The sequence below is a fragment of the Bradyrhizobium sp. sBnM-33 genome, from assembly GCF_032917945.1.
GTDB lineage: Bacteria > Pseudomonadota > Alphaproteobacteria > Rhizobiales > Xanthobacteraceae > Bradyrhizobium.
In genome coordinates this window covers 5025098-5139507 of the sequence record NZ_CP136624.1, presented here as the reverse complement: position 1 = coordinate 5139507, position 114410 = coordinate 5025098, and the positions used below count along the sequence as shown (strand labels likewise).

The following is a 114410-nucleotide window of genomic DNA, read 5'->3' as shown; positions in this document are numbered from 1 at the left end:
ACGTCGAACTCCATTCCTGAGTTTCTGTCACTCGCCGGTATTCCGCGTGGCGCACAGGCACCGGGCTCGGCGATGAGCGTAGCCTCCCGTCAACTCGCACCTCCGGCCTAACGAACGAACCAGAGCTAGACCCGGCTAGCACACATGCTTGTTGTAGGCGCCATAGAGCCATTCGATTAGGCGGCAGAATGCGCATGCAGTTATTAGAACGGCTGATGAATTGCCCGGATGATAATTCAGCCGGCGGCTTTCGCTAGCATCCTGAAATCGGCATTCCGTGTCCCGGACGCGGTGCAGCCTAGGCGATGCGCAGCATCGTCCGGCAACGCTGCTCCGCAGAGCCGGGACCCGTCGTCTCGGCACATGGACCCCGGATCAGCCCTGCACCACGCCGCAAGCGCGGCGCGCTGCACTGCATCCGGGGAACGCCCCACTAGCGCTGCAAGGTGGCCGTTAGCAATTAGGCGAAATCCGGCTGCCAGTCGCGCACTTCCCGCGCCGCTTTCGTCACGGTGACGATCGTCGGAAACGAGGTCGTGTCCACCATCATCGCGCGCGCCAGTCGCAGGCTGCGCGCCTCAGAGATCGCCCGCCGCTTCGGGTCTTCGATCAATTCGAAATCGATATTGTGCGCCAGCCCCAGAACGCGGCGGATGATCTTTGCGGCCGCGAATCCGCCGGTGTCCTGGAAAAGCCGCGCCATATAGGCCTGCCGCTCCGTCTCCAGCCGCGCGGCGCCGGCCTCGCCTTCGAACAGCGTCCGCGGATAGGCATCACCTCCCGCCCGCGTCCGCCACAGCTCGAGGAACTTGCTGGCGAAGTCGCTCCAGACGTTCTCGACCGTCTCCAGCACCCACGCCTCGAACGCGCGGCGCTCGCCCGGCGAATGCTCGTGGCCGGCGGAGGCCAGATAGGCCATCAGCAGATTGGCGATGACGGCCCCGATATCAAAGCCCATCGGGCCATAGAAGGCGAACTCGGGGTCGATCACCTTGGTCTCGCTTTCGGTCACCATGATCGATCCGGTGTGGAGATCGCCGTGGATCAGGGCTTCCGGGGAGCCCATGAATTTGACCTTCAGCCGCGAGATCGCGACGTGGAGGTCGAGATCTTCGCGGAAGGCGGCTGCGGTGGCGTCGAGCCAGGGCTGAGTCCAGCGGTTCTGCTCGGCCACGCGGTAGGGATCGGTGAAGATGAGGTCCTCGGTGATCTTGCAGAGCGCGTGATTGCCGGCGAAGGCGGCAATCCCCTCCTTCTTTTCGGCGGCTGATAGCGCGAGGTCGGAGGACAGGAACAGCGTCCGCGCCAGAAACGCCGTGATGTCCTCGGCGAAGCGCGGATATCTCGTGCCGGCCACCAGCCCCTTGCGCATGATGATGTGCGGCTCGAGCAGCTCCATGACGACAAGCGCGAGCGCCTCGTTGTGGTGCAGCACATCAGGCACCAGCCCGGGCGCCAGCCGCGCCTGATGCGTCAGCGCCAGATATTCGTAATGCGAGCGCGACAGCGGCAGCGGCCAACTCTCGCCGACAAGCCGTACGTAAGGCAGCGCCTGCTTGACGGCGACGCCGCCCCGCGTGCCCTTGACGATGAAGACGAGATTGAGGTTGCCGTCGCCGACTTCGCTGATCGACCAGGAAGCCGCGGCGCCGCCAAGACGTGCCGCGACTTCGGTAAGTCCTGCGAGGTAATCCCGCAGATCGGCTTCATGCAGAATTCGGTATTCGTCCTGCCGGGGATTAGCCAACGATCGTTGCTGTGAACTCATCGCGTCTGCCCCCGTGCTGGTTCGGGGGCTACTGTTTACTCCCGTTCCAGGAATTCGAGCCGATATCGGTCTTTTTCTTGACCGGATCATAATCGCAAAATTCTGTCAGATTTCCACAATCTTCTTGTCTGACGCATATAGTAGGCTTCGCCGAAAGGGTGGACGGCACATGAGCATCACAAGCGACGCCCGTTTCTGGGACAGGTCCTCCCGCAGATACGCCAGATCTCGCATCGCGGATCCGAACGGATACGAGCGCACCCTCGAGCGCACGCGCGCTTATCTGCAGCCTGGGGACAGTGTGCTGGAACTGGGTTGCGGCACGGGAACGACGGCGCTGCGACTTGCGAATGGCGTGCGGAGCTACCTCGCGACCGATATTTCCGGCGGGATGATCGCGATCGCCGAAGAGAAGCTCGCGGTCGAGTCGATCCCGGCACTTTCCTTTCGCACCGCGACCGCCGAAGAACTGGTCCACGAAGAAAGCCGGTTCGATGCCGTTCTGGGCTTCAACTATCTGCATCTGGTGCGCAACGTGCCGGACACGCTGCGCAGCATCCACGTACTGCTGAAGCCCGGGGGACTGTTCATCTCGAAAACGCCTTGCTTGGGAGACATGAATCCGCTGATCCGGCTGGTCCTGCTGCCCGCGATGCAACTCATCGGAAAGGCGCCACATGTCAGCTCCCTCGGCGCGTCCGAACTCAAGCGGTTGATCGTTGGCGCGGGTTTCGACGTGCTTGTCAGAGAGAGCCACGCCAGCAAGGGCAAGGACCAACGCCCCTACATTGTGGCCCGCAAGCGATGATCGACAACGCCCGGATTAACTCACGTCTCGCCGGAGCTTTTCGTCAGTGGCACGGCCCTGAGCCTAAAATGTTTCCGTTCCAGGAAGTTCGATCCGATGTCGGCCTTTTCTTGATCGTGTCATAGTCGCAAAGACGCTGTCGGCGACCAGCATTCACCGTCCGCATTTGTCCCAGCGCCTCAAATGAGCTGCGCGAGCCAAATGGTGTGGCCACCGCAGCCGGGGTCCTCGACGACATGCGACACCACGCGAAACCCGTTCCGATCGAGCAACGAACGATATTCGACGGGATCGAGACTCGCATGATACAGCGGCTCGCCTGTGAAATTCCCGATCGCCTCGCCATGCGCGGGGCCGCTTGTGAACATCAGTGCCGCGCTCGGTGCCGCGTGCGCGCGAAACACCGGAAACATCCGGCGCTGGTCGTCATGGCAGAGGTGAAAGACACTGTCCCACGCAAGGATACCGGAGAACTGCCGCCGCAAGGCAAGTGTGCGCATATCGGCAACGATCCATTCCTGCTTGGGGGAACGCTTCCGGCAGGCGTCGATCATGGCCGGGGATGAATCGACGCCAGCAACGGGATGACCAAGCTCAATCAGATACGCGGCCAATGGTTCGGCGGATCCGCACCCGACGTCGAGGATCGAGCCAGCAGGCGGAAGCAGCGTCCGGAAGCGGTCGATCCAAGGCTTTTCAAACAGATCGCTGCGTGCGCGGCTCTCGATCCAGTCCCGCGCCTTGCGCTGATACAGGTCGATGATACCTGCGGCCTCTTCCGATGGCATTCAGGAACTCACGCTCTACTTATCGCCCCAGCCTAGAATGTTTCTCGTTCCAGAAAATTCGATCCGATATCTGCCTTCTTCTTGATCGGGTCATAGTCGCAAAAGACGCTGTCGGCGACCAGCGTGTAGCTTGGGATGATCGTATCCTTGTTGAGCTTGACTGAGGTCAGGCCAATGACGGCGGTCTGCTTTCCGCCGGTCCATTTGAACGGGGTCGTGCTCTGCACCCTCTCGCAGGCGGCGACCGCGTCGGCGAACACCGAGTTCTCCACGAACGCCTTCACCGTTCGAAGCTGCCCCAGCGTCTTCCAGTTCATGTAGAACGATCCGGCAAGGCCGGCGGCAAGCAGCACGACGAGCGCCATCAGGATGCGTTGAACGGCCATTCTTCTCCCCCGCCAGATCGAAGTGTCAGAACGGCAGCCCCATCAGCTTCGACAGCCGCTCGATATTCAGATAGCCCTGATGATACGCCCACATCCCGATGCCGAAGACCACGCCCGAGATCACCGTAGTCCAGAGCAGCTTCCAGCCCATCCGCGCCATGACCGGCGCGCCGGGGTCGGTACCGGGAGCGCCCTCGCCATCCTCATGTTGGCTGCGGACGCCGAACGGCAGCGTCGTGAACAGCACGACCCACCACAGCACGAAGTAGATCGCGAGCGCGGTGGAGATGCTGTAAGCCATCAGCGTTCAAGCCTGTTCGATTTCGACGAGCGCGCCGGAGAAATCCTTGGGGTGGAAAAACAGCACCGGCTTGCCGTGGGCGCCGATCTTGGGTTCGCCGTCGCCGAGCACGCGCGCGCCCTCGCTGATCAGCTTGTCGCGCGCGGCGACGATGTCGGGCACCTCGTAGCAGATGTGGTGAATGCCGCCGTCGGCATTGCGCTCGACGAATTTGGCGATCGGCGAGGCTTCGCCGAGCGGCTGGATGAACTCGATCTTGGTGTTGGGCAGCGTCACGAACACGGTGATGACGCCATGCTCCGGCAACGGCACCGCGCCGGAGATCTCGGCGCCGAACGCGCTGCCGTAGATTTTGGCAGCGTTTTCCGCGTCCTTGACCGCGATCGCGACGTGATTGAGCCGGCCCAGCATGATGATTCCACTCCCGTCTTACCGGCACGTCGGCGCGGTGCGATAACCTAAGTACGTCACAAGCCAGCCCTCATGGTGAGGAGCGCGAAGCGCGTCTCGAACCATGAGGCCCCGTCTGTGGCCTACATCCTTCGAGACGCCCGCTCCGCGGGCTCCTCAGGATGAGGGGTTTGAGCAGCTATGACACAGTAGAACTAACGCTTTCTACCTCAAACCATCAGAACATGAACGAGGCAAATCGGCTTCTTGCCCCAATTCTCGGCAATGACCGCCCGCACCGCGCGGCGCACCGATTCCGCCGTGGCGTCCGCGTCGCGGCGCCGCGCCCGCGGCAGTCCTTCAACCGTAGAGATCACCACGTCGAACACGATCTCGTCGATGAGCTCGCCAGCTATATTCTTCTCGGGGATGCCGACGAGATCAACCTCGGGATCGTCGACCAGTTCGCCCTTATCGGTCATGGCAATCGCCACGAAGGCGCAACCGGCAAACCCCATCCGCCGCCGCTCTATCACAGCACGGGATTTCGAGTCCTCCAGGATCGCGCCGTCCTTGTAGAGCCGTCCTGACGGCAGTTCGTCGATGATGCCGGGGTCGCCGGGGCCAAGCTTGACCAGATCGCCGTTACGGCAGGTTATGACTTTCGGCACGCCGGCGGCGCGCGCCAGCTTGGCGTGCTCGGCGAGATGCAGCGCCTCGCCATGGACGGGGATCAGTATCTGCGGGCGCACCCATGAGATCATGTCGCGCAACTCGTCGCGGCGCGGATGGCCGGAGACGTGGACGAGATCGTTGCGGTCGGTGATGACCTCGATGCCCTGTACGACCAACCCGTTGATGATGCCGCCGACCGCCTTCTCGTTGCCAGGAATGGTACGCGAGGAAAAGATCACGCTGTCGCCCTTGTTCAGCGTCACCTGCGGATGGTCGTTGTTGGCGATGCGGGCCAGCGCGGCGCGCGGCTCGCCCTGGCTGCCGGTACACAGCGCCAGCACCTTATCCGGCGGGAAATGGCCATAATAATCGGCACTGCGAAAGTTCTGCACGCCGTCGAGATAGCCGGTCTCGCGGGCGACCTGCACCACGCGCTCCATGGCGCGGCCAACCACGACCACCTCGCGATCGGCGGCCCTGGCGGCGTCCGCCACTGCTTTCACCCGCGCGACGTTGGAGGCAAAGGTGGTGACGGCAACGCGGCCCTTGGCAGCACCGACCAGCTTCTTGATGGTGGCGGCGACCTCGGTTTCCGAGGGCGAGCGCCCGTCCCGCACTGCATTGGTGGAATCGCCAACCAGCGCCAGCACGCCGGCATCACCAAGTTCGCGGAGGCGCCGCTCGTCGGTCGGCAGACCGATGATCGGCGTCGGATCAATCTTCCAGTCGCCGGTGTGGAGCACGGTGCCCGCCGAGGTGTGGATCGCCAGCGCATGCGATTCCGGAATCGAATGCGCGACCGGAATGAACTCGACGGTGAACGGCCCAAGCTCGACGCGGCCGCCCGACGGCACCACCGTCACCGGGATTTTCGGCGGGTTGCGCTCGGCGGCGCATTTGGCCTCGAACAGCGCAGCGCTGAACTTGGTCGCATAGACTTTGCACTGTAGCTTCGGCCAGAGGTCCATGATGGCGCCGAAATGGTCCTCATGGGCGTGCGTCAGCACCAGGCCCATCAGGTTGTCGCGCTCTTTCTCCAGGAAGCGGATGTCGGGCATGATCAGGTCGATGCCCGGCAGGTGCTCCTCGTCGCCAAAGGAGACGCCGAGATCGACCGCCAGCCAGGACCGCTGGTGGCGATTGCCGAGCCCATAGATCGACAGGTTCATGCCGATCTCGCCGACACCGCCCAGCGGCGCAAACGTCAGTTCATCCGGCCGCGCCATCAGGCAGCTCCCACTGACGCTGCCGCGCCGAAATAGACTTCGCCCGCCGTGACGGCCGCGCGCTTGCCTTCGGCGCTGCGAACGATCAGGCAGCCGCTCTCGTCGATGGTGTCGAACGTGCCTTCGACGGTCGCGGATCCCGTGTTGATCGCGACCCGCTCGCCGAGACCAAAGGCACGCTCCAGCCAGGCTTTCCGAATGTCGCTAAAGCCACGGCCGTTGTCCCAGATGCCCCGGAACTCAACCCAGGCATCCGACAGCGCCGTGAAAAGTTCTTCCGCGCCGACATGGACGCCGAGCGCCGAGAGCGAGGTCGCCGGCGTCGGCGTGCCCTCGGGCGCGGCAATGACATTGGTGCCGATACCGACCACCACGGCGAGACGGTTACCCGCCACGGCTTCAGCCTCCAGCAGGATCCCGGCGAGCTTCTGCCGCTCCGCCAGCACGTCGTTCGGCCATTTCAAGGTGAATTTCAGTGGGTCGGCGCCGGCCCGGCGCATATTGGCTTCGATGCTGAGTTTCTGCAGCGCGCGCTCCAGCGAAAGCCCGGCGGCAAAGCCAAGCGTCGCAGCCACGGCCGGCGACACATCCATGACTTCCAGAATGCTGCTGGCGAGGTTGCCGCGCGGCGCGCTCCAGACGCGCTGCCGGCGGCCCCGGCCGGCCGTCTGCTCCGTTGTCACGAACCACATCGGCCCAACTTCGCCGTCGCGGGCGCGTGACATGGCTTCGGCGTTGGTCGAACCGATCCGGTCGAAGGCGGCGAGGCGATAGCCCGCCGATATGGCTTTGGGACCGAGCGAGAAGGTCATTTCCAGTTTCTGCGCATGATCTTCTCCGAAACCCGGGGCCCGCTTTTCGGGATCATACGCTCTAAAACAGCGACTTCGCCGCCGCCGTGGCGACGCTGACCAGCGGCCCCGGATAGACGAAGAAGAAGATGTTGAAGAGACCGGCAACCGCCAGCACCGTGCGCAGTTCGATGCGCATCGGCTCGATCTCGCCGGCCGGCTCGTCGAAATACATCACCTTGATGATGGTGAGATAGTAGAACGCGCCCACCACGCTGGTCAGCACGCCGATGACGGCGAGCGTGAACAGGCCCGCCTTGATCGCGGCGACGAACACGTACCATTTGGCGAAGAAGCCCGCGAGCGGCGGAATGCCGGCCAGCGAGAACAGCAGCATGGCGAAGAAGAACGCCAGCATCGGATTGGTGCGCGACAGGCCTGCGAAATCGCTGATCTGCTCGACCGCCTGCCCGTTGCGCTTCATGGTCAGGATGACGGCAAAGGAGCCGAGTGTCATCGCGACGTAGATCGCGATATAGACCAGCACGCCCTGCGCGCCCTCTACCGTGCCCGACGCGAGCCCGACCAGGGCAAAGCCCATATGGCCGATCGACGAATAGGCCATCAGGCGCTTGATGTTCCTCTGTCCGATCGCGGCGAACGAACCCAGCGCCATCGAGGCGATCGCGACGAACACGAGTATCTGCTGCCATTGCGGGACGATGCCCGGGAAAGCGGTCAGCGTGACGCGGGTGAACACCGCAAGGGCCGCGACCTTCGGCGCGGAAGCAAAGAACGCCGTGACCGGCGTCGGCGCGCCCTCATAGACGTCGGGCGTCCACATATGGAACGGCACGGCAGACACCTTGAAGCAGAGCCCTGCCAGCAGGAACACGAGACCAAAGACGATGCCGACGCTGCCGGTCTTCACCGCCGCCGCGATACCCGCAAAATCGACTGTGCCGGTAAAACCATAGATCAGCGAGGCGCCATAAAGCAGCATGCCGGAGGACAGCGCGCCGAGCACAAAATACTTCAGTCCGGCCTCGGTGGACTTGGCATTGTCGCGGTTGCTTGCCGCGACCACGTAGAGCGCCAGCGACATCAGCTCGAGCCCGAGATAGAGCATGATCAGGTCGGCGGCCGAGATCAGCAGCATCATGCCGAGCGTGGAGAGCAGCACCAGGATGGAATATTCGAAAATGCGCCGCGACGGATCGGACAAGAACTCCGCCGACAGGATCAACGTCACCGCCGAGCCGATGATCGCCAGGACCTTCAGGAAACGGGCAAAGTCGTCGACGATGAAGCTGCCGCCGAAGGTCGTGAGCTTGCCGGCCGGCAGCATCAGTTCCAGCGCGCCGGTGACGACCAGCAGCACGACCGCGAGGCCGGTGACGAGCCTGGTCGTCGTCCCCTCCCCGCGATAGGCGCCCAGCATCAACAGCGCCATGGCGCCGACGGCCAGCACCAGCTCCGGCAATACCGGCAGCAACGGATAACCTGCACTGGAAAAGCTCATGGCATTCTTATCCTTGGCGCGTTTTCTTCATGCGAACCGGTTTCCACTTCGCTTGAAAACGCTACGTTATTGCGCCACCAGCGCGGCTGCCTTCACGGCAGTCACGGCGGCATTGTAATTGTTAACGAGTTGCTGAACCGAGGCGGCCGACATGTCGAGCACCGGCTTCGGATAGACACCGAACAGAATGGTGAGCGCCACCAGTGGGAACAGCGTCAGGCTTTCGCGTAACGTCAGGTCCTTGATGCTGGCCAGCGCCGGTTTGGTCAGCGCGCCGAACACGACCTTGCGATAGAGCCACAGCGCGTAAGCAGCCGACAGGATGACGCCAAGGGTTGCAAAGGTCGCGGTCGGGACCGAGACCTTGAAGGTGCCGAGCAGCGTCATGAACTCGCCGACGAAGCCCGAAGTGCCCGGCAGACCAACGTTGGCCATGGTGAAGACCATGAACACCAGCGCGTAGAGCGGCATCCGGTTCACCAGGCCGCCATAGGCTGCGATCTCGCGGGTATGCATGCGGTCGTAGACGATTCCGACGCAGAGGAACAGCGCGCCGGAGACGATGCCGTGCGACACCATCTGGAACACGCCGCCGGCTACGCCTTGCGTGGTGCCAGCGAAGATGCCCATGGTGACGAAGCCCATATGGGCGACCGACGAATAGGCGATCAGCTTCTTGATGTCTTCCTGCATCAGCGCCACCAGCGAGGTGTAGACGATGGCGATCACAGACAGCGAGAAGATCAGCGGCGCAAAATCATGCGACGCCAGCGGGAACATCGGCAGCGAGAAGCGCAGGAAGCCGTAGCCGCCCATCTTCAGGAGAATCGCGGCCAGGATCACCGAGCCTGCCGTCGGCGCCTCGACGTGCGCGTCGGGCAACCAGGTGTGCACCGGCCACATCGGCATCTTCACCGCAAAGGAGGCAAAGAACGCCAGCCAGGCCCAGGTCTGCAAGCTACGCGGCACGGCGGTTTGCATCAGGGTTGGGATGTCGGTGGTGCCGGCGTTCCAGTACAGCGCCATGATCGCCAGCAGCATCAGGACCGAGCCGAGCAGCGTATAGAGGAAGAACTTGAACGACGCGTAGACCCGGCGCGGACCGCCCCAGACGCCGATGATCAGGAACATCGGGATCAGGCCGCCTTCGAAGAACAGATAGAACAGCACGAGGTCGAGCGCCGAAAACGTACCGACCATCAGCGTTTCCAGCAGCAGGAACGCCATCATATATTCGCGCACGCGCATCGTGACCGACTTCCAGCTCGCAATGATGCAGAACGGCATCAGGGCGGTGGTCAGGATCACGAACGGCAGCGAAATGCCGTCGACACCCATGTGATAGGTGATGCCGCTGGCGAGCCAGTTCGCTTTTTCGACGAACTGGAAGTCCGCGCTCGAGGCGTCGAAGCGCCAGACCAGGATCAGCGACACCGCGAATGTGACCAGCGTGGTCCACAGCGCGATCCAGCGCGCATTGCGCCGCGCGGCCTCGTCGTCGCCGCGGGTGAGATAGATCGCCAGCGCGCCGATGACCGGCAGGAAGGTGACGACGGAAAGAATCGGCCAGGTTGTCATCACTGGCCTCCCAAGCCGAACATGAACCAGGTGATCAGCCCCGCGACCCCGATCAGCATCGCAAAGGCATAGTGATAGAGGTAACCGGTCTGGATCTTCACCACATTGCGGGTGACGTCGAGTACGCGCGCCGAGACACCATCCGGGCCGAAGCCGTCGATGACGAAACCGTCGCCCTTCTTCCACAGGAAGCGGCCGAGCCACTTCGCCGGACGGACGAAGATGATTTCATAGAGCTCGTCGAAGTACCATTTGTTGAGCAGGAACTGGTAGAGCATCTGGTGCTGGTTGGCGAGTTCGACCGGCAGATACGGCCGGCGGATGTAGAATACGTACGAGATGTAAAGGCCAATCACCATCATGACGGTCGGCAAATAGACGATGATCTTCGGAATGTGGTGCATCTCGTCGATGATGTTCGGATGCATCTTCAGCGACTCGCGGAAGAACTCTCCCACACCGTGGCCGGCAAACAATTCGTAGAACGGGAAACCGGCCAGGATCGAGCCTGCAGCGAGGATGCCGATCGGGATCAGCATCCACAGCGGCGACTCATGGGCGGCTTCGTAATGATGCTGGTCATGCGGCTCGCCGTGGAACGTCTTGAAGATCAGGCGCCACGAATAGAACGAGGTCAGTCCCGCCGCGACCACCGTCATCGCGAAGCCGTAGTACGCGAAAGGGTTGTGCGCGACATAGGCCGACTCGATGATCGCGTCCTTGGAGAAGTAGCCCGCAGTCAGCGGGAAGCCGGTCAGCGCAAGCGTGCCGATCACCATCACTGCATAGGTGTAAGGAATCTTGCGCCACAGCCCGCCCATGTTGCGGATGTCTTGTTCATGATGCATCGCGTAGATCACCGAGCCTGACCCTAAGAATAGCAACGCCTTGAAGAAGGCGTGGGTGAACAGGTGGTACATGCCGACCGAATAAGCCCCTGCTCCCATCGCCACGAACATGTAGCCGAGCTGCGAACAGGTCGAATAGGCAACGATGCGCTTGATGTCGTTCTGGACGAGGCCAACGGTTGCGGCGAAAAACGCGGTGGTGGCGCCGAAGAACATCACAACGGCCTGCGCATTCGGCGCCAGTTCAAACAGTGGCGACAGCCGCGCCACCATGAATACGCCCGCCGTCACCATGGTCGCGGCGTGGATCAGCGCCGAGACCGGGGTAGGACCTTCCATCGCGTCCGGCAGCCAGGTGTGCAGCAGGAACTGGGCTGACTTGCCCATCGCGCCCATGAACAGCAACAGGCAGATCAGCGTCAGCGCATCGGCGTGCCAGCCGAAGAAATTGATGGTCTTGCCCGAGAGCCCCTGCGCGCCCGCAAAGATCGTTTCGAAGTCGGTGGTATTGAGCAGCATGAAGACGGCGAAGATGCCGAGCGCAAAGCCGAAATCGCCGACGCGGTTGACCACGAAGGCCTTGATCGCCGCCGCGTTCGCCGACGGCTTTTGGTACCAGAAGCCGATCAGCAGATAGCTCGCCAGACCGACGCCCTCCCAGCCGAAGAAGAGCTGGACCAGATTGTCCGCAGTCACCAGCATCAGCATCGCGAAGGTGAACAGCGAGAGATAGGCGAAGAAGCGCGGCCGGTGCGGGTCCTCGTCCATATAGCCGATGGAATAGAGGTGCACGAGCGAGGAGACGGTGTTGACCACCACCAGCATCACGGCGGTCAGCGTGTCGACGCGCAGCGCCCACGATACCTGCAGATCGCCGGAATTGATCCAGGGGAACAGCGCAATCCGGGCGTCGTGGTGCATGAAGCCGACATCGACCAGCGTCAACCAGGAAAGCGCGGCGGAAACGAACAGAAGTCCCGTCGTGATCAGTTCGGCCGCGCGCGAACCCTGAGCCGGCGGCTCGGAAACATGATGGTCGTCGTGGCCGTGATCGTCGTGGCCATGGGCCTCGGCGGCGTGCGCGTGATCGCCAAGGCCTTGATCGTGATGGCCGCGGTCATGATGCTTAACCTCATCGCCGCTCGGGTTGCGCGCATGCGCTCCGAAGATCGCGATCAGGCCGGCCAGGATCGCGCCCAGCAGCGGCAGAAAGACGATTGCCTGAACCATTAGTCGATCCTTTTGCGCATGATCTTGCCGGAAAACCGGCTTCCACTTTTCCGGATCATGCGCGCCTAGCCCTTCATCAGATTGACGTCTTCAACCGCAATCGAACCGCGGTTGCGGAAATAGACCACCAGCACCGCAAGACCGATCGCGGCTTCAGCGGCTGCAACCGTCAGCACCAGGAGTGCGAACACCTGGCCTACGATGTCGCCGAGGAAGGTCGAGAACGCCACCAGGTTGATGTTGACGGCGAGCAGGATCAGCTCGATCGACATCAAAATGACGATGATGTTCTTGCGGTTTAAGAAGATGCCGAGGATCCCGATCGTGAACAGGGTGGCCGCGACCGCGAGATAGTGGCCCAGACCGATCGTCATTTCACCCACTCCGCCGCGTCCGCATCCTGCAGCCCCTGCCCCGGCGCCACCTTGCGCACGGCCATCGCGAGTTCCGGCGTCCGCGCGTTCTGCACGTTGATGTCCTGCCGCTTGACCTTCGCCTTGTGGCGCAGCGTCAACACGATGGCGCCGATCATCGCGACCAGAAGCACCATGCCGGCGATCTGGAAGTAATGGATGTACTTCGTATAGAGCACGAGCCCGAGCGCCTCGGTGTTGCTGACATTGGCCGGGATGGCCGACGTGATCGATTTCACCGCGCCGGGGTTCATGACCCAGCCGCCGGCAACCAGCAGCAATTCGGCGAGGAAGATGCCGCCGATCACGAGGCCGATCGGCAGATATTCGATGAAGCCCTCGCGCAGTTCGGTGAAATCGACATCGAGCATCATGATCACGAACAGGAACAGCACCGCGACCGCGCCGACATAGACCACGATCAGCATCATTCCGAGGAATTCGGCGCCCATCAGGATGAACAGGCCGGAGGCGTTGACGAAGGCCAGGATCAGATACAGCACCGAGTGCACGGGATTGCGCGACACAATCACCATCACCGCCGAGGCCACGCAGACGCCGGCGAAGAGATAGAAGAACAGCGCGGGAAGGATCATCGGTTCACTCCCGTCATTCCGGGGCGCGCAAAGCGCGAACCCGGAATCTCGAGATTCCCCGGTGCGCAGTGCGCACCTGAGGTCTGGTCCTTCGGACCATCCCGGAATGACCTGGAAATTTGAATCATGCCCTCACCTCAGCGGTACGGCGCGTCGAGTTCGATGGCTTTCGCAATCTCGCGCTCCCAGCGGTCGCCATTGGCGAGCAGTTTCGCCTTGTCATAATAGAGTTCCTCGCGGGTCTCGGTCGCGAATTCGAAATTCGGTCCCTCGACGATGGCATCGACCGGGCAGGCTTCCTGGCATAAGCCGCAATAGATGCATTTCACCATGTCGATGTCGTAGCGCACGGTGCGGCGGGTGCCGTCGTTGCGGCGCGGGCCGGCCTCGATCGTGATCGCCTGCGCCGGGCAGATCGCCTCGCACAGCTTGCAGGCGATGCAGCGCTCTTCGCCGTTCGGATAGCGGCGCAGCGCATGCTCACCGCGGAAGCGCGGCGAGATCGGGTTCTTCTCGAACGGATAGTTGATGGTCGGCTTCGGCTTGAAGAAATAGCGCATGGCGAGGAAGAACGCCGATACGAATTCGCTCAAGAGAAGCGCGCGGGCCGTTGCGTTGATGTTGATACTCATGAAGGCCTCACTTCGGCGCAATGCCGGCGAATTGCAGCACCCCGGCCACAATCACCACCATCGCCAGCGACAGCGGCAAAAACACCTTCCAGCCGAGTCGCATCAGTTGATCGTAGCGATAGCGCGGCACCATCGCCTTCGCCATCGCGAACAGGAAGAACATGAAGAACAGTTTTAGCGCGAACCAGACCACGCCCGGAATCCAGGTGAACGGCGGCAGCGCCACCGGCGGTAGCCAGCCGCCGAGGAACATGATCGTCGCCAGCGCGCACATCGTGGTGATCGCGACATATTCGCCGAGCATGAACAGCAGATACGGCGTCGAGCCGTATTCGACCATGAAGCCGGCGACCAGTTCGGATTCCGCTTCCACCAGATCGAACGGCGGACGGTTGGTCTCGGCCAGCGCCGAGACGTAGAACACGACGAACATCGGAAACAGCGGCCATACATACCAGTTCAGGATGGTGAGCTGCGGGAGGCCGATCAGGCTGGCGAAGCCGCGGGTGTTCTGCGCTTCCACCAGGGCCGAGAGATTGAGCGTGCCGGCGCACAGCAAAACCGTGATGATGACGAAGCCGATCGAGACCTCGTAGGAAACCATCTGCGCCGCGGAGCGAAGCGCCGCCAGGAACGGGTATTTCGAGTTCGACGACCAGCCGGCCATGATGATGCCGTAGATCGACAGCGACGAGATCGCGAAGATGTAGAGCACGCCGACATTGATATTGGCGATCACCCAGCCGGCATCCATCGGGATGACAGCCCAGGCGGCGAGCGCCAGCACGCAGGACACCAGCGGCGCCAGCAGGAATACGCCCTTGTTGCTGCCGGACGGAATGATCGGCTCCTTCAGCACGAACTTCAGGAGGTCCGCGAACGATTGCAGCAAGCCCCAAGGACCCACCACGTTGGGGCCGCGGCGGATTTGCACCGCCGCCCAGATCTTGCGGTCGGCGAGCAGGATGTAGGCGATCGCGATCAGCAGCACGACGAGCAGCAACAAGCTTTGCGCGACCATGATGATCAGCGGCCAGAGGAAGCCGGTCCAGAACGAGCTTGCGAAGAAATCAGCCATCAGATCACGCTCATTCTGCTGCTTGCGCGGTTGGGACGTGGCCGAGCGCGAAATTCACCGCGGCGTCGGCATGGATCAAAGTAGTGTCGAACATCGGAAGCGGCGAATTCCCCCCGTTGAGCAGCATACCGACTTCGGTGCAGCCAAGCACAAGGCAGTCCGCGCCCTTTGCCTTAAGCCGCCGCGCGACGTCAACAAAGACAGCCCGCGAGGCGTCGGTGACGCGTCCGACGCAAAGCTCGTCATAGATAATCTGATGCACCAGTGCACGATCGGCTTCGTCCGGCGTGATCGCATCGAGGCCGAACTTCTCTCGCAGCCGGCCGGTGTAGAAATCCTGCTCCATGGTAAAGCGAGTCGCCATGATGGCGGGTTTGCGCTTGCCGGAGGTGCGGATCTTCTCCGCGGTCGCGTCAGCGATGTGCAGAAAGGGGATGCCGATCGCGGTCTCGATGGCGTCAGCGACCTTGTGCATGGTGTTGGTCGCGAGCACGATCACCTCTGCCCCCGCCCCTTCCAGGCGCCTGGCGATGGCAGCAAGACGCACGCCCGCTTCCTCCCAACGGCCTTCTGCCTGCATCTGTGCAATCGGGGCGAAATCGACTGACCACATCAAGATTTCGGCCGAATGCAAGCCACCGAGGGCCTCGCGGACGCGCCCGTTCAGCCGCGCGTAATAATGCGCGGTCGACTCGCAGCTCATGCCGCCGATGAGGCCGATGACTTTCATCGCATTACTCCGCTGCCGTCAGCATTTTCCCGGACGCCAGCCGGGAACATTCCGCCATCACCGCCGAGGCCCGCGCGATGGGGTTGGTCAGATAGAAATCCTCGACCGAACTCTTGAACGGGGTCTTGTCGAGCTTGCCGCCCTTCTTGCCTGCGAGCGCAGTGACGTCACTGGCTTTGCCGGGCTCGATCTGGTCGATCCGCATCAGGTGCGGGAAGGCCTTGAACAGCGCCTGGCGCAGCGCCTGCAGCGAGTCGTAGGGCAGCTTCTTGCCGAGCACGTCCGACAATGCGCGGACGATCGCCCAGTCCTCGCGCGCCTCGCCGGGCGGAAACGCCGCGCGGCTGGCGGTCTGCACCCTGCCCTCAGTGTTGACGTAGAGGCCGGATTTTTCGGTGTAGGCCGCGCCTGGCAGGATAATGTCGGCGCGGTGCGCGCCGCGGTCGCCATGGGTGCCGATATAGACCACGAACGTGCCGTCCGGCACCTTCACCTCATCCGCCCCCAACAGGAACAGCACGTCGAGCGTGCCGAACGTCGTCATCTGCGCCAGGTTGAGGCCGCCTTTGCCGGGCGCAAAGCCGATATCGAGCGCGCCCGCGCGCGAGGCGGTATCCTGCAGCACGGCAAAGCCGTTCCAGCCGTCCTTGAGCGCGCCGGTGCCTGCCGCAACCTTGGCCGCCAGCGAAAGCACCGCCGCCCCGTCATGGCGCGCCAGCGAACCGGCGCCGACCAGCACGATCGGGTTCTTGGCGCCCTTCAGCACCTCGGCGAAGGAATGCTTGCCGCTGGCGAGTTCTGCCAGCGTACCCGTGCCCGCGCCGAGATAGTCGTAGTCATAGGTCAGATCGGCCTTGGCGCCGACCAGGCCGACCTTGAGCTGACCCGTGCGCCAGCGCTTGCGGATCCGCGCGTTGAGGACGGCGGCTTCCTTGCGCGGGTTGGAGCCGATGATCAGGAGCGCGTCAGCCTGCTCGATGCCCGCAATGGTCGGATTGAAGATGTAGGTCGCCCGTCCCGCCTTGGGGTCGAAGGCGTCGCCGCCCTGCACCGCCAGATTGCTGGAGCCGTATCGGCCGAGTAGATCCTTGAGCGCGAACATCTCTTCGACCGCGGCGAGGTCACCGGCAATGGCTCCGATCCGCTTGCCGTCGCTCATGCTGACCTTGGCGGCGATCGCCGCGAAGGCCTCCTGCCACGAGGCGGCCCGAAGCTTCCCGTTCTCGCGGACATAGGGCCGGTCGAGCCGCTGCGTGCGCAGGCCGTCGACGACGTGACGGGTCTTATCGGAAATCCATTCCTCGTTCACCGCCTCGTTGATGCGCGGCAGGATCCGCATCACCTCGCGGCCCCGGGTGTCGACGCGGATCGCGGAACCGACGCCATCCATGACGTCCACCGACTGCGTCTTGCCGAGCTCCCACGGACGCGCGGCGAAAGCGTACGGCTTAGAGGTCAGCGCGCCCACGGGACAGATATCGACGAGGTTGCCCTGCAGCTCGGAAGTCAGCGCCTGCTCCAGATAGGTCGTGATTTCCATGTCCTCGCCGCGGCCGGTGGCGCCCATTTCCGGGGCGCCGGCGACTTCGGCGGAGAATCGGACGCAGCGCGTGCACTGGATGCAGCGGTTCATCGAGGTCTTGACCAGCGCGCCCAGATATTTGTCCTCGACCGCGCGCTTGTTCTCGGCAAAGCGCGAAGTGTCGACGCCATAGCCCATCGCCTGGTCCTGCAGATCGCACTCGCCACCCTGATCGCAGATCGGGCAGTCCAGCGGGTGGTTGATCAGCAAGAATTCCATCACGCCTTCGCGCGCCTTCTTGACCATCGCCGAACGGGTGGAGATTTCCGGCGGCTCGCCCTTCGGACCGGGCCGGCAATCGCGCACGCCCCAGGCGCAACTTGCGACCGGCTTCGGGCCGCCTTTCACCTCGACGAGGCACATCCGGCAATTGCCGGCGATCGACAGCCGCTCGTGGTAGCAGAAGCGCGGAATTTCGGCGCCCGCGGCCTCGCACGCCTGCAGCAGCGTGTACTCCGCAGGCACATCGATCTCTTTGCCGTCGATGATAAGTTTGGTCATTGCGGTCAAGTCTTTCCCAGCTTGCAGTCTGGCGGTGTAACGCTGGCGGTCTTCATCGACGCCTTGATCCATCGCTGGGTCTCGGCGCCATAGGTGGCGAGATAGGCGGGCTGCGCCGCGTTCTTCTCGCACAGGAACGGCAGATGCGGCTTCAGGTCGTAGTCGCAGGAGGCCAGCCATTCGCGTTTTCCCGCGAACGCGCCGATCGCTTCCTCGCAGGCGTAGAGGAAATACGTGACGAAGCTCTCGTACTGGACCTGCTCATCGCCGCCGGCCGCCTTGATCTTCTCGTAGTCCGGCTGCGCGAATTTCGGATTCTTGAACGCCAAATCGGTGTAGCCCAGAAACGCCTGCCGCGCGCTCGCGGCGCGGTTGTTGGCGCGGATTTCGTTGATCTGGAACAGGATCGCAACAAAGCCGAGCAGCGCCACGGCCGCCTGCGCCATCTGCGCCAGCGTCCCGTATCTCTGCCACCAGAAGCTCGGTTGCGACATCGTCATCACTCCGCCGCGACCAGGTTCACGGGATCGCGCACGCCGGTATCGTCGATATCGGCCTGGTGCGAATACTGGTCGATGCGCGCCTCGATCTCGTGACGGAAATGCGCGATCAGGCCCTGGATCGGCCATGCGGCAGCGTCGCCGAGCGCGCAGATGGTGTGGCCCTCGACCTGTTTCGTCACTTCCAGGAGCATGTCGATCTCGCGCTTATGGGCGCGGCCCTCGGCCATGCGCGTCAGAACGCGCCACATCCACCCCGTGCCTTCGCGGCACGGCGTGCACTGGCCGCAGCTCTCGTGCTTGTAGAAATAGGAAATGCGCGCGATCGCCCGGATCAGATCGGTCGACTTGTCCATCACGATGACAGCGGCAGTGCCGAGCCCGGAGCGCAGCTTGCCGAGGCTGTCGAAATCCATCGGCGTGTCGATGATCTGCTCGGCCGGTACCATGCGCACCGACGAGCCGCCGGGGATCACGGCTTTCAGATTGTCCCAGCCACCGCGAATGCCGCCGCAATGGCGCTCGATCAGCTCACGGAATGGAATTCCCATCGCCTCTTCGACGTTGCAGGGCCGCTCGACATGACCGGAGACGCAGAACAGCTTTGTGCCGACATTGTTGGGCCGGCCGATGGCCGCGAACCACGCCGCGCCGCGCCTGAGGATGTCAGGCACGACCGCGATGGACTCGACGTTGTTGACGGTGGTCGGGCAGCCATAGAGACCGACATTGGCCGGGAATGGCGGCTTCAGGCGCGGCTGGCCCTTCTTGCCCTCCAAGCTTTCCAGCAGCGCCGTCTCTTCGCCGCAGATATAGGCGCCGGCACCATGCGCGACATAGACGTCGAACGGCCAGCCGTTGACGTTGTCCTTGCCGACCAGTTTTGCGTCATAGGCCTGGTCGATCGCGGCCTGCAGGCGCTCCCGCTCGCGGATGAATTCGCCGCGCACATAGATGTAGCAGGCATGCGCGCCCATAGCATAGCTTGCCAGCAGGCAGCCCTCGACCAGGAGATGCGGGTCGTGCCGCATGATCTCGCGGTCTTTGCAGGTGCCGGGCTCCGACTCGTCGGCATTGACGACCAGATAGCTTGGCCGGCCGTCGGTGGATTCCTTCGGCATGAACGACCATTTCAGGCCAGTCGGAAAGCCCGCCCCGCCGCGGCCGCGCAGGCCGGAGGCCTTCATCTCGTTGATGATCCAGTCGCGGCCCTTGTCGATGATCGCCTTGGTGCCGTCCCACGCGCCGCGGCGGCGCGCACCCTCCAGCCCCCAATCGTGGAGCCCATAGAGGTTCTTGAAGATGCGATCCTTGTCGTCGAGCATGACTTGAAGCTTCCTCAGATCAGCGATTGGACTGCGCGCAGGCGAGCCCCGGCATGGCGTGACTTCTCCATCACGCGGCCCTCTCCGGCCGGTTTACGGACAATGTAGCGTTACGCATCATGTGGATTCCTTCAGCGTCGTCGGTCCGCCCACAGGCGCCGAGAACTGACGGTCGATCTGCGGTCCGGGCTTCGGCGGATTGCCCGATGCAAAGCCGTCCAGCACCTTGCCGAAACTTTCCTTGGTCAGGTCCTCGTAGGTATCCTTCCAGATCTGCACCATCGGGGCGTTCACGCAGGCGCCCAGGCACTCAACCTCTTCCCAACTGAAATTGCCGTCTTTCGACAGATGGAACGGCTCGTGATGAATGCGGCTCTGGCACACCTCGATTAGGTCGCCGGCGCCGCGCAGCCGGCAGGGCGTGGTGCCGCAAACCTGGACATGGGCCTTCTTGCCGACCGGCTGCAACTGGAACATGGTGTAGAAGGTCGCCACTTCCAGCACGCGGATGTAGGGCATGTCGAGCAGGTCGGCGACCGCGCGGATCGCGGCTTCCGACACCCATCCGTCATGCTGCTCCTGCGCGCGCCAAAGGATCGCGATGACAGCGGACGCCTGTCGACCCGGCGGATACTTTGCGATCTGCGCCTTGGCCCAGGCGAGATTCTCATCCGTGAACGTGAAGCTCGCGGGCTGCAATTCCTTCGGTGCGAGGCGGCGGACGGACATCGTTCAGTCTCTCATTGCACGCGGCGCGCGGCTTTCGCATTGAGCGCATCAATCCGGGCGAGCCAGAATGCGCTTGCGGTGCCGAACACGTTGTAGCCGACATGGGTTGAAACCTTGATCCGATCCAGAATCGAAAGGTCGGTCACGGTTTCAAGGCGATGGCTGCGCGGATCGAAGACGATCAGCTTCAGCGGGGTCTGTTCGAGGATATAGCGCGACACGGTGTGCTCGGGATCGTTGCCGTGCTCCTCGCACAGCAGCACGCTGTCGATCTGCATCAGCCGCGCGCCGCCCTTCATGGCCTCGATCTCGACGCCCTCGACGTCGAGCTTGATCAGGTATTTTCCATCCGCTGCGATCTTGCCGTCATCGAGCAGATTGTCGAGCGCGATGACCGGCACTTCCTCGCCGTCCGACTGATCGCCGGCGATGCTGAACGCCTCATGTTTGGTGCCGGACAGGCGCGCAGTGCCGCGCGCGGCGCCGATCGCGCATTTCATCACGTCGAAACGATTGCCGTTGATTTTGGCGTTGTTGGCCAGCTTCGGAAAATTCTGTCCCGACGGTTCGATCGCGATCGCCTTGTGCGAACCGAACGGCTTGCTCGACACCAGGACCGACCAGTAGCCGTAATTGGCACCGCAATCGAGCAGCGTGTAGTCGACGTCGGCGGAGTCCTTGAACAGCAGCTCCAGTTCGTCCTCGTAGCTATAGGTACGATTGAGCAGCTTGCTCCAGTAGCCGTCGCCATAGGGAAACTCGAAGACGGCGTCCGGATTGAGCTTCACCTGTATGCCGCGCTCGGGCAGCGTCGTGCGCAACAGATTGGCGCAGAGATTGTAGCCGCGATGAGAAAAATTCGACGCCACCTTCGATCCCAGCACCAGCGCCACCGCAGCCAAACGCTCCCACGCGTTCGCACCCTCGAGTACGCCCGAAGCCCGGTCAAACTGGATGGGCGCCTGCGCCATCACCGATCGACCTCTCCGAATACGATGTCGAGGGAGCCGAGGATGGCCGAGACGTCGGCGAGCAGATGGCCGCGGCAGATGAAATCCATCGCCTGCAGATGGGCAAAGCCCGGTGCGCGGATCTTGCACTTGTAGGGCTTGTTGGTGCCGTCGGAGACCAGGTAGACGCCGAACTCTCCCTTGGGCGCCTCGACCGCAGCGTAAATCTCGCCGGCCGGCACGTGCACGCCTTCGGTGTAGAGCTTGAAGTGGTGGATCAGCGCTTCCATCGAGCGCTTCATCTCGCCGCGGCGCGGCGGCGCGATCTTGTTGTCCTCGACCACGACCGGGCCCTGCCCGTCCGGCGAGTTCAGCTTCGCGATGCACTGCCTCATGATGCGGACCGACTGGCGCATCTCTTCCATGCGGATCAGGTAGCGATCGTAGCAGTCGCCGTTCTTGCCGATCGGAACGTCGAAATCCATCTCGGTATAGCACTCGTAAGGCTGCGACTTGCGGAGGTCCCAGGCCGCGCCGGAGCCGCGCACCATCACGCCCGAAAAGCCCCACTCCCAGGCCTGCTGCAGCGTCACCACGCCGATGTCGACGTTGCGCTGCTTGAAGATGCGATTGCCGGTCAAAAGCGTGTCGAGATCGGCGACGACCTGCAGGAACGGATCGCACCAGGCGTCGATATCGTCGATCAGTTTCTGCGGCAGGTCCTGGTGCACGCCGCCGACGCGGAAATAGGCCGCATGCATGCGCGAGCCGGAGGCGCGCTCGTAAAATTGCATCAGCTTTTCGCGCTCTTCAAACCCCCACAGCGGCGGGGTCAAAGCGCCGACGTCCATCGCCTGCGTGGTGACGTTGAGCAGATGCGACAGGATGCGGCCGATCTCGCAATAGAGCACGCGGATCAATTGGCCGCGGCGCGGCACCGTGATGCCGAGCAGCCTTTCCGCCGCGAGACAGAAGGCGTGCTCCTGATTCATCGGCGCGACGTAATCGAGCCGGTCGAAATACGGGATCGCCTGGAGGTAGGTCTTGTGCTCGATCAGCTTTTCGGTGCCGCGATGAAGCAAACCGATATGCGGATCGACACGCTCGACGACTTCGCCGTCGAGCTCCAGCACGAGGCGCAACACACCGTGCGCAGCCGGATGCTGCGGCCCGAAGTTGATCGTGAAGTTACGAAGATTCTGTTCGTTCATAACTTATCAGCCCTTCGCCTGGCTTGCCTGGAAGGCGGCGAAAACTTCAGCACCGGTCAGTTTCTCCGTCTCATTGGCAAACTCGTAATAAGCAGGCTTCTCGTCGACGAAAATCTGCCTAGTAAGCTCAAACTGCGCGTTCTCGTCGATGGCCTCTGCAGACACCGCGTAAACCGGCGCATCGATCAAGCGATAGAGCAGCGAGGTCCCGCATTTCGTGCAAAAGCCGCGCTCGGCCCAATCCGACGAACGGTAGATACCCAGATTTGCCGCATCGTCGATCTCGACGCTCGCACAATGCACCGACAGATAAGGCCCCGCCGACCATCTGCGGCACATGCTGCAATGGCAGGCCTCGACGTCAGGGCTTTGCAGCACAGCGCGGAACCGCACGGCGCCGCAAAGGCATCCGCCGGTGATCGGCTGCTCTGCTGCGCGGACAGCGTTCACGGCTGCTCCTTCGCCTTCTCATCGCCCGGCAGCGGATAGTCCGCGCCTTCCCATGGCGAGAGGAAATCGAATTTACGGAATTCCTGGTTGAGACGGACGGGCTCGTACAGCACCCGCTTCTCCTGGTCGTCGTAGCGCACCTCGACGAAACCGGTGAGCGGGAAATCCTTGCGCAGCGGATGACCGTCGAACCCGTAATCCGTCAGCAGCCGGCGCATGTCGGGATGGCCGGTGAAGATCACGCCGTAGAGGTCGTAAGTCTCGCGCTCGAACCAGTCAGCACCGGGAAACACCTCGATGATCGAGGGCACCTGGGTGGTCTCGTCGGCTTCGGCGCGCAGGCGGATGCGCTCGTTCAGCGTCGGCGACAGCAGATGATAGATCACGTCGAAACGCTTCTCGCGGCTGGGATAGTCGACCGCAGTGATGTCCGTAATGTTGACGAAGCGCAGCGCGGGATCGTCGCGCAAATATTTGACGACCTCGACGATCTTGCTCGCCTCGACCGTAACGGTGAGCTGGTTGAACGCGACCGCATGGGCAGTGGCCGCGCCCGGAAGCGCGCTAACAATCGTCTGCCCAAGGGCGTCGAGCTTGCCGTCGTCCATTACCTAAACCTTAGCGTTCGATGGTCCCGATGCGCCGGATCTTCTTCTGCAGCAGCAATATGCCGTAGAGCAGCGCTTCCGCCGTGGGCGGGCACCCGGGCACGTAGATGTCGATCGGCACGATGCGGTCGCAGCCGCGGACCACCGAGTACGAGTAATGATAGTAGCCGCCGCCATTGGCGCACGACCCCATCGAGATCACGTAGCGCGGCTCGGGCATCTGGTCATAGACCTTGCGCAGCGCCGGCGCCATCTTGTTGGTCAGCGTACCCGCCACGATCATCACGTCCGATTGCCGCGGCGAGGCGCGCGGCGCGAAGCCGAAGCGCTCGACGTCGTAGCGCGGCATCGACACCTGCATCATCTCGACCGCGCAGCAGGCGAGGCCGAACGTCATCCACATCAACGAGCCGGTGCGCGCCCACGTGATCAGATCGTCGGCGGCGGCAACGAAGAAACCCTTGTCTGACAGCTCATGATTGACCTCGAGGAAGAACGGGTCGTTGGCCCCGACCGGCTTGCCGGTCGAGGGGTCAAGAATGCCCTTCGGCGCCTGCGCGATATCAGGCGAAGAGCCTGTTGCTGTCGGGCTCAATCCCATTCGAGCGCGCCTTTCTTCCACTCATAAGCAAAGCCGACCGTGAGGACGGCCAGGAACACCATCATGGACCAGAAGCCGGTGGCCCCTAACTTGCCGAACGCGACCGCCCACGGGAACAGGAACGCCACTTCCAGGTCGAAGATGATGAAGAGGATCGCAACCAGGTAGAAGCGGACGTCGAACTTCATGCGAGCGTCGTCGAATGCGTTGAATCCGCATTCATAGGCGGAGAGCTTTTCCGGGTCCGGCTGCTGGAACGCGACCAGGAAGGGGGCGATCAGGAGCGCCAGACCGATCAGGCTCGCCACCCCAATAAATACCACAAGCGGAAGGTAATTCTGCAGGATGCCGTTCATCGGCGGGGCCTTTTCCTGCGGATTTGGCCGCAGATTCGTTGATTGGAATTATTCTTGGCTTAGCGCAGCGCAACAGAGGGCGCAAGACAAGCCGGTTTCACGTCTCCGTCCGCCCTTGATGCGTCGGCAGAACCCGAAAAAGTGTTGCGTTCCTGCCTCGCCCGACCAACGCGGGCCGGGCCGCATGGTGCCCAAATTTTCACTTCAAATCCTTTTCGTCGGCGAGCATTTGGGCGGCCGTGTCGGTCAGGCGATCGATCTGGTCGAGCAAGCACCGCAGCTCCTCCTTGCCGAGCTGTTCCAGCAGGCGCCGGTTGCGCTCCTGCGCCCTGCCACAATTGCATCATGGGCGGCCAGCCCCGCCTTGGTCAGGCAAACCAGCGTCTCGCGGTTGTCCCGCGGGTTGACCGACTTGGCGACCAGCTTGCGCGCGACCAGTTCCGCCAGCGCCCGGCTGATCTGGCGCTTGTCCATGCCAACCGCCTCCGCAAGCCGGACAACGCTCATTGGCGGCCACCGCCCCAGCGAGGCCACCAGACCGAACTCCACCGAGGACAAGCCCGCCAGCCGCTTATAGCGCAGGATCGCGCCGCGCTTGAGCAGATTGGCCAGCACCATCAGCCGCGACGACATCATCGCGGTGATCGGCGCCAATTCCGCGACATCGGCGGCCGCAGGTGATGGCGCGGTCTGCTTTTCCGGCTTCCGGCCCATTTGCAACCTCTGCCAACAAAGCGCGCCGGTGCCAAGGACCATCGAGAAGGATCATAGGATAAGCCTATCGAATGCCGATGGGCGAATTGCTGCGGCGGTACTGGCACCCGATCGGGCTCGTGTCCGACGCCACCGATATCCCCAGAAGAGTACGCGTGCTCGGCGAGGACCTGGTGCTGTTTCGCGACCGGCATGCGCGCGTCGGGTTGCTGCACGCCCGCTGCTGCCATCGCGGCACGACGCTCTAATTACGGCAAGGTCGAGGAAGACGGCATCCGCTGCTGCTATCACGGCTGGAAGTTCGACACCGAAGTCCGTTGCCTCGAACAGCCCTGCGAGCCCGAGGGCGCCCCTGCTCAAGGACAAAGTGCATTTCGGCCAGCGCGACCGCGGCACCCTGATGATCCGGCGGATGTGACCTACATCACGGATACATGCGCGAAAACCGGCCACAAACCAGCCGAATGAAACCATTTTGCCGAAACCGCGAAACGATCCTGAAACAGATGGGGCGTACCTCTCTTCCCAACACGGGACGCCAAAGGCGTCCGGGAGGCATCACATGAACCACTCCATTCACTCGGCGGATCGCAGTACCCACCTGAAGATCGTGGTTGTCGCACTGGTGGCCGGTATCGCGGTTGCGGCTTTCGGCATCTCGGCTCGGACCGGTTCTGAGTACAGCCAGACTGCCCAGGTCGTAAAAGCGGGCAAGGCGGTCGTTATTACCAGCGCGAATACTTCGACGGTCCGTTAAGCGATATCAAACTTCGTTGGAACAAAAACGGCCGCCCTCGGGCGGCCTTTCTGTTTGCGGCGGATCAACGTCAAGCCATTGAAAAGAATGGCGCGAGAGACGGGACTCGAACCCGCGGCCTCCGCCGTGACAGGGCGGCGCTCTAACCAACTGAGCTACTCCCGCGGATGCCGTAATCAGATCCTGATCCGCGCAGAACCGAGGGCATAAAGGCCCGCTCCCGCTTAGTCAAGGACGTTGCAAATCCCCGCGCCAGACGCGCGTTTTTGCGATTCCAATTCAAATAACGGCCTGTTTTCAGGTAAAACTGCGTGGGCGGCGATTATCCGAATCGTCTAAGGCCTGCTACATCGGCGTTTCTTGAAATCCTCACCGCTCTGGTTGGACCGGAACCGCGGGTTTCAAGTCACCACGAACGCATTTTCCCGGCCCAGACCGGTATCGACGAACGCGCTCAAAGCGATTCAACCAACGAGGAGGGTCAGACATGGCGAAAAAAGCGGCGGCTCCAGCCACCATCACACTGAAGCATCTGGCGGCAGCTCTCGCCGAGGAACATGACTTGTCGAAGAAGGCCGCCGAGGCGATCCTGACCGACATGGTCGGCAAGATCACAAAGCACCTGAAAAAGGGCGAGCGCATCCGGATCGTTGGCCTCGGCATCCTTCAGGTCCGCAAGCGCGCCGCCCGCACCGGGCGCAACCCCGCCACCGGCGAGCCGATCCAGATCAAGGCCAGCAAGAAGGTCGCGTTCCGCGCGGCCAAGGAACTCAAGGAAGCCGTCTGACCAAGGCTTCTCTCGATTGCACCAGAAGCGCCATTCCGGCGGCCACCCGGAATGGCGCTTTTCTGCTATAGAGCGCTTCCCTTGCTCAATTTTTCCGGATCGTCATGCTGGCCTCGTCGATAGCCTTCACCCACGATGTCACCGAGCGCTTCCTGCGCTATGTCGTTATCGACACCCAGTCCGATCCGGCGTCGCCGACCTGCCCTTCCACCGCGAAGCAGAAGAATTTGGGCCGCCTGCTGGCTTCGGAGCTGCAGGCGATGGGGCTCACAGACGCCCATCTCGACGAGCACGGCTATGTCTATGCGACGATCCCGGCGACTACCGAGAAGAAGGTCCCGGTGATCTGCTTCTGCTCGCATATGGACACGTCCCCGGACTGCACCGGCGCCAACGTCAAGCCGCAAATCGTGAACAATTATCCCGGCGGCGACATCGTCCTGCCGGCCGATCCCACCCAGGTGATCCGCTTCGCCGACCATCCTGCCCTCGCCGGCCAGATCGGCCACGACATCATCACGACCGACGGCACCACGCTGCTCGGCGCGGACAACAAGGCCGGCCTCGCCGAGATCATGGATGCGGCACGATTTCTGATCCAGAACCCGCACATCAAGCACGGCACCATCAAGATCCTGTTCACGCCGGATGAAGAGATCGGCCGCGGCGTCGATAAGGTTGACCTGAAAAAGCTCAGCGCCCATTTTGCCTATACGATGGACGGCGAAAGCGCCGGGCATATCGAGGACGAAACCTTTTCAGCCGACGGCGCCACCATCACCATCGAAGGCGTGTCGACCCATCCAGGCTTTGCCAAAGGCAAGATGGAGCACGCCATCAAGATCGCGGCGGCTATCATCGACCGCCTGCCCAAGGACACCTGCTCGCCTGAGACCACCGAAGGCAAGGAGGGATTCCTGCATCCGATCGGCATTTCGGGCGCGCTGGAGAAAGCCAGCATCGGCTTCATCGTCCGCGATTTCACCGACGAGGGCTTGCAGCAAAAGGAAGCGCTGCTCGAAAGTATCGTCAAGGGCGTGATGAAGGACTATCCGCGCTCGACTTACCGGATGGAAGTCAAGCCGCAATACCGCAACATGAAACAGGTGATCGACCGCCATCCCCAGACGGTCGACTACGCCATCGAGGCGATCAAGCGCGCGGGGCTGACGCCGGTGCGAAGCTCGATCCGCGGCGGCACCGACGGCTCACGCCTGTCGTTTATGGGCCTGCCCTGCCCTAACATCTTCGCCGGCGAACACGCATTCCATTCGCGGCTGGAATGGGTCAGCCGCCAGGATATGGAAAAGGCCGCGGAGACGATTGTACATCTGGCAATGATCTGGGAAGAGCGGGCTTAGCGCTTTGTGATCTGCATCAACGGAGGACTTTTGACCGGCGATAAGTCGGTTTCAAAAATTCAAACATCCGACCCGAAAGACGTAGCTCCAATCGCGCCCATCAGTGCGGGTTTGCATGAAAACGAGGTCTACCATGCGGTTATCTATGGTGGTCGCTTTGGCGCTTATCGTTGGAGCTCCAGGCTCGAGGTTCGTGTCTCCAGCACTGGCTGCTTCCGACTGTCCAAAATTGGTAGAACTGGCGGACTTTGGTGAGAACTCGACCGGCGACATTAGCGTCGGGTCCGGGCAAAGGTGCCTATTTCCGATCACGATCCGCGGCACGGTAAGCAGCTCGGATATTTTTCAAAAGCCGTCACACGGCAAGTTGAAAAAGCTCAACGTGACCACCTACGAATACAGGGCGAAGGCCAGATATAAGGGAAGCGATATTTTTGCCATCAAAGCAACAGGTCAGGGGCCGACGGCTTCTGGCACGTCGGTAATCACTGTGCACGCGACGATCAAATAACGTTTCTCGCGTCCTTTGCGTGGACGCGGACGCGTGTCGCCGTCCAGCAAATTATCTTACGGCAACGACCCCTTCAGGTCTGCGACTCCAATATCCAAAGTGGCACCGTTCTCGCGGATCGCGTGCATGCGGACCTCACCGTGGTCGGAGACAGTGATGACTTGAACGACCATCGCGCCAAGCAGAAGCACTGCAACTATAATCAGCCCAACCCGGGCTGGAGTTAGATATGGATCGGACAAGCGCATCATTGCTGCACCCATGCGCATCGCCGCCAGCCCACTGCAACTGGTCGTTGACTCGTTAGGCGATTTGGTGGCGTGGCGGTGGCGATCCGGCGTTCAATTGGAATGGGTCAGCCGCTAAGTATGGCAGGGCCGTGCACACCATCGTGCATATCGGCGATGAGTTGGGAAGAGTGGGCATTGACGTCGCTTCGCGCCGCTCTGTCCCCGTCATTGCCTGCGACAGCGACGAAGCAATCCATCTCCCCGCGCCTGCCGATGGATGGATTGCTTCCGCCTTCGCTCTTCGAGCTACGGCGGACAAGTCGCTACGCTCGCAATGACGGTGTGGCGCGAGATGCGCCCGTCTCAACTACGACGCGCGCGCTGTTACGATCCAAACCGACGCCGGCAGCAGCACGGCATCGCCCTTGGCGAACGGCGTCAGCGCTTCGCGAATGGAAGCGGCGACGGAAGCGCGAGCTTCTTCCGGCTGGTCGTCCAGCGCGCGGCTCACCGGGCCGATCTCCAGCGCGCCCTGCACTGCGCCGTCGAGGCCGCGGCCGATCGCTGCATCCAGCAACAGCGGACACGCTTCCATGCCGACGCCGGTAAAACCGGCCGCGTCGAGGATGCGGCGGACGCGTGCCTCCGAGGCAAACGCAAACGGTCCCGGGTCTTCCGGCCCAAGCTGCGGCAGCTTTGGCACATGCTTGTAGGCCGCCTGCAGCGGGGCCATGAAAAACGGGTTTTCGCGCGGCTCGCGCCAGCAGGCAAAGGCCATGCGTCCCGTCGGCCGCAGCGCTTTCCGCATGTTGGCGAACGACAGCGCCGGATCGGCAAAGAACATCACGCCGAACCGCGAGGCCAGCACATCGAAGCCGGCAGGCTCGAACGGATAGACGGTGGCGTCGGCCAGAACGAAATCGATCGGCAGATCCTTCGGTGCGCTCTGCCGCGCCCGCTCCAGCATCGGGCCGGACACATCAATGCCGAGCACATGGCCCGATGGCGCGACTTCCCGCGCGAACGCAATCGCGGTGGCACCACTGCCGCAGCCGACATCGATGACGCGCTCGCCGGGCGTTAGCCTGGCGCGGTCGATCAGAAGATCGGCGACCGGTCCCAGGACGATGTCCTGCGCCGCCTGCCGCTCTGCCCAGCGCTGACCTGCCGGACCGTTCCAGTAGGCAACCTGGTCGGCGTTTTGTTCGTGGCTTGCCGGTGTGTCCATTTGCGCGCTCCTTTTCAACTTCGAACGTCCGTCGCGCCTGTGCCGGATCGTTCACGCCGTATCGTTGCCGTATCATTGCCTTGATGCCGCTTCGTTCGTTCATGTACCCCAAGATTTGCGGTCCTAACTACACTTTCGTGCATTTCCTTCGGAACGATATCCCGCCTTTCGCGTGATCTATTGCCGCAAGGCAACTGACCGGCACTAGCACCTGGAGGGATCAAGATGAATAGAATGCGCAAATATGCGTGCGGCGCCGCAGCGGCGGCCGCTCTTTTTGTAATTCCAATTTCGGCCTTTTCTCAATCCATTGAGATTGGACCGGGAGGCGTCCGAGTCGATCGAGGAGGTGGGCGCTGCGAGCAATTAAGACTTGCCTGCGAAAACAAAGACGCGCTGGGCGAGCGGGGCGAAGGAAATTGCCGCAGATATCGGGAAGCCTGCGGGCGACCAGTTCGCAGGGATGTATGCGCCGAATTGAGATATGCTTGCCTCAACAAGGATGAGTTGGGTGAACGCGGCGAAGGAAATTGCCGTCGGTATCGCGAGACTTGTAGAGGTCGCCTGTAAGGCTCGCTAATTTTCAGTCGCGGGGTGGTCCGGCATCGCTCGGCACCGCGCCGCGCTGGCCCGCCGAACCATTCCAGTATGCGAATTGGTCGGCGTTTTGATCGTGGCTGGTGGCGGCGTCCATTGCTCGTTCTTTTGCTTGCGATTGGGAGATGAGGTTCAACTTCGAACAAGTCGGCCTTCGCTCTTCGAGCTTCGGCGACAGCCTTCGCCCTGCGCGCAGAGCATCTGTGGCACCACTGCCGCGAGCTGGCTTGCCCAGCCGAAGCCCGCAGGGCGAAGGCTGGTAGGCGGCGAGAGATTCGAACTCCCGACCCTCTCGGTGTAAACGAGATGCTCTAACCAGCTGAGCTAGCCGCCCGTAAGCCGCCTGTTTAGCCCTGCGGCCCCCTTTAGTGCAAGGGTTCGACCGCAAATTGCCGGTCGCACAAGAGCGTTTTCAAGCGAAGTGGACACCGGTTCGCGTCAAGAAAACGCGTCAAAACAAGAATCTAGAGCGCGGTTCTGATTCAATCAGAACCGAAAAGGCGCTAGTCGCCCGGCCGCCCGGGTAGCGCCTCAAGATCATGGATCCAGGGTGCAGCCGAGCGGCACCAGATTTGCCGCACCGGCTTGAGCCGGTCGCGCTGGCGGATGCTGCCCCAGCGAATACCCCAATCCTCCGGTCCGCCGTCTCCGCTGGTGAACAATGGCGAGCCGCAGACTTCGCAAAAGTGCTGAAAGCGCGTCCGGCCATTATCGCCCTTCTTCGGATAGACCTTCGCCGGTGCGCCGGTCATGCGGACCTGCTCGGCCGAACAGATCACCGTTACCCGATACGGCGAGCCCGTCAGGTTCTGGCAATCGGTGCAGTGACAGATCGATACTTTTTCGGGATCGATGTCGGCCCGATAGGTCACCCGCCCGCAATGGCATTGCCCGTCGATTTCCATCCCTCATCAACTCCGTCCGCCGGGCTCAGGTTCAAGCCGAGATCCCAGCCGCACAAACAAAAACGGCGCCCGAAGCGCCGCTTTATCGTTTTCAGTTCAGTGATCAGTGGTGACTGATCGGGCTCAGTGCGCCGTCAGGCCACCGGCCGCTTCGTCCGAGGCATCCGACTTGACCGGCACCTTTGTGTCCTCTTCCCAGACGATTGGGACTGGGGCGCGGACCAGCGCCTTGGCGATAACGTCATCGAGCCGGGCAACCGGGACAATCTCCATGCCGCCCTTGATCGCATCGGAAATCTCCGTGAGATCCTTGGCGTTGTCCTCGGGGATCAGCACCGTCTTAATGCCGCCACGCGCGGCCGCAAGCAGCTTCTCCTTCAGGCCGCCGATCGGCAGCACGCGACCACGCAGCGTGATCTCGCCGGTCATCGCGACATCGTGCCGGACCGGAATGCCGGTCATGGTCGAGATAATCGCGGTGGCCATCGCCACACCCGCCGACGGTCCGTCCTTCGGGGTTGCGCCCTCCGGCACGTGGACGTGGATATCGCGCTTGTCGAACAGCGGCGGCTCGACGCCGTAGTTGATCGCCCGCGAGCGGACGTAAGACGCCGCCGCCGAGATCGACTCCTTCATCACGTCGCGCAGATTACCCGTGACCGTCATCTTGCCCTTGCCGGGCATCATGACGCCTTCGATCGTCAAGAGCTCGCCGCCGACGTCAGTCCAGGCCAGACCCGTGACGATACCGACCTGCGGCTCGCTCTCGATCTCGCCGAAGCGGTACTTCGGCACGCCGAGGAAGTCTTCGAGAGTCTTCTCGGTGACCTTGACCGACTTCTTCTTGGAGATCATCAGCTCCTTCACCGCCTTGCGGGCGAGTGTGGAGAGCTCACGCTCCAGGTTGCGCACGCCCGCTTCGCGGGTGTAGCGGCGGATCATCAACAGCAACGCATCGTCGTCGATCGACCATTCCTTGGAATCGAGGCCATGCTTGGAGATGGCGTTCGGGATCAGGTGCTTGCGCGCGATCTCGACCTTCTCGTTCTCGGTGTAGCCGGCGATCCGGATGATCTCCATGCGGTCCATCAGCGGCCCCGGAATATTGAGCGTATTCGCGGTCGTGATGAACATGACGTTCGACAGATCGTAGTCGACCTCCAGATAGTGATCGTTGAAGGTCGAGTTCTGCTCGGGATCCAGGACCTCAAGCAGCGCCGATGACGGATCGCCGCGGAAATCGGCGCCCATCTTGTCGATCTCGTCCAACAGGAACAGCGGATTCGAGGTCTTGGCCTTGCGCATCGACTGGATGATCTTGCCGGGCATCGAGCCGATATAGGTGCGGCGGTGACCGCGGATCTCGGCCTCGTCACGCACGCCGCCGAGCGAGACACGCACGAACTCACGGCCGGTCGCCTTCGCGATCGACTTGCCGAGCGAGGTCTTGCCGACGCCGGGAGGTCCGACCAGGCACAGGATCGGTCCGGTCAGCTTGTTGGCGCGCGACTGCACGGCGAGATACTCGACGATGCGGTCCTTGACCTTTTCGAGCCCGTAGTGGTCGGAGTCCAGCACGGCCTGCGCCTGCTCGAGGTCTTTCTTGACCTTGGACTTCTTGTTCCACGGAATCGACAACAGCCAGTCGAGATAGTTACGCACGACGGTGGCTTCCGCGGACATCGGTGACATCTGGCGCAGCTTCTTCAACTCGTGCTGCGCCTTCTCCCGCGCTTCCTTGGAAAGCTTGGTCTTGGCAATCTTCTCTTCCAGATCGGCCAACTCGTCGCGACCTTCGTCGTCACCGAGTTCCTTCTGGATCGCCTTCATCTGCTCGTTCAGGTAATACTCGCGCTGGGTCTTCTCCATCTGGCGCTTGACGCGCGAGCGGATGCGCTTCTCAACCTGCAGCACCGAGATCTCGCTCTCCATCAAGCCCAACACCTTCTCCAGGCGCTGCGTGACGGACAACGTCTCCAGGATGCCCTGGCGATCGGCGATCTTGACGGCGAGATGCTGCGCGACCTGATCGCTGAGTTTGGCGAAATCAGTGATCGCCTGAACCACGCCGACAACTTCGGCGGAGATCTTCTTGTTCAGCTTCACATAGCTTTCGAAGTCGGACACGACCGAGCGCGCCAAAGCCTCGGCTTCAACCGAGTTGGCGTCGGTATCGGCGAGCGCGATCGCGGTCGCCTCGTAATATTCGATGCGGTCGGAATACTTTTGCACGCGCGCGCGCTCGAGCCCTTCGACCAGCACCTTCACGGTGCCATCGGGAAGTTTCAGGAGCTGCAGCACGCTGGCGAGCGTACCGACTTCGTAGATGGAATCCGGGCTCGGATCGTCGTCGGACGCGTTCTTCTGCGTCGCGAGCAGGATCAGCGCGTCGTTCTTCATCACCTCTTCGAGGGCGCGGATCGATTTCTCGCGGCCGACGAACAGCGGCACGATCATGTGCGGAAATACGACGATGTCGCGGAGCGGCAGCACCGGATACGAATGGCTTTCGCCGAGAATGATGGTTGGCCGGGTTTTTGGGGTTGTCATGGCCTATTCCTTCTGTTTTGCCCCCTTGCACGCAGTCCGCATCGCTTGCGCAACCGCCACAAGGTGCCGGGAGTTCCGGGCCGGTCGGCCGCCTTCGCTGCCGCCTTCACCGGATGATTTCTGCGACGAATCTCGAACGTGATTTCCGCCACCATGGGCATTAGGTGGCTATCGGGTATGGGGGTGTCAAGTCACGGAAAATGACCGCAAATTGCAGGTCAAACGCGCGAAAAACGCTTACGCCACTGCGGCCGCCGAAAGGCTCGGCAGCCGCGCTATAGAAACTTCTGAGTTCTAGCCAGCGCGACGGTATCAGGCGCTGGCGCTGCTCTCGACAGCCCGATCCGAACGGTCCGCATAGATGTAGAGGGGACGGGCGGTTCCCTCGACCACTTCGCGCGAGATCACGACCTCTTCGACACCTTCCAGACCCGGCAGATCGAACATGGTCTCGAGCAGGATGCTTTCGAGGATCGAACGCAATCCGCGCGCGCCGGTCTTGCGCTCGATCGCCTTGCGGGCGACCGCGCCAAGCGCCTCGTCGGCGAAGGTGAGTTCGATGTTCTCCATTTCGAACAGCCGCTGGTATTGTTTCACCAGCGCGTTCTTCGGATCGGTCAGGATCTTCTTCAGCGAGGTCTCGTCGAGATCCTCCAGCGTCGCGACCACCGGCAGACGGCCGACGAATTCGGGTATCAACCCGTACTTCAGCAAGTCTTCCGGCTCGACGTGACGGAAGATTTCGCCGGTGCGGCGGTCTTCGGGCGCCAGCACCTGGGCGGCGAAACCGATCGAGGTCGAGCGTCCGCGTGCGGAGATGATCTTCTCAAGCCCCGAGAATGCGCCGCCGCAGATGAACAGGATGTTGGTGGTATCGACCTGCAGGAACTCCTGCTGCGGGTGCTTGCGACCACCCTGCGGAGGTACGGAGGCGACCGTGCCTTCCATGATCTTCAACAGCGCCTGCTGCACGCCCTCACCCGACACGTCGCGGGTGATCGAGGGGTTGTCGGACTTGCGGCTGATCTTGTCGATTTCGTCGATATAGACGATGCCGCGCTGCGCGCGCTCGACATTGTAGTCGGCCGACTGCAACAGCTTCAGGATGATGTTCTCGACGTCCTCGCCGACGTAGCCGGCTTCGGTCAACGTCGTCGCGTCTGCCATGGTGAACGGCACGTCGAGAATCCGCGCCAGCGTCTGCGCCAGCAAAGTCTTGCCCGAACCGGTCGGACCGATCAGCAGGATGTTCGACTTCGCGAGTTCGACGTCGTTGTGCTTGGTCTGGTGATTGAGGCGCTTGTAGTGGTTGTGAACGGCAACTGAGAGCACCTTCTTGGCATGGCTCTGGCCGATCACGTAATCGTCCAGCACCTTGCAGATTTCCTTCGGCGTCGGGATGCCGTCGCGCGACTTCACCAGCGAGGACTTGTTCTCCTCGCGGATGATGTCCATGCAGAGTTCGACGCATTCGTCGCAGATGAATACGGTGGGACCCGCGATGAGTTTGCGGACTTCGTGCTGGCTCTTTCCACAGAACGAGCAATACAGCGTGTTCTTGGAGTCGCTCGTGCCAACCTTACTCATTCCTGTCTCCGTCCGCCGTTCGATCCGTTACCCGATCGACCCATTCCGGCACTGTCACCGGACCTGAAGGTAGATAGAGCAAATTCCGTACCAAAAAAGACCCTAACTCAATTACACACCGTGCGAATCATGGCGTCTCGATTCCCCCGCGATCTTAACCCAACCCACACAGCCAACCATGCTGACACCCGACTATCAAGAATTCGCTAATCGGGGCCGGATTGGCTACCCGTGACAATACCGTGATTTGTGGCGTTCGCACGGGGAGAAGTTGACGAAATCGACCGAGCGTTGCGGTATTGCCACGCCGCAAAACCAGCACGAAAGCGGAACTTTCGACCTATGCGAGGGCATGGGCGCGGCTTTCGGCCAGATTTGCCGATTCAATCAACCATTAACGTCAACGCGGGGTGTTGCTATCCGTTACCTTACGGGATTTTCACCGGCGTCACCTCTTCGGGGCGCCTGTCGATCACCTTGTCGACGATGCCGAAGTCGCGCGCCATCTCGGCGGTCAAGAATTTGTCGCGCTCAAGCGCGTCCTCGATCGCCTTGTAGGTCTGGCCGGTGTGCTTCACGTAGATTTCGTTGAGGCGCTTCTTGAGATTCAGGATCTCCTGTGCGTGAAGCATGATGTCAGTGGCCTGGCCCTGGAAGCCGCCGGATGGCTGATGCACCATGATGCGCGAATTGGGCAGCGAGAAGCGCATGTCCTTTTCACCGGCCGCGAGCAGCAGCGAACCCATTGAGGCCGCCTGCCCCGTGCACAGCGTCGACACCGGCGGGCGGATGAACTGCATGGTGTCGTAGATCGCAAGACCCGACGTCACCACGCCGCCGGGCGAGTTGATGTACATCGAGATTTCCTTCTTGGGATTTTCCGCCTCGAGGAACAGGAGCTGCGCGACGGTGAGCGTCGACATGCCGTCTTCGACCGGACCGGTCACGAAGATGATGCGCTCCTTCAGGAGCCGCGAGAAAATGTCGTAGGCGCGTTCGCCGCGGTTGGTCTGCTCGACCACCATCGGAACGAGGTTCATGTAGGTTTCAACGGGATCGCGCATTAATCACCCCAAGGGTTCGGATAGAGAATAAGCGGGAACAAACATCCATCGGCAAGGCAGGCATGATTGCCGCACGGACGAACGTCCCGTGATGCAGGACTTCAACTCAGAACTCGCGTAAGCGAGCTGCTCACAGATATGAGCCAATTTCCCGGCGACAAGACCGGGCACTTGCGAGCCGAATAAGAGAAGCTCAAGCTGATTCGCAGCCGATCGCATAGCGACGGGTGCCGTCACCACGCCGCTATCGCCGTTCATCATTAATGCCGGCCTGACCAATCGATCAGGCTGCACTCTTCTCGTCGGCCTCATCGTCCTTGAACAGGTCCTCGCGCGAAACCTTCTTTTCGGTCACGTTGGCGAGTTCGAGGATGAAATCGACCACCTTGTCTTCATAAATCGGCGCACGAAGCTGGGCCAGCGCATTGGCATTGTTGCGATAGTAATCCCAGACTTCCTTCTCGCGGCCGGGCATCGAACGCGCCCGCTCGATCACCGCGCGGCTGACTTCGTCGTCGGTCACGGTAATCTTGTTCTTCTCGCCGATCTCCGACAGCACGAGGCCAAGCCGGACGCGACGGTCGGCGATCTTCTTGTACTCTTCCTTCGCGGCTTCCTCGGTGGTGTTCTCGTCGGCAAAGGTCTTGCCGGAGGATTCCATCTCGGCCTTGATCGAGTTCCACATCAGGTTGAACTCTTCCTCGATCAGCGATGGCGGCGCCTCGAATTTGTGGCTGTCGTCGAGACGGTCGAGCAGCGCGCGCTTGACGCGCTGGCGCGTCGCACCGGCGAACTCGGCGACCAGCCGCTCGCGCGCGGCTTCCTTCAGCTTGTCGAGCGATTCCAGGCCGAGCGTTTTTGCAAACTCGTCGTTGATCTCAGTCTCGCCCGGGGCTTCGATCAGGGTTGCCGTGGTCTCGAACTCGGCCGCCTGGCCGGCAAGTTTCTCGCTGGCATAGTTCTTCGGGAACGACACTTTCAGCGTGCGGGTTTCACCGGCCCCGATGCCGACGAGCTGTTCCTCAAAACCCGGAATGAACTGTCCGGCGCCGATCACGACCTGGATGCCCTCACCGGTGCCGCCGTCGAACGGCACGCCGTCGATAGACCCCTTGAAATTGATAGTGACGCGATCGCCGGTTTCGGCCTTGGCGCCCTCCGCCTTCGCCGCATAGGGACGGTTCTGGTCGGCGATGCGCTTGATCGCCTCGTCGACCTCGGCATCGATCACTTCGACCACCGGCTTCTCCACCGAGAAGGTCTTGAAATCGGCGAGCTGAATCGTCGGCACCACCTCGATCGCCACCGTGTAGGTCAGATCGCTCTTGCCGGCGAGCAGCTCCTCGACCTCTTTCTGCTCGGTCGGCAACGTGATCTTGGGCTCGGTCGCGAGACGGAAACCGCGGTCGGTGAAGATCTGCGTGTTAGTGTCGCGGATGGTCTGGTCGATGGTCTCGGCCATCACTGAGCGGCCATACACCTTTTTCAGATGGCTCACCGGCACCTTGCCGGGGCGGAAGCCATTGAGCTTCACCTTGTCCTTGAGGTCGACCAGCTTGGCATCCGCCTTGGCATCGAGATCCGATGCGGGAACGCTGACCTTGAACTCGTGCTTCAATCCCTCGGCGAGGGTTTCGGTGACCTGCATGGTGCAATCTTCTTCCGCTTGCGCCGGGCCAACTAGCCCCGGCAGTGTCTAATTTGGTTCGACGCGCAAGCCTTGCAGCCCTGCGCCGGTGGTTCGGATGACCTTGGCTTCCCCATACGGGGAGCAGGCCCTCCAGTATTCGTCATGCAAACGCTTGGATAGAGCGCTTGGTGCGGGCGGAGGGACTCGAACCCCCACAACTTTCGTCACTGGAACCTAAATCCAGCGCGTCTACCAGTTCCGCCACGCCCGCGTGAAAAGCATCCTTACCCGGCCCGATGCCGCGGGCGGCGGGCTTATAACATGAGCCTACACCTCCGCAGCAAAAAAATGGCCCTTTTTGACAGCACCGGGGCAAGGCGTCACAGCTAGCATGGATACATCAGAAATGGTCCGCATCGGTCCGATGGCAAGACCCAAATTAACGCTAGCTCGACGCGAGCTGCTGGCCGGGCTGGGCGCCGCCGCCCTCACCCCGATATGGCCGGTTTCCGGCGCAGCCCAGGCACGTCCTCCGCTGACGTTACAGGCCACGCCGGAGACCCTCGCACTCCGGCCGGGCGGTACGGCGGCGCCGGTCTGGTCGCTGCAAGGGCCCGACCTCACGTTCAAGCGTGGCGAGACGGCCGAGATCGCCTTCGCCAATGAGCTGCCGGTGCCGGTCGTCCTCAACTGGCGGGGTATGGACGGCATTCCGGCGCAGGCCCCTCTCGCGGCGCGCGCAGCCCTCGCAAGCGGTGGCAAGGCCAACTTGCAGCTTCCCCTGCGCGACGCCGGGACCTTCCTCTGCGACTTCGGGCTGCTTGGCGATCGACAGGCACAACCAACGCGGGCACGGCCGTTGATCGTTCGCGAAACCGAACCGATCGCTGTCGACCGCGACGAGGTCCTCCTGATCGAGGATTGGCAGGCAAGGCCCGATGGAACAGCAATCGCGCCGGGAATCGATCCGAAGGACACCGTTCCCCTCCATACGATTAACGGCCGGACTTCGCTCAAGCTCTCAGGGCGGACCAACGAGCGGATCAGGCTCCGCATCATCAGCGGCTGCCAACGCTCTGTTATGGCTATCAAACTGGAAGGGTTGGACGTTCGGGTCATGGCCATCGACAGCCAGCCATCGGAGCCGTTCCAGGCCCGCAATGGCGCGCTGGTGCTGGCGCCGGGCGGGCGGGTTGATGCCTTCATCGATTTGACCGCTCCGGCAGGCTCTATCAATGCGATCCTCCTGCATGATGGCAAGGAAGCTCGCACGATCGGCAAACTTGTCGTCTCCAGCGAACCGCCGGTCCGCGCGGCCCCGCTGCCACCCGCCCCTGCGCTGCCCTCCAACGGCCTGCCCGAGCGGCTCGACCTCAAGGGGGCGACCCGGATCGATGTTGTGCTGGGCGGACCTTCCGGCGACTGGACGACGCCAGCCGATTTTGCCGTGAGTGCCCCGCCCGCCTTCCGCGGCAGGAAAGGCCGCACCGTGGTGCTGGCGCTGACCAACCGCGCCGCGGTCGCCACCGTTTTCCACCTCCACGGCCACCACTTCCGCCTGCTGGACCGGCTCGACGACGGCTGGAAGCCGTTCTGGCTGGATACGCTGGCGATCGAGCCCGGCCAGACCCAACGCATCGCCTTTGCCGCCGAACATGCCGGCCGCTGGCTGATCGAATCCGTCGCCACCGATTGGGCGGCACCGCGGCTGGTGCGGTGGTACGCTGTCGAATGAGGAGCACGCCATGAGCAAGTCGGTTCCCGCCATCCGTAGCGTCGAGGCGCGAGCGCTCGTCGTGCCGCTCGCACGCCCCGTGAAGAACGCTTTTGGTGTGATCGATGTGGGCCCGCTGGTCCTGATTGATGTCGAGACCGATCAGGGCGTTACCGGTCACTCCTACATTTTCGCCTACAGCAAGCTGACGCTGAAGCCGCTGGTGCACCTGATCAAGGAGATCGGACGCGAACTCACCGGCAGGCCAGTTGCGCCCTACGATCTGATGGCAGCGATGGACGCAAAATTCCGCCTGCTCGGCTGGCGGGGCCTGGTCGGCATGGCGGTGTCCGGCCTCGACATGGCCTATTGGGACGCACTCGGCCAATTGGCCGACAAGCCAGTGGTTGAACTGCTCGGCGGTTCGCCAAAACCGATCAGGGCCTATGACAGCTATGGCGTAGTCGATCCCGTGGCCGACGAAAGAGCGCTGCGCCGCTCGCTCGAGCAGGGATTTCGCGGCATCAAGATCAAGGGCGGCGACGGCGATGCCGCCAATGACGAGCGCGTGGTCAAGGGCGTGCGCGCCCTCATCGGCCCCGACATCGCGTTGATGATCGACTTCAACCAGTCGCTAGATCCCGCTGAAGCCGCGCGCCGGATCGCTCGCCTCGCGCCCTATGATTTGCACTGGATCGAAGAGCCCGTGCCGCAGGAAAACCTCTCTGGACACGCAAAAGTGCGCGAGACCTCGGCCACGCCGATTCAGGCCGGCGAGAACTGGTGGTTCCCGCGCGGCTTTGCGGAAGCGATCGCACTAGGTGCCAGCGACTTCATCATGCCCGATCTGATGAAGTGCGGCGGCGTCACCGGCTGGCTGCAGGTCGCCGCCCAAGCCGAAGCTGCCAACATCCCGATGTCGAGCCATCTCTTCGCCGAAGCCAGCGCCCACATGCTGGCGGTGACGCCAACCGCGCACTGGCTCGAATTTTTGGATTTTTGCCAGCGTGATCCTCGCCCATCCCGCCGAGATCGTCGACGGCACGGTCACCGCGCGAGGGCCGGGTCTTGGGCTGGAATGGAATGAGACGGCGGTGGCGAAGTATCTGGTGACGTAGCCTGTAGGATGGGTGGAACGACTTGTCCCGCCATAGCTCAACGAACGAGCGGAGCGATACCCATCAATCGCCCATCCATCGGCGAAGGAAGACCGGTCTCGCGAAAGGCTCAACCCATCTTATGCCGCTTATGCCGCCGAGTCTTCTTGGACGTGCGGCTTTGTGGTGAGTTCGATTCCCAGCGCCTTCATCACGGCAATCGTCGTTTTCAAGGTCGGATTTCCGTTTGCGCTAAACGAACGATAGAGCTGCTCGCGTGACAGTCCAGTTTCGTTGGCAATCTGTGTCATCCCCTTGGCACGGGCAACGACGCCAAGGGCATGAGCGATATAGCCCGCATCTTCCGTCTTGAAGGCTTCCTCCATAAACACTGCAATCGCCTCGTCGGACTGCAGGTCTTCGGCCGGATCATAAGTCGTTAGCTTCTCGCCCATCTCATTCACTCCATGCCTTGGCAAGATGCTTCGCCATTTTGATGTCTTTCGCCTGGGTGCTCTTGTCGCCGCCGCAAAGCAGAACGATGATCGCGCTTCCCGTTTCTGAAAATAGACACGGTAGCCGGGGCCGTAGTGGATGCGCAGCTCGCTGACGCCTTCGCCAACCGGCTCGGCGTCGCCTGCGTGCCCCTGAGCCAGCCGATCCAGTCGCGAAGCGATCAGCGCACGGGCGCGGTGATCCTTGAGCCGCTGGCGCCACTTTCGAAACGTTTCTGTTTGCTTCAGCTCAAGCAGATGTAGTTTATAAACTACGAACCTTTTATAATCAAGCCGCCCGTTAATACTCGATCCCGAACTCGTCATAGAGCCGGCGGAACACGGCGGGCAGCACTTCCGGCAAATCCTCCGCGATCAGGCCCGGCCCCGCCTCGCCCGCGGCTTCGCCATGCATCCAGACGCCGATGCTGGCGGCTTGATAGGCCGGCACGCCTTGCGCCAGCAGCCCCGCGATGATCCCCGCCAGCACGTCGCCGGCGCCCGCCGTCGCGAGCCAGGGCGGCGCGTTCGACGCAATGCTGGCGCGGCCATCGGGTGAGGCCACCACCGTGTCTGGCCCCTTCAGCAGCACCACGGCGCCGCAGCGCTGGGCGGCATCGCGCACCCGCTCCAGCTTTGACCTGCCGGGGTGCTTGTTGCTCATGTCGCTGAACAGGCGCGGAAACTCGCCCTCATGGGGGGTCAGCACGACCTGCGGGTCCTCGCTCGCCCTGATCTGCTCAAACAGCCGCGCCGGCGCTTCGGCAAAACTCGTCAGTGCGTCAGCGTCGAGCACGAGGCCGCGTTTCGTCGAAAGCGCCGTGTGGACGAAATCGCGCGTGCGCGCACCGATGCCGGCGCCCGGCCCGATCACGACGGAGCTAAGCCGTTTGTCACTGAGCATGTCGCCGAATTCGACGGCGGTATCGACGGGACGGACCATGACTGCCGTCAGCGCCGCGGCATTGACAGCCAGCGCATCGCGCGGCGAGGCCACCGTGACGAGGCCGGCCCCTGCCCGCAGCGCCCCACGCGCCGCCAGCCGCGCCGCGCCGGTCGCCGCCAGTTCCCCCGACAGCACGACGGCGTGGCCACGGGCGTATTTATGGCCGTCGATCGCCGGCACCGGGAAGGATGTTTGCCAGCTCTGTGGAATATTTTCGAACGTCTGCGGCCGGATCTCCTCAAGCACATGCGCATCGATACCGATCTCGGCGACGCGGACGCGGCCGCAATGCTTGCGTCCGGGCATCAACAGATGCGCCGGCTTGCGGCGGAAGAAGGTCACGGTTTCGACGGCGTTGATCGCTGCGCCCATCACCGCGCCCGTGGTGCCGTTGATGCCGCTCGGCAGGTCGATGGCCAGCACCGGCGCGCCGTTGGCGTTGATCGCCTCGATCATCTCGAGCGGATCGCCCTTGACCGGACGGTTGAGGCCTGCGCCAAACAGCGCGTCAATGATCAAGGCCGGCTTGCCGATCGCTTGCGGGTTGAACGGCAGCACCGGGTATTTCCAGCCGCGCGCGGCGAGCGCGGCATCGCCCTGCAGGCTGTCGCGCTCGCACAGCAGGATGATGGAAACCTCGCGCCCGCGCGCGGCGAGTTCGGCGGCCGCCACAAAGCCGTCGCCGCCATTGTTGCCGCGGCCGGCGACGACGACGATCGGGCCCCCCTCGACGAGATTCATCGCGGCCTCCGCCACGGCCTGGCCGGCGCTCATCATCAGCGCAAAGCCGGGCGTGCCGCCGGCGATCGTCAGCCGGTCAGCCCGCTCCATCTCGGTCGTGGTCAAGACTTCCATGCCGAATCCTCGATCCGTCCGCCTTTTCTGAAGGCATATCCTCGTCCCGCCCGCGGCCCGCCTCGCCTCACCTGCACACGAAATGACCGGTTTGCCTATTTTGTAAGCTTCGCTATCATGCGAGCCGCCGGCGCACCTCTTTCACTTGCCTGTTAAAAGTCTGATAACGTTCCGAAATCAGCCGCATTAACAACTTGGCATAGACCCTGCTTTTGAGGAAGCCGGTTGGAAAACCGAGCTCAGGATCGTCGCAGTCCAGCGGCAATAATGAGCAGTCCAGCTTTGCAATCATGAGCAGTTCCGGCTTCGCCGGATGCAAGGATCAAACCAGACGGCGCCAGGTAAGTTCACCGGGCTGCGACATCGAAACTATCAGCACTCTGCAATTTGGAAATGCCCGGGAGGCGCTCAGTGAAGAAGATTGAAGCCATCATCAAGCCATTCAAGCTCGACGAGGTGAAAGAGGCGCTTCAGGAAGTCGGACTGCAGGGTATCACGGTCACCGAGGCCAAGGGGTTCGGCCGCCAGAAGGGACACGCCGAGCTCTATCGCGGTGCGGAATACATCGTCGACTTCCTGCCCAAGGTGAAAATCGAGATCGTGATTTCGGACGAGCTGGTCGAGAAGGCGATCGACGCGATCCGCCGCGCCGCCCAGACCGGGCGCATCGGCGACGGCAAGATCTTCGTCTCGAATATCGAGGAAGCGATCCGGATCAGAACCGGAGAATCCGGGCTGGACGCTATCTGAGCCGGGTGCTATCCGAAAGTTTGCGACTGAAAAACAAGAAAAGGGCTGCTTCCGCGGCCTGATTTCGTTCGCGATGCCTCGATCGTCTGCGAATGTCGCGTTCTGGAAACCGTCCGTAGCCAAAAGGGGTATTCATGAAGACCGCTAAAGACGTCCTGAAGTCGATCAAGGACAACGACGTAAAATACGTCGATCTGCGCTTCACCGATCCGCGCGGCAAGTGGCAGCACGTGACCTTCGATGTCAGCATGATCGAAGAGGACACCTTTGCCGAAGGCCAGATGTTCGACGGCTCCTCGATCGCCGGCTGGAAGGCGATCAACGAATCCGACATGAACCTGATGCCCGACCCGGCCACCGCGACGATCGATCCGTTCTTCGCCGAGACCACCATGGTCATCGTCTGCGACGTGCTGGAGCCGACCACCGGCGAGCCTTACAACCGCGACCCCCGCGGCATCGCCAAGAAGGCGGAGGCCATGGTCAAGTCGATGGGCGTCGGCGATACCGTGTTCTTCGGTCCCGAGGCCGAGTTCTTCGTATTCGACGACGTGCGCTACCAGACCACGCCTTACAACACCGGGTTCAAGCTCGACTCCTCGGAATTGCCGATCAATTCGGACACCGAATATGAGGGCGGCAACCTCGGTCACCGCATCCGCACCAAGGCCGGCTACTTCCCCGTGCCGCCGCAGGACTCGGTGCAGGACATGCGCTCGGAAATGCTTGGCGCTATGGCCAAGATGGGCGTCAAGGTCGAGAAGCATCACCACGAAGTCGCTTCCGCCCAGCATGAGCTCGGCATGAAGTTCGACACCATGACGCTGATGGCCGACCAGATGCAGATCTACAAATACTGCATCCACCAGGTCGCGCACATCTACGGCAAGACCGCCACCTTCATGCCGAAGCCGGTCTACGGCGACAACGGTTCGGGCATGCACTGCCACCAGTCGATCTGGAGGGACGGCAAGCCGGTGTTCGCCGGCAACAAATATGCCGACCTCTCGGAGACCTGCCTCCACTACATCGGCGGCGTCATCAAGCACGCCAAGGCGATCAACGCCTTCACCAACCCGTCGACCAACTCCTACAAGCGCCTGGTGCCGGGCTATGAAGCCCCTGTGCTGCTCGCCTACTCCGCGCGCAACCGTTCGGCCGCCTGCCGCATCCCCTATACGGCAAACCCGAAGGCCAAGCGCGTCGAAGTCCGCTTCCCCGACCCGATGGCCAATCCCTATCTCGGCTTCGCCGCGATGCTGATGGCAGGCCTCGACGGCATCAAGAACAAGATCGATCCGGGTCCGGCCATGGACAAGGACCTTTACGATCTGCCGAAGGAAGAGCTGAAGCTGATCCCGACTGTATGCGGCTCGCTCCGCGAGGCGCTGGAAAATCTCGACAAGGACCGCGCCTTCCTCAAGAACGGCGGCGTGTTCGACGACGACTTCATCGACAGCTTCATCGAGCTCAAGATGACTGAGGTCGAGCGTTTCGAAATGACCCCGCATCCGGTCGAGTTCGAGATGTATTATTCGCAGTAATCATTGGCGGGATTTCCCGCCGGCGTCACTCACTGCCCGAGAAATGCGAAAGGCGCTCCCGGAAGGAAGCGCCTTTTGTTTTGTGGCGGCCATTCCTCTCCGGACTTGAAGTTGCCCGCCCTCGCCGAATGCCGGCACAGCATTTCGCAGCTTGAATCGTTCGGCAGACGTGATCGTCTACGAGTGCAGCGGTCTGATGTTCTGATTCACGCAGAAGAAGTTTGTCGGGTCATACTTGGCTTTCAATGCAACAAGACGATCGTAGTTGTCGCCATATGTTGCTTTGAGCCTACTGTCGTCCCCATCGTCCATCATGAAATTCACATAACCACCGTCAGCCGAGTATGGATGCACGGCCTCCCAATAGCCTTTGGTCCAGCGGGTGATTTCGCCCGCCTTTTGCGGATTGGGATCGATGCCGGCGATGACCATCGACCAGGTCGCGTCGCGCGTATTCCAGGCAGTGTCGCTCTTGCCAATGCGACGGACGGCGCCGTCGATCGGATAAAGATGCATGAGCGAGAGCGAGCTCGGCAGTTTCTGTGCTTGGGCGATATGGGCGTCAATCGCTTCGTCGGTCAGTTCTTTCACAAAATCGCCGCGCCAGTACCATTGCAGACCTTTCGGGAAGAACGGATCGAACATGGACTGGAGGGCTGGATAAGGCATTTCGCCCATCCAGTTGAAGAGCGGCGGGGGTAGCGTTCCGAGCAACTTGGCCATGACCGCCTGGCCGTCTTCTGTCGGACCATTGTAGCAGGCGATGATGGCGCAGGCGCGCTTACCCTGATGCTCAGCCGGGAACGGGTCTACCGGCGGAACGGTCTTCAACCCGACAAAGGCCCCGAGCTCCTCGGGGGCGCCAGGCAGGAACCCGGTACGTCTGCATGACGGTCCGGGCATCTTTGAGATCCCAGAAGATTGGACCGGCATAGACCATGTTCACCGGATGGGCCTGGAACAGGAAGCTTGTGACGATGCCAAAATTGCCGCCACCGCCGCGCAGGCCCCAATAAAGATCAGCGTTCTCTGATTTGTTGGCCGTGACAATGCGACCGTCGGCGAGCACGACATCCGCCTCAAGCAGATTGTCGCTGGTGAGGCCGTGCTTGCGGGTGAGGTATCCGGTGCCGCCGCCGAGGGTGAGGCCGGCGATCCCGGTCGTCGAAACGATACCCGCCGGCACTGCGAGCCCGTAGACATGTGTGGCGTGGTCGACATCGCCCTGCGTGCAGCCGGGACTGGCGCGCACAGTACGGGCGGTGGGATTGACCCGCACGCCCTTCATCATGGACATGTCGATCATCAGCCCGTCATCGACACTGCCAAGGCCCGGCCCGTTGTGTCCGCCTCCGCGGATCGCAACCTTAAGATCGTTCTGCCTTGCAAAATTTACGGCGGCTACAACGTCAGCGACGTCGGCGCATCGCGCAATCATCTCCGGACTCTTATCGATCATCCCGTTGTAGAGGCTGCGTACGGCGTCATAGTCGGCGTCCGTTCGCCTGATGACGGGGCCGCGCATGTTGCCGATGAAGGCTTCAGTGGCCATGGCTTGCATGATCTCCTCCTCTTTCACACAATGATCGGCCAGTTGGGCTGGGTGGACTTAAGTGGGACTTACGCCGTCCCAATTCCAATCGCTTGGGAGCCATCTGAACGCTGTGCCGGCGCGAACGACATGACCAATCCCGGGAAACGGGAGATGGTAGGTCGAGACCATCACCTTCTCGCTCGCACATCGATCGAGAAAGGCTCGGCGTGTCTTCGCGCCTTGATCGAGATCCAGGTCGAACCCGCCGCGCCAATCGGGGTGCTGGAAGGCGACGGCGCGGTTCCCAACAACATCTCCCGTACAGAGCTGGCTAGAACCGGACGCGATCTGGACCGAGGTGTGGCCGGGCGTGTGCCCGGGTGTCGCTATCGCCGTTATGCCCGGGACCACCTCGCCGTCCGGCTTCACCGTCCGAATCCGATCATTGATCGCCGCGAGCGTTTCATGTTCTGGCGATAAAGGCCGCCCCAACGAGCATGACTTTCAAACGGATGCTGAGGCTGCATCCAAAATTCAATTCCGCTTCGCCGATCACAGATTCGGCGTTTGGAAAGGTCCGCTCGGTGTCACTTGCGTTAGCCACCCCCACAGGTGATCCGGATGGGCATGCGTGATCAGGATTGTGTCGACCTCCTCCGGCTTGATCTCGGCGGCCGCAAGGTTCTGAAGTAGACGGCCTGCGGTCGGCTGCTGCTGCATCTTTCCCCGTGAGCCTGCGTCGATGAGTACAAGGCGATCCCCGTATTCACGGCCAACACATTCACCTGGAGCGTAGATTTGTCCGTGGGCTGGAAGTCCGAGGCAAGGACGGCATCGCGTTCCGCTTTAGGCGCCTCTGGCCAGAGCGCCTCCGCTGGAAAGGCTATTGTGCCGTCGCTTACGACGGTGAGTTGGAACTGCCCGAGACTGAACCGATAGAATCCTGGCGCCTGACTTCTTGAGACTGGTGCGCGAGCTCGGGCACCACCTCCAATCGACGACTCACCAACGAGGCCAACCACAGCGCCCCCGGCAGCTGCAAGGAAATGACGACGATCAAGCGACATCTTATCCTCCCTTGAACGGTGTTGACCGCGGGACGGCAGACTTCGCTAACGATGCAGGCCGCCCCACAAGAGCAGTCCCACTCGAAGTTATGCTTTTTCCTTCGCAATGGTGCTCGTTACTTAGCACAATGGTGCTCGCACTAAACCTGCTTTGACACTCGCTCCGATCAATTCTTCATCAATGCGTCGGTTAGTTTTGAACGGGAAGGTTGCTAAATTGCACCGCCATCTTGGAGGGCCGGTCCAGACCCGAACCAGTGGCGGAGATTTCTGGACCACGGATGTATGCTGCGGGGCATATGTTCGGATCCTATTGGGGCGTGCCGGCGTCAGCATCATGCGGCAGATTTGGTCTTTGCCTCGCGTCGCCTGTCGATGGCTGGCCGTTGCCGGCGGGATCTCCGGTCGACGGCGAGCAAGCGCAGGCAAGCAATCCCCGCGTAGTGTCCCATTCTCTGCTAAACTTCGCAACGGGACTGGCTGGCGGAGCGTCGCGGAATGGACGTCGCGCAGTGGCTTGAAGATCTCGGCCTTTCCAAATATTCGGCGCTGTTCCGCGAGCAGGCCATCGATGCTGACGTGCTGCCGTCGCTCACGGACGCCGACTTCGAGAAGCTTGGTCTGCCGCTCGGACACAGAAAAAAGCTGCTAACGGCGATCGCTGCCCTGGAGGCCGCGCCGTCGTCCACCGCCTCAATCCGGCGGCCGCACGCGGAGCGCCGCCAACTCACAGTGATGATCGTCGACCTTGTCGGCTCGACGTCTCTTTCCACGCGGCTCGATCCCGAGGACATGCGGGAGACGCTGACCGCCTACCAAAACGCAGTCGCGGGCGAGATCACACGCTTCGAGGGACACCTTGCCAAGTTCATGGGTGACGGCGTGTTGGCCTACTTCGGCTGGCCGCGTGCGCACGAGGACGAGGCTGAGAGGGCGGTGGCAGCCAGCCTCGCGACCATCGAGGCCGTGGGCCGTTTGCGGTCGCCAGACGGCCACCCGCTTGCCGCGCGGATTGGGATCGCGACAGGGCTCGTCGTCGTAGGTGATCTTCTCGGCACTGGTGCGGCGCAGGAGGAAGCGGTCGTCGGCGACACCCCGAACCTCGCCGCCCGCCTGCAGGCCGTAGCCGGGAGCGGCGAAGTCGTCGTCGCTGAGCAAACACGGCGCCTGCTCGGCGGGCTGTTCGAGCTCGACGACCTCGGACCATGCGAACTGCGGGGCTTCGGAAAACCGATCAACGCTTGGCGGATAGTCCGCACGGGCGCAGCGGAGAGCCGCTTTGAGGCACTCCACACAGCGGGCCTGAACCCGCTCGTTGGGCGGGAGCAGGAATTGGGACTTCTCCTCGAGCGCTGGCATCTCGCCAAGAATGGCGAGGGTCAGGCGATGCTTCTCGCCGGGGAGGCCGGAATCGGCAAGTCGCGACTCATCGAGGCGCTCCGAGAGCGGATCGCCGACGAGCCGCACACTCGAATTTCCCATCGTGCCTTGCCATACCACGCCAATACTGTGCTCTGGCCATTCATCGACCAGCTTGAACGAGCGGCGGCGTTCGAGCGTGACGACACACCTCCAATGCGGCTCTCCAAGCTCGTGTCTTTGCTTGCGCAAGGGACCGACGATCTCACCGAAGCCGTGCCGCTCATCGCGGCTCTCCTCGGCATTCCAACGGACGGTCGATACCCGCCGCTCGACCTCATGCCACAGACCCAGAAGCGCAAGACACTGGAGGTGCTTCTCGCACAGCTCGAAGGCCTGGCCCAGCGACGGCCGGTTCTCTCAGTGCTTGAGGACGCGCACTGGTTCGATCCAACATCGCTCGAGCTTCTCGAGCTGATCTTAGAGCGGGTCCAGCGCCTGCCGGTGCTCGCAATCATCACGTTCCGGCCGGAGATGACGCCGCCCTGGCCGTCCTTCCCGCACGTAACGGCCTTAACACTTAATCGCCTTGCGCGCCGGGCAGCGGCAGCTCTTGTCGAGCACACGTCAGGCGGGCGCCGCCTTTCTCCGGCAGTGGTGGACGAGATTGCCGCGAAGACCGAGGGCGTTCCGCTCTTCATCGAAGAACTCACCAAGACCGTATTGGAATCGGGCATGCTGCGCAATACGCCCGAGGGTCTCGCGCCGGTCACGTCGCGCGGCGCGCTTGCCATTCCGGCGAGTCTGCAGGACTCCCTGATGGCCCGGCTCGATCACCTGGCTTCGGCCAAGGATCTGGTCCAGGTCGGCGCCGCCATCGGCCGCGAGTTCACCTACGAGCTCCTCGATGCAGTCGCCGGACGAGAACCGGCTGATCTCGACCAGGCGCTCGCCCGGCTCGTGAAGTCAGAGCTCGTCTTTCAGCGCGGCACACCGCCCGAGGCGGTCTATACGTTCAAGCATGCGCTGGTCCAAGACGTGGCCTACGCGTCGCTGCTTAAGAGTCGACGGAGCGAGCTCCACGGCCGGATTGCTGCCGTCCTTGAGGCGCGGTTCGCCGACCTTGTCGCGCGTCAGCCCGAACTCCTTGCGCACCATCTCACAGCAGCCGGGCATGCCGATCGGGCGATCGACTTTTGGTTACGGGCCGGACAGCTAGCGGTTGGCCGATCGGCAAACAGGGAGGCGATAAGTCATCTGACCACGGCCCTTGAGATGCTCGGGAACCGCCCGTCCACCGATGAGCAGTTGTGCCGCGAGCTCGAGGTGCAGATTGCGCTGGGTCCCCCGCTGACCGCAACAAGAGGCTTTGCCGCTCCAGAGGTCGAGACGGCGCACGCCAGAGCGGAGCACCTGGCGCGACAGTACGGACACCGTCGCCATCTCGCCAGAGCGTTGCGCGGCCTGTGCTATGTGAATCACGTACGCGGTCACATCCTGCGCACGAGTGAGCTGTGCTCCGAGCTCGTCGACCTGGCAGAGCAAGGGGACGATCTCGTGATGCAAGCCGACGCGCACAATGCCCTGGCGTTCAATCTGTTCCACCAGGGCGAGCACCGATCGGCGCGCGAGCACTTGGAGATTAGCAGTGCAAAGATCGTGCAGGCTGGCGATCCCGCCAATGCCTTGTCGCGCGGCGTCAACATTCACGTCTTCGGCCGTGCCTATAGGGCTCACGTCGACTGGCATCTTGGGTTCGCGGACACCGCGCTTCGGTCTATGCAGGATGCGATCGATCTGGCCGATCGGCTCGTCCACCCGTTTAGCTTGGCGGTGGCACTCGCCTACGCCGCGATGCTTCACCAGTTCCGCCGCGAGCCGACGGAAGCCCGCGCCCGTGCCGACGCGGCTCGCTCAATCTGCACCGAACACGGGTTCAGCTATTATGACGCCTGGGCCGCGATCATGACCGGCTGGGCTGTCGCCGAGGAGGGCAACGTCGAGGATGGTATCGAACGCGTTCGCGTCGGCGTGCGGGACCTGCGGGCCACCGGGGCTGAGCTGCGTTTACCGTATTATTTGGGAATCCTTGCTGACCTTTGCCGCCGAGCGCAACGGCTTGAGGACGCGATCGTCACTCTCACCGAGGCCCGCGCTGCCGCCGAGCGCAATGAGGAGCATTGGGCCGACGCCGGTCTGCACCTGCTCGAGGGGGATCTCGCGCTAGCAATCAGCGACCAAACGCAGGCGGAACGCTGCATCCGCCGCGCAACGGCGAGCGCGCAAGCCCAAGATGCTCGCGCACTTCTCCTACGAGGCCGTACAAAGCTCGCCCGCCTTCTAGCGGAGAGCGATCGACGAGCGGAAGCCAACGATGAACTCGCCAAGATCTACGGCTCGTTCAATGAGGGCTTCGAAACCGTCGATTCCCGCGAGGCCAGGGCAGTTCTCGATGGAATTTGAAAACATTTGGAAAAATCGCGCGTAAGAAATTCCCGTCTACATTCACATCACGTTTCTTGTTCGCGACCTTGGGTGCAGAAGTGCAAGGGCTCCAAGCGCAGGTCCGATGCCGAGACGCTCGGCTGGAGGCCATTACAGGAACGGGAACCTCGCAATGTCGCTGGGCGTTGAGGGGGTCCACCAGAATGCGTCGAAGGAGGACGCCGCCCATGAACAAAACAACCCTGAATAGAATAACGTTAAATAGTCTCGCAACCACATGCGTTGCCCTGGGGCTCGCCCTTGCCATGGCTCCGGCCACGGCTCAGGACACCGGCCGGACCAGGGTCGGCACGCTCACCTGCAACATAGCGCCCGGTGTCGGCCTCGTTGTTGGGGGGCAGCGGCAACTGAGCTGCATCTATGCGTCAGCGAGAGGCAGGGCGCGCGAGGCTTATGAGGGCACCGTCAGCACGCTTGGCCTCGATATCGGTGCCACGACCGGCGGCCAGTTGACCTGGGCGGTTTTTGCGCCGACCAGGCTGCCCCGGGCGGCATTGGCGGGAACCTATACGGGTGCGACCGCCGGCGGCACGGTAGGCGCCGGAGCAAGTGCCAACGTCCTGGTTGGAGGCCCGGACCGCCGGGTCATCATGCAGCCGGTATCCGTGCAGGCGCAGACGGGCGTGAATATTGCGGCAGGCGTATCCACAATGGAGCTGCGGCCGGCCGCTGCGCCCGCGCCCGCACGTCGCAAGGCCCAATGACGACATCATCGCAGGTGAACCAGTCGGCGGCTTGCCGCGGGGATCACTGCCACAAGATGCGAAAGGCGCCTCCATTCGGGCGCCTTTTGTTTTTTGCAGTCCATAGGATGGGTGGAGCGAAGCGATACCCATCATCTCAAGCCTTGCGGGAACGATGGGTTTCGCTTCGCTCTACCCATCGTTCCGTCATCTGGTTTGCCCATCATGTGGGTTTCAACCGCGGCGAGGTGTGCATCGAGAACGGCAGCGAACGCCTCGGGCGAACAGCCGGCAGCGGAAAGCTTCACTTCGTACATGCGAGCCTACGCCGCGGAATCATTGCTTCGTCGGCGGGACTGGCAGGGAATAGTAGTCTATCTTCAGCTGCTCCCGGATCTCGTTCACGCACTCGGCAGCTCGGTGGCTAAGGTCGACGCATTTGTCTGCGATCGAACAGATTTCGTTCACCGTGGCCTTATTGGCTGGCTTGGATTTTTGTTTGAAAATTGGATCTTTGGTCCCCACGGATCGGCGCCAGTCCCCAATTGTCGATGCTTACGAGCGTCTCTTCCGTATGGTCTGTGGTGTATTGGGAATGGCAATAATAGTTTCTCGCCTCGGTGGCAGGCTCGAACTCTTCCAGGCAGCGCAGCAACTTGGATCTTGTGTCATCACTCAATCGCCTCTCATGTCTCGCAAGATTGTAGACCAGTTGCATGCGCCGGCGGGTGCTTAAGATTGAGGCCCACGCAATATCAGCGTTGCCGTTAGGGGTACCTGCTAGGCAAAAGTATGCCGCGTAAAAACAAGATTCGCAGTTGGCCCAGACGGCGACCAGTTTGCCAACGCTGAGTAATAATTGGGTCGTTACGTCGAGCTCCGGCGGGATTAGAGAATACGTCGATGCTGGTTTTTTTGGCAAGGAAGCGTCCTGGTTAGTGACACTCCTACAGTCTGGTCCAAAGGTCATCGAGGAGCAATGTGGGGTAACCTGCTACTTGCTGCTTACTGATTTTGCCTCGCTTGCAAGCGCGATGTCGTGCCAAGGCTGCGACAAATCAACACGACGGGCAAATCACTTCTGATTTTCAGAAATCGCGTCAAGCCCAGGAATCAAAAAGAATCAAAAATATTTCGCTTAACTTGGCACGCAAATCATCTGCATAACTCCGCCCGTCTCACCCGATTGAGGGGCGGATCGCGATCGTCACGAACGTGCGGTGAGATGCGATGGACGCTGATGGCGCGCTAGACGTACGCGCCGGAAGCGTACGGCGAAGTCGTGTGGTCCGGACGCCGCGGTGCTGGCGTTAAGTTACGTGGAAGTTTCCGCGTGGCGACGGTGGCAAAAGAGCCGTTCACCGGGGAGAGCTCGAAGTAAGCCGTAAAGCCATTGCGCAGGGAAGGCCGGGATGCTCCCGCTGTACCTGTATGCTCGTGTGCGCGTTCTTAGTGCGCAATTGCACACGAGACCGCGGGTGCGGCGCGCACCCGGTCTTCCCTGCGCCCTCTGAACAAGAGGGCGGGAGGTTAGTAGCAAACCTCGGGCAGTTCATGTCGCGAGAATGCGAACGCACACTCAGTTGTCATCGCCCGGCTTGACCGGGATCCAGTATTCCAGAGACGCCAGTGATTGAACCGAGAAGCCGCAGCGTACTGGATCCCCGCCTTGGGATGACAGTCGAATGTTACGTCGCTATCTCAACGTCGTTGCGAGCGCAGCGGAGCAATCCACATCTCCACTTGCCGTGCGATGGATTGCTTCGCTGCGCTCGCAATGACGTGGTTAGGCCAAGGCGCACTGGATACTGCACCTGTGCGGAATGTTCGAATGACGATTCCCTATGCCGCCCGCGTGTGCGCCTTGAGCGCCGCCCCGAACGCCTCGAACAGCTTGCGATTGATCGGGTTGCGCTGCGGGTCATACTCGGCGTGCCACTGCACACCGAGCGCAAAGCTCGGCGCGTCCGCGATCCGGATCGCTTCGATGGTGCCGTCCTCGGCAATGCCTTCGATGACGACGCGCTTGCCCGGCTCGAGGATCCCCTGCCCGTGCAGCGAGTTCACCCGGATTGTTTCGCAGCCGAGCAGGCTTGCAAAGGTGCCGCCGGGCGTGAGGTGGACGTCGTGGCGGTCGGCGAACACGACCGTCGGGTCGGGATGGATCTCGCCGTTCTCCAGGCGCGGCATGCGGTGGTTGATGCGGCCTGGGATTTCGCGGATTTCCGGATGCAGCGAGCCGCCGAAGGCGACGTTCATTTCCTGCAGGCCGCGGCAGATGCCGAAGATCGGCACGCCGCGGGCAACGCAGGCCTCCGTCAGCGCCAGCGCGACGTCGTCGCGATGGATGTCGTAGGGCTCGTGCTTCTCATGCGGCTCGGTCTTGAAGCGCATCGGATGGACGTTGGCCCGTGCCCCGGTCAGCACGATGCCATCGACGACGTCGAGCAGCGCGCCGATGTCGGTAATCTCGGGCGACCCGGCAAACATCAGCGGCAGTGCCCCCGCTACGTCGGTGACCGCGCGCAAATTGCGCTCTCCGACCATCTGGGTCTGGAAACGATTTTCGACGCGATAGGCGTTCCCGATCACACCGACCACGGGCCGTCTCATCGCCAATTTTCCGCTGTCATCGTCTTGTGCAAGAACCTTCTGGATTGGGCCGCCATTGCAGACGATAATGCCCGCGAGCCGGCGGCGGATCAATATCCGGCAGTGGCCAGCGGGCCTGCCCTGCTATTTTCGCGTGAAAGCCTCCCGGGCATCGATGCCGTCGACCCCCGGCAAACCGGCCGCCCGGAGCGCCGCGGCAGCCGAATTGCCTTCATTGCCCAGCCACGGCAGTTTCGCCCGAATTCCACGCGTGACCGGTTCGCCCAGCGCGCCGCCGAAATCGACCGGCCAATATCCGTTCGGCACCACTTCAGCCGAGATTCCCTGAAGGCGATAGCCGCTGCCGAGCACCGCCTCGGCATCGCCGGGCGCCACCTGCCGCGCGGTGCCGGGATTGGCCGGATCGGTAAAGGTCACGAGCACCGGGATCAACGCGTCCTTTACCGGCACGACGCCGGTCAACCGGCTCATCTCGTTAAACGAGACCCGCTTGCCGGCCGCCGCCGTATAGGCGCGCAGAGCCACGTAGTTCATGTCGTCGAGGACGACGTTGTTATCGACATGCACGAGCAGTGCGACAAGGTTTTTGCCCTGCCCGAGATCGACGAAAATAGCGTCGCCGACGGTGCGGGTCTGACCGCGGCGGGTGTAGCTGCGATCAGGATGAACGGCCACCACGCCAGATGCCGATTTGCGCCCCTCCGGCGTCTCGACCTCGACCGACAGACGATATTTGTGGGCGGGACGGTTGATTCTGATCTGGTCGCCGATCACCAGCGCCGCCAGCAGCGCAATCGGACCAAACCATTTGAAATTCATTTCATCCCCGCCGGCGCCACATCGGATTCATCTACCGCTTGGCATAACGGATGTGGCAGCGTCAAACCGGCGCGTGCGCTCCCGCTTGATCCCAGCGGCGTTTTTGGCGAAAGACTGCAGACAACATTCTGCGAAAAGGAATCAATGTGACAGGTCCGGCTGACAATCGCCTTCAGGCCCGCAATGATTTGGCGTGGGCGATATCGGTCGGCGGCATCGGCGTCGTGCTGTTCGCCGCCCTGCTCGTGTTCACCTGGCATTTTGCCGCGACGCTGTTTCTGATCTTTTCCGGTGTCCTGCTCGGCGTCACCCTCAACGCCATGAGCAACCTGCTCGGACGTGTGTTGCGGCTGCCGCATGCGCTGCGGCTGACCGTAGTCTGCCTGGTGGTCGCGGGCATGCTGTCGGGCATCGTCTTTCTCGGCGGCACCACGATCGCCCAGCAGACGACGACGTTGAGCAACACGCTCAAATCGCAACTCGTCAACGTCAAAGGCTTTCTGGAACGGAACGGCATCGACACCAGCTTCTTCGATTTCGGCACGCTGTCCTCGACGCCAGATGACGGCACGCCGGCGCCCGCCGCGACGGCGACGCCGCATACCCTTCCCAGCGCCGGCACGATTGCGGCCAGCGGCGGCGCCATCTTCAGCCAGAGCCTGAAACTGATCCTGGGTACCGCCAGCGCAGTCGGAAACTTCTTCATCGTGCTGTTTTTAGGGATCGCCTTCGCGACCCAGCCAAGCGTCTACCGCAACGGACTGCTGTTCATGGCGCCGAAGAAGCATCGCGTGCGCGCGGTTACGATCATCGACCGCATCAGCGAGACGCTGGAGCGCTGGCTGATCGCGCAGATCATCACCATGGTTGCGGTGTTCCTGGTGACCTGGATCGGGCTCTCGATCATCGGCATCCAGAGTTCGTTCATCCTGGGCATCCAGGCCGGCCTGCTCGCCTTCATCCCGACGGTCGGCGCGATCCTCGGCGGGCTGATCGTGGTGCTGGCAAGCCTTGCTTCGGGATGGATCGCAGGCCTCTCCGCCTTCATCCTGTTCCTCGGCGTGCACGCGCTGGAAAGCTACGTGCTGACGCCGATCATCCAGCGCCAGGCGCTGGACATTCCGCCTGCGACGCTGTTTGCGTTCCAGATCCTGCTCGGCGTCGTCTTCGGCATCTGGGGGCTGGCGCTCGCGCTGCCCCTGATGGCGATCGCCAAGGTGATGATCGATCATTTCAAGGCGGAAGTGGCGCCCGCCGCCCTCACGACGGCGGCTTGAACGGTGTCAGTCCGCCGTGGTCAGCACCGTCTCGGTATGCTCGACCTCGGGCGGCGAAGCAAAGTACGGGCCGACCAGCGCGCGCCAGGCGGTGAAATCTTCCGAGCCGCGAAAGTCCACGGTGTGGTTTTCCAGCGTCTCCCACTTCGCCACCAGCCGATAACGCTGCGGCTTCTCGATCGACTTGTGCAATTCAAACTCCTTGCCGCCCTTGGCGCGCAGGAACAGCGGGCGGGCCTTGGCAACGGCCGCTTCAAAATCCTTCTCGGTGCCCGGCTTGACGTCGATTTGCGCGATTTCGGTGATCATTGGTTATGCCCTCTCGTGAGAATTGGCGTGTCTAACCCAGCCGCCTCAAAAGCAAAAGGCGGATGCATAGGCGTTGTTGCGACGCACGCCAGTCCTTGATGCCGCAAGCGTGAGGAAACCGCGCGCGTGACATGCTGCCGCCGCAACCCTGGTCTGGTGTAGGCTTGCGCCAACAACGAGCGACAACAAGCTCATGGTCGCGGGGAGAGAAACAATGAATCTCGGTCGGATCCTGTTCTCCTTCACCCTGGCTGCGGCGGCAAGTGGACTGAGCTTGATGGCGGCGCCATCGCAAGCGCAGCAGCCCGCAGCGGTCGCCATCGACAATGATGATATCGGCGGCGCGGTGCGCGGACCGAACGGCCCGGAGCCCGGCGTCTGGGTCATCGCGGAGACAAATGAGTTACCGACAAAATTCGCCAAGATCGTCGTCACCGACGACCAGGGCCGTTATGTGATCCCGGACCTGCCGCCGAACGTGAACTACGCGATCTGGGTACGCGGCTATGGCCTCGTGGATTCGCCCAAGCTGCGCGCCAAGCCCGGTCAGCAGGTCAATCTCACGGCAGTCCCGGCGCCGAACGATGCCGCCGCCGCTCATTATTACTCGGCGGTCTACTGGTACACGATGATGAAGATCCCGCCGGCAAAGGATTTCGGCGGCTCCACCGAGATCCCGAAGGAGATCACGCAGGACATCTGGCGCCAGCGGATGAACAATGTCGACTGCATCGGCTGCCATCAGCTCGGCCAGGAATCCACCCGCACGATCCCGGCGGGGTTCGGCGAATTCAAATCGCACGAGGAAGCCTGGATGCGCCGTGTCGCCGCAGGCCAAACCGGCGAATGGATGGTGAACCGGCTCGCGGGGCAAATGGGCGGCGTGCCGTTCAAATATTTCGGCGACTGGACCGACCGGGTCGCCAAGGGCGAGCTGCCGAAAGAAAAACCACCGCGGCCGACCGGCATCGAGCGCAATGTCGTGATCTCGTCGTGGGAATGGGCGACCGAAAAACACTTCGTCCACGACCTGATTTCCTCGGATCGCCGCTACCCGACCGTCAACGCCTACGGCCCGCTGTACGGGGCGAACGAATATTCCTCCGACGACATGCCGATCCTCGATCCCAAAACGCACAAGGTGACGTTCTTCAAATTGCCGGTCGCCGATCCCAACGCGCCGGAATCATTCGGCCCTCCGCTGCATGGCACGGCTCTCCTCAATCCGGTCAGTCCCTCGGCCTATTGGGGTGACGAGAAGATCTGGAGCCAACGGAGCAACAATCACAACAGCATGTTCGACAAAAAGGGCCGCCTGTGGTTGGCGGCGGCCGTGCGCGGCATCGACAACCCGGCGTATTGCAAGAAGGGATCTGATCACCCGTCGGCTAAGGCTTTTCCGCTCGAACGCTCCGGACGGCAAGTGTCGGTATTCGATCCCAAGACCCAGAAGTACAGCTTCGTCGATACCTGCTTCGGCACCCATCATCCGCAATTCGGCTACGACGCCGACGACACGCTTTGGACGTCGGGAACCGGACCGGTCGCCGGCTGGATCAACACCCGGCTCTGGGACGAGACCGGCGATGCCGTCAAAGCGCAGGGATGGGTACCCTTCGTGCTCGATACCAACGGCAACGGCAAGGTCGACGAATATACCGACCCGGGCAAGCCGGCGGAGGCCGGCAAGGACATGCGGATCGCGGGCTCGGGCCCCTACGCGGTGATGCCACATCCGACCGACGGCTCGGTCTGGTACACCGTCAACGTGTTCGTCGGGCCGCCCGGCTTCCTGCGCTTCGATCCCAAGACCAAACTCTCGGAGTTCTATGCGATCCCGAAGGAAGGTATCGGCGTTCGCGGCGGCGACATCGACAAGAACGGCGTGCTCTGGGGCTCGGGCTCGAACGGCAGCCTGATCCGCTTCGATCGCAGCAAGTGCAAGGCGCCGCTGAACGGGCCGGGCGCGACCGGCCATCACTGCCCGGAAGGCTTCTCCTACTTCAAATATCCGGGCCCCGGCTTCGAAGGATTCGAGAACTCCAGCGCCGAGGCGAGCTACTACACCTGGGTCGATCACCACAACACGGGCGGCCTCGGCGAGAACATCCCGATCTCCACCGCCAACCTCAACGACGGCTTCGTCGCCTTCAAGGACGGGCAGATGGTGATGCTGCGCATCCCCTATCCGCTCGGCTTTTTTGCCAAGGGCCTCGACGGACGCATTGACGATCCAAACGCAGGCTGGAAAGGCCGTGGTCTCTGGAGCTCGAGCGGCGATCGCACACCCTGGTTGATGGAAGGCGGCAAGGGCTCAAAGCCGCGGGCCGTCCATATTCAGGTACGCCCCGATCCATTAGCGAAGTGAGGAGTAGCAGCTAGCCGAACAGCAGCGCCGTGCCGGCGACCATCAGCGCAAAGCCGATGAACAGGATGGCAGGCCAGCGCATTCTGCGCTGAACGTAACGCCCCTGCGCACGGCGTTCGGTGATGAGCGCCATCTCGAATTCTTCCGAGGTCGAGAACATGCAGCCAAACCCGCCGCGGGCGGAGGCTGCGGCCGCTTCGAGCGACATCAGGGCAGCCTGTGGGTTTTGTCTGCGGGATGGATCCATGCGCGGATGATATGGACGGAATGGTAAACGGGAGGTTACCGCGCGCGCCATCGCATGGAGAGCGATCCAAAGTGTTGGATCAATCTCCCGAGATATCGCGTTGTTTGAGCAGCACGTTTAAGTCGCCGCCGGCGCCTGGCGTTGCGAAGCTGCGCGCCCCGCCGTCTTGCGCCGCCACTTCTCGAGCGACAGCGGCAGTTCTTCCGCCGCCTCGACCCGATTGCGGCCGCCGCGCTTGGCCTGATAGAGCGCGGTGTCGGCTGCCGCCAGCAACACTTCGAGCTCCGTGCCCGCCGGACCGCCAGCGACGCCGATGCTGACGGTGGTGTCGACCGGTCCCTCCTCGCAGACAATGTTGGACGCCTCGAACGCCTCGCGCACGCGCTCGGCCACGATCACGCCCTCGTCCAGCGAACACGCCAACAACGCGGCGAACTCCTCGCCGCCGATGCGCCCCGAGAGATCGTTGATGCGCAAATTGCTGACCACGACAGTGGAGAACAATTTGAGAATTTCGTCGCCCGCGGGGTGGCCGAAGCGGTCATTGATGCTCTTGAAATGGTCGATGTCGAAAATCATCACCGTCACCGGCCGCCCGGCGGCGGCTTCGCGTTCGATCACACGGTTGCAGGCTTCCGTAAAACCGCGGCGGTTCAGCATTCCACTCAAAGGATCGACGGACGCCGCGGTCTTGTGCACGGTGACGGCGCGGTCCGATACCAGCATGAAGATGACGAACACGGTGCCGATCGCATACAAAATCAGTTCGATCGAGAATGCCGTCACCCAGATGCTGCTGGTGAAGGTCTCGTCGTGCGGGCGCAGCAGGCTGCCGAGCAGGATCGGCAGCGCCAGCACGCAACCATGCATGACGGGCACGGCGATCGCGGGCCAGCGGTTGTGCATCGTCCGCCGCCGTTCGCTCCACAATTCGGAAGCCGTCAGCCCCGCATAGATCGCGACGATCGCCGCGCCGACAATCAGCCGCATGGCGGGATTCAAGGATGGCACAGCCAGCGCGGTGCCGACCCAGGCGATCGCGCCGAGGAAAAGCCCCGGCAGATTGGGCTTGCGGCCGTGGAACACGCGCGAAGCGTTCCAGACCATGCCGCAGGCCACGAAACCAAGCGCATGCAGCGCCAGCAATAGCGGCTCGCCGAGTTTGGCGCCGCCGACGGTCCAGATCGCCACCGACGACGCGCCAAGCAGATAGGCCGTCCCCCACCACTTCAAGGCTGGAATGTTTTCCTGCTTGCCGAACAGCACCAGCATGGCCCCGAGCATGCCTGCGACCATCGTGGCAAATAAATACAGCGTGGAAGTATCGAACGACATGGGCTCACCCGAACGCGTGTGATGCAACTTGTTCGGCGCACACTGAAAATGCATTTCGCGCCATCGCATCGCGGACACTAGGAGGGCCGAGTTCCAATTTCGTGAGTGCGGGTAAGCAAGTTTTCACGAAAATCCGTGGTAACCCATCACTAAATGGTAAGCAAAAAGGGCGCCGATCGGCGCCCTTTTCCGTCTGGTGAATGCAGCAATCCGCTGCAAATTTTAGCGAAGCAATTAGCGCTTCGAGAACTGGAACGACTTGCGCGCTTTGGCCCGGCCGTACTTCTTGCGCTCCACGGTACGGGAGTCGCGGGTCAGGAAGCCGCCCTTCTTCAGCACGCCGCGCAGATCTGGCTCGAAGTTGGTCAGCGCCTTCGAGATGCCGTGACGGACGGCACCCGCCTGGCCCGACAGACCGCCGCCGGCGACCGTGCAGATGACGTCGTACTGGCCGGCACGCGCGGCCGCGACCAGCGGCTGCTGGATCAGCATGCGCAGCACCGGACGGGCGAAGTAAACCTCGACTTCGCGGGTGTTGACCATGATCTTGCCGGCGCCCGGCTTGATCCAGACGCGGGCGACCGCATCCTTGCGCTTGCCGGTGGCGTAGGCGCGGCCGTATTTGTCGACCTTCTTGACGTATTTCGGCGCTTCCGGAGCGGCCGTCTTCAACGACGCCAATTGGTCGAGCGACTGCATGGTATCCGACATCTTATGCGGCCCTCATGTTCTTGCGGTTCATCGAAGCGATATCAACCTTCTCGGGCTGCTGGGCTTCATGCGGATGTTCGGCGCCGGGATAAACGCGCAGATTGCCCATCTGCACGCGTCCGAGCGGACCACGCGGGATCATGCGCTCGATGGCCTTCTCGACCACGCGCTCGGGGAAACGGCCCTCGAGGATCGACTTCGCGGTGCGCTCCTTGATGCCGCCGATGAAGCCGGTGTGCTTGTAGTAGACCTTATTGTCGCGCTTGCGACCGGTCAGCACCACATGCGCCGCGTTGATAATGATGACGTTGTCGCCGCAATCGACATGCGGGGTATAGGTGGGCAGATGTTTGCCGCGCAGGCGCATCGCGACCAGAGTGGCGAGCCGGCCGACCACCAGACCCTTGGCGTCGATCAGGACCCACTTCTTGGTCACCTCGGCGGGCTTTGCCGAATAGGTTTTCATGTGAGGAAATCCGTGAAAATGGAAATCGGCGCCAGACGCGCCGAACTGGCGGGTTTCTAGAGAACGGGGCGCGGTCAGTCAACGCCAATGTTTGCAAATTGCCCCAATGAAAACAGTTGCTTATAAATATGGTGCCATATTACCTTCCAAAACTCTACGTGTTTGGAATGGAATAGGTCGCTGTCACGTGGGCGATCGGATCGGGCGACGAGCCCGACAGCAGGTTCACCTCCCCGACCGCCAGCCGCTTACCGAGCTTCAGCAGGCGCGCCGCGGCCAGCACGTCCTGCCCCGGCTGGCCCTTGCGCAGGAAATTGATGTTGAGATTGGTCGTTACCGCTAGCCCCACCGGGCCGATCGCCGAGAGCAGTACCACATACATTGCAAAATCAGCCATCGCCATTAGCGTCGGCCCCGACACCGTGCCGCCTGGACGCAGCATGCGCTCGTCATAACGCCGCCGCAGCAGGCAGGTCTCGCCATCGGCGCTCTCGATGGTGATATCGCCGTCGCTGAACGCCTGCGGAAACTCCTCGCGGAGGAACTTCTCCAGCTCAGCCACGCTCATTTTCGCTGCCGCCATGCCACCCATGCCCCTCGATTAAGGCTGCCTGTTACATTACGTTGTCATCAAAGCCAAAATGAAAATCCTGGAGTGGAAACCCGGAAATGCCCGCCCAGACTGCCCGCGTGCCCACGCCGCAACCTCCGATCCTGCTGCAGGAAAATGTCGGCAGCATCCGCGTGCTCACCCTCAACCGGCCGGCCGCGCGCAACAGCCTGTCGGAGAGCCTGATCGCCGAGCTGCACGCTGCGCTGACGGCAATCCACGACGACAACAGCGTGCGCGCCGTCGTCATCGCGGCCAACGGTCCGGCGTTCTCCGCAGGCCACGACATGAAGGAATTGACTGCACACCGCAGCGACGCCGATCGCGGCCGCGCCTATTTCGGGCAGATCATGAACGCCTGCAGCGCGATGATGCAGGCTGTGGTGCACCTGCCAAAGCCGGTGGTCGCGGCCGTGCAGGGCATCGCGACTGCCGCCGGCTGCCAGATGGTAGCGAGTTGCGATCTCGCGGTCGCCTCCGAGGCTGCAGGCTTCGCCACCCCCGGCGTCGACATCGGCCTGTTCTGTTCGACGCCTATGGTGGCACTGTCGCGCAACATCCCGCGCAAGCAGGCGATGGAGATGCTGCTCACGGGCGAGCCGATTTCGGCGGCCGTGGCGAAGAATATCGGCCTCGTCAACCGCGTGGTCGCCGCCGGCACCGAACGCGATGCGGCGATCGCGCTGGCGCAGAAGGTCGCGCTCAAATCCGCCTATACCGTCAAGCTCGGCAAGGAGGCGTTCTACCGCCAGGCTGAAATGAGCCTTGCCGATGCCTACCGCTATGCGGCGGAAGTGATGACCGAGAACATGATGGCGCGCGACGCCGAGGAAGGCATTGGCGCGTTCATCGAGAAGCGTGAGCCGAAGTGGCAGGATGAATAGACGTTCCTCATCCTGAGGAGCCGCGCAAGCGGCGTCTCGAAGGATGCAGGGTCTGTGGCCTCATGGTTCGAGACGCGCGTTTCGCGCTCCTCACCATGAGGGCTGAGGAAATCAAATGAACCACGACGCCTACGACGACAATTACATCCGCGGCATTCTCAACTCCGTGAAGTCGATCGCGATGGTCGGTGCCTCGCCGGTCAATGTGCGGCCGAGCTACTTCGCGTTCAAATATCTGGCGCTGCGTGGCTATGACATGATTCCGGTCAACCCCGGTCATGTCGGAAAGCAGCTACTCGGCAAGCCTTTTGTCGCCTCGCTGTCCGATATCGGCCGTCCCGTCGACATGATCGACATCTTCCGCAGCTCCAGCCACATCATGCCTGTCGTCAACGAGGCCCTGACATTGTCGCCGCTGCCAAAGGTGATCTGGATGCAGCTCGGCGCGCGCGACGACGCGGCTGCCGAAAAGGCCGAAGCCGCCGGCATCAAGGTGGTGATGAACCGCTGCCCGAAGATCGAATATGGTCGGCTGTCGTCGGAGATTTCATGGATGGGCGTCAATTCGCGCACGCTGAGCTCGAAGCGCGCGCCGATTCCGACACAGGGCATGCGGCTGTCGCTGAACCGGATGAGCGTCGGCGGCGGGGCAACGGCAGCATCGGATCGCGCCGCAAAGAACAAAAGCGAGCCGACGTGAAGCAATGAGAAACAATCATTTCGAAGACGCGGCCTGACGAAGCAGGCCCGTTTCCAATCCGCCACATGTGAAGGCTTCGCCTTGACGGCAGACACGGCTGCGATCAGCATGCCGCGCAATTCGAGCAGGCCAAAGAACAGGACGAAGAAGAATGACCGACCGTCTCCCGGGATTTTCGACCCTTGCCGTGCACGCCGGCGCGCAGCCCGATCCCACCACCGGCGCGCGGGTGACGCCGATCTATCAGACCACGTCCTTCGTATTCAACGATGCCGACCATGCCGCCTCGCTGTTCGGGCTGCAAGCGTTCGGCAACATCTATACCCGCATCGGCAATCCGACCACCGCCGTGCTGGAAGAGCGCATGGCGGCGCTGGAAGGCGGCACCGCAGCTTTGGCGGTCGCCTCGGGACATGCTGCGCAGGTTGTCGTGCTGCAGCAATTGCTGATGCCGGGCGACGAGTTCATCGCCGCGCGAAAACTCTACGGCGGCTCGATCAACCAGTTCACGCATGCGTTCAAGAGCTTTGGCTGGAACGTCGCATGGGCCGACCCCGACGACATCGGCAGCTTCGAGCGCGCGGTGACGCCGCGCACCAAGGCGATCTTCATCGAATCGATCGCCAACCCCGCCGGCAGCATCACCGACATCGAGGCGATTGCAGAAGTCGCCCGCAAGGCCGGCGTGCCGCTGATCGTCGACAACACGCTGGCAACGCCCTATTTGATCCGTCCGATCGATCATGGCGCCGACATCGTCGTGCACTCGCTGACGAAATTCTTGGGCGGCCATGGCAATTCGCTCGGCGGCGTCATCGTCGATGCCGGCACCTTCGACTGGTCGAAGGACAACAAATATCCGATGCTCAACGAGCCGCGGCCGGAATATCACGGCATCAGGATTCAGGAGACGTTTGGCAATTTCGCCTTCGCGATCGCCTGCCGCGTGCTGGGCTTGCGCGACCTCGGTCCGGCGCTGTCGCCGTTCAATGCCTTCATGATACTGACTGGAATCGAGACACTGCCGCTGCGCATGCAGAAGCACTGCGAGAATGCCAAGGCGGTTGCGGAATTTCTGGCCGGCCATTCCGCGGTGGCGTCGGTGAACTATGCGGGCCTTGCCAGCGACAGGTACAACAAGCTCGCGCGCAAATACGCGCCGAAGGGCGCCGGTGCGGTATTCACCTTCAGCCTAAGAGGCGGCTACGACGCCGGCGTCAGCCTGGTATCGAACCTGAAACTGTTCTCGCATCTGGCCAATGTCGGCGACACCCGCTCGCTGGTGATTCACCCGGCCTCGACCACGCACAGCCAGCTCGATGATGAAGCCAAGGTGCGATCCGGCGCTGGACCCGATGTTGTGCGCCTGTCGATCGGAATCGAGGACAAGGAAGACCTGATCGCCGATCTGGAGCAGGCGCTGAGCGCGTGATGCAATGGATGCTATCGCGTCTCCTTACAGAAGATCGTCATACCCGCGAAAGCAGGTATCCAGTACGCCGCGGCGGCCTCTCGGCTGAGTTGCCCGTCTCTGGAATACTGGATCGCCCGCCCTTCGCGGGCGATGACGTTCGAGGGAGGTCCAACCACTTCCAAGGTCAGTAGGCTCGCAATCACAGCCTCTCATTAACGGTCATTCCGGCATAAAGTGACAGTGACCCGCCCCCGAGTGATTCGGAGCCGACCATGCTGCGCTGGACGATGTCATTGCTGATTGCGACGTTCGCGATCGGAACCGCTGTCGCTGCCGACGGCCCCGCCGCCACCAAGCGCGCCGCGGTTCGTGCCGCCAGCAACTTGCCGCCGGGTTTCCCCCGGGCGCATTACAATTACCGAACCACCGTTGCACCTGGCTCCGCACCGCTCTATGTGCGGCGCGGCCGCCAACTGGTGGTCGTCGAAGAAGAGCCCGACGTGCTGATCAAGCCGGTGGGAGTGATGCCCTACGTGCCACTAGTCCGGGGTACGCCATTGCTGCCAGGGTCATCGACGTTGCCCGGCTATTACGGAACGAGCCATTCCTACAGCTATGACGGCCCCTATTATGGCGGCTCCTATACACCCTACTGGGCTCGCTTGCCGTATGCTTGCGGCGTGTATGGATATTGCTAACGGCGCATCAGCGACGGAGACGGATAACAGAGGTGGCAGGGGTATCGACAAAAAACAGGGCAACAGGTTCTGCCAAGGCGATCACGGCGGATCTGGTCGCCGTCCTCGTAGCCGTCACTGACGGCGAGCCCAAGATCATGACCATTGCGAACGACAGCGCGCTGCCGAGCGGACCGTTCGAATTCGCGCACCGTTCGCTACAGACGGGATTGCGAGCGTGGGTCGAGGCGCAAACCGGTCATCCGCTCGGCTATGTCGAGCAGCTCTACACGTTCGCCGACCGTGGGCGCGCCGGAGACGCCAAGTCACCGCACTCGATATCGATCAGCTATCTGGGCCTGACCCGCGAAGACAAGGTCGGACAGGGTTTTGAGGCGCACTGGTCCGGCTGGTACGAATATTTTCCATGGGAGGATCAGCGGGCCGGGCTCCCCCCGTCGCTCGCGAAGACATTGGCGTCGCGGCTGCGGGCATGGGCAAAATCCGCTGATACCACGAGCGTGCAGCGCGAACGGTGGCAGCGCGCAGCCATCACGTTTGGCCTCGACGATCGCGAATGGAACGAGGAGCTGGTGCTGCAGCGCTACGAATTGCTCTATGAGGCCGGCCTAATCCCGGAAGCCGTGCGTGACGGGGCACCGGCGACGGCCGTCATTCCGGGCAAACCAATGACCGGAGATCACCGCCGCATTCTCGCCACCGGGATCGCGCGGCTGCGCGCCAAGATCAAATACCGCCCCGTGGTGTTCGAACTGATGCCGGCGGAATTCACCCTGCTGCAACTGCAACGCAGCGTTGAGGCGCTTGCAGGCCGCTTGGTGCACAAGCAGAACTTCCGCCGCCTAATCGAGCAGCAGCAACTCGTTGAGGAGACTGGCGCAATCGCCGCCGATACCGTTGGCCGCCCGGCCAAATTGTTCAGGTTCCGCCACGGCGTGCTGGCCGAACGGGCGATCGCCGGAACCAAGCTTCCCTTATCCCGCACTTGACTTCGATTATGCTCAGGATAAGTATAAGCCATGATATACTCAAGGAGAGTATAAATGGCCAACCTCAGCGCCGCCGCACTCGCCCCCGTTTCACCGCTTTACGATCGGGTCAAACGGGTTATCCCGCCGCCTGAATGGGCCGTGTTTGCCGAGGATGTCGACGCCATTCTGGCGCTGAAGCGAGAGCGCAATGCCGTGGTCCTCGCACATAACTACCAGACACCTGAAATCTTCCACGGCGTCGCTGACATCGTCGGCGACAGCCTGCTGCTGGCGCGTGAAGCCACCAAGGTTGATGCCGACATCATCGTGCTGGCCGGCGTACATTTCATGGCCGAGACGGCCAAGCTGTTGAACCCGGAAAAGACGGTGCTGATCCCTGACCTGGCGGCGGGCTGTTCGCTCGCCGAGTCCATCACCGCAGAGGATGTGCGGCTGATGCGGCAGCGCTATCCCGGCGTCCCCGTCGTCACCTATGTCAACACATCGGCCGCGGTGAAGGCGGAGTCCGATATCTGCTGCACTTCCGGCAACGCGCTCAAGGTCGTGGAATCGCTGGGCGCCGAACGCGTGATCATGCTGCCGGATGAATATTTGGCGCAAAACATTGCCGCGCAGACAAACGTGAAGATCATCGCATGGAAGGGCCACTGCGAGGTGCACGAGTTGTTTACGGCCTCTGACGTCCGGCAACTGCGCGAAAATCATCCAGACGTGACCATCCTGGCGCATCCGGAGTGCCCGCCCGAAGTCGTGGCGGAAGCCGATTTCTCCGGCTCCACGGCTGCGATGTCGGATTACGTCGGCAAGCAGCGCCCGCCCCGGGTCGTGCTGCTGACGGAATGTTCGATGAGCGACAACGTCTCGGTGCTCCATCCCGATGTGGAGTTTATCCGGCCGTGCAATCTGTGCCCGCACATGAAGCGGATCACGCTGAAGAACATTCGCCATGCGCTGGAGACCGGCCGGCACGAGGTGACGATCGATCCCGCGATCGCCGCGCCTGCCCGGCGCGCGGTCGAAAGGATGCTCGCGATATGAGCACTGAGATCTCAGCGCTTAACCACCGTCCTGTCATCATCGGCGGCGGCGCCGCCGGATTGATGACGGCGCTTCAGATGGGACCCGAGCCGGTCGTGCTGTTGTCGAAGGCGCCGCTTGGCGCGGAGGCATCGAGCCTGTGGGCGCAAGGCGGGCTTGCGGCGGCGATGGGCGACGACGACAGCCCTGCCCTGCACCTCGCCGACACGCTAACCGCAGGTGCGGGTCTCTGCGACCAAGCCGTCGTTCACGGGATCGTTCACGCGGCGCCCGCGGCGGTGGAGCATCTGGCAAGGCTTGGCGTCGCATTCGACCGACGTCCCGACGGCGGCTGGCGACTCGGCCTCGAAGCCGCACACAGCCGTAACCGCATCGTGCACGCGACCGGCGACGGCACGGGCCGCGAGATCATGCGTGCGCTGATCGCAGCAGTGCGCCGCTGCCCGTCGATTACCCTCCTTGAAGGCGTCGAGGCGCGGAGCCTGGTCGTCGAAGACAATTCCATCAGGGGCGTGCTTGCCGTGAACGCGCAGGGTGTGTTCGTGATCGGAACCACCCGCATCGTGCTCGCAACGGGAGGCATCGGCGGCCTGTTTCTCGACAGCACCAACCCCAGTGGCTGTTACGGCCAGGGGCTTGCCTTGGCGGCGCGCGCGGGAGCTCTGCTTTCCGATCTCGAATTCATCCAGTTTCACCCGACCGCGTTCGACGGGCCCTCGCGCCCGATGCCGCTGGTGACGGAAGCCGTGCGTGGCGACGGCGCGATCCTGATCGACGACACCGGGCGGCGCTTCATGGCGCATCAGCCCGGTGCCGAACTTGCGCCCCGTGACATCGTCGCGCGCGCGGTCTGGCGCCGCCGCGCCGAAGGACATCGCGTCTTCCTCGATGCGCGCAAACATCCGGGAGCGGAATTTGCCAAACGATATCCCGTCATTTCCGCGTTCTGCAAAATGGCCGGGATCGATCCAGCGGCCGATCCGATTCCGGTGAGGCCGGCGGTGCACTACCACATGGGCGGGATAGCCGTTGATGGCGAAGGCCGCAGCAGTGTGGACGGCCTCTGGGCCTGCGGCGAGGTCAGCCGCACCGGGCTGCATGGCGCCAACCGGCTCGCCAGCAATTCGCTGATGGAAGCCATCGTCTGTGCACAATGGGTTGCAGAGAGCGTCACGGGCGCGAGCCACGGCCCGCTGAAAGCGCGCGTGGCCGACGCGCCTGCGCCCGCGTCCGATCCTTCGGCCGTACGGCCGATCCTGTCGCAAGGCCTCGGTGTGCTCCGCGAGCGGCACGGAATCGATCGGACGATCCGCAGCCTCTATCCGCTCGCCAACGGCAGAAATGCGGCAGCCGATCCCGCGCTGGTCGGATTGATGATCGCGGTCGCGGCCTGGCGGCGCGAGGAAAGCCGCGGCGGACACTACCGAACCGACTTCCCTGACGCTCTGCCTTCGGCCGTGCCTTCATCCATCTCGCTTGCGGACGCAATCGATACCGCCCGCGACTTTATTGAGACCGAATTCCTCTGCGTCGGGAGTGTCCAGCCGTGACCCTTACGCCGCTTCTACCGCTCATGTACGAACCTCTCGTTCGAACCGCCCTGCTCGAAGATCTCGGACGCGCCGGCGACATCACCGCGGATGCGATCGTTCCCGCCGACAAGCTTGCCTCGCTGGTGCTGCGCGCGCGCCAGCCGGGCGTCGTGGCCGGGCTCGACGTCGCGCGCTGCGCGTTTCAGCTCGTAAGTCCCGCCATTCGGCTCACCGCCGAGCGACCCGACGGCAGTGTAGTGGCGCCGGGAGATATTATTGCCGCCATCGAGGGACCGGCACGTGGACTATTGACCGGCGAACGCACGGCGCTGAACTTCCTTTGCCATCTCAGTGGCGTCGCCACCGCAACGGCCTCGCTGGTTTCGGCGGCGCAAGGCACCAAGGCGCGCATCGTCTGCACCCGCAAGACCACGCCTGGGCTGCGCGCGCTGGAAAAATACGCGGTCCGCGCCGGCGGCGGCAGCAATCACCGCTTCGGCCTCGACGACGCCATTCTGATGAAGGACAACCACATCGCCCTGGCCGGCGATATCAGGACCGCGATCGAACGCGCAAAAGCGCATGCCGGTCACCTCGTCAAGATCGAGGTCGAGGTCGATACCCTGTCGCAGCTCGAACAGGCCCTTGCGGTTGGTGTTGATGCTGTCCTGCTCGACAACATGACGGTCGAGCAACTCCGGCAGGCGGTCGCGATGGCCGGCGGCCGAGCGATCACGGAGGCATCCGGCCGCATCACGGCCGAGACGGCCAAAGCGATCGCGGCAACCGGCGTCGATCTGATTTCCGCCGGCTGGCTGACCCACAGCTCCGCCGCTCTCGATATCGGGCTCGACTACCTCGGACTCAACCGGCAGGCGGCGTAGCTTTGGCGGATCACTCGGCCGCACGCATAGCGGCCTTATCCTCGCGCATCAGGCGGTTGTTGCGCTGGACCACCGAATAGGTCGCCAGCGCAAACAGGATCACCAGGCCCTGGATCGACAACGCTTCCATAGTCGGATTGAGGCCGATCGCGGTCAGGAATGCCGAGCCCTTCACCTCGGTGACCGTGATGATCGCCTGTTCCTGGAACTCCTGCACCGCCTCGCCGATGAACTTGATCGCCATCACGAACAGGAACGCCGAGGTGACGATGAACAGCGGCCGCAGCGGAAGCTTTCGTGCAATCAGGTTGATGAAATAGAACAGCACGGCAAGTGCCACCGTCGCGGCGGCAAGACCTGCGAACAGCCCCGCGCTCCAGCCGCCCTCGGTCTTCGCCAGCGCATTGATGAACAGCACGGTCTCGGCGCCCTCCCGGAACACCGCGAGGAAAGCCAGCGCGCCGACCGCCCACACCGTGTCCTGCGACAGCGCGCGGTCGGCTTTATGCGCGAGGTAATCCTGCCAGCCGCGCGGGTCCTGCTTCACCATCAGCCAGCCGCTGACATAGAGCATCAGGGCGGCGGCGACGAGAATGATGACGCCCTCGAGGACATCGCTGTGGTCGCCGGAGTTCAGCACCGCAAACAGCCAGGCGGCGATGAAGCTGGCGCCGACCGCGGCGAGCGCGCCGCCGTACAGCGCCTGAATGCGGTGGGCGGCACCGGCCTTGGTCAGGTAGCCCGCGAGTGCTGCGATCACCAGCATGGCTTCGAGCCCTTCGCGGAGCAGGATGACGGCGGCCTGGATGAAAGCTGAGGACATGAAACTGAACCTTTGTTTTGGCTCGTTTTATCGTCCAAACGATTCAAGTAAAGCGGTCGCACGCCACCCAAATGCGTCAAGGCCGTCGCGCAGCAAGAAACCCCTGCAAATCGGCCACTTCCGGCAATGACAGCAGATTAGAATTACTCAATTTCAGCCGGGCTGCCCGAGCGGCATCGCCAGCTTCTGCCGATCGTGCTCGGTGCGCCGCGCAACCAGACGTTCGGTCTGCAACACCGCAAGCGTCAACACCACGATCGCAACAGCCTGATGCGCCAGCGCGAGATCGATCGGCACCTGATGCAGCAGCGTCAGAATGCCGAGTACGGCCTGCAGCGTGATCGCCGCCACCAGAGACCAGGCCCCGCCGACAACGGCAACACCGGCCCGTGACCTCACGCTATCGACGGCATGAAGGACGGCCAGCGCCAGCAGCGCATAGGCGGTCATTCGGTGCTCGAACTGCACGGTGAGCGTGTTGTCGAACAGATTGCGCCACCACGGCTCCTCGAAGAACAGCCGCGCCGCCGACGGAATGAAGGCGCCGTCGATCTCGGGCCAGGTATTGTACACCCTTCCTGCCCGCAGGCCCGCGACCAGCGCGCCGAAATAAATCTGGACGAACGTCAAGGCGAGCACAGCCACCCCGGAGATCTTCAGCCGCGGCGGAACGACCGGCTGCGGTCGTGCGCTCATCCGCCTTAGCGTCCAGACGATCGACGCAAAGATAATCAGGGCCAGCACCAGATGCATGGCCAGACGATACTGGGAGACCTCCGTCCGCTGCGAAAGACCAGAGGCGACCATCCACCAGCCGACCGCGCCCTGCAGCGTGCCGAGGGCGAAGATCAGCCACAGCCGTTTTTTTAATTCGGCGCTGAACGCACCACGCCACAGGAAGTACAGGAACGGCAGCAGATAGACCGCGCCGATCACGCGTCCGAGCAGCCGATGGCTCCATTCCCACCAGAAGATGGTCTTGAACTCGGCAAGGCTCATGCCGGCGTTGAGTTCACGGTATTGCGGAATGGCCTTGTAGCCTTCGAATGCCTGTGCCCATTGCGCCTCGTTGAGCGGCGGCAGCGTGCCGGTAACCGGCTTCCATTCCACGATCGACAGTCCGGATTCCGTCAGGCGCGTGGCGCCGCCGACCAGCACCATGACCGCAATCAGCGCGGCGACCACGATCAGCCACGATCGGACGGCAGTGGCATGCGGGGCCTGCTGTGTGGAACCAGCGATCATAAAAAATCCGTCTTGAAATCCGTCCTGGCTCGCCCCGAAGGCGCGCTTGATTGAATTGGCGCGCCCCTTATAGTCCGCCCCTTCCCGCGCGCAACCCGCCACGAGCCTGACATATCCGCCATGACGATACGCACCCGCAAATTCTTTGGAACCCTCGCTTTGCTGGTGCTGGTCGTGGTCTGGTCGCTGTTGGGAATGACCATCGCCCAGACGCCATGGCTGGCCAGTTCAGGCCTGCTACAGGCGATCTTCTATGTCGTGGCAGGGCTTGGATGGGTGCTGCCGGCGATGCCGATCGTGAGCTGGATGTCGCGGCCCGATCGCGCCGCTTAGACTAGAGCATGATGATTTTTGGTTAGATCGATTTGGCCGCAGACGCGCTTCACCTCTCCCGCTTGCGGGGGTCGAGACGAGCGAAGCTCGCTCTTAGGTCGGCGCGAAGCGCCGGGTGGGGGCTCTCTCCACTCGGGCAGTGTCGCCCGCGGAGCCACCCCCACCCATAGCCGATGCTCCGCATCGGCGTTCTACTAAAGAACGGCGGCCATGGGCCGCCTATGCCTCCCCCGCAAGCGGGAGAGGGAGCGCACCTTCTTCGCGGTCGCAATCAAACTCAATTTCATCATGCTCTAAACCCAATTGTCCCGGGTCGGCCTGACCGCGGGAAACATCATTCCTGACAGCAACACCCGCATCGTGCGCAGCGAAGCCTGCCGTCCGTCCCAGGCGATCCGCGGCAATGCATGTAGATTTGTGTATCCTTTGGCCTCGACGACGCCCGGGATCGTCGATACCGCGCTGGCGAAACCTGCCTCCTGCGCCATAACGACGTGCTCCCGGCGCCAGGATTGCCGATCACCGAACGGATAGGCGAAATGGCTGACAGTGCGGCGCAAAGCGGTCTCCGCGACCGCCTTGCCCATCGTCATTTCGCGTTGCGCATCGGCCGCTTTCAGCTTGGACAGTGCGGAATAGTTCACCGTTGCGCTGCCGATCGTCACCAGCGGATCGGCGGCGAGCTTGGTCAGATCGTTCCAATCCATCGAGGCAGCGCGCGACAGCGCCGCGAGATCGACGGAGTAGCGCGTACAGAGGTCGTGGATCGCGAACAAAAGGTCCGGCGGCGGCAGCGTCCGCATCCAGTTCGCCAGAAATTCGAAAGTATCATACTTGCCCGATATGCTGCCGGTTGCGAAACGCCGCTCCTTGCCGTCGATCACCAGGCTGATGCGATCCTCGCGCGCGATCATCTCTTCCAGCGCGAGCCACCAGGGTTCGCCGAGCCCATCCGGAAATGCGGTGGGCAGGTAGATGGTGAAAGGCACGCCCTGCTTCGACAACACCGGATAGGCCTGCGTGATGACGTCCTTACAGCCGCCGTCGAAGGTCAGGCAGGCAAACCGATTGGCTCTTGGCAGCGTGACCGCCCGCCGGCACACCTCGTCCATCGTGATCAGGTCGAAGTTCCAGCGCTTCAGCGCCTGGATGGTCCGGTCGAGAAATTGCGGCGTGATTTCACGCCACCGATTGGGCTGAAACGGCCGGGAATCGCGCGGACGGACGCGCTCGAACCGCAAAATGACGCCGGCGCCACCGCTCTGCCGCTGCTTCAGCCTGAAATAGCCGCTGAAATAGGCGAGCTCCATCCAGGCCCGCCGCAAAATTCCGATATCCGACGCCAACGTACCGCCCTCAACATGCGGTCGCGCTGCCCCCGCCGCGCCCGCATCGTATTACCCTTTGTTGACATTTCCCTGCGAAGGTCGGCCAAAGCCGAAATTGTAAACAAATTCATATAACACGGGCTCTGCGATGACCATGGCTGCCGCGATCAAAGGCCGAACGGCGGATGCAGATGTGTGGTCGAAGGCGAGCCGTATCGCCGGCATCGACATCGTTCACGACCTCGCCGCGGCGGAAGGCGTCTGGCGCAGCCTGGAAGGCGCGCAAACCTTCTTCACGCCGTATCAGCGGTTCGACTTCCTCAGCCCCTGGCAGCGCCAGGTCGGCGCGCGCGAAGGCCTCGTTGCCTTCATCGTGATTGCCTACGACGCGGAACGCCGTCCGCTGCTGCTGCTTCCGCTCGCGCTCAGGTACGCCTATGGCGCCCGCTGCGCCAGCTTCATGGGCGGCAAGCATTCGACCTTCAACATGGCGCTGTTCGACCGCGATTTCGCCGCGAGCGCAACGCGGGCCGATCTCGAGGGCCTGATATCGGCGATCTCGCTGCGGTCCGAAGCCGATGTCCTCGCGCTGCACCAGCAACCGGTTCGCTGGCGCGACCTGCCCAATCCACTCGCCTTGCTGCCGCATCAGCCGTCGGCCAATGATTGCCCGCTTTTGGTGATCGAGCCTGGCGCCGCGCCCCCTGCGCTGATCAGCAACTCGTTCCGGCGCCGTCTCAAGGGCAAGGAACGCAAGCTGCAGTCCCTGCCCGGTTATCGCAGTCTTATTGCGTCCTCCAAGGCCGACATCACCCGGCTGCTCGACTGGTTCTTCCGCGTCAAGCCGCTGCGGATGGCGGAACAGAAGCTGCCGAATGTGTTCGCCGATCCCGGCATCGAGGAATTCGTCCGCAGCGCCTGCACCGCGCCACTCGCCGGCGGCAGGCACGCCATCGATATCCACGCGCTGGAATGCGATGAGGAAGTGATCGCGATCTTCGCCGGCGTCGCCGACGGCCATCGGTTCTCGATGATGTTCAACACCTACACGATGTCGGCAAATTCGAAGTACAGCCCCGGCCTGATCCTGATGCGCGACATCATCGATCACTATGCCGGACAGGGTTACCGCGCGCTCGACCTCGGGATCGGATCGGACGATTACAAGCGGCTGTTCTGCAAGAGCGACGAGCCGATCTTCGACAGCTTCATCCCGCTCAGCCAGCGCGGCAAGCTTGCCGCCAGCGTCATGTCGGGCCTCAACCGCACCAAGCGGCTGGTGAAGCACAATCCGGCGCTGCTGGAGATGGCGCAAAAGCTGCGCAACGCGTTCAGCTAGTCTAGGCAAACTCTCTCACCCCGTCATTGCGAGCCACCCGGTCGGCGCGTAGCGCCGTCGGATGACAGGCTCCGCGAAGCAATCCATTTCGCCGCTTGCGGAGGAATGGATTGCTTCGTCGCTGCGCTCCCTTGCGCAAACGCTTCGCGTTTGTCGCAGGCAATGACGTGGCTACATCTCGCCCTCAAGCCGCGACCACGCGTGGTCCCGGCTCGGCCGCATCGGAAGGCTGGCACGGTCCGCTCAGCATCGTCGCCTCAAAGAAGCCGACCGCCTTGAGCTGCTCGCACATCAGCGCGCGCGCATCCTGCGCCATCGACGCTTCGGGCACCACGACTGCGCGCGCCTGCGACGTCAGCAATTCGGCCGGCAGATCGGAGGCGGTGCCGGCATCCAGCAATACATGATCGTAGACCCGCAGCAGCGCGTCGATCGCAAGCGTCAGCCGCGGTGATTGAAGCTGCGCACGGTCGAAGCCGGGGCGTCCCGCGCTGACGAGATGAACGCGCGACAGCCGGTCCTTGGTGATGATTTGCGCAAACGAGGCTTCGCCCTGCATCAGTTCGGCAAGCCCCGGTGCTACTGGATCGACCGACGCCGCCGTCATCGTGGGCGAGGATGCCACGAGATCGACCACCACGACTTTCGCCTGCCGCGCCATCAGCCGTCCCAGCGTCAGCGCGGTCAGCGTGATGCTCTCGCTTGATGCCGTGCCGAGCACGCTCACCTTGCGCGCTGCTGCGCCTACGCCAACCAGCTCATCAGCCAGTTGCTCGATCTCGCTGTCCCCTGCCGCAGTATCCATGCGAGGGGTGCCGGCATGCGGCTCACTCAACGTTGGCGCTGAAACGTGATCCGCTTCAGCGAGGTTCGCCACAGGAAGCTCGGGCGCGATCGCTGGCGCACGCACCGGTTCCGGCGCAGATACCAGGACGATTTCGGGCGCAATTTCACGCACAACTTCCGGCGGAGCCGCACCGAGTGCCCGCGGCGCGGTCATGCGCAAGAGTTCGCCGGTCGCGATCACGCCCGAAGTGAGCAGCAGGGTCGCCAGCGTCGCGATCAGGACGATCGGCAGCTTCTTCGGATAGGCCGGCGTGTTGGAGACAGTAGCGCGGGAGATGATGCGACCATCGGCCGGTGCCGCCTCGATATTCTCGCGGGTGTTCGCCTCGCGATATTTGGCGAGGTAGGATTCCAGCAGGTCACGCTGCGCCTTTGCCTCGCGCTCGAGTGCGCGGAGCTGCACGTCCTGGCCGTTGGTCGAAGAGGCCTGCTTTTTCAACTGATCGAGGCTCGCCGTCAGGCCTTCGACCCGGCCGCCGGCGATGCGGGCGTCGTTCTCCAGCGAGCGGGACACCTTGCCCGCCTCCTCGCGCAACTGCCGATCGAGATCGGCAAGTTGGGCTTTCAATTCCTTGATGCGGGGATGACCGCCGAGCAGCGTCGAGGATTGCTCGGCGAGTTGCGCACGCAGCGTCACGCGCTGCTCGGACAGCCGGCGCACCAGTTCGGAATTGAGAACCTCGGAAGCCTCGATCGGCTTGCCGCTCTGAAGCATCTCCTTGATCAGCCGCGCCTTGGATTCGGCATCCGACTTCAGCGCTCGGGCGTTGTTCAACTGCGTGTTGATCTCGCCCATCTGCTGGTTGGATAGCGTGGTGTTGTTGGTGCCCACGAACAGGCTCGACTTGGAGCGAAAATCCTCGACCCGCGATTCGGCCTCGGCCACGCGCTTGCGCAAATGTTCTATTTCACCCGAAAGCCACTGGCTCGCAGACTTCGCTTGCTGCTGCCGCGCGTCCTGCTGCAGCACCAGATAACCTTCCGCGATCGAGTTGGCGACACGCGCGGCAAGCTCGGGATCGCGCGACTGGAATTCGATGACGATGACGCGGGATTTGTCGACCGCATAGGCCGTGAAGCGCTCGTAATAGGCTTCCAGCACGCGCTCTTCCGGCGTCAGCGAAAACGGATCGCGCCCGATGCCGACCAGTGCCAGCAGCGACTTCAGCGGCGAGAATCCCTGCAGCACCGGATCGAATTCGGGACGCTCGGAAAGCTTGTTCTTTTTGATGATCTCGCGCGCCAGATCGCGCGATTGCACCAACTGCACCTGGCTGGTGACGGCCTCGGCGTCGAGCGCGCTGCGCTCCTCGTTGCGCTCGCCGTTTGGCCTCAGGAAAACGTTCTCGCGCCCGTCGACCAGGATGCGCGCTTCCGACTTGTAGCGCGGCGTGATCATGTTGACCGCGGCCAGCGACAGCACCAGCGCCAGCACTGTCGGAACGATGATCCAGCTCCGCCTGCGCATCAGCGCCTGACCAAGCGCATGCAGATCGAGATCGCCGGCATCGGATGCGGCGACGAGCTTCGGCGCCGAAGCCACAGGCCTTGCCATCGCCCGCTGCACCACCGGCTTGTCCTTGCCTGCACGCCAGAACGCCAAACGCATCGCACACTCCCGCGGACGCAACTATCGGTCCACTCGCCCGGGGCGATTACACTTCATTATGGTTGCTGCTGGGTTAATTTGCCTTGTCTGCGCGCCCGAGCGTACTCTCGCGCGCGCAGTCATTTTTTGTTAACCATCAAAGCCCTTAATCGCGGAATACTTTTCCAGGATACCTGTAATGCGAGGCGTGCTCGCCCCTATTCCATCTCTGATTGCTGCGCTGACGCTTGCGGGCTGCCTGGCCCAGACCGCGCAGGTCCCGGTCGCATCTGAAGGCGGTATCAATGCCTGTCGTTGACGGCCAGCCGCTTCGGATTCTGCACGCGACGCGCGCGCCGGTCGGCGGCATTTTCCGCCATATTCTCGATCTCGCCAACGGGCAGGTCGACCGCGGCCATCACGTCGGCATCATCGCCGATAGCCTCACCGGCGGCGAACGCGCCGAGCAGGCGCTGGCGGAAATCGCCCCGCGCCTCAAGCTCGGCGTTCACCGCACCGCCATTCGCCGCGAGCCGCTGCCGTCCGATCTTCTGGTATGGGCCCGCTTCCAGCGCATGATCCGCCAACTGAAGCCCGACGTGCTGCACGGTCACGGCGCCAAAGCGGGCGCCTTCATGCGTTTAAGGACCGCTTCCCGCGACAGGATCAGGGTCTACACCCCGCATGGCGGTTCGCTGCACTATCCGCTGTCGACGCTCAAGGGCAACATCTATGCCCGTGTCGAGCGCGCGCTGATGAACGATACCGACCTGTTCCTGTTCGAAAGCGCCTTCGCGCGGAACACCTATCAGCGCACCATCGGCACGCCGAAGGGACTGGTGCGATGCGTGTTCAACGGCGTCACCGCCAGTGAATTCGATCCTGTCGTCAAGGCCGAGGACGCCACCGACCTGATCTATGTCGGCGAGTTCCGGCACATCAAGGGCGCCGACCTTCTGATCGATGCGGTAGCGCGGCTGCGCGCCGACGGCCGTCCGGTGACGCTGACGCTCGCCGGCGACGGCGAGGAAAGCGAAGGCCTCAAAGCCCAGGTCGCGCAACTCGGCCTCGGTGAGGCCGTGCGCTTCATCGGCCACGTCAAGGCGCGTTACGGCTTCTCCAAGGGCTCGCTGCTGGTGGTTCCCTCCCGCGGAGACTCCATGCCCTATGTCGTGATCGAGGCAGCGGCCGCCGGCATTCCGATGGTCGCCGCCAATATCGGCGGCATCCCCGAAATTTTCGGCCCGCATGGCGATGCCTTGTTCGCGCCGAGCAACGCAGCCGCCATGGCCGAGGCCATCGAAGCCGCTCTGAAGGATCCGGCCGCGACGAAGGAGCGAGCCAAATCGCTGCGCGAACGAATCTTCCAGCATTTTTCGCAGAAGGCGATGGTCGAGGGCGTTGTCGCCGGCTACCGCGAGGCGTTTGCCAATCGTTAACCGAAAATTACCGACGTAACTGTTTCTTCCGATTTGTCCCGTAAGCCCGTGGTGTGGGGAATTCCGCACCGGCGGGCACGTTGCTATGTGCCCGCTCAAGAACGGACGTGGACCAGTGGAACCGATTAACGCACGCTCGATGCTCGATGCCGCGGCGACCGCCAGCGCCGATCGTCCGCCGATCGAACGGCGCCGCAGGCTGTCTCCGGCGGCGCTCGCCGTCACCAATCAGAAAGTTGGCCGCGCCTACTCGCCGATCGTGATCGCAGGCGTGGTCCGCGTGATCGATTTCGCGATGTTGAGCGCGATCGGCGTCGCACTCAATTTCGGATATGTCGTGCCTCTCAGAGGTTTTTCCTGGGAGTTTCTCGCGGCGATCTTCGGCATGGCGGCAACGGCGGTGATCTGCTTCCAGGCCGCCGATATTTATCAGGTGCAGTTGTTCCGTGGCCATCTTCGCCAGATGACGCGGATGATTTCATCCTGGGCATTCGTGTTCCTGCTGTTTATCGGCGTATCTTTCATCGTGAAGCTCGGCAACGAAATTTCGCGGCTGTGGCTTACGGCGTTTTTCGTGAGCGGCCTCGCGGCGCTGGTGACCGGGCGCGTGTTTCTGCGCTCGCTGGTGCGCCGCTGGGCCCGTCAGGGCCGGCTCGATCGCCGCACCATCATCGTGGGCGCGGACGAGAATGGCGAGCAGCTTGTCCAGGCGCTCAAGATCCAGGACGATTCGGACATCAAGGTGCTCGGCGTGTTCGACGACCGCAACGACGACCGCGCGATGGACACCTGCGCCGGCAGTCCCAAGCTCGGCAAGGTAGACGACATCGTCGAATTCGCGCGCCGCACCCGCGTCGATCTCGTGCTGTTCGCGCTGCCAATCTCGGCCGAGACGCGCATTCTCGATATGTTGAAGAAGCTTTGGGTGCTTCCGGTCGATATCCGGCTCTCCGCCCATACCAACAAGCTGCGCTTCCGTCCCCGCTCCTATTCCTATCTCGGCGAGGTACCTACCCTCGACGTATTCGAGGCGCCGATCACCGACTGGGATCTGGTGATGAAGTGGTTGTTCGACCATGTCGTCGGCTTCGTGATCCTGGTGCTGGCATTGCCGGTGATGGGCCTGGTTGCGCTTGCGGTGAAGCTCGATAGCCCGGGGCCGATACTGTTCCGCCAGAAGCGTTTCGGCTTCAACAATGAGCGCATCGATGTCTTCAAGTTCCGCTCGATGTACCACCATCAGGCCGATCCGACCGCCTCCAAGGTCGTAACCAAGAATGATCCGCGCGTAACCCGCATCGGGCGCTTCATCCGCAAGACCAGCCTCGACGAACTGCCGCAGCTCTTCAACGTCGTGTTCAAGAGCAATTTGTCGCTGGTAGGACCCCGACCGCATGCCGTGCAAGGCAAGTTGCAAAGCCGGCTTTTCGACGAGGCCGTCGACGGCTATTTCGCGCGCCACCGCGTCAAGCCTGGCATCACCGGCTGGGCGCAAATCAACGGCTGGCGCGGCGAAGTCGACACCGACGAGAAGATCCAGAAGCGTGTCGAGTTCGATCTCTATTACATCGAGAACTGGTCAGTGCTGTTCGATCTCTACATTCTGCTCAACACGCCGATCGCGCTGATGACCAAGAGCGAGAACGCGTATTAAGTTGAGGACGCGCCAACGTCATTGCGAGGAGCGATAGCGACGAAGCAATCCATCTATCCCTGTGTGGCGCCATGGATTGCTTCGCTTCGCTCGCAATGACGCGGATGGTGCGGATAGTAGTGTCGTAGTTAGTTGAGTTGCGTGAGTATGTGATGGCGTATGCGGCGACAGCCGGGGAATCGCTCCCATCGATAACGGCCGCGCCCGGCGTGCTCGCGCTGCAGCGCGCGCTGGTTTGGCTGGTGGGTGCGTCCATCGCCATCGTCTTCATCGAGCCGAGCCCCTATGAGTTGGCGACGCTTGCCGCCTCGGTGATCTTCTTCGCCACGGGCGCGCGGATGCGGCTGGTGTTCATGCCGCTGCTGTTGCTCCTGTTCCTGCTCAATCTCGGCTACAGCATCAGTGCGATCGCCGTAATGGATCGGCCCAATGTGCCGAGCTGGATTGCGACCTCCTGGTATATGGCAATCACGGTCATTTTCTTCGCGATGGTGATCTCCGAGGATACCGCAGCGCGGCTCGACATGCTCCGGCGCGGCCTCATCGTTGGTGCGATGATTGCGGCGCTCGCCGGCATCGCGGGTTACTTCAATCTCGTCCCCGGCGGGCGTGACCTGCTGACGCTGTATGACCGCGCCCGCGGCACCTTCAAGGATCCGAACGTGTTTGGCGCGTTCCTGGTCCTGCCGGCGCTGTTCGTGCTGCAAAGCGTGGTCACGGACAAATTCGGCAAGGCGTTCCGCAGCGCGATCGCGTTTGGCATCATATCTTTGGCGATTCTCCTGGCGTTCTCACGCGCTGCGTGGGGCATGCTTATCATCACCTCGGGCTTCATGCTGGCATTGATGGTGCTGACCAGCCGCTCGCAGTCGCAGCGCTCGCGCATCATCGTGATGGCGCTTGTTACCGTAGTTCTGGCGGCCGCCCTGGTCGCGGTGCTGCTGTCGTTCGATTCGATTGCACAGCTATTCAAGGAGCGCGCCAGCCTGGACCAGAGCTACGACGAAGGCCGCTTCGGCCGGTTCGGCCGGCACATCCTCGGCGCAGAAATGGCGTTGGGCCTGCCATTCGGCATTGGCCCGCTACAGTTCACCCGTTACTTCCCGGAAGACACCCACAATTCCTACCTGAACGCGTTCATGTCGGGCGGCTGGCTCTCCGGCGTTTGCTATCCGGCGCTGGTCTTCGTCACGGTTCTGACGGGCTTCCGCTATGTCTTCGTCCGCGTGCCCTGGCAGCCGGCCTATCTGGCAATCTTCGCAGCCTTTCTCGGCACGGTTGGCGAGAGCTTCATCATCGACACCGACCATTGGCGGCACTTCTGGATGATGCTGGGAGCAATGTGGGGCATGTTCGTCGCCGCCGAACGCTGGAAGGCGGGCAATGGTCCGGCGCGCGTGGAACGCGCGTAGCGATTGTGAGTTGTGGCAGCGTAGGGTGGGCAGAGGCGCGAAGCGCTGTGCCCACCATCCATCCGCGATCGCTCTTGAGGTGGCGGGCACGCTTCGCTTTGCCCACGCTACGATCTGCGGGCTACTTCTCGACTTCAAACGTCAGCCCCGCGTGATCAACCAATCGCTTGATCAGCTTGTGCTGCATCGCTGCACCCGGCGTCCAAATGCCGGCCGGCACATCCGGCGTGTCGCGCAGCAGGCAGATCGCGCATTCCGAAATCATCTTCGAGGTCGAGCCATAGCCGGGATCGCGATCGCCCTTAACGACCGCACGGGCCTGACGGCCATCGGGTGCAATTGCAACGAAGAGCAGATCGTAAAGCCCGTTCTCGCGCTCTTCCTTGGACGGCCCCTCGCCCGGCTTCGGCCCGCCGGAATTCATCTTCTCCGTCGTGTTGGCGGTCGCGATCCGCTTGGCGAGAGCTTCACCCTGCTCGCCTGAGCCTGTCAGCATCATCTCGTCGTACACGAAATCCTTGCCGTAGGGAAAGCCGAGAAGAAAATTGGAACGGTGAACATTGCGGGTGTTGATGTTTGCCATCACGAACGGTGCGGTCCAGGAATTGAGTTCCTGATCGAACACGGGCCGATTGCCGGGTGGCTGCTTCGGTCCCGCGAAGCCCGGCGTCAGCGCGAATGGATTCCTCAACAGCGCCACGAGGCCGGGATCATTCGCAGCCGCCGAGAACAGCGCCCGCATGCTTGCGGCGGTGCCGCCGGAAAACGTGCCGCGCATTTCGCGGACCCGGCCTTTGACGCGATTGGCCGGTGCGCCGAACAGCTTTTTGGCTTCCTCCTGCGCAAAGAACACGCCGAGTTCGAACGGCAGCGAATCATATCCGCAGGAAAACACGATCCTCGCGCCGGTCGATTTGGCAGCCGCCTCGTGCGCATCGATCATCCGACGCATCCAGATCGGCTCGCCGCAGAGGTCGAAATAGTCCGTGCCCGATGAGACGCAGGCGGCAAGCAGTTCGGAGCCGTAAAGCAAATAAGGTCCGACGGTCGAAATCACCGATTTGGTTTGCGCGACCATGTCTTTCAACGACGCGGGGTCGCCCGCATCAGCCACGATCAGGGGCGTATCCTTGGGCGCGCCGATCGCGTCACGGACGGAAGCGAGCTTGTCCTTGCTACGTCCTGCCATCGCCCACTTGAGGCTGGCGTCACCTTTGTAACGCTCAGCGAGATATTCGGCGACGAGCTGGCCGGTGAAGCCGGTGGCGCCGTAGACGACGATGTCGAATTTCGACGATGACATAGCTGGGATTTCCTACAGAAACGAATTTGGCCCCTTTTGTCATTGCGAGCGAAGCGAAGCAATCCAGAAATCGGGTCACGATGGAAGGCCGGATTGCTTCCGCCTTCGCTCCTTGAGCTACGGCAGACGCGGTCGTCGCGGAGTTTATCATCGGGCCGGCGGAGCCGGACCCGTTGGCTCCTCGCAATGACGGCTGGCTATTTCTTCGGATAGGACACACCCATCCCGGCGCGCACGTCGGCCTGGATGCCATAGGGCGCGATCGGATAGCGCAGACCGTTCTTCGCGAGCTGCTTCATGCCTGCGATGGCCTTGGCAAGATGCTCCGGCTTGAGCGCCATCAGCATCTCTTCGTCGGGCACGCCGCCATAACGCCGTTCCGCAAAGCACGGCAGCGACAGAGAAGGCTCGCCGGTCTTCAGCGCCCTACCCCAGGAATCCGCGCAGGCGGTCTCGCCGACCACGCCCCATTCGAACTTCTTGTAACCGGTATATTGCAAGCCGTTGATCAGAATGATCATCTGGCCGGGCGTGGCGTAGACCAGACAAATATCCGGCGGATTGAGCCGACCGCCGGTCAGCGGGCTCACCGCCATCGCCTGGTACCGGCCGAAAGGCACAACGTCGAGTGCCTCCTGACGCTTGCGTGCGTCTTCGGCGGTGCCGTGCCAGACGCCGACGTAATTTTCCCCCGCGAGCCACTTCTCGTCCTGCGGCGCGAGTCCGATCACGGCACGGCATTGCGCGCCGACGAGATCATCGCCGGTGATGCCGACAGTCCAGCCGAGCCGCGAGGCCATGCTGACGATCTGGTCGGTGGTATGCACCGCCGACGGTCGGCGAATTTTTGGAATTGCCGTCATTTCCTCGGCGCTGGCAAACATCTTGATGCCGATCACGGTCGTCTTGAGCCGCAACAGGCTGTTCAGGTCGGCCACCATGCCGGCCAAATCGAATGCTTCCGGCGGCGTCTGCTGTTGCATGGCGTCAACTCCCAATCGGCGCGCTTAAGCGGCGCTTTGTCCTTCGATATTAGCCCGGCTGGCTGCCCGCTGCTACTTTGCCGGACCCGGCAACAACTCGTCGATCTTGCCGGTGGCGCGGTAGGCGATCAGGCCCATCCATTCGCGCACGGCGAGGTCGGTCCGTCCCAGTCCATCGATCGCGACGTTGGTGAAGTCAAATACATCGTCACGTCCGCCGACCCGCCAGTCGACGGGATAGGGTTCGACCGCAAATCCCGCCTTCCGGAACAAGCCGACCGATCGCGGCATATGGAAGGCCGACGTCACCAACAGCCAGCGCTCGCCGTCCTTGGGCGCAAGCAAGGCTTTGGAGAATTCCGCGTTCTCCTGCGTGTTGCGGGAACCACGTTCCATGATCAGCCGCGATTTGTCGATGCCGAGGCTTTCAAAGATAGCGCCGGCGAAATCGGCTTCCCTGGCGTCATTAGAAATCAGTTTCGCGCTGCCGCCGGAGAACACAATACGCGCCTTCGGATAGCGGTGCGCCAGCGCGGCAGCCGCGATCAGGCGATCCGGCGAGCTGCGCACCACCGGTATGCCATGCGCAGTGGAGAGATCGGCTTCGATCGATGCGCCGAGCACGATGATGCCGTCAGGCGCGCCGCGCGAGCTGTCCCACGGCGGAAAGCGCTGCTCCAGCGGATAGAGCAAGAGGTTCCCGAGCGGTGACAGCCCGCAAATCACGAGCAGCAGAACGGCTGCGATCACCAGCTTGCGGCCGAGCGATGCAAAGCGCGTGAACATCAGGATGGCGCCAACGAAGCCTACGCCGATCAGCAAATTCGTCGGCAACAGCAGAAAGCCGAGCGTCTTGGAGAGGACAAAAAACAAGGGAAGCCTCACGGATAAGCAAACTCGTCATACGCGGGCTTGACCCGCGTATCCATCCTTCTTCGCAAGATGCCCCAATTGAAAAATGATGGATTGCCGGATCCCGGCTACGCTAGGCTTCGCCGGGCGCTCAGTACCAGGCCGGCGAAACTTGAGCGAAGCCGGCAAGTCCGGCAATGACAAATTGAACATGACATTCTCGGCAAGAAAGCCTCCGCATGTCCCATCATCACCTGCATTCCAGCCCCGAAACCTGCCACTGGGGCTTCTTCGAAGCCAAATTGAAGCCCGTCCTGGCCATTGCCAGCGGCGACGAAGTCACGATCGACACCGTGACCGGCGGCCCGGACGTGGTGCCTGATCGCAGCCAATTTCACGTCCCTCCCGAGCTTGCCGACATTCACGCGCATAGCGAGCGGATGCTGCCGGGACATATTCTTACCGGCCCGGTCGCCGTGGAGGGAGCCGAGCCCGGCGACGTGCTGGAGGTCGATATTCTCGACGTTCGGCTGCGCCAGGATTGGGGATACAATCTGATCCGTCCGCTGGCGGGCACCTTGCCCGACGATTTTCATGAGACCCGGATCCTGAACATTCCGCTCGACCGCGCGCGGATGGTAGGACGGATGCCGTGGGGGCTCGACCTGCCGTTGGCGCCGTTTTTCGGCGTGATGGGCGTGGCGCCGCCACCCGCCTGGGGCCGCATCACCTCACTGATACCGCGCGCGATGGGCGGCAATCTCGACAACAAGGAATTGGGCGCCGGCGCCAAACTGTATCTGCCGGTGTTCGTGCCGGGCGCGCTGTTCTCCTGCGGCGACGGCCACGGCGTGCAGGGCGATGGCGAGGTCTGCGTCACCGCGATCGAAACCGCGCTGCAGGGCCGCTTCCGCCTGACACTACGCAAGGACCTGCGGCTCGCCTATCCGCGCGCAGAAACACCGACGCATTACATGACGATGGCGATGGATCCCGATCTCGATCAATGCGTGGTGCGGGCGCTGCGCGACATGATCGTGCTGCTCGGCGAGAAGCGCAATCTATCGCGCGAGGACGCCTACACGCTCTGCAGCCTCGCCGCCGATCTGCGCGTGACGCAAACGGTGAACGGCTCCAAGGGCATTCACTGCATGATCGCGAAGGCAGTCGTGCACGGCTGATCGGACGGCCCGCGGCTCCTCAAAAAGGAGACAGCAGCTTCAGCCGCGCGTGAAATAATACGCTGGTCTTTCCGACCAATGCAGTCCCCTGCACCTGCGCGCCATCGGCGGCGTACGACCCGCTGAAGCCGCAAGTGACTTCGCGCCCCCCGAACAGTGGCCGGCTGCCTGCTGATTTCGTGTGCTCGTTGGTGATCAACTCACCGCGCCACTTGCCGCGATCCGCGGTGTATGAGCCCGTGTAGTAGAAATAGGAGTCTCCGCCGGCGATCTTGCCGTCGCGCAGCACGATCACGCCGTGCGCGCGGCCATGGCCGCCGTCCGTCATCTCGATCTGGATGGTGTAGAGACCGTTCGTTACCGTCATTGCGCCCATGCCGCCGTCCCAGGACATCATCGGCATTCCCTGCAGCGCGAAGCAATGGGGAAATGGCCCGCACGGCTGGATCGTTTCGCCGCGCCTGTAACCGCCATTAAGGCTGCCGCGCGCTGCGCGTCATAGGGCGCTCAGCTAATCCACAAACCCGGCTTCGACTTTTAATATGTTTTTTCAAATGGATAGAGAGCTATCCACAAGTCGTTTGACTCATGTGTGCAAAACTAAATAGAGTCGAAATAGTAACTTTTCAGTACACCATTTAAAAGTTAGCGTTCCCCATGGCTACAGAAAAAGCCGAAACCGACCGCGTTCCCGTGACCTTGGCGCTCTCGACCATCGCTTATCTCGAAAGACTGGTGAGACAGGGCACCCACGGCACAAGTGTTCCCGGCGTTGCACGGACCCTGATCGAGGAAGGCATTCGGCTCGCCATTAAGGATGGGCTGCTTGCGATCCGCGACAACGGCAAGGCGTCCTGACGGGAGCAGCGCGGCGGTTTCACAGAATGTGGAACCGAGAAAATGCTTACGAATGTACCGACCTGGACCACCGATCGCGTCGAACTCCTGAAGAGCCATTTTGAAGCCGGCCTCACCTGCCGCGAGATCGCGGCCAGCATCGGCGTCAGCCGTAACGCCGTGATCGGCAAACTCTCGCGCCTTCAATTGACGCGCGGCCCCGCCCCCGCCGAACCGCGTCCGACCAAGGCTGCCAGGGAGCGTTCGCGGAAATCCGTTCCCCGGTTGCAGTATCAGGTTCTGCAAGCCGTCTACGAAAACGCGCAGCCGTTCCAGGAAGAGCCGATTATCAGCGACAATCGTTGCTCGCTGCTCGAACTCAGCAACGAAACATGCCGCTGGCCGATCAGCACGCCAGGCGCAGAGGACTTCTGCTTTTGCGGCAATACGCCGGTGGAAGGCATGCCCTATTGCTCAGGGCACACCCGCCTCGCCTACCGCCCGGGTTCGCGTCAGCGCGTCTCGCGCGCGTGAGCGGCGTCAGTTGCCGTGATGACGCGTCCAGAATGCAAAGTGTCGGTTCTGATTCCATCAGAACCGACCGCTTGCTATCCGAGCCGCCAGCCCACCTCTTCCGTAAAGCTCTTGTAGAACTCCGGCGTGTAGGCCTTCTCCGGGGCTTGCCGCACCCGCTCGTCAAGCTTGTGGGCATCGTCGCCGACGAGGATCCGCCAGCGTTCGGCCTTGACGCCGTCGAGGATGATTTTTGCTGCAGCCGCCGCCGTGGTCGGCGCCTCCTCGCGGAAGGAGCGCGCTCGATCGAGCGCAATCTTCTGGATGTCGTCATCCGACATCGGCGCGGTGTCGATGCCCATGCCCTTCAGGCGCTGCCGCGTCGCCAAAATTTCGTTCGGGTTGAGTTCATCGGGTTCCGACCCGCTCTGAATCTTGCGCGAATTGGCAACGATCGAGGTGCCGATATGCCCGGGCATCACGACGGAGCATTTGATGTGCGGGGCGTTGAGTCGCAGATCGGTCATCAGCGCTTCGGTAAAGCCTTTCACCGCGAACTTGGCGGCGCTGTAGGCGGTATGCGGCACGCCAGGGCCGACCGATGCCCAGAAGCCGTTGACGCTCGACGTGTTGACGATGCGGGCCTCGTCGGCCTTCATCATAAGCGGCAGGAAGGTGCGCACGCCGAGATAGACGCCGCCCCAACAGATGTTGAAGGTGCGTTCCCACTGCTCGCGCGTGTTGGTGAACAGGCTGCCGCCGCCGCCGATGCCGGCATTGTTGAACAACAGATGGATCTTGTCGGTCGCCTGCTGCTCGATCAGCTCGTCACGGAAGCGCTGCAGATGCGCCTCGATTGAGACGTCGGCGACGTGGGTGGTGACGCGCAGGCCCTGCGGCAGCCTTTCCGCTTCGCACAGCCGCCTAGTTTCGGCCATCGCTTCCGGCGAGACGTCGCACATCGCCACATTGCAACCTTCGGCGACGAGCTGACGCGCGAGCTCGCGGCCCATGCCCGTGCCGCCACCGGTGATCACGGCGAACTTTCCGGCAAAATCCTTCATTGAGACGCTTACCTCGGTTTTCAATTTTTGAGTTGGGGCCCTCATGGCATGGAGGCCCGTGCGGAAGGACAGTAACAGGTGGGAGCTGCCGGTAAAGCTGCCCGCGAGACGGGCGGCTCGATTGTCTCGCAGGCGTTTTCGCGCCGCGGAATTTACTCCGCGGCCTCGCGCGAGCCGCCCAGCGCGCCCAATCCCTCCAGCGCCTTGCTGATCGCGGCCGCAGCCTTCGACCGGTTGTGACAGCCAATTAATGTCGGAGCAGCGTTTCTAGCGCCGGCGTCGACGGTCAGATCGACGACGACCCATTGCGAGTCCATGCAGGGCACGCTTCACACCTTTTGGGCTGATCGTCTCGGGTCAGCGCTTGCAGATGTCGCGGGTTGCTTGCTCGCCGCGCATGACCTGCATTATTTCGGCCGGTGCAGAACTGCCGAAATCGGCACCCACGAGCGTACCGTAGCGACGGTGGTTCTTGAGCATGAGCAACAAGCGATCGCTGACATTTTCGATGTCACGTGCGTCGCTGGCTAATATCGCCGGCTTGCCCCGCGGAAGCGCCGGTCTGCTTCGCGTGGGCAAAGAACTTCGTGGTGGCTTCTACTGCCGCTGCGCGGTTATCGGCGTCGCAGAGTTCGCGATCGTCCTGCGCATAAATGCAGTCCGCCAACTCTCCCCATTTGATAGCCACAGAAACTGTCCGGTATTCGGATCTCGAATCTTCTGGCTTGCCAACCAAGGTGGAAATGTTCGCCTGCATGGTGCCGGCCTTCAGGATGAAATATGCAGCACTTGGCTCCATCTTCATCGCGTCCGGACCGACGTCCACTACGCGGAAAATGCAGCGCCGCACGACCGGCGCGACTTCCGGCCGGCCGAGGCGATTGGCGTCGGCGAACAACGAAACACTAGGCCCGACCGAGACGAAACCCGACATCGCACTCGATACTTTCGGGGCCTAGATCCACCCGCCGACCACGAGGATGCCTCCGACGAAGGCCAGGATGAGGGTGAGAACCTGACGGATCAATTTTCAAGCTCCCGCTGCTAAGCCCTGGGGCAGTTGTCGGTCGCGCCCTTGTAGCGATCGAGCATCGGCTTCATCGCTGCGGGCACGCTCCAGCCGAAATCGGCCTTGATCAGCCGGCCATTGCCAGTGTCCATCATCAGTGCGGCATTGATCGCACGGTTGCGTGGACTGTCCCAGAGATCCCTGACCGTGGACATTTCGGATTCGCCATATCGCTTGGCGGTATTCATCATCTCATCGAATTTCGCAAAATAGCGACTGATGTAATCGACGATGTAGGCGCGATTGTCCCGCTCGCAGATCGCGTTCGGATGCGTGACGAGATAGCAGTTCAGCGCCGCCGTCATTTCTTTCGCGCTGGTGAGGTCGCGCCAATCGACGCGATGCTTGTCGGTCGAAAGCTTCGGGAGCTGCCCGTCCCTTTCGGGGTGTTCAAGCGCCGGGTAACACGCTCGCGTATCTTGGCCGCTTTCCATTCGCCCATGCGGTCGCCGCCCGGCAGGTAATCTCCGGAACGGCCCAGGACAAAATAGTTGATCAGGTTAACGCCCAGAAACATGCCGCCCAAACAAAGGCTGCACGCATCAAGAAATTCATGACCCCACGCACCTGCAGAGGTTGCAATCCGCTCTATATAGCGGCGTCCGGATGTGCCGAGAAGGTTGGTGCCGGTTAGATCTGCCGGTTGGGTTAAGCTGGACTTACTTTCCGGGAAGTTGCCAGCATGCCAAGGACGCCGGGCGTCTCCGGCCTGTTGGAGATGCGCAGGTATCGAGCTTGGTCATGAAAGCCACAGATATTTCGCGGCCCGCGTAGCTTGAACCTTGAGCCCGCGGCAGCGACCTACATACCGGAGGCAGTATCAATAAAACAAGACAGGAGGCCGCCGTGACCCAGTGGCGCGATTCCATGGTCGATCGACCGGAAACGGATGGTGCGACCTATTTGACGGGCTGGACAGTCAGCGGAATAGCTGTGCTAGGCGCCATTGTTGCCGTCTGGGTTCTCGGCATCTAGCAGCGATTAAAATCGCTATCCGTGAAAATGAATGGTCGGAGCGAAAGGATTTGAACCTTCGACCCCTAGTCTCCCAGACTAGTGCGCTAACCGGGCTGCGCCACGCTCCGATGCCGTTCCATTAGCTGCGATCAGCGCCCGGCGCAAGGCAGGAGAGCGGCCCCATTGCGGCCGGCAGGCTGCCGGTTCCCCGCCCGCTCAGCCGTCCTTCAGCGCGTTGTCCAGCAATTGCTTGCAGGCGATCAGGTCCTGCAGCACCCGCTCCAGGCGCTCGCGGTCGGCGTCCGACGGGCCCGGCTTGGCCCTCGCAAACGGCAGCAAAATGCCGTCGTCGTCGGTGTCGACGAAGCGGTAGTCGATTTCCTTCTCTTCGGTCTCGTAATCCTCGTCATCGGCTGCGACGGTCGGGACCTCGCCCTCATCGGGCTCCTGCAGGCTGAGGCCGATCGCCTCCTCAACGGCGCCGAAGGTGACGGCTGAGGTCTGGTCGGCAAGGCCCTGCACCGATTTGATGCCGTGCTCTTTCAGGATCCGCTGCACGCCGCGGATCGTGTAGCCCTCGCCGTACAGCAGACGGCGAATGCCCTTCAGCAGGTCGACGTCGTCCGGGCGGTAGTAACGCCGCCCGCCGCTTCGCTTCATCGGCTTGATCTGGGCAAACCGCGTCTCCCAGAACCGCAGCACGTGCTGGGGAATGTCGAGTTCTTCAGCGACTTCGCTGATGGTGCGGAACGCATCCGGCGCCTTGTCCAAGTGCCAGCTCCTCTCAACTTAACTCGTTGGTGAAGACGCGGTACTCGCCTTGCTACGCAGCCGTGTTACTCGATCTCGCAGTCTCTATTAATCGGATTAATCGGTCTTGCTTTCGCCGTTGCCGGGCGTGTGGCCGTTGATCCGCTGCTTCAGAATCGCCGACGGCTTGAACACCATCACGCGACGCGGCGAGATCGGCACTTCAGTACCGGTCTTCGGATTACGTCCGATACGCTGACCCTTCTTGCGCACCATGAAGGAGCCGAACGACGACAGCTTCACCGTCTCGCCCTTCTCCAGGCAATCAGTGATTTCTTTCAGAACGAGCTCGACAAACGCGGAGGATTCCGTTCGCGACAGACCCACCTTCTGGTAGACCGCCTCGCACAAATCGACGCGTGTGACTGTTTTTCCGGTCCCGGTCATCGCCTGCCCCGCACTCTCGGCGAACAATTTATTCCCTGAAATTATGAGGTTAGCACGCAATGGTCAACAGCGACCATCATGCAGAAGCATGGAACAGCACTACAATTTTAGACGGTATTTTTGCGCTGCGCCTACCAGCGCACCAGCGCGGAACCCCAGGTGAATCCGCCCCCCATGGCCTCGAACAGCACCAGATCGCCCTTCTTTACCCGCCCGTCCTTGACGGCGACCGCAAGCGCCAGCGGGATCGACCCAGCCGACGTATTGCCGTGCAAATCGACGGTCAGCACCACCTTCTGCGGCGCAATATGAAGCTTATGCGCCGAAGCATCAATGATTCGCTTGTTCGCCTGGTGCGGGATGAACCAGTCGATGTCCTCCGCCGTCGTCCCGGTCGCATTGAAGGCGTCCACGATCACGTCCGTGATCATGCCGACCGCGTGCTTGAACACTTCGCGGCCCTCCATCCGGAGATGGCCGACGGTCTGCGTCGTGGACGGGCCGCCGTCCACGAACAGCTTCGACTGATGCCGGCCGTCCGAGCGCAGATGGGTCGTGAGCACACCGCGATCGGAAGGCAAACCCGGTTGGTCCTGCGCCTCCAGTACGACCGCGCCGGCGCCGTCGCCGAACAGCACGCAGGTGCCGCGGTCGTTCCAGTCGAGAATGCGCGAAAACGTCTCCGCACCAATCACCAGCGCGCACTTGTAGGCGCCGGAGCGCAGGAAATTGTCGGCGGTGGCGAGCGCGAAGACGAAGCCGGAACACACCGCCTGCAGATCGAAGGCGGCGCCATGGTGGATACCAAGCCCGTTCTGGACTGCAACCGCGGTAGCCGGAAAGGTGTTGTCCGGCGTCGAGGTCGCGAGCACGATCAGGTCGATCGCCTGGGCGTCGAGACCGGCGTGTTCCAGCGCCGCGCGCGCGGCGTTGATCGCCAGATGCGAGGTGAACTCGCCTTCGGCCGCGATGTGGCGCTCCCGAATGCCGGTACGCTGCACGATCCACTCATCCGAAGTATCGATTCGGGCCGCCAGTTCGGCATTGGTCAGCACCTTCTGCGGCAGGTAAGAGCCGCAGCCCAGCACCACCGAACGTTTCGCAGTCACGAGACAGCCTCCTGCGCGGTCGGTGCCAGCGCACTGCCGTCGCTCTTCATCATCTGATTGATCTTGGTGAGGAGATCGCAGCGGACCATCTCATAGCCAACATCGACTGCGTAGGCAAAGCCTTCGGCGGAGATTCCGCCATGGCTTTTGACAACCACGCCTTTCAGGCCGAGCAGCACACCGCCATTGGATTTGTTCGGATCGAGCTTGTCCCGCAGCGCCTTGAACGCGCTGCGGGCGAAAAGGTAGCCGATCCGGGACAGCCAACTGCTGGTCATGGCCTGGCGCAGGAAGTCCGCCATCTGGCGCGCAGTCCCCTCCGCGGCCTTCAACGCGATGTTGCCGCTAAAACCTTCCGACACGATCACATCGGCCGCGCCCTGGCCGATCCCGTCGCCCTCGACGAAGCCGATATAATTGAGCTGCGACGCGCGCAGCAGCTCGGCGGCCTCGCGGATTTCCTCGTGGCCCTTGATCTCCTCGACCCCGATGTTGAGGAGGCCGACAGTCGGCCGTTCCCGGTTCAACAGCACGCTAGCCATTGCGCTGCCCATCACCGCCAGCGCCACGAGATGGTGCGCATCGCCGCCGATCGTGGCGCCGAGGTCGAGCACGACGGAATCGCCGCGCGCCGTCGGCCACACGCCGGCAATGGCCGGACGATCGATCCCTTGCATGGTGTGCAGATGGAAACGCGCCATCGCCATCAGCGCGCCGGTATTGCCCGCGGAGACCGCCACGTCGGCCTCTTTTTTCTTCACCGCGTCGATTGCAAGCCACATCGACGACGTCTTGCGGCCGCGGCGCAGCGCCTGGCTTGGCTTGTCGTGCATGCTCACGGTGACGTCGGTATGGATCACGCGCGACGCCTTTCGCAGCGCCGGGTATTTCGCGAGTTGCTCGTCAATCTGCTTGCTGTCGCCGTAGAGCAGGAATTCGCTGTCGGGATGCCGCTTCAACGAGATTGCGGCGCCGGGAATGACGACCGATGCGCCGACATCGCCGCCCATGGCGTCAAGCGCGATTCGAACCTTTTGCGGCATGAACGTCCCGGAAACCTGATCTCTTGCGGCCCTCGTAGAGCGCGGCCGCACACTGGAATGGCACCGTTAGGAGGTGCTCGGCGAAACGCAACACCGCGCCTCCGCCGGGCCGCGACAATAGCGTGTCCCCGGCCCGACACAACCTCTTGACCACTGTCTTTTGGCGAAAGCGAAGCGGTGTGGCCCGAAGGCAAGAATAAGAAATATATTCAGATAATTCAATGCCTTATTGAGGAGTCCTAGCGAGATATCGCAGCTACCTCAAACCGAATGCGGCTTCGTAGACTACTTTAACCGCCGGCTACTTGCCTTTGGGCTTCCTGGTGCCGGATTTCTTCGGTGCTGGCTTCAACGCCTTGAGCGCCGCGAATGGGTGATCCTCGGGATCGGCGGCTTCAACCATCGGCTCAAATACGGCGCCGGGTTTGCGCGGATATGGATCGACCGCGAGATACAAGGCATCGGTGGCGACCCTGCCGAGATCAATCATGCCATTCTCGATCGGCTCAGGCGGATCGGGTGTTTCCTCGTCGCTCTGCTCGGCGTCATCGACCAGCGCGGCCATCTGCGGGATCTGCTCGGGCGGAGCGAATATCAGATCGATCGGCTCGTCGATGTCGTTCTCGATCTCTTCCAGCGTCACCACGCAGGTCTGCCCGATCCGCGCCCGCACATGGCCGGCCACATGGAAGCGGCCGCCGCTCTTTGGCGTCACGTCGAAGGAAGCCTGCACCGATAGTACCGCGCGCAAGTCGCCCGTGTCGGCCACGGCTTTGCGGGCGGCCTGATCGGCCTCGATGTCGCGATGGAGGCCCGTCTCGGGGATCTGCGCCACCGCAACGGGAACAGGCCACGGGTCGGGCTTCTCTGTGCCGGCCTTGCTCATTGCTGCGCGCCTGCTTTCTCCGGCGAGGGAAACTTGCCCTGGCCGCTCACCAGGGTCGCCTCGTCGAGGCTGTCGAGGCCTGCCATTGCCGCCTCGGCGTAGGCGGCAAGCAGTCGGGCCTTTTCGATGTTCTCGCCGTTCAGGATATTCTTGCAGATCGCTTGCGCCAGGGCCTCGCGGCCCTCGGTCAGCGCAAGGTCATAGGCCGCGGTTCGGCCATAGAAGGCTTCGCCGAAGGCCTGCATGCGCTTCGGCACCGTGAGGTCTCCGACCCCCATCTCGCGCAGATTGTCGTCCATATCGTTGCAAAAATGATCGAACAGTCCCTGCGACAGGGCCGCTCCCCCCTCGACCGATTTCAGCCGCCGCAAGACCAGCCATAAATGCACTAGAAGCAGGTCAAAACGGCCGTTAACCGTGTCCGGAACCCCAAAGTCCCGGTAAAACAACGGTTCTCGCGCCTGCGTCACGATCATGCCATAGATGGCCTCGATGGTGCCGCGCAGCGGCGTCCGGGGTTTCCTGAAGTGATTGAACGGCCAAAGCATTGTGGGTTCCGTCTGCGAGCCCTCCCGGGGCCGCGCGTGTTGCAATCCAGCGTGCTGCCCGGTACGTCAACCCACCGCGCGATGCAAGAGGACGGCGAATCCCTGAGATGACCGAAATGAGCCACCTGAGCGCCCGCGTATCCTCGCCGCGCCGCCTGACCGCACGCCAGCGCGGTTTTCGCGCCGCCGCAGCCGTCGCACTGGTCTGCGCCGCGCTCGCCGGATGCACCGGCGAGCAGTTCCAGAAGGGCTATATCCTGCCGCCCAACGCGCTGGAGCAGATTCCGATCGGCGCCAGCCAGGACCAGGTGCTGATCGTGATGGGAACGCCATCGACGGTCGCGACCTTAAACGGCGAGGTGTTCTATTACATCTCGCAGCGCTCCGAGCGCAAAGTCGCGTTCATGAACCAGCAGGTCGTCGACCAGCGCGTGATCGCGATCTATTTTGACAAGAATCGCCAGGTGACGCGGCTCGCCAATTACGGATTACAGGACGGTAAGATCTTCGACTTCATCAGCCGCACCACGCCGACGTCCGGCCAGGAGCTCAGCTACCTGACGCCGCTGTTCAAGTTGCTCAGCTTTAATTAGAGCCCGGTCAGTTCTGATTCACTCTGTTCCGTGGCGCGGAAATCATGCGCCACGTCGCCCGCTTGCTCTCTGCATGCGCGCTGCCTACGCTTTCCTGCAAACAATGATTCAGCAGGGAGTGAACTTGTGAAGATTAAAGCTATTTCTCGACGCCGCGTTTTGACCGGAGCTGCAGCCGTTTCAGCGGCAGCGATCTTGCCGCGCTCAAGCTTCGGCTCCGACTGGCGGCCGACCGAGACCGTGCGCCTCATCGTGCCGGCGGCACCAGGCGGCACCACCGACGTGATGGGGAGGTTGCTGGCCGCACATCTGCAGAAGGCGTGGGGCCAGTCCGCGGTCGTGGAAAACCGTTCCGGCGGCGGCGGCACCATCGGCACCGCCGAAGCCGTGCGCAGCAAGGGGGACGGACACACCATCCTCGTTGGCAATCCCGGCCCCAACGCGATCGCCTACAGCATCTTCCGCAACATGCCCTACAAGGCGGATCAGTTGCAGCCGGTTTCCAACTTGATCCGGATTCCAAATATCGTGTCGGCCCATCCGTCGACCGGCATCAAGTCGATCGGAGAACTGATCGCCTATATCAAGGCCAATCCGGACAAGCTCACCTATGCCTCGTCCGGCGTCGGACAGAGCCCGCACCTCACCGGTGCTTGGTTCCTGCAATTGACCGGCCTGAAGATGGTCCATGTGCCGTTCCGCGGCGCCGGCCCGGCGCTGCAGGCGGCGCTTGCCGGCGATATCCAGATCCTGTTCGACAATCTCTATCCGACGCTGCCGCAGGTTCTGGACGGCAAGCTCAATGCTCTGGCGGTGACTACGCCGGAGCGTGCCGCGCTGGCGCCCAACGTCCCCACCATGCGTGAGAGCGCACCGGAGCTTGCAAAATTCGACGTCTCATCCTGGTTCGGCATTTTCCTGCCGAAGAGTGTGCCCGCCCCTGTCCTCGACGCGCTCAACAAGGAGATCAAGGTCTTCCTGGAGCGCGATGACATCAAGGACCAGATGGCCAAGATCGGCGCACGCACCGATTATGGGACGCCGCAGCAGTATTCCGACTTCCTCCAGGCGGAGACGACGAAGTTCGGCGACATCATCAAGCGCGAAGGTCTGCAGATGGACGCGGGCTGAGCGCCAGACGTCTCATCCAAATCAAAACCCCGCGGCTCGCACCGCGGGGTTCTTTTTCGATCAGCCTCTCGCCGCGCTCAGTGCGCCAGGATCGCCAGCAGCCACTCACGGCACCCGCTCGTCCATCTCCGGCCGCATCACCACGCTCTCCCGCGCAGTCGCCTCGTTGCGTGATCCCACGAAAACCGACGGCGTGGCGGCGCGATTGACCGCAACGTGCAGGACGCCCGCCGGAATGTAGATGTAGTCACCAGGGTGCACCTTTTCACAGTGCTGTAGCTGGTCGCCGGTCCAGATCTCCAGCTCGTCCCCGCTCATCATGTAGAGCGCCGTCTCATGATGCTCGTGGACATGGGCTGTGGTGCGTCGGCCGGCCGGCAGCGTAATGATCCCGAGCCAGATCATTTTCGAGCCGACAGTCTCCGCGCTGATCCCCGGCTGATAGTCAGAACCCTGCTCGGCGCGGTGGCCGGCGCTTCCCTTCACGACGAACCCCTTCCCGCCAGCTGCCGAGTCCACGCCGTGCCGTTCCCGTACGATCATGTTGCTCATTTTCATCTCTCCGGTTCGGGTTTTTACCCAACATGCGCAAGATCACTTGTCTGGACGGCCGCAGTCTCAAAGATTGGTCCGAAAAATTCCAAATTCTTCCAAACCCCGGTAAGCTCGCCGCATGCCCAGCGCGCCCTTCATGTTTGGCCCGTTCATGCTTGATATGGATCGCGGAATGCTGTCGCGGGACGGCCGACCGGTTGCGGTCGGCCAAAAGGGCCTCCTGCTGCTGCAGGCTTTCCTGCAGTCGCCCGGCAAAATCCTAGACAAAGCGAGCCTGATGGACGCTGCCTGGCCTGGCGTCGCCGTGGAGGAAAGCAATCTGTCAGTCCAGATCGCGGCGCTGCGCAAGCTGCTCGGCACCGCGAAGGATGGCTCCGAATGGATCACGACCGTCCCGCGTGTCGGCTACCGGTTTGCTGGGCCGGTCGCTTCTCGGGCGCAGAGCGCCACACCGCAGCGCGCTGAGAGCGATGCCCAGTCGCGCCCCTCTATTGCGGTTCTGCCTTTCGGCATCATTGGCGAAGCCGACAAGGAATATCTCGCCGATGGGCTGACCGAAGATATCATCACGGCGCTATCGCGGTTTCGCTGGTTCCGAGTCATCGCGCGCGGTTCTGCCTTTATTTTCAAGGGTAAGCAGATTGATGTGCTGGAAGCCGCTCGCGAGCTTGGCGCACGTTACGTGTTGCAGGGAAGCGTTCGCCAATCCGCCCTTCGGCTGCGCATTACGGCTCAGTTCATCGACGCGAGCGACGGCAGCAATGTATGGGCGGAGCGCTACGATCTCGAGATGGCGGACGTCTTTGCGATCCAGGACGAGATCGCTGAGCGGGTAGCGGGTGCGATCGAGCCCCAGCTTCTCAAAAGCGAATCCTACGTTGCGGCCATGCGGCATACCGGCAACATGACGGCGTGGGATCTGGTGCGTCGGGGAATGTGGCATTTCCACAAGGTCAGCCGCGACGGCCACCTGGCGGCGCGAGCGCTCTTTCGCCACGCTTGTACAATCGACCCGGACTTGCCGGAATCACACATCTGGCTCGGGCGCGTCAGCGCCGGGATAATCGCGTACGGCTGGAGCGACGCGCCCGGCGCGGACAGCAAGGAAGGCGTGGATGCCGCCGCGCACGCGATAGCACTCGATCCGAGAGATCCCTATGCGCACTACGCCTTCGCCATTGCAAACGCATACAGCAATGCGCCGCTGGTAGCTGTATCGGCAGCCGAGAAAGCGATCGCATTGAGCTCGAGCTTTGCATTAGGGCATCTGGTTCTCGGCCTGGCCCGTCTGTTCGCGGGCCTGGCACGAGAGGCAATCGAACCGCTTGAGCATGGCCTGGCGCTAAATCCGAACGATCCGCAAAATCTCACTTGGTACAATCTGCTCGCCTATGCACAGCTTCTCGCCGGAGAAGCCGAGCGTGCCCTTTCGACCGCCAACACGGTGCTCGCCATTCGCCCGACGTTTCGTCCGACACTGGAAACGCTCGCATGCTGCCATGTCGCGCTCGGCAAGGTGGACGATGCACGGCGCTGCGCAAGCCGCATGAACGAGTTGACAGGGCCCGAGAGTCATTTCCTCGCGCCGCTAAAGCAACTGCATCCAGAATGGGACGAGCAGATATCGCAGATGCTCGACCGGGCTCGCGCATGAAAAAACCCCGCGGCTCGCACCGCGGGGTTTTCTTTTTCGACAAGCTTGTCGCTGCTCAGTGCGCCAGGATGGCCAGCAGCAACAGCGCCACGATATTGGTGATCTTGATCATCGGGTTGACGGCGGGACCCGCCGTATCCTTGTAGGGATCGCCGACGGTGTCACCGGTCACGGCGGCCTTGTGGGCGTCCGATCCCTTGCCGCCGAAATGGCCGTCCTCGATATACTTCTTGGCGTTGTCCCAGGCGCCGCCGCCCGAGGTCATCGAGATCGCCACGAACAGGCCGGTGACGATCACGCCGAGCAGCATGGCGCCGACCGCGGAGAACGCCGCCGACTTCCCGGCCGCGCCGCCGCCCGCGATCGCGTAGATCGCGAAGTAGACGAAGATCGGCGACAGCACCGGCAGCAGCGACGGAATGATCATTTCCTTGATCGCAGCCTTGGTCAGTAGGTCGACCGCCTTGCCGTAATCCGGCTTGTCGGTGCCCTGCATGATGCCGGGCTTCTCGCGGAACTGGCGCCGCACTTCCTCGACGATCGCGCCGGCCGCACGGCCCACGGCTGTCATGCCCATCGCGCCGAACAGATAGGGCAGCAGGCCGCCGAACAGCAGACCGACCACCACGTATGGGTTGTTGAGCGAGAAGTCGGGCAGCACACCCTGGAAGTACGGATGCTTGGCAGAGTTGGCGATGAAGAACTTGAGATCTTCATTGTAGGCCGCAAACAGCACCAGCGCGCCGAGACCGGCGGAGCCGATCGCGTAGCCCTTGGTGACCGCCTTGGTGGTGTTGCCGACCGCATCCAGCGCGTCGGTCGATTTGCGGACTTCCTTCGGAAGGCCCGCCATTTCGGCAATACCGCCGGCGTTGTCGGTGACCGGACCGAAAGCGTCGAGAGCCACGATCATGCCGGCGAGCGCAAGCATCGTCGTGGTCGCAATCGCGATGCCGAACAGGCCGGCAAGGCTATAGGTGATGAGGATGCCGGCGATGATCACGATCGCGGGCATTGCGGTCGATTCCATCGAGATCGCCAGACCCTGGATCACGTTGGTGCCATGACCCGTGACCGAGGACGACGCGATCGACTTCACCGGGCGATAATCGGTGCCGGTGTAGTATTCGGTGATCCAGATGATCAGGCCGGTGACGGCGAGGCCGACGATGCCGCATTGGAACAGCGCCAGGCCCGTGTACTTCACGCCCGCCAGTTCGCCGAAACCGATCAGCCAGTGGATAACGGCGGCAACGCCGAGCAGCGACAGCACGCCGGTCGCGATCAGGCCCTTGTACAGCGCGCCCATGATGGATTGGCTGGCGCCGAGCTTGACGAAGAAGGTGCCGATGATCGAGGTGATGATGCAGACGCCGCCGATGGCGAGCGGCAGCGTCATCATCGGCACCAGCAGCGGCGAGGTCGCGAAGAAGATCGCGGCGAGCACCATGGTTGCGACAGCGGTCACCGCATAGGTCTCGAACAGGTCGGCCGCCATGCCGGCGCAGTCGCCGACGTTGTCGCCGACGTTGTCGGCGATCGTGGCCGGGTTGCGCGGATCGTCCTCGGGGATGCCGGCCTCGACCTTGCCCACGAGATCGCCGCCGACGTCGGCGCCCTTGGTGAAGATGCCGCCGCCGAGACGGGCGAAGATCGAGATCAGCGAGGCGCCGAAGCCGAGCGCGACCAGCGCGTCAACCACGACACGGTCGTTGGCCTTCAGGCCCATGAACTGCGTGAGATAGGCGAAATAGATGGTGACGCCGAGCAACGCCAGACCCGCCACCAGAAGACCGGTGATCGCACCCGCCTTGAAGGCCAGTTCGAGGCCGCCGGCCAGCGATGTGGTCGCCGCCTGGGCGGTGCGCACGTTGGCGCGAACCGAGACGTTCATGCCGATGAAGCCGGCGGCACCCGACAGCACCGCGCCGATCAGGAAGCCGATCGCAACCAGCATGCCGAGGAAGTAGGCCAGCAGCGCGAAGATCACGACGCCGACCATGGCGATCGTCATGTATTGGCGGCGCAGATAGGCCTGCGCGCCTTCGGCAACCGCCGCCGCGATTTCCTGCATGCGCGGATTGCCCGCGTCCGATTTCAGAACGGAAGACGTGGCCCAGATGGCGTAGACAATCGAAAGCGCTCCGCAGAGCACAATCACCCACAATGCTGTCATTGAATTTGCCTCAGTTTTTTGTTCGTTCCACCCCCGCGCCGTCGCCGCGGTCGCGGCGGACGCATAAAAAGGAGGCCTTCCCTGCCCAGAAGGGCGGCCTCAAATCGGGCCGGACCATGCCAAAATCGCCTCTCCGGCGCAATGTCACGGAAGACGAAAACCGTCGATTTCTGAAAGGAATCACCCGGAATACGTCCAGCCGACTGGCACCGGGACATCGGGCATTAGGCCCGGCCAAAATACAAGAGCCCGCTCAACCCCAGGGGGATCGAGCGGGCTCATTAGCCATTCCAGTACATCCGTGAAACGACCGTTTCGAGGCCTTAGACCAGCGACAGGTTTTCCGCGCTTACCTTGCCCCGCATCTTGTCGGTCTTGAGTTCGAACTGAACCTTCTGACCTTCGGCCAGCCCGCCAAGGCCGGCGCGCTCGACGGCGGAGATGTGCACGAACACATCCTTGCTGCCATCGCTCGGCTCAATGAAACCGAAACCTTTTTGACCGTTGAACCACTTCACTGTTCCTGTAGCCATTTTCTCTTCTCCAAAGCACATAGGCTTTTCATTCCACGCGGCGATCGCGCAGATTCAAAAATCCAATCTCGACGATGTCTCTGGAAGAAGCCCCTTAAGGAGCGCGTTCAAACAGGCACGGCGCTAATCGAATGCGCTACAACCTATAGGTTTTCAGCGAAATTGCAATGGCCGGCAGGAAATAAAGCCGACGGCATGATGCGAGGGCTTCAAAAATGGCTGTAGGATAGCCGTTCCAGCACGATTTCCTTGCCGTCTCTGTCGACGAACTTCGGAACTGAACTCCCTGCGATGATCGTTCCGATGGAACTAAGCGCAACTTTTGCGCGCTGCGCGGAAGCTTCGAAGGCTTCAACATGCTCTTCCGGAATCGTGCAGAGGATTTCGTAGTCGTCGCCACCGGTGATCAATGTCTCCAGTCCGACAATGCCACGCGACACCAATCCCCGCGCTGCGCCGGACAACGGCACCTGCTCGAGATCGACCACAGCGGATACGCCCGACACGCCGCAGAGCTTTGCCAGATCGCCCGCCAAGCCATCCGATATATCCATTGAAGCACTGGCGTATTCGCGGACGATCTCGGCCATCGCCACCCGCGGCTGCGGCACGCGATAACGCCCGACCAGCATCTCCCGCGCGGCTGTATCGGCGGCCGCATGCAATTTCCCGCCGCGGAGGATGGCCAGCCCCAGCGCGGCATCGCCGATCGTGCCCGTCACCATCACGCGCTCGCCGGGTTTGGCGCCACTGCGATGGACCATTTTGCCCGACGGCACGCGGCCGAATGCGGTCACCGAGACCATCAACGGTCCGGGCGTCGATACGGTATCGCCGCCGAGCAGCGGACATGCGAACTGCCTGATGTCCTCGCTCAGCGCCGCGGCGAACGGTTTTAGCCAGGCCTCATCCGCACTACGCAACGCCAACGTCAACACGAATCCGGCCGGCGTCGCGCCCTTCGCGGCGAGATCGCTGAGGTTCACCCGCAGTGCCTTACGTGCGACCGCATCGGGAGGATCATCGGGCAGGAAATGCACGCCCTCGACAATGGTATCCGTCGTCACCACGATGTCATCGCCGGACGGCTTCAGCGCCGCAGCGTCGTCGTCGAGACGGAAGGCGCCGGGGTCGGTTGCAAGCGGCCGGAAATAGCGCGCGATCAGCCAGTCCTCGCCGGACACTGGTTTGCCGCTAGCCACGCGTGAACTCGTCGGCGCGGAACTGGCGCGCGATCTGGTCGAGCACGGCGTTCACCATCCCGGTCTCGTCCTTTTCAACGAAGGCGTGCGCGACGTCGACATATTCGGATACGACCACCCGGCCCGGCACGTCCTTGCGATGCTCGAGCTCGTAGGAGCCGGCGCGCAGCACCGCGCGCAAGATCGCGTCGATCCGCTTCAACGGCCAGCCCTTCTGCAACGCGTTGTCGATCAGAGGATCGAGCCTCGCCTGGTCGCGGACTACGCCCGACACCACGTCGCGGAAGAACGCAGCTTCCGCCGGCAGGTATTTCTCGCCCTCGACCTCGTTGCCGAACCAGTGGCTTTCGAACTCGGCGAAGATGTCGTTGATGCCCGCCCCCGCGATGTCCATCTGATACAGCGCCTGCACGGCGGCGAGCCGCGCCGCGCCACGGCGGTTGGCTTTCTTGTCGGGAACTTTGGCGGACTTCTTCTCTGCCATCGTTAAGCCTTTGCCAGCCGGCGTTTGATCCGCAGCATCGCCAGCGCCGCGCGCGCGGCGTCGCCGCCCTTGTTCAACTCGCTGGCGCGCGCCCTCGCCCAGGCCTGCGCCTCGGTATTGACGGTAATGATGCCGTTGCCGAGCGGAACCTTTCGCGCGACCGCAAGGTCCATCAGGGCGCGGGAGGATTCGATCGAGACGATCTCGAAATGGATGGTGTCGCCGCGCACCACACAGCCGAGCGCAATCGCCGCGTCATAGGGCTTGCCGTTGCGGTCGGCGGCATCGAGCGCGATCGCGATCGCGGCCGGAATCTCCAAGGCGCCGGGCACAGTGATGACGTCATGCGTCACGCCGGCGGCTTTCAACTCGGCGACGGCACCTTCCAGCAGCGCGTCCTGGATGTCATCATAAAACCGCGCCTCGACGATCAGTGCGCGCGCGCCTGTGATGTCGGTCTGGTCCTTCAGCGGTGCGCGCCGTGCGTCTGCCATCAACTATCTTCCGTCTTGCTGGTCCTCATCCTGAGGAGCGGCTTCCTGGCCGCGTCTCGAAGGATGGGTTACTGCCGGGCCTCATGGTTCGAGACGGCGCAAGTGCGCCTCCTCACCACGAGGGGTTGGGCCGGCGTTTTAAGCGCCGTATGCCACCCTGTCACTTCATTTCCGACAGCCGCGCCGCATAGCGCGCCATCAGATCGACCTCGATGTTGACCTCGCTGCCTGCTGCCCAGCCACCAAGCGTGGTGACGCTGAGCGTGTGCGGGATAATCAGCACCGAAAATGTGACATCCTCGACCGTATTCACCGTCAGCGACACGCCATCCAGCGTCACCGAACCTTTGGCGGCGATGAAGCGGGCCAGCTCGCGCGTGGTGCGCAGTTCAAACCGGGCCATATCGGGCAGATCGTCGCGCCTGACGATGGTGGCGACGCCGTCGGCGTGGCCGGCAACGATATGACCGCCGAGTTCGTCGCCGATCTTCAGCGCCCGCTCCAGATTGAGTCTGGTTCCTTTGGTCCAATGCTTTGCCGTGGTCATGCCGAGCGTCTCGGCGGCGGCATCGACGTCGAACCAGGTCTTGCCGCCTTCGACGCCGGAAGCCACCACCGTCAGGCAGACGCCGTTGCAGGCAATCGAGGCGCCGTCGGCAATGGTCGTCTGATCGTAGCGGCAGGCGATTCGCATGCGGTGCAACTGCCCCTGCGCCGTTGGCGTCAAGGCGACAATTTCGCCGATGTCGGTGACAATTCCGGTGAACATTAGGCGGGCTCGTAAACAGTCAGGATATCTTTACCGAGTGGTTCGCTAGCACGTGTCTTGAACGCGGACGACCCGGTGAGAGTCGACAGCGGCAATGCGTCCAGCGCAGGAATGCCGTCAGCGCCTACCTTATCAGGGCCGCGCAGCAGCCAGATTTCATCAACCAGGCCGCTCGCGACGAAGGATGACGCTACACGCGATCCGCCCTCCACCATCAGCCTTGTGATGCCCTTGTCGGACAGCGCGTGCAGCACCGCTGATAGATCCAGCCACGGCGGCTGCGCGGTAGCGGCAACGCGCATCACCTGCGCGCCGGCCGCGCCGAGTTTCACGGCCGCCGGCGCCTCGGCAAAATCCGAGGTCATCACCCAGAGCGGCGTCTGCCGCGCGGACTGAACGAGCTTGCTGGTGCCGGGTAGCCGCAGCGCACGATCCAGCACCACCCGCACCGGCGACCGCGCTTCCATGCCCGGCAGGCGGCAGGTCAGATGCGGATCGTCCGCCAGCACGGTGCCGATCCCGACCAGGATGGCGTCGCATTGCGCACGCAGCAGATGCACCCGCGTCTTCGCGCCCTCGCCCGTAATCGCAACGGGCTTGTGGCCGGCAGCAGCGATCTTGTCGTCTGCGGAAACCGCGAGTTTCAGGATCACATGCGGGCGCTTGTCGCGGATGCGGCGAAAATGGCCGGCGTGATCGCGCGCGGCTTCCTGAGCGCCGAGCCCGACATCGACCGCGATCCCGGCCGCGCGGAGTTTTGCATGCCCCTGCCCGGCCACCTCCGGATTCGGATCCTCGATCGCTGACACCACGCGCGCAATGCCCGATGCGATCACGGCGTCGACGCAAGGCGGCGATTTGCCGAAATGCGAACAGGGCTCCAGCGTGACGTAGAGCGTCGCGCCCCGCGCCGCCTCGCCGGCACGCTTTAGCGCCTCCGGCTCGGCATGAGGCCGCCCGCCCGGTTGAGTCCAGCCTCTGCCGACGATGACGCCGTCCTTCACCACGACCGCGCCGACGGCCGGATTTGGCCAGGTCCGCCCCAGTCCGCGCCGGCCGAGCGACAGCGCAAGCTGCATGAAGCGCTGGTCCGCCGCTTTGGACTCCCTAATCTTCTGCCCGTACTGGTCTTCCAGAATGCGGAAGATCATTTGCGCAACGTGGCGATCCGCGCTTCGTCCTCGCCTGAGAGCTCGCCGAGCACGGCCTCAAAATCCTTGGCCTCGCGGAAGTTGCGGTAGACGGAGGCGAAGCGCACATAGGCGACATCGTCGAGCTGGCGCAGATGCTCCATCACGATCTCGCCGATTGCCTCCGAGGACACTTCCGCCTCGCCGCCGCTTTCGAGCTCACGCACGATCGCCGATACCATCTTCTCGACCCTTTCAGGATCGACCGGGCGTTTACGCAGACTGATTTGCAGCGAGCGCACCAGCTTGTCGCGGTCGAACGGCACGCGGCGGCCGTTGCGCTTGATCACGGTCAGTTCGCGCAACTGCACCCGCTCGAAGGTGGTGAAACGGAAGTTGCAGGCGATGCACACCCGCCGCCGCCGGATCACAGCCGAATCCTCAGTCGGACGCGAATCCTTCACCTGCGTATCGAGACTGTTGCAGCTGGGACAACGCATCCAACGGGACCTTTGATTAGCGAGACCTTACTGATAGATCGGGAAGCGGTCGGTGAGTGCCTTCACGCGTTCCTTGATCGCGGCTTCGACCAGCGGCGCCTTGCCGTCAGCCGATTGCGCCAGCGCGTTGAGCACTTCGGCGATCATGCCGCCAACCTGCTTGAATTCGGCCACGCCGAAGCCGCGCGTGGTCGCCGCCGGCGTGCCGAGACGCAGGCCCGAGGTGACGAACGGCTTTTCGGGATCGAACGGGATACCATTTTTGTTGCAGGTGATCGCGGCGCGCACCAGCGCCTTCTCGGACACGTTGCCCTTCAGGCCTTTGGGCCGGAGGTCGACCAGCATCAGATGGTTGTCGGTGCCGCCGGAGACGATGTCGAGGCCATGGCCGCGCAGCGTTTCCGCCAGCGCCTTGGCATTCTCGACCACGTTCTTCGCGTAAACCTTGAAGTCCGGACGCAGCGCCTCACCAAACGCCACCGCCTTGGCGGCGATGACATGCATCAGCGGGCCGCCCTGCAGGCCCGGGAAGATCGCCGAATTCAGCTTCTTGGCGAGCGCCTCGTCGTTGCAGAGGATCAGGCCGCCGCGCGGGCCGCGCAGCGATTTGTGCGTCGTCGTGGTGGTGACGTGGGCGTGCGGCACCGGCGAGGCATGGACGCCGCCGGCAACGAGGCCGGCGAAATGCGCCATGTCGACCAGCAGATAGGCGCCGACGCTGTCGGCAATCTCGCGGAAGCGCTTGAAGTCCCAGGCGCGCGAATAGGCCGATCCGCCAGCGATGATCAGCTTCGGCTTCACCTGCTCGGCCTGCTTCGCCACCTCGTCCATGTCGATGAGTTGGTCCTCGCGCCGCACCGTATAGTGCGCGGCCTTGAACCACTTGCCGGACATGTTGACGGGCGAGCCATGGGTGAGATGGCCACCGGCAGCGAGGTCGAGGCCCATAAAGGTGTCGCCGGGCTGCAGCAGCGCCAGGAACACCGCCTGGTTCATCTGGCTGCCGGAATTGGCCTGGACGTTAGCGAAGCCAGCGCCGAACAGCTTTTTGGCGCGCTCGATCGCCAGCGTCTCGGCGACGTCGACCCATTCGCAACCGCCATAGTAACGCGCGCCTGGATAACCTTCCGCGTACTTGTTGGTCATCACCGAACCCTGCGCTTCCAGCACGGCCCGGCTGACGATGTTTTCCGAGGCGATCAGCTCGATCTCATGCCGCTGACGGCCGAGTTCGCCCTTGATCGCGGCAGCGATTTCCGGGTCGGCCTCGGCGAGCGTGGCCGTGAAGAACGAGTCGGGCGCGGAGGCGGTCTTGGCGCTGGAGGGCGATGAGGTCATTGGCGAAATATCTCCACCGCCGCAGGCCCTTAGGGGTGAAGCGGACGGGTCTGGTGTGGCGGTCGAAAGAAGCGCCTGCGAGATACCACATCGGCCGGAATTGGCCAAGCACTTGCGGTACAGGGCTGATATTTATGCAAGATATGGTGGGGATGAACGGGGCGCCAAGGCCTCTCCGTGTCCCGGACGCGGTGCAGCGCCCCTGGCGGTGCGCCGCAGAGCCGGGACCGACTTTGCCGCGAGAAAGCTGGATCCCGGGTCTGCAGCGCACCATTCGCTCCGCTCATGCTGCGCTGCGCCCGGGACACGGATAGCCCCTCACGCAAACCGGTACGGCCCGCCCTTGGCGACCGAGCGCTGGAACGCCGGCCGGGCATGCATGCGTTCCAGCCAGGCCGCCAGATTCCGATATGGCCCGAGCCTGTCGAACACTTTTGCCATTTCGCCGACAAAGCTCATCTGGATGTCGGCACCGGTCAGCGACGCCCCGACGAAGAACTCCCGCCCGTTCAGCGCGCGGTCGATATAGCCAAGGTGGTTCGCCAGTTCGCTGTCGATGCGCGGATGCAGCGGCGCGCCCGCCTCTTTCAGCCGGCCGACATAGAGGTTGAGCATCAGCGGTAACATCGCGGAGCCTTCGGAATAGTGCAGCCACTCGTTGTAGGCTTCGTAGTCCGCACTGCCCGGCGCCGGCATCATCGCGGGTTTGTCTTTTCCCTGGCCGTAGCGGCGGATGATGTAATCGACGATGGCGCCGGATTCGGCGATGGTCATGTCGCCGTCCGTGATGACGGGTGATTTGCCGAGCGGATGAACCTGTTTCAACTCCGGCGGCGCCAACCGCGTCTCGGCGTTGCGCTGATAACGCTTCAGCTCATAGGGCGTGCCGACCTCCTCCAGCAGCCACAAAATTCGCTGCGAGCGGGAGTCGTTGAGATGATGGACGGTGAGCATGGGTTTTCCTCTGGTTGTTATTGCGTGGCGAGAGGTTTGCTTGAGAGTGTCATGGCGATCGAAGCGACTTATCCGCCGCAGCTTTAGCGAAGGGCGGAAGCAATCCATAGCGCCGCGTGGGGATAGATGGATTGCTTCGCTGCGCTCGCAATGATGGGGTGGACGGCCCCCGAACGGCATCGATGTGCCAGACTGGCGATGCTGAGTCGAACCAGACAAGGGGACCGTCCATGACGAAGATTAGCACGATTGGGTTGGATCTGGCTAAGAACGTGTTTCAGGTTCACGGGATTGATGCATCGGGAAGGGTTGTGCTGAGGCGGCAGCTCAGGCGGGCTGCCGTAGAGAAGTTCTTTGCGGGGTTGCCACCGTGCCTGGTTGGCATGGAGGCTTGCGGGAGCGCACATCATTGGGCCCGGGTGATCAGGCGCTATGGCCATGAGGTGCGACTGATGCCGCCGGCCTATGTGAAGCCCTACGTCAAGCGCAACAAGAACGACGGCCGGGATGCGGAAGGTGTCTGCGAGGCAGTGGGCCGGCCGACGATGCGCTTTGTTCCGGTGAAGAGCGTCGAGCAACAGGCCACGCTGGCGGTTCATGGCACACGTGCCTTGCTGGTTCGCCAGCGGACGATGGTGGCAAACGCCTTGCGGGCAGCGCTGAGCGAGCTCGGGATCGTGGCCGCGCAAGGACATCAGGGGCTGTGTGAGCTGATGGCCAAGCTTGAGGAGCCGAGCGAAGAGATTCCGGAGATGATGCGATGTGCTCTGTTGATGCTGGCGCAGCACTGGCAGGCGCTCAATGCCGATGAACGCGTGCTTGAACGGCAGATCGCGAAGGCTGCCAGATGCGATCGGGACGCGCGCCGGCTGATGGAAGTCCCAGGCGTCGGCCCGATCATCGCCAGTACGGTGTTGGCCAAAGTGCCCGATGCGAAGGTGTTTCGATCCGGTCGGGACTTCGCCGCCTGGATCGGGCTCACCGGCAAGGACCACGGTACTGGCGGCAAGCATCGCTCAGGGCGTATCTCCAAACAGGGAGATCGTATGTTGCGCGCGCTGCTGATCAGCGGAGCCAGCGCCCATCTGCGGCAGCAAAAGAGGCGCGGCGTCAGCGACCCGTGGCTGCGCGATCTTTTGGCGCGGCGGCCTTACAAGGTCGCCATGGTGGCGTTCGCCGCTAAAGCCGCGCGCATCCTCTGGGCCATGCTGAGCAAAGGAGAAGTTTACCGAGACCGCGCGAGCGCGCCGGCTGCTGCCGCGCTCGCGCTCATCCCTATCGGAAGGGCAATTAAGGTGTGATGGCAAATGGTCAGGAAACCAGGATCGAAACACTCCGACACGTCATCGCGCGTCACAGCGCGCCGCAATGATTGGAATTCGATCCGCGATCTCCATCAGGGCCCGCGGTCAATGGCCGCTTCTCGAGGCCGTATACATGACCGCTCCCCGATCCATTGCCGAAGCACCAAAAAGCCCTTGCCGAGAGGGGGCCGTCCATACATGACGTGGAGATAGCGAAGCAGCACAAGATCGTCATCCCCGCGAAGGCGGGATCCAGTACGCCGCGGCTTATCGGTTCAATCACTGCTGTCTCTGGAATACTGGATCCCCGCCTTCGCGGGGATGACGACTGAATATGAGGTGGCATTCTCGCGACGCATCTCGCCCGAGGTTTGCTCTCAACTTCCCACCCTCTCCAATCAGAGGGCGCAGGGAAGACCGGGTGCTTGCTGCACCCGCGGTCTCGTGTGCGATTTGCGCAAACAAAAGTGCACACGAGCATACAGGTACAGCGGGAGCATCCCGGCCTTCCCTGCGCAATGGCTTTACGGCTTACTTCGTGCTCTTCCCGGTGAACGGCTTTCTTGCCACCGTCGCCCCCGAGAAGCTTCGCTTCTCCTGGACTTAACGCCAGCACCGCGGCGCCAGAACCACACGACTTCGCCGTATGCTTCCTGCGCCTACGTCTTGCGCATTCCGCGTCCATCGCATCTCACCGCACGTTCGTGACGATCGCGAGCCGCCCCTCAATTGGGTGAGACGCACGGTATATGTGACTGATTTGCTTCCCGGTGAAAGCGGAGAATTTTTGCGCGAGTGGCTGGACACAACATCTAGCTGATTTGCCTGCCGAGCAGCGCGAGACCTTTGCCGGCCGCGGCATGAACCAGATCACATGCCAAGGTTGCAACCGAGCTTATAACCCATGCGGGGCTGACAGATGGATTTCCCGACATGGAAAGTTCACTCCCACCGAAAAAGCGTCAGGCCAATTCGCGACGCTGGCTGATAACGGCCTTCCTGATCTACGGTACGATGCTCGCGGGTCTTCTGGAATTCATCGTGACTTTCCCAAATGCCGCCAATGAGACATCGGCGAAAATGCACGCACGACAACGGCGACCAAACCGGTGCGATACGAAGGCGTGATCGCCAACTGGAACCGCTATCGCGCAAAAGACGCGCGGGCGGAGGCGCGCTAATTCGAACCGGTCTCAATCGAGGAGCAGGCGGCCGGCAGGCTCAATGCGATCGCTGCCGCCTTTGACGACGACGATCTCGCCGCTGGCCGGCGAGACGCCGGTGAGCGCCGAAATGTTCGCGCCGTGCGTCACGATGAGGAGATTTCCGCGCGACGTCCATTTGGCGATGCGCGCGCGGGCGCCTGCCGTTAGCGCCTCTCGTTGATCGCGCAGCACCACGACATTGCCGAATGTCGCCTCGGTCTCGACAGTCCCGAGGTCCAGCAATTTGGCGGTGTCAACGCATCGGCACCACGGCGAACTCAGGATCGTTTCAAACGCAACCCCTTCCCGCTTCAGCCGCGCGCCGATCTTGTCGGCGTCCGCCCTCCCCTTGGCGCTCAGGTTGCGCTGGGTGGCACAATCTTCAACGCGGAAACCGGGCGGATCGCCGAAGCCGCCCGGCGCATCGGCATGCCGCATCAGCGCGACATGCCCGCCCGCGCGCAGCGCCTTCCAGGCGTTGGCGGCTTCGTCGGCGGTGGCGATCTCCGCCGAACCGAACAAACCGAGGAAGAACGCGAAGATGGCGAAACGAATGCAGGACATGGCAAAGCAGCCTTGCTAGAAATACGCAATCAGGCGCCCCGCGCAGATGACGCCGAGCCACAGCAGGATCGATAGCAGTGCAGTCACCTTGGCTGCGCCGGACGCCTTGTCCCCCCACTGCCCAACGTGGCGCCATGGGATGGCATGCGCGATCACGACGTTGATCAGCGCCGCACCGATCAAAAGCAGCTTGGCCTGGAACGCGGGATTTTTCACGACATGCGAAGCATCGGCGCTGAACAGCAGAAAGCCCATGCTGATCGCGAGCACAAAGCCTGCACACGACACCGGCAACAGCAATTGCGCCATCGGTTGAATGGCAATCGTGCGCCCGAG

111 protein-coding genes, 4 tRNA genes and 3 pseudogenes (1 of these 118 cut by a window edge) are annotated in these 114410 nt (G+C 62.5%); 36 read left to right on the top strand and 82 right to left on the bottom strand.

Translation table 11 applies throughout. From position 1 onward, the window contains the following. Positions 1-460: 460 nt before the first annotated feature. Positions 461-1768, bottom strand: coding sequence for an S-methyl-5-thioribose kinase (mtnK, locus tag RX328_RS23990; RefSeq protein ID WP_213250391.1), 1308 nt, complete (start codon positions 1766-1768; stop codon positions 461-463). Positions 1769-1937: 169 nt separating this feature from the next. Here mtnK and RX328_RS23985 point away from each other — a divergent pair, with 169 nt between their 5' ends. Next, positions 1938-2576 carry a class I SAM-dependent methyltransferase gene (locus RX328_RS23985; RefSeq protein ID WP_213250392.1) on the top strand — a complete coding sequence of 213 codons (639 nt, stop codon included), beginning with the start codon at positions 1938-1940 and terminating at the stop codon, positions 2574-2576. A gap of 179 nt (positions 2577-2755) precedes the next feature. Here RX328_RS23985 and RX328_RS23980 read toward each other — a convergent pair whose 3' ends face one another. The 25 genes and pseudogenes from RX328_RS23980 to RX328_RS23860 form a co-directional block, all read right to left on the bottom strand. Beyond that, the gene (locus RX328_RS23980) at positions 2756-3364 is read right to left on the bottom strand and encodes a class I SAM-dependent methyltransferase (RefSeq protein WP_213250393.1); all 609 of its coding nucleotides are present in this window, start codon (positions 3362-3364) and stop codon (positions 2756-2758) included. A gap of 32 nt (positions 3365-3396) precedes the next feature. Continuing rightward, on the bottom strand, positions 3397-3750 hold the full coding sequence (locus RX328_RS23975) for a hypothetical protein (RefSeq protein WP_213250394.1): 354 nt from the start codon (positions 3748-3750) through the stop codon (positions 3397-3399). 25 nt (positions 3751-3775) lie between these two features. Further along, the gene (locus RX328_RS23970; protein WP_213250395.1) at positions 3776-4051 is read right to left on the bottom strand and encodes a DUF1467 family protein; all 276 of its coding nucleotides are present in this window, start codon (positions 4049-4051) and stop codon (positions 3776-3778) included. Between the two features lie 6 nt (positions 4052-4057). Next, positions 4058-4462, bottom strand: a complete 405-nt coding sequence (mce, locus tag RX328_RS23965; protein WP_213250396.1) for a methylmalonyl-CoA epimerase — start codon at positions 4460-4462, stop codon at positions 4058-4060. 209 nt (positions 4463-4671) lie between these two features. Further along, complete coding sequence (locus RX328_RS23960) at positions 4672-6342, bottom strand: ribonuclease J (protein ID WP_213250398.1); 1671 nt, start codon at positions 6340-6342, stop codon at positions 4672-4674. Next, positions 6342-7154, bottom strand: coding sequence for a biotin--[acetyl-CoA-carboxylase] ligase (locus RX328_RS23955; protein WP_213250400.1), 813 nt, complete (start codon positions 7152-7154; stop codon positions 6342-6344). The genes RX328_RS23960 and RX328_RS23955 overlap by 1 nt, the downstream gene beginning before the upstream one ends. Before the next feature lie 61 nt (positions 7155-7215). Further along, positions 7216-8655, bottom strand: coding sequence for an NADH-quinone oxidoreductase subunit NuoN (gene nuoN / locus RX328_RS23950; RefSeq protein WP_213250402.1), 1440 nt, complete (start codon positions 8653-8655; stop codon positions 7216-7218). Between the two features lie 66 nt (positions 8656-8721). After that, complete coding sequence (locus tag RX328_RS23945; protein WP_213250405.1) at positions 8722-10233, bottom strand: NADH-quinone oxidoreductase subunit M; 1512 nt, start codon at positions 10231-10233, stop codon at positions 8722-8724. Then, complete coding sequence (nuoL, locus tag RX328_RS23940) at positions 10233-12311, bottom strand: NADH-quinone oxidoreductase subunit L (protein WP_213250408.1); 2079 nt, start codon at positions 12309-12311, stop codon at positions 10233-10235. Before nuoL ends, RX328_RS23945 begins: the two co-directional genes overlap by 1 nt. Before the next feature lie 65 nt (positions 12312-12376). Further along, positions 12377-12685 carry an NADH-quinone oxidoreductase subunit NuoK gene (gene nuoK, locus RX328_RS23935; protein WP_028345789.1) on the bottom strand — a complete coding sequence of 103 codons (309 nt, stop codon included), beginning with the start codon at positions 12683-12685 and terminating at the stop codon, positions 12377-12379. Further along, entirely contained in the window at positions 12682-13320 is a 639-nt protein-coding gene (locus RX328_RS23930; RefSeq protein WP_213250411.1) for an NADH-quinone oxidoreductase subunit J, read from the bottom strand. Before RX328_RS23930 ends, nuoK begins: the two co-directional genes overlap by 4 nt. 137 nt (positions 13321-13457) lie before the next feature. After that, positions 13458-13946, bottom strand: coding sequence for an NADH-quinone oxidoreductase subunit NuoI (nuoI, locus tag RX328_RS23925; protein ID WP_213250550.1), 489 nt, complete (start codon positions 13944-13946; stop codon positions 13458-13460). A gap of 13 nt (positions 13947-13959) precedes the next feature. After that, the gene (gene nuoH, locus RX328_RS23920) at positions 13960-15030 is read right to left on the bottom strand and encodes an NADH-quinone oxidoreductase subunit NuoH (protein ID WP_213250414.1); all 1071 of its coding nucleotides are present in this window, start codon (positions 15028-15030) and stop codon (positions 13960-13962) included. A gap of 10 nt (positions 15031-15040) precedes the next feature. Continuing rightward, on the bottom strand, positions 15041-15760 hold the full coding sequence (locus RX328_RS23915; protein ID WP_213250416.1) for an aspartate/glutamate racemase family protein: 720 nt from the start codon (positions 15758-15760) through the stop codon (positions 15041-15043). Between the two features lie 4 nt (positions 15761-15764). Then, a complete protein-coding gene (nuoG, locus tag RX328_RS23910) occupies positions 15765-17843 on the bottom strand; it encodes an NADH-quinone oxidoreductase subunit NuoG (protein ID WP_213250419.1) in 2079 nt (692 codons plus the stop codon). A gap of 5 nt (positions 17844-17848) precedes the next feature. Further along, on the bottom strand, positions 17849-18337 hold the full coding sequence (locus RX328_RS23905; RefSeq protein WP_213250422.1) for a hypothetical protein: 489 nt from the start codon (positions 18335-18337) through the stop codon (positions 17849-17851). Positions 18338-18342: 5 nt separating this feature from the next. Then, positions 18343-19668, bottom strand: a complete 1326-nt coding sequence (nuoF, locus tag RX328_RS23900) for an NADH-quinone oxidoreductase subunit NuoF (RefSeq protein WP_213250425.1) — start codon at positions 19666-19668, stop codon at positions 18343-18345. A 117-nt stretch (positions 19669-19785) separates the two neighbouring features. Then, complete coding sequence (gene nuoE, locus RX328_RS23895) at positions 19786-20397, bottom strand: NADH-quinone oxidoreductase subunit NuoE (RefSeq protein WP_213250428.1); 612 nt, start codon at positions 20395-20397, stop codon at positions 19786-19788. Positions 20398-20408: 11 nt separating this feature from the next. Beyond that, the gene (locus tag RX328_RS23890) at positions 20409-21368 is read right to left on the bottom strand and encodes an FkbM family methyltransferase (protein ID WP_213250431.1); all 960 of its coding nucleotides are present in this window, start codon (positions 21366-21368) and stop codon (positions 20409-20411) included. Beyond that, a complete protein-coding gene (locus tag RX328_RS23885; RefSeq protein ID WP_213250434.1) occupies positions 21368-22558 on the bottom strand; it encodes an NADH-quinone oxidoreductase subunit D in 1191 nt (396 codons plus the stop codon). The genes RX328_RS23890 and RX328_RS23885 overlap by 1 nt, the downstream gene beginning before the upstream one ends. 6 nt (positions 22559-22564) lie before the next feature. Continuing rightward, positions 22565-23008, bottom strand: a complete 444-nt coding sequence (locus RX328_RS23880; protein WP_247511168.1) for a GFA family protein — start codon at positions 23006-23008, stop codon at positions 22565-22567. Then, a complete protein-coding gene (locus tag RX328_RS23875) occupies positions 23005-23616 on the bottom strand; it encodes an NADH-quinone oxidoreductase subunit C (RefSeq protein WP_213250437.1) in 612 nt (203 codons plus the stop codon). The genes RX328_RS23880 and RX328_RS23875 overlap by 4 nt, the downstream gene beginning before the upstream one ends. Before the next feature lie 10 nt (positions 23617-23626). Next, positions 23627-24217 carry a NuoB/complex I 20 kDa subunit family protein gene (locus RX328_RS23870; protein ID WP_409410770.1) on the bottom strand — a complete coding sequence of 197 codons (591 nt, stop codon included), beginning with the start codon at positions 24215-24217 and terminating at the stop codon, positions 23627-23629. Beyond that, positions 24208-24573, bottom strand: a complete 366-nt coding sequence (locus RX328_RS23865) for an NADH-quinone oxidoreductase subunit A (protein WP_213250440.1) — start codon at positions 24571-24573, stop codon at positions 24208-24210. The genes RX328_RS23870 and RX328_RS23865 overlap by 10 nt, the downstream gene beginning before the upstream one ends. 199 nt (positions 24574-24772) lie before the next feature. Further along, positions 24773-25287 (bottom strand): annotated as a pseudogene (locus RX328_RS23860) (MarR family winged helix-turn-helix transcriptional regulator). A 74-nt stretch (positions 25288-25361) separates the two neighbouring features. Between RX328_RS23860 and RX328_RS23855 the strand changes: the two are divergent. Continuing rightward, positions 25362-25686, top strand: a pseudogene (locus RX328_RS23855) (Rieske 2Fe-2S domain-containing protein); the annotation flags it as partial. A 163-nt stretch (positions 25687-25849) separates the two neighbouring features. Further along, the gene (locus RX328_RS23850) at positions 25850-26044 is read left to right on the top strand and encodes a hypothetical protein (RefSeq protein WP_213250443.1); all 195 of its coding nucleotides are present in this window, start codon (positions 25850-25852) and stop codon (positions 26042-26044) included. Positions 26045-26132: 88 nt separating this feature from the next. Here RX328_RS23850 and RX328_RS23845 read toward each other — a convergent pair. Continuing rightward, positions 26133-26209: transfer RNA gene (locus RX328_RS23845), tRNA-Asp, on the bottom strand. A gap of 322 nt (positions 26210-26531) precedes the next feature. Here RX328_RS23845 and RX328_RS23840 point away from each other — a divergent pair. The 3 genes from RX328_RS23840 (at position 26532) to RX328_RS23830 (ending at position 28703) form a co-directional block, all read left to right on the top strand. Continuing rightward, complete coding sequence (locus RX328_RS23840) at positions 26532-26831, top strand: HU family DNA-binding protein (RefSeq protein ID WP_057844275.1); 300 nt, start codon at positions 26532-26534, stop codon at positions 26829-26831. 104 nt (positions 26832-26935) lie between these two features. Next, entirely contained in the window at positions 26936-28192 is a 1257-nt protein-coding gene (pepT, locus tag RX328_RS23835; RefSeq protein WP_213250446.1) for a peptidase T, read from the top strand. A 133-nt stretch (positions 28193-28325) separates the two neighbouring features. Next, positions 28326-28703, top strand: coding sequence for a hypothetical protein (locus RX328_RS23830; protein ID WP_213250448.1), 378 nt, complete (start codon positions 28326-28328; stop codon positions 28701-28703). Positions 28704-29300: 597 nt separating this feature from the next. On the opposite strand, the gene RX328_RS23825 is transcribed toward RX328_RS23830, so the two are convergent. The 8 genes from RX328_RS23825 to RX328_RS23790 all read right to left on the bottom strand — a co-directional run bounded on the left by RX328_RS23825 (position 29301) and on the right by RX328_RS23790 (position 38765). Next, positions 29301-30161 carry a class I SAM-dependent methyltransferase gene (locus RX328_RS23825; protein WP_213250450.1) on the bottom strand — a complete coding sequence of 287 codons (861 nt, stop codon included), beginning with the start codon at positions 30159-30161 and terminating at the stop codon, positions 29301-29303. A gap of 854 nt (positions 30162-31015) precedes the next feature. Next, positions 31016-31092 (bottom strand) — tRNA-Val (locus RX328_RS23820). Between the two features lie 169 nt (positions 31093-31261). Next, positions 31262-31663, bottom strand: coding sequence for a GFA family protein (locus RX328_RS23815; RefSeq protein ID WP_213250452.1), 402 nt, complete (start codon positions 31661-31663; stop codon positions 31262-31264). Positions 31664-31786: 123 nt separating this feature from the next. Beyond that, on the bottom strand, positions 31787-34213 hold the full coding sequence (lon, locus tag RX328_RS23810; RefSeq protein WP_213250454.1) for an endopeptidase La: 2427 nt from the start codon (positions 34211-34213) through the stop codon (positions 31787-31789). Positions 34214-34525: 312 nt separating this feature from the next. After that, the gene (gene clpX / locus RX328_RS23805; RefSeq protein ID WP_028345767.1) at positions 34526-35800 is read right to left on the bottom strand and encodes an ATP-dependent Clp protease ATP-binding subunit ClpX; all 1275 of its coding nucleotides are present in this window, start codon (positions 35798-35800) and stop codon (positions 34526-34528) included. A 428-nt stretch (positions 35801-36228) separates the two neighbouring features. Next, positions 36229-36864, bottom strand: a complete 636-nt coding sequence (locus RX328_RS23800) for an ATP-dependent Clp protease proteolytic subunit (RefSeq protein WP_213250456.1) — start codon at positions 36862-36864, stop codon at positions 36229-36231. Between the two features lie 283 nt (positions 36865-37147). Continuing rightward, the gene (tig, locus tag RX328_RS23795) at positions 37148-38512 is read right to left on the bottom strand and encodes a trigger factor (RefSeq protein WP_213250458.1); all 1365 of its coding nucleotides are present in this window, start codon (positions 38510-38512) and stop codon (positions 37148-37150) included. A 168-nt stretch (positions 38513-38680) separates the two neighbouring features. Beyond that, positions 38681-38765 (bottom strand) — tRNA-Leu (locus RX328_RS23790). A gap of 120 nt (positions 38766-38885) precedes the next feature. Between RX328_RS23790 and RX328_RS23785 the strand changes: the two genes are divergently transcribed. Continuing rightward, positions 38886-40229: a multicopper oxidase family protein gene (locus RX328_RS23785; RefSeq protein WP_249726269.1), complete on the top strand. Its 1344-nt coding sequence runs from the start codon at positions 38886-38888 to the stop codon at positions 40227-40229. 10 nt (positions 40230-40239) lie between these two features. Further along, complete coding sequence (locus RX328_RS23780) at positions 40240-41295, top strand: enolase C-terminal domain-like protein (protein ID WP_249726270.1); 1056 nt, start codon at positions 40240-40242, stop codon at positions 41293-41295. 159 nt (positions 41296-41454) lie between these two features. On the opposite strand, the gene RX328_RS23775 is transcribed toward RX328_RS23780, so the two are convergent. From RX328_RS23775 to RX328_RS23760, 4 genes and pseudogenes are all read right to left on the bottom strand, one after another. Continuing rightward, positions 41455-41760, bottom strand: coding sequence for an addiction module antidote protein (locus RX328_RS23775; RefSeq protein WP_213250461.1), 306 nt, complete (start codon positions 41758-41760; stop codon positions 41455-41457). Position 41761: 1 nt separating this feature from the next. After that, positions 41762-42057 (bottom strand): annotated as a pseudogene (locus tag RX328_RS23770) (type II toxin-antitoxin system RelE/ParE family toxin). 43 nt (positions 42058-42100) lie between these two features. Continuing rightward, on the bottom strand, positions 42101-43600 hold the full coding sequence (locus tag RX328_RS23765; RefSeq protein ID WP_213250464.1) for an NAD(P)H-hydrate dehydratase: 1500 nt from the start codon (positions 43598-43600) through the stop codon (positions 42101-42103). Between the two features lie 115 nt (positions 43601-43715). Beyond that, complete coding sequence (locus tag RX328_RS23760; RefSeq protein ID WP_213250466.1) at positions 43716-43892, bottom strand: hypothetical protein; 177 nt, start codon at positions 43890-43892, stop codon at positions 43716-43718. A gap of 119 nt (positions 43893-44011) precedes the next feature. On the opposite strand from RX328_RS23760, the gene RX328_RS23755 reads away from it, so the two are divergent. Next, a complete protein-coding gene (locus tag RX328_RS23755; RefSeq protein ID WP_027537227.1) occupies positions 44012-44350 on the top strand; it encodes a P-II family nitrogen regulator in 339 nt (112 codons plus the stop codon). Positions 44351-44484: 134 nt separating this feature from the next. Then, the gene (gene glnA / locus RX328_RS23750) at positions 44485-45894 is read left to right on the top strand and encodes a type I glutamate--ammonia ligase (protein ID WP_213250469.1); all 1410 of its coding nucleotides are present in this window, start codon (positions 44485-44487) and stop codon (positions 45892-45894) included. Between the two features lie 177 nt (positions 45895-46071). Here glnA and RX328_RS23745 read toward each other — a convergent pair whose 3' ends face one another. Then, positions 46072-46725 (bottom strand): BBE domain-containing protein, encoded by a 654-nt coding sequence (locus RX328_RS23745; protein ID WP_249726271.1) that lies wholly within the window; start codon positions 46723-46725, stop codon positions 46072-46074. Then, entirely contained in the window at positions 46688-47455 is a 768-nt protein-coding gene (locus RX328_RS23740; protein WP_249726272.1) for an FAD-binding oxidoreductase, read from the bottom strand. Before RX328_RS23740 ends, RX328_RS23745 begins: the two co-directional genes overlap by 38 nt. A gap of 120 nt (positions 47456-47575) precedes the next feature. Here RX328_RS23740 and RX328_RS23735 point away from each other — a divergent pair, with 120 nt between their 5' ends. Next, positions 47576-47908 (top strand): hypothetical protein, encoded by a 333-nt coding sequence (locus RX328_RS23735; protein WP_249726273.1) that lies wholly within the window; start codon positions 47576-47578, stop codon positions 47906-47908. Positions 47909-47980: 72 nt separating this feature from the next. On the opposite strand, the gene RX328_RS43810 is transcribed toward RX328_RS23735, so the two are convergent. Beyond that, positions 47981-48148, bottom strand: coding sequence for an MBL fold metallo-hydrolase (locus RX328_RS43810; RefSeq protein ID WP_213250475.1), 168 nt, complete (start codon positions 48146-48148; stop codon positions 47981-47983). 845 nt (positions 48149-48993) lie between these two features. On the opposite strand from RX328_RS43810, the gene RX328_RS23730 reads away from it, so the two are divergent. Both RX328_RS23730 and RX328_RS23725 read left to right on the top strand, forming a co-directional pair. Continuing rightward, entirely contained in the window at positions 48994-52317 is a 3324-nt protein-coding gene (locus RX328_RS23730; protein ID WP_213250478.1) for an AAA family ATPase, read from the top strand. 209 nt (positions 52318-52526) lie between these two features. Next, a complete protein-coding gene (locus RX328_RS23725) occupies positions 52527-53063 on the top strand; it encodes a DUF992 domain-containing protein (protein ID WP_249726274.1) in 537 nt (178 codons plus the stop codon). Between the two features lie 1821 nt (positions 53064-54884). Here RX328_RS23725 and RX328_RS23720 read toward each other — a convergent pair. After that, positions 54885-55655 (bottom strand): gamma-glutamyl-gamma-aminobutyrate hydrolase family protein, encoded by a 771-nt coding sequence (locus RX328_RS23720; RefSeq protein WP_213250480.1) that lies wholly within the window; start codon positions 55653-55655, stop codon positions 54885-54887. Positions 55656-55778: 123 nt separating this feature from the next. After that, complete coding sequence (locus RX328_RS23715; protein WP_213250483.1) at positions 55779-56474, bottom strand: hypothetical protein; 696 nt, start codon at positions 56472-56474, stop codon at positions 55779-55781. A 146-nt stretch (positions 56475-56620) separates the two neighbouring features. Here RX328_RS23715 and RX328_RS23710 point away from each other — a divergent pair, with 146 nt between their 5' ends. Further along, positions 56621-57751: an AI-2E family transporter gene (locus tag RX328_RS23710; RefSeq protein WP_213250485.1), complete on the top strand. Its 1131-nt coding sequence runs from the start codon at positions 56621-56623 to the stop codon at positions 57749-57751. A 6-nt stretch (positions 57752-57757) separates the two neighbouring features. Here the strand turns inward: RX328_RS23710 and RX328_RS23705 are convergent, their stop codons facing one another. After that, entirely contained in the window at positions 57758-58060 is a 303-nt protein-coding gene (locus RX328_RS23705; RefSeq protein ID WP_213250487.1) for an antibiotic biosynthesis monooxygenase family protein, read from the bottom strand. 214 nt (positions 58061-58274) lie between these two features. Between RX328_RS23705 and RX328_RS23700 the strand changes: the two genes are divergently transcribed. Then, positions 58275-60428 carry a carboxypeptidase-like regulatory domain-containing protein gene (locus tag RX328_RS23700; RefSeq protein ID WP_213250489.1) on the top strand — a complete coding sequence of 718 codons (2154 nt, stop codon included), beginning with the start codon at positions 58275-58277 and terminating at the stop codon, positions 60426-60428. A 10-nt stretch (positions 60429-60438) separates the two neighbouring features. Here RX328_RS23700 and RX328_RS23695 read toward each other — a convergent pair whose 3' ends face one another. The 5 genes from RX328_RS23695 to RX328_RS23675 form a co-directional block, all read right to left on the bottom strand. Continuing rightward, entirely contained in the window at positions 60439-60675 is a 237-nt protein-coding gene (locus tag RX328_RS23695) for a hypothetical protein (RefSeq protein ID WP_213250492.1), read from the bottom strand. A 117-nt stretch (positions 60676-60792) separates the two neighbouring features. Then, on the bottom strand, positions 60793-62010 hold the full coding sequence (locus tag RX328_RS23690; RefSeq protein ID WP_213250495.1) for a GGDEF domain-containing protein: 1218 nt from the start codon (positions 62008-62010) through the stop codon (positions 60793-60795). Positions 62011-62244: 234 nt separating this feature from the next. Next, complete coding sequence (gene rpsI / locus RX328_RS23685; protein WP_065747101.1) at positions 62245-62721, bottom strand: 30S ribosomal protein S9; 477 nt, start codon at positions 62719-62721, stop codon at positions 62245-62247. A 1-nt stretch (position 62722) separates the two neighbouring features. Beyond that, positions 62723-63187, bottom strand: a complete 465-nt coding sequence (gene rplM, locus RX328_RS23680; protein WP_057839142.1) for a 50S ribosomal protein L13 — start codon at positions 63185-63187, stop codon at positions 62723-62725. A 154-nt stretch (positions 63188-63341) separates the two neighbouring features. Then, positions 63342-63770 (bottom strand): PaaI family thioesterase, encoded by a 429-nt coding sequence (locus RX328_RS23675; RefSeq protein WP_213250498.1) that lies wholly within the window; start codon positions 63768-63770, stop codon positions 63342-63344. Between the two features lie 86 nt (positions 63771-63856). Between RX328_RS23675 and RX328_RS23670 the strand changes: the two genes are divergently transcribed. The 8 genes from RX328_RS23670 (at position 63857) to nadC (ending at position 71939) form a co-directional block, all read left to right on the top strand. Further along, positions 63857-64681 (top strand): enoyl-CoA hydratase, encoded by an 825-nt coding sequence (locus tag RX328_RS23670; protein ID WP_213250501.1) that lies wholly within the window; start codon positions 63857-63859, stop codon positions 64679-64681. Between the two features lie 115 nt (positions 64682-64796). Next, positions 64797-65381, top strand: coding sequence for a CoA-binding protein (locus RX328_RS23665; RefSeq protein ID WP_213250504.1), 585 nt, complete (start codon positions 64797-64799; stop codon positions 65379-65381). A 151-nt stretch (positions 65382-65532) separates the two neighbouring features. After that, a complete protein-coding gene (locus RX328_RS23660; RefSeq protein WP_213250507.1) occupies positions 65533-66813 on the top strand; it encodes an O-acetylhomoserine aminocarboxypropyltransferase in 1281 nt (426 codons plus the stop codon). A gap of 254 nt (positions 66814-67067) precedes the next feature. Beyond that, positions 67068-67493 carry a hypothetical protein gene (locus RX328_RS23655; protein WP_213250510.1) on the top strand — a complete coding sequence of 142 codons (426 nt, stop codon included), beginning with the start codon at positions 67068-67070 and terminating at the stop codon, positions 67491-67493. Beyond that, positions 67448-68482 carry an NUDIX hydrolase gene (locus RX328_RS23650; RefSeq protein WP_409410773.1) on the top strand — a complete coding sequence of 345 codons (1035 nt, stop codon included), beginning with the start codon at positions 67448-67450 and terminating at the stop codon, positions 68480-68482. Before RX328_RS23655 ends, RX328_RS23650 begins: the two co-directional genes overlap by 46 nt. 54 nt (positions 68483-68536) lie before the next feature. Further along, positions 68537-69523 (top strand): quinolinate synthase NadA, encoded by a 987-nt coding sequence (gene nadA, locus RX328_RS23645; protein ID WP_213250515.1) that lies wholly within the window; start codon positions 68537-68539, stop codon positions 69521-69523. Then, the gene (locus RX328_RS23640) at positions 69520-71073 is read left to right on the top strand and encodes an L-aspartate oxidase (RefSeq protein ID WP_213250518.1); all 1554 of its coding nucleotides are present in this window, start codon (positions 69520-69522) and stop codon (positions 71071-71073) included. Before nadA ends, RX328_RS23640 begins: the two co-directional genes overlap by 4 nt. After that, a complete protein-coding gene (gene nadC, locus RX328_RS23635) occupies positions 71070-71939 on the top strand; it encodes a carboxylating nicotinate-nucleotide diphosphorylase (protein WP_213250521.1) in 870 nt (289 codons plus the stop codon). Before RX328_RS23640 ends, nadC begins: the two co-directional genes overlap by 4 nt. A 10-nt stretch (positions 71940-71949) precedes the next feature. Here nadC and RX328_RS23630 read toward each other — a convergent pair whose 3' ends face one another. Together RX328_RS23630 and RX328_RS23625 are read right to left on the bottom strand one after the other, a co-directional pair. Continuing rightward, entirely contained in the window at positions 71950-72762 is an 813-nt protein-coding gene (locus RX328_RS23630) for an FTR1 family protein (protein WP_213250523.1), read from the bottom strand. A gap of 153 nt (positions 72763-72915) precedes the next feature. Continuing rightward, positions 72916-74007: a COX15/CtaA family protein gene (locus tag RX328_RS23625; RefSeq protein WP_213250525.1), complete on the bottom strand. Its 1092-nt coding sequence runs from the start codon at positions 74005-74007 to the stop codon at positions 72916-72918. A gap of 120 nt (positions 74008-74127) precedes the next feature. On the opposite strand from RX328_RS23625, the gene RX328_RS23620 reads away from it, so the two are divergent. After that, a complete protein-coding gene (locus RX328_RS23620) occupies positions 74128-74340 on the top strand; it encodes a DUF2842 domain-containing protein (RefSeq protein WP_057844248.1) in 213 nt (70 codons plus the stop codon). A gap of 293 nt (positions 74341-74633) precedes the next feature. Here RX328_RS23620 and RX328_RS23615 read toward each other — a convergent pair whose 3' ends face one another. Then, positions 74634-75686: a polysaccharide deacetylase family protein gene (locus tag RX328_RS23615; protein ID WP_213255485.1), complete on the bottom strand. Its 1053-nt coding sequence runs from the start codon at positions 75684-75686 to the stop codon at positions 74634-74636. A gap of 130 nt (positions 75687-75816) precedes the next feature. Between RX328_RS23615 and RX328_RS23610 the strand changes: the two genes are divergently transcribed. Continuing rightward, positions 75817-77007 (top strand): GNAT family N-acetyltransferase, encoded by a 1191-nt coding sequence (locus RX328_RS23610; RefSeq protein WP_213255487.1) that lies wholly within the window; start codon positions 75817-75819, stop codon positions 77005-77007. A 184-nt stretch (positions 77008-77191) separates the two neighbouring features. Here the strand turns inward: RX328_RS23610 and RX328_RS23605 are convergent, their stop codons facing one another. Then, entirely contained in the window at positions 77192-79462 is a 2271-nt protein-coding gene (locus RX328_RS23605) for a GumC family protein (RefSeq protein ID WP_213255489.1), read from the bottom strand. Between the two features lie 284 nt (positions 79463-79746). On the opposite strand from RX328_RS23605, the gene RX328_RS23600 reads away from it, so the two are divergent. The 3 genes from RX328_RS23600 (at position 79747) to RX328_RS23590 (ending at position 83946) form a co-directional block, all read left to right on the top strand. Beyond that, positions 79747-80880 carry a glycosyltransferase family 4 protein gene (locus RX328_RS23600; RefSeq protein WP_213255491.1) on the top strand — a complete coding sequence of 378 codons (1134 nt, stop codon included), beginning with the start codon at positions 79747-79749 and terminating at the stop codon, positions 80878-80880. 115 nt (positions 80881-80995) lie between these two features. Continuing rightward, positions 80996-82534: an undecaprenyl-phosphate glucose phosphotransferase gene (locus RX328_RS23595; RefSeq protein ID WP_213255493.1), complete on the top strand. Its 1539-nt coding sequence runs from the start codon at positions 80996-80998 to the stop codon at positions 82532-82534. Between the two features lie 152 nt (positions 82535-82686). Next, the gene (locus tag RX328_RS23590; RefSeq protein WP_213255495.1) at positions 82687-83946 is read left to right on the top strand and encodes an O-antigen ligase family protein; all 1260 of its coding nucleotides are present in this window, start codon (positions 82687-82689) and stop codon (positions 83944-83946) included. A 121-nt stretch (positions 83947-84067) separates the two neighbouring features. Here the strand turns inward: RX328_RS23590 and RX328_RS23585 are convergent, their stop codons facing one another. The 3 genes from RX328_RS23585 to RX328_RS23575 all read right to left on the bottom strand — a co-directional run bounded on the left by RX328_RS23585 (position 84068) and on the right by RX328_RS23575 (position 87105). Continuing rightward, positions 84068-85249, bottom strand: a complete 1182-nt coding sequence (locus RX328_RS23585) for a saccharopine dehydrogenase family protein (RefSeq protein ID WP_213255497.1) — start codon at positions 85247-85249, stop codon at positions 84068-84070. 197 nt (positions 85250-85446) lie between these two features. Then, complete coding sequence (locus RX328_RS23580; protein ID WP_213255499.1) at positions 85447-86232, bottom strand: DUF169 domain-containing protein; 786 nt, start codon at positions 86230-86232, stop codon at positions 85447-85449. A 72-nt stretch (positions 86233-86304) separates the two neighbouring features. Then, the gene (locus RX328_RS23575; protein ID WP_213255501.1) at positions 86305-87105 is read right to left on the bottom strand and encodes a YdcF family protein; all 801 of its coding nucleotides are present in this window, start codon (positions 87103-87105) and stop codon (positions 86305-86307) included. A 218-nt stretch (positions 87106-87323) separates the two neighbouring features. Between RX328_RS23575 and RX328_RS23570 the strand changes: the two genes are divergently transcribed. Further along, a complete protein-coding gene (locus RX328_RS23570; RefSeq protein ID WP_213255503.1) occupies positions 87324-88265 on the top strand; it encodes an acetamidase/formamidase family protein in 942 nt (313 codons plus the stop codon). A gap of 19 nt (positions 88266-88284) precedes the next feature. Here RX328_RS23570 and RX328_RS23565 read toward each other — a convergent pair whose 3' ends face one another. Beyond that, on the bottom strand, positions 88285-88662 hold the full coding sequence (locus RX328_RS23565; protein WP_249727074.1) for a GrlR family regulatory protein: 378 nt from the start codon (positions 88660-88662) through the stop codon (positions 88285-88287). A 260-nt stretch (positions 88663-88922) separates the two neighbouring features. Between RX328_RS23565 and RX328_RS23560 the strand changes: the two genes are divergently transcribed. After that, entirely contained in the window at positions 88923-89123 is a 201-nt protein-coding gene (locus tag RX328_RS23560; RefSeq protein WP_213255505.1) for a hypothetical protein, read from the top strand. Between the two features lie 42 nt (positions 89124-89165). Beyond that, positions 89166-89636, top strand: coding sequence for a GcrA family cell cycle regulator (locus RX328_RS23555; RefSeq protein ID WP_213255507.1), 471 nt, complete (start codon positions 89166-89168; stop codon positions 89634-89636). A gap of 74 nt (positions 89637-89710) precedes the next feature. Here the strand turns inward: RX328_RS23555 and RX328_RS23550 are convergent, their stop codons facing one another. The 4 genes from RX328_RS23550 to RX328_RS23535 form a co-directional block, all read right to left on the bottom strand. Next, the gene (locus RX328_RS23550; protein ID WP_213255509.1) at positions 89711-90679 is read right to left on the bottom strand and encodes an SDR family NAD(P)-dependent oxidoreductase; all 969 of its coding nucleotides are present in this window, start codon (positions 90677-90679) and stop codon (positions 89711-89713) included. A 152-nt stretch (positions 90680-90831) separates the two neighbouring features. Continuing rightward, positions 90832-90996, bottom strand: a complete 165-nt coding sequence (locus RX328_RS23545) for a hypothetical protein (RefSeq protein ID WP_213255511.1) — start codon at positions 90994-90996, stop codon at positions 90832-90834. Positions 90997-91190: 194 nt separating this feature from the next. Further along, positions 91191-91613, bottom strand: coding sequence for a hypothetical protein (locus RX328_RS23540; protein WP_213255513.1), 423 nt, complete (start codon positions 91611-91613; stop codon positions 91191-91193). A 110-nt stretch (positions 91614-91723) separates the two neighbouring features. Then, a complete protein-coding gene (locus tag RX328_RS23535; RefSeq protein ID WP_213255515.1) occupies positions 91724-92182 on the bottom strand; it encodes a hypothetical protein in 459 nt (152 codons plus the stop codon). Between the two features lie 412 nt (positions 92183-92594). Here RX328_RS23535 and RX328_RS23530 point away from each other — a divergent pair, with 412 nt between their 5' ends. Beyond that, positions 92595-92723: a hypothetical protein gene (locus tag RX328_RS23530; protein ID WP_283772433.1), complete on the top strand. Its 129-nt coding sequence runs from the start codon at positions 92595-92597 to the stop codon at positions 92721-92723. Between the two features lie 32 nt (positions 92724-92755). Here the strand turns inward: RX328_RS23530 and RX328_RS23525 are convergent. The 7 genes from RX328_RS23525 to RX328_RS23495 all read right to left on the bottom strand — a co-directional run bounded on the left by RX328_RS23525 (position 92756) and on the right by RX328_RS23495 (position 97488). After that, a tRNA-Pro gene (locus tag RX328_RS23525) sits at positions 92756-92833 on the bottom strand. Positions 92834-92921: 88 nt separating this feature from the next. Beyond that, the gene (locus tag RX328_RS23520; protein ID WP_213255517.1) at positions 92922-93476 is read right to left on the bottom strand and encodes a MerR family transcriptional regulator; all 555 of its coding nucleotides are present in this window, start codon (positions 93474-93476) and stop codon (positions 92922-92924) included. A gap of 96 nt (positions 93477-93572) precedes the next feature. Continuing rightward, entirely contained in the window at positions 93573-93902 is a 330-nt protein-coding gene (locus tag RX328_RS23515) for an integration host factor subunit alpha (protein ID WP_028345713.1), read from the bottom strand. Positions 93903-94033: 131 nt separating this feature from the next. After that, a complete protein-coding gene (locus tag RX328_RS23510) occupies positions 94034-95011 on the bottom strand; it encodes a beta-ketoacyl-ACP synthase III (protein ID WP_213255519.1) in 978 nt (325 codons plus the stop codon). Continuing rightward, positions 95008-96054: a phosphate acyltransferase PlsX gene (gene plsX / locus RX328_RS23505; RefSeq protein WP_213255521.1), complete on the bottom strand. Its 1047-nt coding sequence runs from the start codon at positions 96052-96054 to the stop codon at positions 95008-95010. Before plsX ends, RX328_RS23510 begins: the two co-directional genes overlap by 4 nt. Positions 96055-96355: 301 nt before the next feature. Then, complete coding sequence (locus tag RX328_RS23500) at positions 96356-96940, bottom strand: YceD family protein (RefSeq protein ID WP_213255523.1); 585 nt, start codon at positions 96938-96940, stop codon at positions 96356-96358. After that, complete coding sequence (locus RX328_RS23495; protein WP_213255525.1) at positions 96937-97488, bottom strand: ubiquinol-cytochrome C chaperone family protein; 552 nt, start codon at positions 97486-97488, stop codon at positions 96937-96939. The genes RX328_RS23500 and RX328_RS23495 overlap by 4 nt, the downstream gene beginning before the upstream one ends. Positions 97489-97604: 116 nt before the next feature. Between RX328_RS23495 and RX328_RS23490 the strand changes: the two genes are divergently transcribed. Beyond that, the gene (locus tag RX328_RS23490; protein WP_247510214.1) at positions 97605-98081 is read left to right on the top strand and encodes an outer membrane protein assembly factor BamE; all 477 of its coding nucleotides are present in this window, start codon (positions 97605-97607) and stop codon (positions 98079-98081) included. Positions 98082-98207: 126 nt separating this feature from the next. Next, entirely contained in the window at positions 98208-99212 is a 1005-nt protein-coding gene (locus RX328_RS23485; RefSeq protein WP_213255529.1) for a Bug family tripartite tricarboxylate transporter substrate binding protein, read from the top strand. 105 nt (positions 99213-99317) lie between these two features. Here the strand turns inward: RX328_RS23485 and RX328_RS23480 are convergent, their stop codons facing one another. After that, positions 99318-99755, bottom strand: coding sequence for a cupin domain-containing protein (locus RX328_RS23480; protein WP_213255551.1), 438 nt, complete (start codon positions 99753-99755; stop codon positions 99318-99320). Between the two features lie 184 nt (positions 99756-99939). Between RX328_RS23480 and RX328_RS23475 the strand changes: the two genes are divergently transcribed. Next, entirely contained in the window at positions 99940-101421 is a 1482-nt protein-coding gene (locus RX328_RS23475; protein ID WP_249727076.1) for a winged helix-turn-helix domain-containing tetratricopeptide repeat protein, read from the top strand. 55 nt (positions 101422-101476) lie between these two features. Here RX328_RS23475 and RX328_RS23470 read toward each other — a convergent pair whose 3' ends face one another. The 10 genes from RX328_RS23470 to RX328_RS23425 form a co-directional block, all read right to left on the bottom strand. Beyond that, positions 101477-103597 (bottom strand): sodium-translocating pyrophosphatase, encoded by a 2121-nt coding sequence (locus RX328_RS23470; protein ID WP_213255532.1) that lies wholly within the window; start codon positions 103595-103597, stop codon positions 101477-101479. Positions 103598-103920: 323 nt separating this feature from the next. Continuing rightward, positions 103921-104130 (bottom strand): cold-shock protein, encoded by a 210-nt coding sequence (locus tag RX328_RS23465; RefSeq protein ID WP_028345703.1) that lies wholly within the window; start codon positions 104128-104130, stop codon positions 103921-103923. Between the two features lie 209 nt (positions 104131-104339). Continuing rightward, a complete protein-coding gene (gene thiL, locus RX328_RS23460; protein ID WP_213255535.1) occupies positions 104340-105332 on the bottom strand; it encodes a thiamine-phosphate kinase in 993 nt (330 codons plus the stop codon). Further along, positions 105325-105816, bottom strand: a complete 492-nt coding sequence (gene nusB / locus RX328_RS23455) for a transcription antitermination factor NusB (protein WP_213255537.1) — start codon at positions 105814-105816, stop codon at positions 105325-105327. Before nusB ends, thiL begins: the two co-directional genes overlap by 8 nt. 2 nt (positions 105817-105818) lie before the next feature. After that, positions 105819-106310, bottom strand: coding sequence for a 6,7-dimethyl-8-ribityllumazine synthase (gene ribH / locus RX328_RS23450; RefSeq protein ID WP_213255539.1), 492 nt, complete (start codon positions 106308-106310; stop codon positions 105819-105821). Between the two features lie 160 nt (positions 106311-106470). After that, positions 106471-107079, bottom strand: coding sequence for a riboflavin synthase (locus RX328_RS23445; protein WP_213255541.1), 609 nt, complete (start codon positions 107077-107079; stop codon positions 106471-106473). Then, on the bottom strand, positions 107079-108230 hold the full coding sequence (ribD, locus tag RX328_RS23440) for a bifunctional diaminohydroxyphosphoribosylaminopyrimidine deaminase/5-amino-6-(5-phosphoribosylamino)uracil reductase RibD (RefSeq protein ID WP_213255543.1): 1152 nt from the start codon (positions 108228-108230) through the stop codon (positions 107079-107081). Before ribD ends, RX328_RS23445 begins: the two co-directional genes overlap by 1 nt. Continuing rightward, positions 108227-108709 carry a transcriptional regulator NrdR gene (gene nrdR, locus RX328_RS23435; RefSeq protein WP_171581976.1) on the bottom strand — a complete coding sequence of 161 codons (483 nt, stop codon included), beginning with the start codon at positions 108707-108709 and terminating at the stop codon, positions 108227-108229. Before nrdR ends, ribD begins: the two co-directional genes overlap by 4 nt. Positions 108710-108736: 27 nt before the next feature. Beyond that, the gene (gene glyA, locus RX328_RS23430) at positions 108737-110047 is read right to left on the bottom strand and encodes a serine hydroxymethyltransferase (protein ID WP_213255545.1); all 1311 of its coding nucleotides are present in this window, start codon (positions 110045-110047) and stop codon (positions 108737-108739) included. Positions 110048-110365: 318 nt separating this feature from the next. Continuing rightward, positions 110366-111001, bottom strand: a complete 636-nt coding sequence (locus RX328_RS23425) for a glutathione S-transferase family protein (protein WP_213255547.1) — start codon at positions 110999-111001, stop codon at positions 110366-110368. A 230-nt stretch (positions 111002-111231) separates the two neighbouring features. On the opposite strand from RX328_RS23425, the gene RX328_RS23420 reads away from it, so the two are divergent. Continuing rightward, a complete protein-coding gene (locus tag RX328_RS23420; RefSeq protein WP_317258494.1) occupies positions 111232-112302 on the top strand; it encodes an IS110 family transposase in 1071 nt (356 codons plus the stop codon). Positions 112303-113498: 1196 nt separating this feature from the next. Here the strand turns inward: RX328_RS23420 and RX328_RS23415 are convergent. Then, entirely contained in the window at positions 113499-114074 is a 576-nt protein-coding gene (locus RX328_RS23415; protein WP_213251963.1) for a histidine phosphatase family protein, read from the bottom strand. A 15-nt stretch (positions 114075-114089) separates the two neighbouring features. Further along, positions 114090-114410: the 3' portion of a hypothetical protein gene (locus tag RX328_RS23410; protein ID WP_213251964.1), read on the bottom strand. 168 nt of this gene lie beyond the right edge of the window; only the last 321 of its 489 coding nucleotides appear in the window; the start codon falls outside the window, past its right edge; it ends in the stop codon at positions 114090-114092.

Coding starts and splice junctions, on each gene's coding strand:
- mtnK (WP_213250391.1), bottom strand. CDS start 1,768: ATGAGTTCACAGCAACGATCGTTGGCTAATCCCCGGCAGGACGAATAC.
- RX328_RS23985 (WP_213250392.1), top strand. CDS start 1,938: ATGAGCATCACAAGCGACGCCCGTTTCTGGGACAGGTCCTCCCGCAGA.
- RX328_RS23980 (WP_213250393.1), bottom strand. CDS start 3,364: ATGCCATCGGAAGAGGCCGCAGGTATCATCGACCTGTATCAGCGCAAG.
- RX328_RS23975 (WP_213250394.1), bottom strand. CDS start 3,750: ATGGCCGTTCAACGCATCCTGATGGCGCTCGTCGTGCTGCTTGCCGCC.
- RX328_RS23970 (WP_213250395.1), bottom strand. CDS start 4,051: ATGGCTTACAGCATCTCCACCGCGCTCGCGATCTACTTCGTGCTGTGG.
- mce (WP_213250396.1), bottom strand. CDS start 4,462: ATGCTGGGCCGGCTCAATCACGTCGCGATCGCGGTCAAGGACGCGGAA.
- RX328_RS23960 (WP_213250398.1), bottom strand. CDS start 6,342: ATGGCGCGGCCGGATGAACTGACGTTTGCGCCGCTGGGCGGTGTCGGC.
- RX328_RS23955 (WP_213250400.1), bottom strand. CDS start 7,154: ATGACCTTCTCGCTCGGTCCCAAAGCCATATCGGCGGGCTATCGCCTC.
- nuoN (WP_213250402.1), bottom strand. CDS start 8,655: ATGAGCTTTTCCAGTGCAGGTTATCCGTTGCTGCCGGTATTGCCGGAG.
- RX328_RS23945 (WP_213250405.1), bottom strand. CDS start 10,233: ATGACAACCTGGCCGATTCTTTCCGTCGTCACCTTCCTGCCGGTCATC.
- nuoL (WP_213250408.1), bottom strand. CDS start 12,311: ATGGTTCAGGCAATCGTCTTTCTGCCGCTGCTGGGCGCGATCCTGGCC.
- nuoK (WP_028345789.1), bottom strand. CDS start 12,685: ATGACGATCGGTCTGGGCCACTATCTCGCGGTCGCGGCCACCCTGTTC.
- RX328_RS23930 (WP_213250411.1), bottom strand. CDS start 13,320: ATGATCCTTCCCGCGCTGTTCTTCTATCTCTTCGCCGGCGTCTGCGTG.
- nuoH (WP_213250414.1), bottom strand. CDS start 15,030: ATGGCTGATTTCTTCGCAAGCTCGTTCTGGACCGGCTTCCTCTGGCCG.
- RX328_RS23915 (WP_213250416.1), bottom strand. CDS start 15,760: ATGAAAGTCATCGGCCTCATCGGCGGCATGAGCTGCGAGTCGACCGCG.
- nuoG (WP_213250419.1), bottom strand. CDS start 17,843: ATGACCAAACTTATCATCGACGGCAAAGAGATCGATGTGCCTGCGGAG.
- RX328_RS23905 (WP_213250422.1), bottom strand. CDS start 18,337: ATGTCGCAACCGAGCTTCTGGTGGCAGAGATACGGGACGCTGGCGCAG.
- nuoF (WP_213250425.1), bottom strand. CDS start 19,668: ATGCTCGACGACAAGGATCGCATCTTCAAGAACCTCTATGGGCTCCAC.
- nuoE (WP_213250428.1), bottom strand. CDS start 20,397: ATGTCCGTCCGCCGCCTCGCACCGAAGGAATTGCAGCCCGCGAGCTTC.
- RX328_RS23890 (WP_213250431.1), bottom strand. CDS start 21,368: ATGGCGCAGGCGCCCATCCAGTTTGACCGGGCTTCGGGCGTACTCGAG.
- RX328_RS23885 (WP_213250434.1), bottom strand. CDS start 22,558: ATGAACGAACAGAATCTTCGTAACTTCACGATCAACTTCGGGCCGCAG.
- RX328_RS23875 (WP_213250437.1), bottom strand. CDS start 23,616: ATGGACGACGGCAAGCTCGACGCCCTTGGGCAGACGATTGTTAGCGCG.
- RX328_RS23870 (WP_409410770.1), bottom strand. CDS start 24,217: ATGGGATTGAGCCCGACAGCAACAGGCTCTTCGCCTGATATCGCGCAG.
- RX328_RS23865 (WP_213250440.1), bottom strand. CDS start 24,573: ATGAACGGCATCCTGCAGAATTACCTTCCGCTTGTGGTATTTATTGGG.
- RX328_RS23850 (WP_213250443.1), top strand. CDS start 25,850: ATGAACCACTCCATTCACTCGGCGGATCGCAGTACCCACCTGAAGATC.
- RX328_RS23840 (WP_057844275.1), top strand. CDS start 26,532: ATGGCGAAAAAAGCGGCGGCTCCAGCCACCATCACACTGAAGCATCTG.
- pepT (WP_213250446.1), top strand. CDS start 26,936: ATGCTGGCCTCGTCGATAGCCTTCACCCACGATGTCACCGAGCGCTTC.
- RX328_RS23830 (WP_213250448.1), top strand. CDS start 28,326: ATGCGGTTATCTATGGTGGTCGCTTTGGCGCTTATCGTTGGAGCTCCA.
- RX328_RS23825 (WP_213250450.1), bottom strand. CDS start 30,161: ATGGACACACCGGCAAGCCACGAACAAAACGCCGACCAGGTTGCCTAC.
- RX328_RS23815 (WP_213250452.1), bottom strand. CDS start 31,663: ATGGAAATCGACGGGCAATGCCATTGCGGGCGGGTGACCTATCGGGCC.
- lon (WP_213250454.1), bottom strand. CDS start 34,213: ATGACAACCCCAAAAACCCGGCCAACCATCATTCTCGGCGAAAGCCAT.
- clpX (WP_028345767.1), bottom strand. CDS start 35,800: ATGAGTAAGGTTGGCACGAGCGACTCCAAGAACACGCTGTATTGCTCG.
- RX328_RS23800 (WP_213250456.1), bottom strand. CDS start 36,864: ATGCGCGATCCCGTTGAAACCTACATGAACCTCGTTCCGATGGTGGTC.
- tig (WP_213250458.1), bottom strand. CDS start 38,512: ATGCAGGTCACCGAAACCCTCGCCGAGGGATTGAAGCACGAGTTCAAG.
- RX328_RS23785 (WP_249726269.1), top strand. CDS start 38,886: ATGGATACATCAGAAATGGTCCGCATCGGTCCGATGGCAAGACCCAAA.
- RX328_RS23780 (WP_249726270.1), top strand. CDS start 40,240: ATGAGCAAGTCGGTTCCCGCCATCCGTAGCGTCGAGGCGCGAGCGCTC.
- RX328_RS23775 (WP_213250461.1), bottom strand. CDS start 41,760: ATGGGCGAGAAGCTAACGACTTATGATCCGGCCGAAGACCTGCAGTCC.
- RX328_RS23765 (WP_213250464.1), bottom strand. CDS start 43,600: ATGGAAGTCTTGACCACGACCGAGATGGAGCGGGCTGACCGGCTGACG.
- RX328_RS23760 (WP_213250466.1), bottom strand. CDS start 43,892: ATGATTGCAAAGCTGGACTGCTCATTATTGCCGCTGGACTGCGACGAT.
- glnA (WP_213250469.1), top strand. CDS start 44,485: ATGAAGACCGCTAAAGACGTCCTGAAGTCGATCAAGGACAACGACGTA.
- RX328_RS23740 (WP_249726272.1), bottom strand. CDS start 47,455: ATGCAAGCCATGGCCACTGAAGCCTTCATCGGCAACATGCGCGGCCCC.
- RX328_RS23735 (WP_249726273.1), top strand. CDS start 47,576: ATGACCAATCCCGGGAAACGGGAGATGGTAGGTCGAGACCATCACCTT.
- RX328_RS43810 (WP_213250475.1), bottom strand. CDS start 48,148: ATGCAGCAGCAGCCGACCGCAGGCCGTCTACTTCAGAACCTTGCGGCC.
- RX328_RS23730 (WP_213250478.1), top strand. CDS start 48,994: ATGGACGTCGCGCAGTGGCTTGAAGATCTCGGCCTTTCCAAATATTCG.
- RX328_RS23725 (WP_249726274.1), top strand. CDS start 52,527: ATGAACAAAACAACCCTGAATAGAATAACGTTAAATAGTCTCGCAACC.
- RX328_RS23720 (WP_213250480.1), bottom strand. CDS start 55,655: ATGAGACGGCCCGTGGTCGGTGTGATCGGGAACGCCTATCGCGTCGAA.
- RX328_RS23715 (WP_213250483.1), bottom strand. CDS start 56,474: ATGAATTTCAAATGGTTTGGTCCGATTGCGCTGCTGGCGGCGCTGGTG.
- RX328_RS23705 (WP_213250487.1), bottom strand. CDS start 58,060: ATGATCACCGAAATCGCGCAAATCGACGTCAAGCCGGGCACCGAGAAG.
- RX328_RS23700 (WP_213250489.1), top strand. CDS start 58,275: ATGAATCTCGGTCGGATCCTGTTCTCCTTCACCCTGGCTGCGGCGGCA.
- RX328_RS23695 (WP_213250492.1), bottom strand. CDS start 60,675: ATGGATCCATCCCGCAGACAAAACCCACAGGCTGCCCTGATGTCGCTC.
- RX328_RS23690 (WP_213250495.1), bottom strand. CDS start 62,010: ATGTCGTTCGATACTTCCACGCTGTATTTATTTGCCACGATGGTCGCA.
- rpsI (WP_065747101.1), bottom strand. CDS start 62,721: ATGTCGGATACCATGCAGTCGCTCGACCAATTGGCGTCGTTGAAGACG.
- rplM (WP_057839142.1), bottom strand. CDS start 63,187: ATGAAAACCTATTCGGCAAAGCCCGCCGAGGTGACCAAGAAGTGGGTC.
- RX328_RS23675 (WP_213250498.1), bottom strand. CDS start 63,770: ATGGCGGCAGCGAAAATGAGCGTGGCTGAGCTGGAGAAGTTCCTCCGC.
- RX328_RS23670 (WP_213250501.1), top strand. CDS start 63,857: ATGCCCGCCCAGACTGCCCGCGTGCCCACGCCGCAACCTCCGATCCTG.
- RX328_RS23665 (WP_213250504.1), top strand. CDS start 64,797: ATGAACCACGACGCCTACGACGACAATTACATCCGCGGCATTCTCAAC.
- RX328_RS23660 (WP_213250507.1), top strand. CDS start 65,533: ATGACCGACCGTCTCCCGGGATTTTCGACCCTTGCCGTGCACGCCGGC.
- RX328_RS23655 (WP_213250510.1), top strand. CDS start 67,068: ATGCTGCGCTGGACGATGTCATTGCTGATTGCGACGTTCGCGATCGGA.
- nadA (WP_213250515.1), top strand. CDS start 68,537: ATGGCCAACCTCAGCGCCGCCGCACTCGCCCCCGTTTCACCGCTTTAC.
- RX328_RS23640 (WP_213250518.1), top strand. CDS start 69,520: ATGAGCACTGAGATCTCAGCGCTTAACCACCGTCCTGTCATCATCGGC.
- RX328_RS23630 (WP_213250523.1), bottom strand. CDS start 72,762: ATGTCCTCAGCTTTCATCCAGGCCGCCGTCATCCTGCTCCGCGAAGGG.
- RX328_RS23625 (WP_213250525.1), bottom strand. CDS start 74,007: ATGATCGCTGGTTCCACACAGCAGGCCCCGCATGCCACTGCCGTCCGA.
- RX328_RS23620 (WP_057844248.1), top strand. CDS start 74,128: ATGACGATACGCACCCGCAAATTCTTTGGAACCCTCGCTTTGCTGGTG.
- RX328_RS23610 (WP_213255487.1), top strand. CDS start 75,817: ATGACCATGGCTGCCGCGATCAAAGGCCGAACGGCGGATGCAGATGTG.
- RX328_RS23605 (WP_213255489.1), bottom strand. CDS start 79,462: ATGCGTTTGGCGTTCTGGCGTGCAGGCAAGGACAAGCCGGTGGTGCAG.
- RX328_RS23600 (WP_213255491.1), top strand. CDS start 79,747: ATGCCTGTCGTTGACGGCCAGCCGCTTCGGATTCTGCACGCGACGCGC.
- RX328_RS23590 (WP_213255495.1), top strand. CDS start 82,687: ATGGCGTATGCGGCGACAGCCGGGGAATCGCTCCCATCGATAACGGCC.
- RX328_RS23585 (WP_213255497.1), bottom strand. CDS start 85,249: ATGTCATCGTCGAAATTCGACATCGTCGTCTACGGCGCCACCGGCTTC.
- RX328_RS23580 (WP_213255499.1), bottom strand. CDS start 86,232: ATGCAACAGCAGACGCCGCCGGAAGCATTCGATTTGGCCGGCATGGTG.
- RX328_RS23570 (WP_213255503.1), top strand. CDS start 87,324: ATGTCCCATCATCACCTGCATTCCAGCCCCGAAACCTGCCACTGGGGC.
- RX328_RS23565 (WP_249727074.1), bottom strand. CDS start 88,662: ATGATGTCCTGGGACGGCGGCATGGGCGCAATGACGGTAACGAACGGT.
- RX328_RS23560 (WP_213255505.1), top strand. CDS start 88,923: ATGGCTACAGAAAAAGCCGAAACCGACCGCGTTCCCGTGACCTTGGCG.
- RX328_RS23555 (WP_213255507.1), top strand. CDS start 89,166: ATGCTTACGAATGTACCGACCTGGACCACCGATCGCGTCGAACTCCTG.
- RX328_RS23550 (WP_213255509.1), bottom strand. CDS start 90,679: ATGAAGGATTTTGCCGGAAAGTTCGCCGTGATCACCGGTGGCGGCACG.
- RX328_RS23545 (WP_213255511.1), bottom strand. CDS start 90,996: ATGGACTCGCAATGGGTCGTCGTCGATCTGACCGTCGACGCCGGCGCT.
- RX328_RS23540 (WP_213255513.1), bottom strand. CDS start 91,613: ATGTCGGGTTTCGTCTCGGTCGGGCCTAGTGTTTCGTTGTTCGCCGAC.
- RX328_RS23535 (WP_213255515.1), bottom strand. CDS start 92,182: ATGGAAAGCGGCCAAGATACGCGAGCGTGTTACCCGGCGCTTGAACAC.
- RX328_RS23515 (WP_028345713.1), bottom strand. CDS start 93,902: ATGACCGGGACCGGAAAAACAGTCACACGCGTCGATTTGTGCGAGGCG.
- plsX (WP_213255521.1), bottom strand. CDS start 96,054: ATGCCGCAAAAGGTTCGAATCGCGCTTGACGCCATGGGCGGCGATGTC.
- RX328_RS23500 (WP_213255523.1), bottom strand. CDS start 96,940: ATGAGCAAGGCCGGCACAGAGAAGCCCGACCCGTGGCCTGTTCCCGTT.
- RX328_RS23495 (WP_213255525.1), bottom strand. CDS start 97,488: ATGCTTTGGCCGTTCAATCACTTCAGGAAACCCCGGACGCCGCTGCGC.
- RX328_RS23490 (WP_247510214.1), top strand. CDS start 97,605: ATGAGCCACCTGAGCGCCCGCGTATCCTCGCCGCGCCGCCTGACCGCA.
- RX328_RS23480 (WP_213255551.1), bottom strand. CDS start 99,755: ATGATCGTACGGGAACGGCACGGCGTGGACTCGGCAGCTGGCGGGAAG.
- RX328_RS23475 (WP_249727076.1), top strand. CDS start 99,940: ATGCTGTCGCGGGACGGCCGACCGGTTGCGGTCGGCCAAAAGGGCCTC.
- RX328_RS23470 (WP_213255532.1), bottom strand. CDS start 103,597: ATGACAGCATTGTGGGTGATTGTGCTCTGCGGAGCGCTTTCGATTGTC.
- RX328_RS23465 (WP_028345703.1), bottom strand. CDS start 104,130: ATGGCTACAGGAACAGTGAAGTGGTTCAACGGTCAAAAAGGTTTCGGT.
- nusB (WP_213255537.1), bottom strand. CDS start 105,816: ATGGCAGAGAAGAAGTCCGCCAAAGTTCCCGACAAGAAAGCCAACCGC.
- ribH (WP_213255539.1), bottom strand. CDS start 106,310: ATGGCAGACGCACGGCGCGCACCGCTGAAGGACCAGACCGACATCACA.
- RX328_RS23445 (WP_213255541.1), bottom strand. CDS start 107,079: ATGTTCACCGGAATTGTCACCGACATCGGCGAAATTGTCGCCTTGACG.
- ribD (WP_213255543.1), bottom strand. CDS start 108,230: ATGATCTTCCGCATTCTGGAAGACCAGTACGGGCAGAAGATTAGGGAG.
- nrdR (WP_171581976.1), bottom strand. CDS start 108,709: ATGCGTTGTCCCAGCTGCAACAGTCTCGATACGCAGGTGAAGGATTCG.
- glyA (WP_213255545.1), bottom strand. CDS start 110,047: ATGACCTCATCGCCCTCCAGCGCCAAGACCGCCTCCGCGCCCGACTCG.
- RX328_RS23425 (WP_213255547.1), bottom strand. CDS start 111,001: ATGCTCACCGTCCATCATCTCAACGACTCCCGCTCGCAGCGAATTTTG.
- RX328_RS23420 (WP_317258494.1), top strand. CDS start 111,232: ATGACGAAGATTAGCACGATTGGGTTGGATCTGGCTAAGAACGTGTTT.
- RX328_RS23415 (WP_213251963.1), bottom strand. CDS start 114,074: ATGTCCTGCATTCGTTTCGCCATCTTCGCGTTCTTCCTCGGTTTGTTC.